Genomic DNA, 81,981 nt, shown 5'->3' with positions numbered 1-81,981 from the left:
TCCGGAACCTTTCCAAACAATCAACTCATTGATATTCAAGGAGTTTTTCGTTCCGATGTCGCTGGAAGTGGGGCGCATTATAAGGGGATCTGAAAGCCCGTCAACCTTTATTTCAGTTATATAAAGCAAAACCTCAAAACAAAGCGGGGCGGCCTCTCGGCCGCCCCGCTTTCATCCCTGCGCCTTACAAGCTAGGGAAGGCAAACTGCGACGCCTCATGGCTGGCCCGCTGCGGCCAACGCTGGGTGATCGCCTTGCGACGGGTATAGAAACGCACACCGTCCGGCCCGTACGCATGCAGGTCACCAAACAGCGAACGCTTCCAGCCACCGAAGCTGTGATACGCCACCGGCACCGGCAGCGGCACGTTGACGCCAACCATGCCCACTTCGATCTCGTCGCAGAACAGCCGCGCCGCCTCACCGTCACGGGTGAAGATGCAGGTACCGTTGCCGTACTCATGCTCGTTGATCAACTGCATGGCCTGCTCCAGGCTGTTCACCCGCACCACGCACAGCACCGGCCCGAAAATCTCTTCCTTATAGATGCGCATTTCGGGGGTGACCTTGTCGAACAAGGTGCCACCAACGAAATAGCCATCTTCATTACCGGACACACGGAAACCGCGCCCATCGACCACCAGCTTGGCGCCAGCGGCAACGCCGTCGTCAATGTAACCCACCACCTTGTCACGGGCAGCGGCAGTCACCAGCGGGCCCATATCCAGGCCGCAGGACGTACCGGCACCGATCTTCAGCGCCTTGATCTGCGGCTCCAGCTTGGCAATCAGCGCATCGGCCACCTGGTCGCCGACACACACCGCCACCGAAATGGCCATGCAGCGCTCGCCGCAAGAACCATAGGCGGCGCCCATCAGCGCGCTGACCGCGTTGTCCAGGTCGGCATCAGGCATCAACACCGCGTGGTTCTTCGCGCCGCCCAATGCCTGCACGCGCTTGCCGCGCTTGGTGCCTTCGGCATAGATGTATTCGGCGATCGGGGTCGAGCCGACGAAGCTCAGGGCCTTGACCTCTGGCGCCTCGATCAGCGCGTCAACCGCTTCCTTGTCGCCATGCACCACGTTGAGGATGCCCTTCGGCAGGCCGGCCTCCAGCAGCAACTGGGCGATATAGAGGGTCGAGCTGGGATCACGCTCGGACGGTTTGAGAATGAATGCGTTGCCGCAGGCGATGGCCAGCGGGTACATCCACAGCGGTACCATGGCCGGGAAGTTGAACGGGGTGATACCGGCGACGATGCCCAGCGGCTGGAAATCGGACCAGGCGTCGATGTTCGGGCCGACGTTGCGGCTGTACTCACCCTTGAGCAGCTCCGGGGCGGCGCAGGCGAACTCGACGTTCTCGATGCCACGCTTGAGTTCGCCCGCAGCGTCCTCCACGGTCTTGCCGTGTTCCTCGCTGATCATCTGCGAGATTTTCGCTTCGTTCTGCTCAAGCAGTTGCTTGAAGCGGAACATCACCTGGGCGCGCTTGGCTGGCGGGGTATTGCGCCAGGCCGGGAAGGCGGCCTTGGCCGAATCGATGGCCTGCTGGATGGTGGCGCGGCTGGCCAGCTCGACCTTGCGCACGGCCTGGCCGGTCGACGGGTTGAAGACATCGGCGGTGCGCTCGCCCTTGCTGACCAGCTCGCCGTGGATCAGGTGCTGAACAATGCTCATGCATAACTCCAGATAAAGAAGGTAGAGACAGGCGCGTGGTACTCACACGCCCGACGTCAAAATCGGAAAAATCAGTCGACCTTGTTCAGGGCTTCGCCCACGGCGTCGAACAGACGGTCCAACTCTTGTGGCTGGGTGTTGAAGGTCGGCCCGAACTGCAGGGTGTCGCCACCGAAGCGTACATAGAAACCGGCTTGCCACAGCTTCATGGCAGCCTCGTACGGACGGACGATGGCATCACCGTCGCGCGCGGCAATCTGGATCGCGCCGGCCAGGCCGTAGTTGCGGATGTCGACGACGTTCTTGGTGCCCTTGACGCCGTGCAGCAGCTTCTCGAAGTGCGGCGCCAGCTCGGCGGCGGACTGCACCAGGTTTTCCTTCTGCAGCAGGTCCAGCGCGGCGATGCCGGCGGCGCAGGCCACCGGGTGCGCCGAATAGGTGTAGCCGTGGGGGAATTCCACCGCGTACTCAGGGGTCGGCTGGTTCATGAAGGTCTGGTAGATCTCGCCGGTGGCGATCACCGCGCCCATCGGGATGGCGCCGTTGGTGACCTGCTTGGCGATGCACATCAGGTCCGGGGTCACGCCGAAGGCTTCAGCACCGGTCATGGCGCCCATGCGGCCGAAGCCGGTGATCACTTCATCGAAGATCAGCAGGATGTTGTGCTGGCTGCAGATCTCGCGCAGGCGCTTGAGGTAGCCCTTCGGCGGCGGCAGCACACCGGCGGAACCAGCCAGCGGCTCGACGATCACCGCGGCGATGTTCGAGGCGTCATGCAGCTCGATCAGCTTGAGCATCTCGTCGGCCAGGGCGATACCGCCCTCTTCCGGCATGCCCTTGCTGAACACGTTGGCCGGCAGCACGGTGTGAGGCAGGTGGTCGACGTCCAGCAACTGACCGAACAGCTTGCGGTTGCCGTTGACGCCACCCAGGCTGGTGCCGGCGATGTTGACCCCGTGATAGCCACGGGCACGGCCGATGATCTTGGTCTTGGTGGCCTGGCCTTTCAGGCGCCAGTAGGCACGAACCATTTTCAGCGCGGTGTCGGCGCACTCGGAGCCGGAGTTGGTGAAGAACACGTGGTTCAGGTCGCCCGGCACCAGGTTGGCGATCTTCTCGGCCAGCTGGAACGACAGCGGATGGCCGAACTGGAAGGCCGGCGAGTAGTCGAGGGTGGCGACCTGGCGAGCCACTGCCTCGCTGATCTCCTTGCGGGTATGCCCGGCGCCGCAGGTCCACAGGCCCGACAGGGCGTCGAACACCTTGCGACCCTTGTCGTCGACCAGGTAGTTGCCTTCGGCCGCCACGATCAGCCGCGGGTCGCGCTGGAAGTTGCGGTTGGCGGTGTACGGCATCCAGTGAGCGTCCAGCTTGAGCTGGCTGGCCAGGCCGGCTTGAGCGGATTCGGGCATGTTCATCGGGCGGTTCCTCGAAAGACGATTAGGCAACGATGGGTGTTGTTGCAGCTAAGTTGTCACGGCGATAAAGTTCGAAAAACCCAGCTTTTCTAACCTTCAGTCAGCGGATAACTAAACTAATGAGCCGACGCCCCGACCCCCTCGCCCAAGTCAGCGATTTTGACATTCGCCTCTTGAAGATCTACCGCAGCGTGGTCGAGTGCGGCGGCTTTTCAGCGGCGGAAAACGTCCTGGGCATAGGCCGCTCGGCCATCAGCCAGCAGATGAACGACCTCGAGCAACGCCTGGGCCTGCGCCTGTGCCAACGCGGCCGGGCGGGGTTCTCGCTGACCGAGGAGGGGCGCGAGGTCTACCACTCGGCGCTGCAACTGCTCAGCGCCCTGGAGTCGTTCCGCACCGAGGTCAATGGCCTGCACCAGCACCTGCGCGGTGAGCTGAACATCGGCCTCACCGACAACCTGGTCACCCTCCCGCACATGCGTATCACCCACGCCCTGGCCGAACTCAAGGACCGCGGCCCCGATGTGCGCATCCAGATCCGCATGATCGCCCCCAGCCAGGTCGAGCAGGGCGTGCTCGACGGCAGCCTGCACGTGGGCGTGGTGCCGCAGACCAGCCCGCTGTCGGGGCTTGAGTACCAGCCGCTGTACAGCGAGCGCTCCCTGCTCTACTGCGCGGTCGGCCACCCGCTGTTCTACGCCGACGACCTGCAGATCGATGACGATCGCCTCAACGCCCAGGACGCGATCGCCCCGACCTTCCGCCTGCCCGCCGACATCCAGGCGCACTACCAGGCCCTGCACTGCACAGCCAGCGCCTCGGATCGCGAAGGCATGGCCTTCCTGATCCTGACGGGGCGCTACATCGGCTACCTGCCCGACCACTACGCCAGCTTCTGGGTGCAGCAAGGTCGCCTGCGCGCGCTGAAGCCCACCCAGCGCTTCTATGACCTGGGCCTGAGCTGGGTAACGCGCAAGGGCCGGCGGCCGAACCTGGTGCTGGAAAGCTTCCTCGAGAGCCTGGCTGCGACACGCTGATGCCTGTCCCTGACGCTAATGCTTGTCACTTCGCCACAGGCAGGTAATCTGTCGGACATCCGTAACGACCCGCCCGGAATCGTCCATGACCCTAGAAGTCCCTGCGCATCGCTCCCCCACCTCGGGCAAGCCCGCCGGCCGCATCCGCCAGAAGAACGAACAGGCCATCATCCAGGCCGCCGAGGACGAGTTCGCCCGCCACGGCTACAAGGGCACGAGCATGAACACCATCGCGCTCAAGGCCGGGCTGCCCAAGGCCAACCTGCATTATTACTTCACCAACAAGCTGGGCCTGTACATCGCGGTGCTGAGCAACATCATCGAACTGTGGGACAGCACCTTCAACGCCCTGAGCGTGGAGGACGACCCGGCCGAGGCGCTCAGCCAGTACATCCGCACCAAGATGGAGTTCTCCCGGCGCAACCCACAGGCCTCGCGGATCTTCGCCATGGAAGTCATCAGCGGCGGCGAGTGCCTGAGCGAGTACTTCAGCGCCGACTACCGCGAATGGTTCCGTGGCCGCGCCGCGGTGTTCCAGGCCTGGATGGACGCCGGCAAGATGGACCGGGTAGATCCGGTGCACCTGATCTTCCTGCTCTGGGGCAGCACCCAGCACTACGCCGACTTCGCCACCCAGATCTGCCAGGTCACCGGCCGCAGCCGCCTGACCAAGCAGGACATGGAAGACGCCAGCAACAATCTTATCCACATCATTCTCAAAGGCTGCGGCATCAGCACGCCTGCCTGACCCGGACTTATGCCTTCTACCCTGCTCGAGCTCTGCGAATTGCGCGAAGAAATCCGCAAGAGCCGCTTCATCACCCTCGCCGGCCCGATCGACAGCCCCGCCGAGGCCATGGCCTTCATCGAACGCCACAGCGACCTGGCGGCCACCCACAACTGCTGGGCCTGGAAGCTCGGCGCCCAGTACCGCAGCAGCGATGACGGCGAACCGGGCGGCACGGCCGGGCGACCGATCCTCGCCGCCATCGAAGCCCAGGACTGCGACCAGGTGGTGGTGTTGGTGATCCGCTGGTACGGCGGCATCCAGCTGGGCACCGGTGGACTGGCCCGGGCCTACGGCGGCGGCGCCAACAAATGCCTGCAGCAGGCACCCAAGCGTGTGCTGGTGCAGCGCAGCGCGTTCAGTTGCAGTTGCACCTTCAGCGAACTGGCGCTGCTCAAGCTGCGCCTGGCTGAGGTGGACGGCGTGGTGCTGGACGAGCAGTTCACCGCTAACGGCGTCGACCTGCGCATCGCCCTGGGTGAGATCCACCTCGCGTCACTGCAGCAGCAACTCGCCGACCTGAGCCGCGGTCGCATTCTGCTGGAAAGAGAGTGAGCGTTGCCCACAACTACTGTGGGCCTGCCTGTGGATAAGCTTTGGGCAAGCTGATACAGGCCTTGTTCGACAAGGCCTGCGAAGCATTGAGCATATTTTGATCACATTCGTGTGACACCGGCACAAGTGACTGAAAGACTGTGAGTTATCCCCAGCTTTCAATGTAAGCCCGCCCCCAAACCACCATTTTCAGGCCCGCTGCGCTTGCACACAATTACTGTGGAGCGGCTTGTGGATAACCCGTGAACTACAGCGCCAGGCCCAGCCCCCACAGGCTTTCCAGGCAATCGATCGTTTTTTGATCAGTCTCCACAAGGCGAGCGCCAGGTACCTGGTTTATGCTCGTCACCCAGGCCTTTCCCGGTGGAGGGCAATCACCCCGTTGTCGCGCGGCGAGCGAAACTATGCACAACAGCGCTCGCCCAGCCTTTGATATGGAGTATCGCAATGACCGCAAACAAGAACGCCCTGATCATCGGCGCCTCCCGAGGCCTTGGCCTGGGGCTGGTGCAACGCCTGCAGGAAGACGGCTGGAATGTCGTCGCCACCGTGCGCGACCCGCAACAGCCAGGCGCTCTGCGCGAGGTTTCCGGTGTGCGTATCGAGCGCCTGGAGATGAACGACACCGCCCAGCTCGACGGGCTCAAGCAGCGCCTGCAGGGTGAAGTGTTCGACCTGGTGTTCGTCAACGCCGGCGTGATGGGCCCGCTGCCGCAGGACCTGGAAAGCGTGCAGGTACAGCAGATTGGCGAGCTGTTCATGACCAACGCCGTGGCGCCGATCCGCGTGGCCCGGCGCCTGGCCGAACTCATCCGCAAAGACAGCGGCGTGCTGGCGTTCATGAGCTCGATCCTGGGTAGCGTGACCATCCCCGACGGCGGTGAGATCTGCCTGTACAAGGCCAGCAAGGCCGCCCTCAACTCGATGATCAACAGCTTCGTGGTCGAGCTGCAGCGCCCCGACCTTGCCGTGCTGGCCATGCACCCGGGCTGGGTGAAGACCGACATGGGCGGCGAGAATGCCGAGATCGACGTGCTCACCAGCACCCGTGGCATGCTCGAGCAGATCAAGGCGCAGAGCGGCAACGGCGGCCTGCGTTTCATCAACTACAAGGGCGAGCCGCTCACCTGGTGATCCAGGGCCTTGCGGGCCTGGGTGGGCGCATTGCCCAGCCAGGCCCTGTAGAATGGCGGCCAACCGTACCTGATCGAGATTGCACACATGTATGACTGGCTGAACGCCTTGCCCAAGGCGGAACTGCACATGCACCTGGAGGGCTCACTGGAGCCTGAACTGCTGTTCGCCCTTGCCGAACGCAACAAGGTCGCGCTGCCCTGGGCCGATGTCGAAACCCTGCGCGGCGCCTATGCCTTCAACAACCTGCAGGAATTCCTCGACCTCTATTACCAGGGCGCCGGCGTCTTGCGTACCGAGCAGGATTTCTACGACCTGACCTGGGCCTACCTGCAACGCTGCAAGGCGCAGAACGTTGTCCACACCGAGCCGTTCTTCGACCCCCAGACCCACACCGACCGGGGCATCCCGTTCGAGGTGGTGCTCAATGGCATCACCGGCGCACTCAAGGATGGCCGTGAACAGCTTGGCATCTCCAGTGGTTTGATCCTCAGCTTCCTGCGCCACCTGAGCGAGGACGAGGCGCAGCAGACCCTCGACCAGGCCCTGCCCTTCCGCGACGCATTCGTCGCCGTAGGCCTGGACAGCTCGGAAAAAGGTCATCCGCCCAGCAAGTTCCAGCGCGTCTTCGACCGCGCCCGCAGCGAAGGCTTCCTGACCGTGGCCCATGCCGGCGAGGAAGGCCCGCCCGAATACATCTGGGAGGCACTCGACTTGCTCAAGATCCAGCGTATCGACCACGGCGTGCGCGCCATCGAGGACGAACGCCTGATGCAGCGCATCATCGACGAGCAGATCCCGTTGACCGTCTGCCCGCTGTCCAACACCAAGCTGTGCGTGTTCGACCACATGAGCCAACACAACATCCTCGACATGCTCGAGCGTGGTGTGAAGGTCACGGTCAACTCCGATGACCCGGCCTACTTCGGCGGCTACGTCACCGAAAACTTCCATGCCCTGCACGAGCACCTGGGCATGACCCAGGACCAGGCACGCCGCCTGGCGCAGAACAGCCTGGACGCACGCCTGTTGCGCTAACCGGCCTGGCGCGAGGGCAGGCAGGCGATCGCGTTGATCTGCTGCTGGCCGAGCGGTGTAAGGTGAACCGCCCGGCTGCCCTCCTGCTCACGCACCCAGCCCGACTGGGTAAACAGCCTGAGCAACGCCTTGCCCAGGTAACCGCCCAGATGCGGGCCCTGATCGTCCCACTTGCTGCAGTGGCAGATCACGCAGCCACGCCGGTCGGCGGCGGCCAGTGCGTCAATGAATACCCCCAGCGCCTCCAGTTGCCCCTTGCCCTCCTGGCTTACGACCAGTTGCTGTTCGCTGCCCTCCAACCAACCGGCCACATGCAGCCGATGCAGCAGCGCAGCAGCCACCTCGCCGCCCAGATGGTCGCCGCACAGGCGCGCCTTGCGCATCGACATGGGGATTTGCAGCGAGGAGCCCTGCCCCCCGGCTGAGCGGCTGGCCAACTGGACGCTGGCAAGGGCCTCCACCGCGGTGCCGACCTCCGGCGTTGCCAGGCGGAAGAAGCGTTTGCGCCCACGCGCCTCGTGCCTGAGCAAGCCGGCACTGGACAGCAGCGACAGATGCGCGCAGGCCGAGGAAGTGCTCAGGCCGGTGATCACGGCAAGCTCGTCCGCCGCACGCGGGGTGCCATCGATCAACGCCCACAACATGGCGCTGCGCTTGGGTTCGGCCATCAGGCTGGCAACCTGACTGATGCTGCGGACTGCGGTCATGAAACTGAAGCTCCCTGATGTAACCCGTCTGGCGGCGATAAGCGCCGACGCCCTGCCGCCTGTGCGGGCAAGCACGGGATTGTTCGTATGCCGGATGTTCAGCGCCAGGCCAGGAAAGATCTCACGCTGGCATTGGGCGCCTGAGGCAGTATAAGCCGCTGGAGGGGGCTCGCCTTGAGGGCGGCATGCTCGGAATGGGTCGTCGTTGGTCCCCCGAGCACCGTTCTGGAAGGTGCGTCTGTCAGTGCGCCACGCCGCAGACGCGGCTTATGCCCCCGTTCTACTGTGGCTGCGCCAGGAACGTGGCTGGTAGTGATGATCAAGAAGCTGGAAAAGTCCGATAGCCACGGTGAAAACTTCTGCCCTGCAAAACAGAAGGTCTCCCTACTTCAGGCCACCATGACCGTCAGTCAGGGGACTGATCCTGGTCATGGCGAGCGCGGGTGGCGGCGCTACACTGGATTCGCTCCCGCTCACTGGAGGTGAATCGCGATGAAGATTGTCGTCAGTGCGTCGAACCGAAATCCCGCTTGCCCCTGGCAAGTCCAGCTCGACCAGCATGTGGTGAGTTTCCGCAACGAGGCCGAGGCGCGGTCATTCGTCGCCCTGCTCGAGGCGCGCCTGAACGCGCCCCACCCGCTCACGCAGGCCGGCTGGCCTGCAGCCGCCGGGTCAGCATTGCGACACTGACCACCAGCGCGCCGCACAGGCTGATCACCAGCGCCATGGGCACCGCGCTGCCATCGTGCAGCACCCCGACCAGCGCTGCCGCACCCGCGGCGACGCTGAACTGCAGGCAGCCCATCAGCGCCGAGGCGCTGCCGGCCCGCGTGCCCTGCCCGCTCATGGCGCAGGCCGAGGCGTTGGGGATGATGCAACCAAGGCTGGCGATGCATATGAACAACGGCACCAGCAACGGCCACAACTGCGCTGGGCGCAGCGCCGCGACCAGCAGCAGCGCCAGCGCCGCCACCAGGTACAGCCACACTGCCCGCGCCAGCAGGAACGCCGGGCCACGCTTGGCCAGCAGACGCGCATTGACCTGGGCCATCAGGATGAAGCCTGCGGCGTTGGTGCCGAACAACCAGCCATAGTGCTCGGCGGGCACCCCGTACAACTTGATGAACACGAACGGTGAACCGGCGATGTAGGCGAACATCCCGGCGATGGCGATGCCGCCGGTCAACGCATGGCCGACAAACACCCGGTCACCGAACAGCCGCAGGTACTGGCGCAGCGCCCCCGACAAGGGCTGGCGCGGCACATGTGCCGGCAGGCTCTCCGGCAGTCCCAGGCCGACGGCCACCAGGCAGGCCGCGCTGAACAGGCTCAGGGCGAGGAAAATCGACTGCCAACCAGACACATTGACCAGCACGCCACCGAGCATCGGCGCGAGGATCGGTGCCAGGCCCATCACCAACATCAATTGCGAGAACACCTTGGCCGAGGCCACCGCGTCGCACTTGTCGCTGACGATCGCCCGCGACAGCACCATGCCGGCGCAGCCACCCAAAGCCTGGACGAAGCGCGCCACGATCAGGCTGTCGAGGTTGGGAGCATAGGCGCAGGCCAGGGAGGCCACGGTAAAAAGGCCCACCCCGAACAGCAGCGGGATGCGCCGGCCGAATCGGTCGGCCACTGGCCCATAGGCCAGCTGGCCCAGGGAAAGGCCGAGGAAGTAGGCGGCCAGGGTCGTCTGCACATGCTTTTCGTCGGTGGCGAAGGCATGCGCCATGGCCGGGAAGGCGGGTAGATAGAAGTCGATCGCCAAAGGCCCGAACGCACTGAGGGCGCCGAGAATCAGCAAGGTTCGCAGGTTCATGGAGAATCCATAGCAGGCTAAGCAAGTCGGTTAGTCTACCTGCACTGGATCATTGGGCGTTGAAAACCTTTGTAATAATTGGCCTGCATTTCTGTAGACGCGGACTTGCCCGGGCAGCCCGCTTCTACAGAAATGCTTTAGCTGGACAATCCAGCCGTTCAGGCCACCTCGGCCTGATAGCCCTCTTCACGAATCGCCGCCAGGATCTGATCCGCCGCCAGCGCACTGTCCACCCGCACCTGCTTCGCCGCCAGGTCCACTTCCACCCGCGCCGCGGCGTCCTGCTCCTGCACCGCACGGGTCACGCCTTTCACGCAATGGCCACAGGTCATGCCTTGTACATTGAACACTTGCATAGGGGTTGCCTCCTTGTGGGTTTTGTCCACTTTCAGCCTTGCCATCGGGGCAAGGTCAAGTTCCGCGTCAAACGGCCGGGCTGGAAATCCGAGCGCGGCTCGGCCAAGCTGCGCCTTTGACGATTTTGGCAAGCAGGAGATTCTTCATGATCAGGGCAGCAATGAGCCTAGTCGGACTGCTGGGCGCGCTGGCCGTGGTGCCACCGGCCAGCGCCGAAGGCAACTCGGACTACAGCGTGCTGATGATTTCCCGGGAACGCCTGGAAGTGGCCAGCAGTTGCGAGATCGGTATCTACCTCAACGATCAGTTGGCCGGCCGGCTGTTCCAGGAGCAATCGACCTCGTTCAACCTGCCACCGGGCCCTGTCGATGTACGCTTGCGCCTGCTCCCCGGGCAGATGCCCGGTTGCGCCCCGGGTATCGAGGACCAACGCAGCACGCGCCTGACGTTGCAGGCGGGGCAGATCAAGAAGTACCGCATCGCCACAGGGCACAAGGGCCTGGAATTGAGGCAAGCCAACCTGGGCTATTGACCTTGCCCGCATGGCAAGGTTGATGCTGAAGGCCTATCCACGGAGGAGAGAGCCATGCCCGCATCCACCACCTTCGACCTGCCGATCAGCGGCATGACCTGCGCCAGTTGCGCAGGTCGGGTCGAACGCGCCCTGCGCAAGGTCACCGGCACCGAACATGTCAGCGTCAACCTGGCCACCGAGCAGGCCCGGGTCCAGGCGCCGGCCGACAGCCTGCCGGCATTGGTCGGCGCGGTGCGCGACGCCGGTTACAGCGTTCCCACCCGCACCCTCGAACTGCAGATCGGCGGCATGACCTGCGCCAGCTGCGCCGGCCGTGTCGAACGCGCCCTCGGCAAGCTGCCGGGGGTCGAGCAAGTCAGCGTCAACCTGGCCAGCGAACGCGCTCACCTCGAAGTCCTGCAGGCCGTCGATGCCGGCGTGTTGATCGCCGCGGTGGAAAAGGCCGGCTACAGCGCCAGCCTTCCGCGCACCGCCGACGATGACCAGGCCCAAGCCCAACGCCGCCTGCGCAACGAACGCCTGGCGGTCGGCGCCGCCCTGCTGCTGGCCCTGCCATTGGTATTGCCGATGCTGGCGCAACCCTTCGGTGTGCACTGGATGCTGCCGGCCTGGGCGCAGTTCCTGCTGGCCACGCCGGTGCAGTTCATCCTCGGCGCGCGCTTCTATGTCGCTGCCTGGAAGGCCGTGCGCGCCGGTGCCGGCAACATGGACCTGCTGGTCGCCCTGGGCACCAGCGCCGGCTACGGCCTGAGCCTGTACCAATGGGCCAACGCCCACGACGGCATGGAGCCGCACCTGTATTTCGAAGCCTCGGCGGTGGTCATCGCCCTGGTGCTGCTGGGCAAGTACCTGGAAAGCCGCGCCAAGCGCCAGACAGCCAGCGCCATCCGGGCGCTGGAAGCGCTGCGCCCGGAACGGGCGGTGCGGATCATCGAAGGGCGCGAGGAAGAGGTGGCGATCAGTCAGTTGCGCCTGGGCGACCGGGTGCTGGTCAAACCCGGCGAGCGCTTCCCGGTCGATGGTGAAGTGCTCGAAGGCAGCAGCCATGCCGATGAGGCGTTGATCAGCGGCGAAAGCCTGCCCGTGCCCAAGGCGCCTGGCGACTCGGTAACCGGTGGGGCCATCAACGGCGAAGGCCGGCTGCTGGTAAAAACCCTGGCCCTGGGCACCGAGACCGTGCTCGCCCGCATCATCCGCCTGGTCGAGGACGCCCAGGCGGCCAAGGCGCCCATCCAGAAGCTGGTCGACCGGGTCAGCCAGGTGTTCGTGCCGACGGTACTGGTGCTGGCGCTGATCACCCTGGTCGGCTGGTGGCTGGCCGGCGCGCCGCTGGAAACCGCCCTGATCAATGCCGTCGCCGTGCTGGTCATCGCCTGCCCGTGCGCCCTCGGCCTGGCCACGCCCGCCGCAATCATGGCCGGCACCGGCGTCGCCGCCCGCCACGGCATCCTGATCAAGGACGCCGAAGCACTGGAGCGTGCCCATGCGGTGAACAGCGTGGTGTTCGATAAGACCGGCACGCTCACCTCGGGCAGCCCGCGCATAGTCCACAGCCGGGCCAGCAGCGGCGACAACGGCGAATTACTGCGCCTGGCCGGCGCCCTGCAACGCGGCAGCGAGCACCCATTGGCCAAGGCGGTACTCGACGCCTGCGCCGAACAAGGCCTGCACGTGCCGCAGGTGGCTGACAGCCAGTCCCTCACCGGTCGCGGCATCGCCGGCCAGGTGGATGGCCGTGAACTGGCCCTGGGCAACCGTCGCCTGCTCGATGAAAACAGCCTGCCGCCGGGCGACCTGGCCGACAGTGCGCAGGCCTGGGAAGCCGAGGGTCGCACGCTGTCCTGGTTGATCGAACGCGGCCAGCAGCCACGCGTGCTCGGCCTGTTCGCCTTCGGCGACAGCCTCAAGCCCGGCGCCGGCGCGGCCATCGACGCGCTGCATGCGCGTGGCATCAGCAGCCACCTGCTGACAGGCGACAACCGTGGCAGCGCCAAGGTGGTGGCCGACGCCTTGGGCATCGATGACGTGCATGCCGAAGTGCTGCCGGCGGACAAGGCAGCTACAGTCGCCGCGCTCAAACAGGAAGGCGTGGTGGCTATGGTCGGCGACGGCATCAACGACGCCCCGGCACTGGCCGCAGCCGATATCGGCATCGCCATGGGCGGCGGCACCGACGTGGCCATGCAGGCCGCCGGCATCACCCTGATGCGCGGTGATCCGCGCCTGGTGCCCGCGGCATTGGACATCAGCCGCAAGACCTATGCGAAGATCCGCCAGAACCTGTTCTGGGCCTTCATCTACAACCTGGTCGGCATCCCCCTGGCCGCCCTCGGTTACCTCAACCCGGTACTGGCCGGCGCCGCCATGGCCCTGTCCAGCGTCAGTGTGGTCAGCAACGCCCTGTGGCTGAAAACCTGGAAACCCACCGCCATCGACCAGGAGGCGCCATGAACATCGGCCAGGCCGCCCGCCGCAGCGGGCTCAGCGCCAAGATGATCCGCTACTACGAGTCCATCGGACTGTTGCGCCCCGCCACGCGCAGCGAAAGCGGCTATCGCCTGTACCAGCAGGAAGACCTGCACAGCCTTGCGTTTATCAAACGCTCGCGGGACCTGGGCTTCTCCCTGGACGAAGTCGCCAAGCTGCTGACCCTGTGGCAGGACCGCCAGCGCGCCAGCGCCGACGTGAAGGCCCTGGCCATGCAGCATATCGACGCGCTGAACCAGCGCATCGAGGAGTTGGTGAGCCTGCGCGACACCCTCGGTGAGCTGGTGGCCCACTGCCAAGGCGATGACCGCCCGGACTGCCCGATCCTCAAGGACCTGGCCAATGGCAGCGGCTGCTGTCACTGAGGGCGACGTCTGCGGGAGCGGGAGCTCCTGCGGACACCTTTTGGTATGCCATATTAGCCAGACCCGACCGATATCCCCTTGAAAAGCCTTTTCACCCAATAAATACGGGCGTTCGCCTACATAAAGCCCAGGCTTTGCCGATGCACTGTTACAGCCTCGTGCAACGACAAGAACAACTCTGGGAGCGTGGATGAACATCAAGCAGAAACTCACCTGGGCCTTCGCCATCATCGCCGGCCTGCCCATCGTCCTGGTCGCCACCCTGGTGGTGCTCAACCTGCGCGGCGAAGCCCGCGACGATTTTCTCGACAACAGCAGCCGGGAGATTCGCCAGGTCGGCAACGCCATGGACATCTTCTTCCAGGGCATCACCCAGAACGTCGACTACCTGGCCGCGCAACCCCTGGTGGCGGCCGCGGCTGACAACGTCAAGAAGCACATCAGCGCCGATGCCGCCAACATCGCCCCCGGCGAGCAGGACAAGGCGCTGTTCGACCTGTTCAGCCGCCTGGCCCAGAGCCACCCGGACTACGCCTATGTGTCCTACGGCCTGAAGGACGGCGGCTACGCGTTCTGGCCGGGCGATCCGAAAATGGCCAACTACGACCCGCGCACCCGCCCCTGGTACCAAGCGGCCATGGCCAACCCCGGCAAGACCCTGCGCACCGCGCCCTACTACTGGGCCGGCGACGACGCCGTGCTGGTCAGCACCGTGCGCGCCGTGGCCAACACGCTGGGCAACCCGGGCGGCGTGGTCAACATCGATGTGTCGCTCAAGGGCCTGACCGAGATCGTCAAGCAGATCAAGCTGGGCGAGAGCGGCTACCTGATCCTCATGGAAAACAATGGCAACGTGATGGTCGATCCGCGCGACGCCAGCCACAATTTCAAGCAGCTCGCCAGCCTGGGCGACGGCTACGCCGAGCTGGCCAAGGCCGGCAAGGGCCTGGCCGAAGTGCAGTTGAACGGCGAGCGCTACATGGCCAACGTCTACCCCGACGAGAAACTGGGCTGGACCTTCATCGGCCTGATCCAGCAAGACGAGGTGATGCAGACCACCACCCGTCTTACCTGGCTGATCGGCGTCGTCGCGTTGATCCTGGCCGCCGTGTTCGCCGTGGTGGGCGCGGCGTTCGCCAAGCTCATCGTGCGCCCGATCAACAGCGTCACCAGCGGCCTGGAGGACATCGCCCAGGGTGAAGGCGACCTGACCCGCAACCTGGAGATTCGCGGCCGCGACGAAACCGCCCAGCTGGCCAGCTGGTTCAACCAGTTCCTCGGCGCCATCCGCAGCCTGATCCAGCACATCGGCGGTGCGGCGAGCAAGATCCTCAGCACCTCCAACAGCTCGACCCGCGTCTCCGGCGACATGGCCGAAGCCGCCGGGCGCCAGCGCGAGGCGGTGGACATGGTGTCCACCGCCTTCCATGAGATGGTCGCCACCGCCAACGAAGTGGCCCGTTCCTGCAGCCAGGCCGCGCAATCGGCCGACAGCGGCCAGCAGCAGGCCCGCGAAGGGCAGCAGCAGATCGACGCGGCGGTGCAGAGCGTCGATCGCCTGAGCCAGGAAATCGAGCAGTCGGCGCAGTCGATCCAGCAGCTGGAACGCGACAGCAATGCCATCCAGTCGATCCTCGGCACCATCCGCTCGATAGCCGAACAGACCAACCTGCTGGCGCTCAACGCCGCCATCGAGGCCGCACGCGCCGGTGAGCAGGGCCGCGGCTTTGCCGTGGTCGCCGACGAAGTCCGCGCCCTGGCCAAGCGCACCGCCGACTCCACCGCCGAGATCGACGGCCTGCTCGGCAACCTGGCCAGCCGCACCGCCCAGGTGGCCGAACAGATGCACGCCAGCATCGAGGTGTCGCAGCAGTCGGTCAGCCGTATCGGCCTGGCCCGCGACAGCTTCGGCCAGATCCGCGAATCGGTGGATGTCATCCGCGACATGAACACCCAGATCGCCACCGCCGCCGAGGAACAGCACCAGGTGGCCGAGGACATCAACCGCCACATCAGCCAGATCCATGGCGATGCGCAACTGGTGGCGGAACTGGCCCAGGCGGCGCGCCAGGACTCCGAGAGCCTGGCCGGGTTGTCCAACGAGCTGGATGCGCTGGTGCGCAGGTTCAGGACCTGAGTCGCCGTCGGTGGGCACGCGCGCTCTTGTAGATGCGCGGTTGCCCACCGACCGGCCTTCTACCGACTACAGGCGAAGCTCCCCCGGCGTCGCCCCGAACAACTGCTTGAACGCGGCAATGTAGGCCGAGGTCGAGTCATAGCCACAGCCCAGCGCCGCCTGGGTGACGCTCTCCCCCGCCTCCAGCAGCGCCAGCGACGTCAACAGGCGCATGCGCTGGCGCCAGTTGCGAAAGCTCAGCCCCGTCTCGCGCTGGAACAGGCGCATCAGGGTCTTTTCCGACACCCCCAGTTGCACGGCCCACTGCTGCAAGGTCTGCACCTGGTCGGGCGCGGCGATCAGCCCGTTGCACAGCGCCAGCAAACCCGGATGGCGCGGCAATGGCAGCGAGAAGCCCACCTGCGGCAGGGTGCGCAGCTGGTCCAGCAACACCGCCACCAGCCGCGCCTCGGCACTGTCGCCTTCCGGATAGGCCACCACGAAGGTGCAGAACTGCTTGATCAGCTCGCGCGCCAGCGGCGTGACCTCCAGCACCCGGCATTCGCTGGGCGACCATGGGCAGGCATCGCTGCGTACATACAGGCTGCGCATCTCGGCCCGCATCGAGGTCACCACCTCGTGCTCGGTACCGGCCGGGATCCACACGCCCCATTGCGGTGGGGCGAAGTAGCTGCCGTCGCTGGTGTACACGCCAAGCACCCCGCTGATGGCGTAGGAGAACTGCACCCAGTCGTGGCGGTGGCGGGTGGTCCAGGAGCCGGCGCCGAGGCTCTCGGCGCGGGCGTAGAGCGGCCTGGGCAAGTGGTCCAGCGTGGGGATGGGGCGCGGGCCGATAGTCGACATGATGGGGCCTGGTGTCTCGGGACGGACAAGGGTATCAGCCATCGCAGTCAACGCCGAACCTATCGCTCGATGATCGCCGTCACCCCCTGTCCGCCCGCCGCGCAGATGGAGATCAGGCCGCGCCCCTTGCCCCGCTCGCTGAGCAGCTTGGCCATGTTCGCCAGAATCCGCCCGCCCGTCGCGGCGAACGGGTGCCCTGCAGCCAGCGAACTGCCCTTCACGTTCAACCTGGTACGGTCAATCGCACCGAGCGGCGCATCGAGCCCCAGCCGTGTGCGGCAGTAGTCGGCATCTTCCCAGGCCTTGAGAGTGCACAGCACCTGGGCGGCAAAGGCTTCGTGGATTTCGTAGAAATCGAAGTCCTGCAAGGTCAGGCCGTTGCGTGCCAGCAGCCGTGGCACCGCGTACACCGGCGCCATCAGCAGGCCCTCCTGGCCATGGACGAAATCCACCGCCGCCGCCTCGCCGTCGACCAAGTAGGCCTGCACCTTGAGGCCATGTTCCTCAGCCCAGGCCTCGCTGCCGAGCAGCACCAGCGAGGCGCCATCGGTCAGCGGCGTGGAGTTGCCCGGCGTGAGCGTGCCTAGGCCGCTGCGCTCGAACACCGGCTTGAGCTTGGCCAGCTGTTCCAGGGTGAGGTCGGTGCGCAGGTTGTTGTCGCGGGTCAGGCCCAGGTAAGGCGTGAGCAGGTCGTCGTGCCACCCCTCGCGATAGGACGCCGCCAGGTGCTGGTGGCTGAGCAGCGCCAGCGCATCCTGGTCACCACGCTCGATCTGCCAGGTTTGCGCCATACGCTCGCAATGCTCGCCCATCGACAGCCCCGTGCGCGGCTCGCCGTTGCGCGGCAGCTCGGGTTTGAGCAGGCCCGGACGCAACTTGAGGAAAGGCTTGAGACGCTCGCCAAGGCTCTTGCCACGGTTGGCCTGCAGCAGGATCTGGCGCAGCCCTTCGCTCACGGCGATGGGGGCGTCCGAGGTAGTGTCGACGCCGCCAGCGATGCCACTGTCGATCTGCCCCAGGGCGATCTTGTTGGCCACCAGCAACGCCGCCTCCAGCCCGGTGCCGCAGGCCTGCTGGATATCGTAGGCCGGCGTCTGCGGCGACAAGCGCGAGCCGAGCACGCACTCGCGGGTCAGGTTCATGTCACGCGAGTGCTTGAGCACCGCCCCCGCCGCGACCTCGCCCAGGCGCAGCCCATGCAGGCGGTAGCGCTCCACCAGGCCTTCGAGGGCGGCGGTGAGCATCGCCTGGTTGCTGGCCTTGGCGTAGGCGCCATTGGAGCGGGCGAAGGGAATCCGGTTGCCCCCCAGGATCGCGACCCGGCGAATTGACTGCATGCCTGTTCCTCCTGAAACAATTTGAGCCTTAAGACTAGGTTCTTTTCGGCTATTCGAACGACCCTGCCACAAAGTTGGTCCACACTTGCATGCTTGCCTTCAGGGAGAACCGTACATGAGCGACCGCTATCTGGGCTTTGCCAACTCCACCCTTGGCCGCAAACTGGTCGATGCCCTCGGCATGCCGCGCCCGGTGCCGCTGGAGCGCTGGCAGGCCGGGCGCCTGCGCCCCATCGAGGGCGCGCTGGTGCTCGGTGGCGGCCCGCTGGCCAGCCAGGTGGCGGCAATCGCCCCACGCCTGACCGCCGATTGCTATGGCTTCGACGCCGAAGCGCTCGACGCCCCCGCCTGGGTCGCGGGCCTGGGGCCGAAACTCAAAGCCGTGGTGTTCGATGCCAGTCACTTGTCCGACAGCGATGCGCTCAAGCAGTTGCGCGAATTCTTCCAGCCCTTGCTGCGCAGCCTGGCCCCCAGTGCCCATGTGATGATTCTGGGGCGCGCCCCGGAAAGCCTGGACGATGCGCAAGCCAGTGTCGCCCAACGCGCCCTGGAGGGTTTCAGCCGTTCGCTGGCCAAGGAGTTGCGCAATGGCGCCACGGCAAACCTCTTGTATGTCGGTGACGGCGCCGAAGACCAGCTCGAAGGCGCGCTGCGCTTCTTCCTCTCGCCCAAGAGCGCCTTCGTTTCCGGGCAGGTCCTGCGCCTGTCGGCGTGCGCCGCCCAGGTCGAAGACTGGACCCGCCCGCTGGCCGGCCGTCACGCCCTGGTCACCGGTGCCGCGCGCGGTATCGGCGCTGCCATCGCCGAAACCCTGGCCCGCGATGGCGCCGAAGTGACTTTGCTCGACGTGCCCCAGGCGCAGCGCGACCTCGACGCCCTCGCCGCGCGCCTGGGTGGCCGTGCCCTGGCCCTGGACATTTGCGCCGCCGATGCCGCCGCGCAGTTGCTCGATGCCCTGCCGCAAGGCCTGGACATCGTGGTGCACAACGCCGGCATCACCCGCGACAAGACCCTTGCCAACATGACCCCGGAATACTGGGACGCGGTGCTGGCCGTCAACCTCAAGGCCCCGCAGGTGCTGACCCAGGCGCTGTTCGAGGGTGGCAAGCTGCACCGCGACGCGCGCATCACCCTGCTCGCCTCGGTCAGCGGCATCGCCGGCAACCGCGGCCAGTCCAACTATGCGGCCAGCAAGGCTGGGCTGATCGGTTTCGCCCAGACCTGGGCGCCGCGCCTGGCCGAACAGGGCGCCAGTATCAACGCCGTGGCGCCGGGCTTTATCGAAACGCACATGACCGCGGCCATGCCCATGGGCCTGCGCGAGGCTGGCCGACGCCTGAGCTCGCTCGGCCAGGGTGGCTTGCCGCAAGATGTCGCCGAAGCCATCGCCTGGCTCAGCCAGCCGGGCTCCGGCGCGGTCAACGGCCAGGCCCTGCGGGTCTGTGGCCAGGCCTTGATGGGAGCCTGACCATGACCCGACCCTGGCACGATCTGCACAGCCCCGACTCACGTCTGAGCCTCTACCGGCGCGCCCTGGGCAAACGCAAGATCCGTGGCAGCCAGTTGCCGGAGACAGGCCTGCGCTGCTACCTGCGGGTCGACGGCACCAACCTGGCGGCCTATCGTCGGCTCTGCCACTTCGCCGATGACGGCCGCCTGCCCGGCACCTACCCACACGTCATGGCCTTCAGCCTGCAATTGCAGTTGCTTACCGGCGACGACTTCCCCTTCCCCCTGCTCGGGCTGGTGCACCTGCACAACAGCCTGCAGGTGCTGCGCCCGCTGGGCGGCATCGATGGGCTGCACTTCGTGGTGTACGCCGACAACCTGCAGCCTCACGAAAAGGGCGGCACTTTCGACCTGGTGACCGAAGCGGAGGACGGGCTCGGGCTGCTCTGGCGCGAGACCAGCCGCATGCTGGTACGCGGTCTCAAGCTAGAGCAACAGGCCACCACCGCCACCACAGAAGCACCCGCCGCACTGCCCGAGACCACCCGCTGGTACGCCGATAGCGACATCGGCCGGCGCTATGCCAAGGTCTGCGGCGACTACAACCCGATCCACCTGAGCAGCCTCAGCGCACGTCTGTTCGGTTTCCCCAAGGCCATCGCCCATGGCATGTGGAGCAAGGCCATGGCGCTGGCGGCGCTGCAGGGTCACCTGCCGAAAGCCGGATATGAATTCGCGGTGGACTTCCACAAGCCGGTGCGCTTGCCGTCGGAGGTAGTGCTGAGCGCCAGCGCGGCAGGGCCGGCCGGCGAGCTGCGCCTGGATGGCCACGGGGGGCTGGTGCACATGGTTGGCAGCTGGCGCGCACGCTGATCGGGCTTGCTTTGCAAGGAACCTCGCCGGAAGCTATGCGCCACGAGGAGACCCCGATGAACCTGCCAGAACTGACCGAACGCCTGCACCGCATCCGCGACACCAACGACTGGAGGGGTTTCCACAGCCCGAAGAACCTGGCCATGGCCGCCAGCGTCGAAATGGCCGAGCTGGTGGAGATCTTCCAGTGGCTGAGCGAAGACCAGTCCCGCCAGCTGCCTGCCGACCAGCTTGCCCACGCCGGCCAGGAAGTGGGCGATATCGTCCTCTACCTGCTGCTGTTGTGCAGCGAGCTTGGCCTGGACATGAACGAGGTGGTGCGGGCCAAACTCGCCGACAGCGAAAGGCGCTTCGCCAAATGAACGACCGTCATTTCGATGAACTGGCCAGCCGCTTCGCCGAGAAGATCTATGGCGGCGCCAAGGGGGCGATCCGCCTGGCGGTGCTCCAGGCCGACCTGGCCGAAACGTTGCCCGACCGCCCGTTGCGGGTGCTCGACATCGGCGCCGGCCTGGGCCACATGGCCCTGTGGCTGGCCCAGCGCGGCCACCAGTTGACCCTCGCCGAGCCCGCCGCGCCGATGCTCGACGGCGCCCGTGCGCGCTTCGCCGAGGCCGGCCAGCAGGCCACGTTCATCCAGGCGCCCTGGCAAGACCTGCTTGGCCAGCTCACCGAGCCCTACGACCTGGTGCTGTGCCACGCGGTGCTCGAATGGCTGGCCGAACCCGAAAGCATCCTGCCGGTGCTGCACCAGTTGACCGCGCCGGGCGGCTGGCTGTCGCTGGCCTTCTACAACCGCGACGCGCTGGTCTACCGCAACCTGCTCAAGGGGCATTTCCGCAAGCTGCGACACAACCGCCTGGCCGGCGAGAAGCAGAGCCTGACGCCACAGAAACCACTTGATCCACGCGAGCTCAAGGCGCAACTTGATCCCATGTGGCAGGTCGAAAGCGAAAGCGGCGTGCGGGTGTTCCACGACTACATGCCCAAGGAGTTCCAGGCCAAGGCCGAGCTACTCGACCTGCTGGAGATGGAGCTGGCGCACCGGCGCCACCCCAGCTTCGCCGGCTTGGGTCGTTACCTGCACTGGATCTGCCGACCCCACTGACCCGCCCGCCAGGAGGATACATGCCGTACCGTCTGTTCTGCCTGGCCCTGCTCCCCCTTGCCCTGGCCGCCTGCCAGGGCAGCAACCCCTATGTCGCCAGCGGCAAGCCGCTGCCACCGGCACCGCCCCAGGCCGCCGGCACTTTCGACGCCAGCGCCTACCCCACGCCACCGCGCGACTATGGCCGTTACCGCAGCTGGAGCTGGCGCAACAGCCAGCCCCCCGGCGGCCTGGCGAACGCCACGCCGGGCCAGCTGGCCGACGCGGTCAGCAGCGCCCTCGACCAACACGGCCTGCGCCCGGCCCACAATGCCCCTGCCGACCTGCTGGTCAGCGCCGATGTTCGCCTGGAGCGGCGCCTGCGCCAGGTGCGCGACTACGACTACGATCCCTATTACGGCCCCTACCCCTATGGCAGCGTCGGCTACGGCGGCTACCGCAATGGTTATAGCGCCTATGGCAGCGTGCCGATCGTGCGCACCTACCAGGTCGAGGTGATGGTTGTGCGCATCGACCTGTTCGATGCCCGCAACGGCCAGCCGGTGTGGAGCGCCAGCGCCGAAAGCGGCAGCGACAAAGACTCGCCGCGTGAACGCGAAAGCGCCCTGCGCGAGTCGGTGAGCAAGGCGATGAGCGGCTATCCTCCCAGCTGACCCTTTACGGAGAACCATCATGTTGCGCCGTCTCGTACTTCTGTCCTTCGCCCTGCTGCTGGCGGCCTGTTCGAGTAACAACGTGCAGCAGGACTTCGATGCCAGCCGCGACTTCGCCGCCTACCGCAGTTGGGCCTGGCAGGAGCCGGCCCTGCAATACCGTCCGGACGATCCACGGATCAAGAGCGACCTGACCGAGCAGCGCATCCGCCAGGCGGTCGCCGGGCAGCTCGACCAGCGTGGCCTGCGCCCGGTCCAGGGCAGTGCCCGGGCCGATGTGAAGGTGCGCGCCTACCTGATCGTCGAGGACCGCCAACAGCAGATCACCACCAACTACGGCGGCGCCTGGGGTGGTTACTGGGGAGGCTACTGGGGCGGGCCGATGTACAACGAGACCCGCAGCGTCGACTACAAGGTGGCGACCATCCAGGTCGACCTGTTCGATGGCCGTGACGGCAAGCTGGTATGGCGTGGCAGCGCCGAGCAGATCATGAACAACTACCCACCCAGCCCGCAGGAACGCAACGCGGCGATCCAGAAGACCGTGACCCAGGTACTGAGCAACTACCCGCCACATTGAGCCCCAGATCGCGGGGCAAACCCGCTGCCCCGCCCCCGCGATGCGCCGCTGGGACGGGGCACTTCGATCAAGGCAACTTGCCATCACCTTGACTACACTCCTTGCACCGCTGCCGCGCTGCCGGGCCACAGGCCGGCAAAGGAGTGCCCGTGGTTCCCCGTTCCGTTGTGCGCCAACGCGGCGCGATCGGCCTGATGGCCGCGCTGACCATGGGCCTGGCCCTGGTGTTCATGCTCCTGACCGTCGACAGCGGCCGCCTCTACCTCGAACAACGCAAGCTGCAACGCATCGCCGACATGGCCGCGCTGGAAGCCGCCGGGCATGACGGCGCCTGCACCGGCAGCGGCCCGCAGGCATCCACCCTGGCCCGCACCGCCGCCACCCGCAACGGCCATTCGCCGCTCAACCCGCTGATCGCCAGCTGCGGCTACCTGCGCACCGGCAATGACAACCTGCGCACCTTCACTGCCGACAATCAGCGCAACGAGGCGATCAAGGTCGAGGTCAGCAATGTGGTGGTCACCAGCTTCGCCGGTGGCATCTACGCGCTGGTGCAGGGCGGTGCCATCGCCCGCACCACTACCCTGCGCGCCAGCGCGGTGGCCGCAAGCCCAGGGCCGCCCCAGGCAATGCTGAGCATTCGCAGCACACTGCTGCAGGTCAGTTCGATGCAGTCGGCCATTCTCAACGCCCTGCTGAAGGCCATCGGCGCCAGCACGCAACTCACCGTGCTGGGCTGGCAAGGCATCGCCGATACCCAGCTCAACCTGCTCGATTACCTCGACGCACTGTCCACCGACCTGCACCTGAACCTGGGCGACTACCAGCAACTGCTGAACCTCCAGACCACCGCCGACAAGCTGCTGGACGTTGCCGTCAAGGTTCTGCAGCAAAGCGGCGCCGCCGTGGAGGTGACCGGCAATCTGCTCAAACTCGCCGCGGACCTGAAAGGGCCGATCACTCTGGGTCAGTTGCTCAACCTGCAGACCGGCACCGTCCAGGCAGGCCTGGACGCGAACGTGCAAGTGCTGCAACTGGTCCAGGCGATGATTCAGCTGGCGGCTAATCGACAAGCGGTGAATGCCGAGATCCCTATCACCGCGCTGGGCCTGATCAACGGCCGCGTATACCTGAAGGTGATCCAGCCCCCGCAGAACTCCGCCGTAGGCGACCCGCGCAGCGATGAGTTGCGCGTCCATACCGCGCAGATCCGCGCGCTGGTATCACTGGACCTGCCCCTGCTGACCGGCATCGCCGGTTTGCTCAATGCCGTGCTGGACCTGGCGGCGCCCTTGACCAACGTGCTCAACAACCTGCTCAGCCTGAACCTGCTGGGCACCGTGCAGTCGCTGACCTGCGCCCTGGGCATCCCGTGCAAGGTCAGCGACATCAAGCTGCTGGACAGCCAGGTGCATATCGATATCGGCATCGAAGTGGCTGAAGGCACCAGCCGCCTGCGCCCGGCGCCACCCGACAACTACAGCTGCGCGCCCAAGAGCCTGACCACCCTCACCCAGCGCTCGGCGGCGAGGATCGCGATCGGCAAGTTCGACTCACCGGCCGACTTCCTCAGCAAGGGGCCTGACCTGGTGAAAGTGCAGGCCCTGCCGGTCATCGATATCGGCACCAATGTCTGCAGCCGCCTGCTGATCCTGCCGCCGTCCTGCGGCACACGCGTGCCCTATGCCGGCGGCGGTATCGGCCTGCGGGTGGACACCAAGCTGCTCGGCAGCGGCCCGACGGAAAAACCACTGGTCTTCGCCGACGACCATGCACCGCGAAATATCGGCCAGGATCCGATGTTCCAGCCCATGGATAGCGACCAGGCCCAGGTGGTGGGCAGCCTGTCCGGCACACTTGCCGGTGTACATCTGGAAGCCTACAGGCCCACTGCCAACAGCGGCCTCGGCCAGGTGCTGGTGCTCACCGCCGGCCTGCTGGACGGGGTGAAGAACATCCTCGAGCCGATCATCAGGAACCTGCTCAGCCCCCTGCTCGATCCACTGGTCAACGGCTTGCTCAAGGTGCTGGGCATCGACCTGGCCAACGCCGAGGTCGGCGCCAACCTCAGTTGCTCCAGCGGCCACGCTCAGCTGGTGCAGTGAACCGGCAGGTCGATGCAGAAGCACGCACCCTCGGGCGAGTTGCTCACTGTCAGCTCGCCGCCCATCTGACTGACGATGCCATGGCTGACCGATAGCCCCAGGCCGGTGCCGACACCGGCCGGCTTGGTGGTGAAGAAGGGTTCGAAGATGCGCTCGTGCAGCCGCGCATCGATGCCGCCGGCATTGTCCTCCACCAGCAGCCACAGCCGCTCGCCATGCAGCTCCTGACGCACGCGGATCCACGGCTGCGCCACCTGTTGCTCGAGCAAGGCATCGCGGGCGTTGACCATCAGGTTGATCAGCACCTGCTCCAGCTGGTCCTGATGCCCGAGCACTTGCGGCATCGCCTCGGGCGACTCGAGGTGCAGCGCCACGCCCTTGCCGCGCAAGCCCTCCTCGAGCAACCCCCGGGCGCCCTGCACCGCGCCCCACGCGGCGAAGCGCTCGCACTCGACAGTCGAACGCCGGCCATACACGCGCATGTGCTCGACCAGCCGGGCAGCGCGCGCTACCTGCGCCTCGATGCGACGCAACTTGTCCTCCAGGTAGGCCGGATCGGCGGCGCCGTTCTCCAAGCGCTTGAGCGCATTGACCACCGCCATGCGCATCACGTTGAGCGGTTGATTGATCTCGTGCAGCAGGCCGGTGGCCAACTCGCCGAGGGTGGCCATCTTGGCACCCTGCAACAGCTGCTGCTGGCTGCGCCGCACCTCGGTGTTGTCGCGGCCCACGGCCTGCACCTCGAGCAGGCGGCCTTCGCCGTCGAACAGGCCGCGGTCGGCCCAGACCCACCAGGCATGCTCACGGCCAGGCAACTGCAGGCAGATCTCCGCGCTGCTCACCGGTTGCTCGGGCGTCAGTGCCCGCAGGCGCTGGAGAAATGCATCGCGCTGGTCGGCGGACAACCATTGGCCCAGGTCGGCACCCTGCAACTGCTCGGGCGTGCAACCCAAGTAATCGGCCAACGGCCGGTTGCCGAACAGCACGGTGAGGTCCGGGCGATAGCGGCAGATCATCGCCGGCGAGTCCTCCACCAGCACCCGATAGCGTTCCTCGCTCTGGCGCATGCGCTCGGCGGCCTCGGTGGCTTCGCTGATGTCCAGCCACAGGCCGACCACTTCCAGCGGCTGGCCGAGGTCGTCACGCAGCAGGCGGGCCTCGTCGAGCATCCAGTGGTAACCACCAAGGTGGTCACGCAGGCGATAGCGGCAACGCACCAGGCCATCGCGCAGCAGGCTGCGGGTGCGCTCCAGCCACAGCGACCGGTCATCGGGGTGCACCGCCAGGCCCGGCTGACGGGCGAGTTCGCCGTCGGCCTCCCAGCCCAGCAACGGCGCCAGGCTGGCACTGTAGAAATCGCTGTGCAGCGCGCCCTCGGCATAGCGTTGCACGTAGATCACCGCGGGTGAGCGGGCAATCAGGTTCTCCAGCCGCGCCCGGGCCGCGCCGGCCTGTTGCTCCTGGGCCTTGAGGGCACTGATATCGAGCAGGAAACCGCGCAGTTGGCCGCCCCGGCCCTGGCCGGCCCAATGGAACCAGCGCGGCGCCGCGAGCGGGTCACGGTCCAGCAGACGCACGCCCAGGCTCAACGCCTGCCCGGCACGGGCCTGGTCCAGGGCCAGCTGCGCCGGCTCGCGGTCGGCCGGGTGCAAGCGGGCAAGCCATTGCGCCAGGCTGGTACAGCTGGCCAACCCGAGGGTCGCGGCCAGGGCCGGGTCCAACTGCAGGTCGCCGTGCGCCGGCCACTCCCACCACCCCGCGCCCAACTGCTGCTGCAGGTCGTCGAGATGATGGGCCTGGTGCTGCAGTTGCTGGCGGCGATGCCGTACCAGCAGCGGCTCGGTCAAGCTGCGCACCAGGGCCATGGCCATGTCGACCGCAGGCATCTGGTGCGCCCCGGCGCACAACATCCAGGCCTCGGCCTCCAGCCCTTGCCGATAGGGCACCAGGAACAGCGAGGCACCTCCGCACAGGGCGAGCAGTTCAGGGTCGTCGCGCACCTCGATCAGGGTGTGGGCCGGCCACTGGTCCAGTCTGTCCCGCAACCGACGGTCATCGGGCCAGGGCCAGGCATCGTCGCTACTGGCGAAGTGGCGCCAGCCGCCCGGTTCGCGCAGCACCAGGCGCAATGCGGCGGCCTGCCAATGTTCAGCGAGGCTGCGCAACTGCTCGCGCACCGTCTGCGCCAGGCGCTCGGCGCCGCATTCGCGCAGGGCATGGCCGATCTCTCCGAGCAGCGGCCGCTGGCGATCCCAGCGCTGTTCGCGGAGCAGGTCGCCGATATCGAACAGTTGCAGCATCCAGCCCTGCTCGTGGCGTTGCAGCCAACCGCGGGTGTGCAGGGCGTGGCCCATGACCGTATGGAAATCCAGGTCCAGTGGCTGCCCCTGCCAGTCGGCGGGGTGGCCTTCGAGCACCAGCCAGCTGTGTCGCTCAAGGTAGTCGTGCACCCGCGCGCCAGCCTGGCCGGGCAATGCCAGCAGGCTGCGCAGCGGGCCGGCCAGGCGCAGCACCCGCGCCTGGTCGTCGAGCCACAGTTGCAGGCCCACGGCGGGTGTCGCCTCGGGCACCTGGGCGGGGGTCGGCGCGGCGAACCAGCGGTCGAACAAGCCACCACTCACAGTTGCAGGCTCGCCTGGGCCTGCAACCGCGCGGGCAGCTTGGGCACGTCACCGATCACGGGCAGCAACAGCGTCGGCAAGACGCGATTGAGGCGTTCGCGGGGATAGTCGATCACCACCGTCAGCACCTTGTCCGTGCCCACGGTAACCCGGGTATCGGTATTCACATTGAAGCCCAGCGCATTGGGCATCCACGCCAGTTGCTGGCCGATCACCTGGCGAGCCAGCCCCTGCACGTCCAGCTCGTAGGTCTGGCTGCTCGGGTCCACAGCCACGCAACGGCGCACCGCTTCGCTGCTGGCCTGGTTGAACGACTGCAGCATGAGCATCGGCAAGGCGTAGCTGACCAGGCCGTAGAACACCGCGAAAAACACCATGAATACCGCGACAAACTCGATGGCAGCCGCGCCTTTTTGTTGTCCCGCCGGGCCTGCTTTCATGTTCGCGTCTACCCTGACTGTGAGACCTGTCTGAAAGCATAGAACCGTTCAACGAATAGGGATGGCATTTTGCCAATGCAAAGCATTGTTCTCCTGCTGTGGCTTGCCTTGTGCACCGAACAAGATGTCCGTGAACGACAAATATCCAACGCCCTGACCCTGGGCGTCGCGGCGTGCGCCCTGGCCTGGCTGTTCGCCACCGGACGCAGCTGGATCGGCGCCGACGCCAGCGAGGCCGGCTGGGGCCTGGCCATCGTCATGCTGCTCACCCTGCCCGGCTACATGCTCGGCCGCTTCGGCGCCGGCGACGTGAAACTGATGGGCGCCCTGGCCCTGGCCACCAGCCCGCAGTACGTGCTCGGCACCTTCATCGGCGCCGGGGTCACCGTCCTGGCCTGGATGTTCGGCCGCCGGCGCCTGTGGACCCTGCTCAACCCCAAGGTGAAGAAGCGCCTGCAGGCGCTGGCCGAACAGGTCGGCGACAAGCAGCCCTTTGCCCCCTACGTGCTCGCTGGCTTCCTGCTGACAGCGGTATGGATCCAATAAACGACCGAAGGGTCGGATTCTGGAGTAGGACCGATGTACATAACGGCAAAGTGCGACTACTTTTCTAACTGCCAGAGCGTCTGGCCCGGGAGCAGGGCCGATACAACAGGGAGTTGATCGTGAACAAACCCGTCAGTGAGGTGAAAGTGCTGGTGGTCGACGACCAGCCAGTGATCGTCGAAGAGTTGTGCGAATTCCTCGAAAGCGAGGGCTACCGTTGTGTCCCCGCCCACTCCACCGGCCAGGGCATCGACTGCTTCAAGGCGGACGAAACCATCGGCCTGATCCTCTGCGACCTGCACATGCCCGAGCGCGATGGCATCGAACTGGTGCGCACGTTGAAGCAGATCGCCGGGCCGCAGCGCATGTTCGAGGCGATCATGTTGACCGGCCGCGCCGACAAGCAGGACGTGATCCGCGCCCTGCGCGAGGGCTTCGCCGACTACTACCAGAAACCCATGGACCTGGACGAGCTGCTCGAAGGCGTGCGGCGCCAGGAAACCGCGCTGCTGGAGCGGCGCCGCAACTTCCGCGAACTGGGCAGCCTCAACCAGCGCCTGCAGGAGCTGGCCGAGTCCATCGACGACCTCTACCAGGACCTGGAAAAAGCCCGGGGCCAGGGCGCCCATCGGCGCGCCAGCGATACCGAGGAAGGCGAGCCGGAGCTGCCGGCGGCGTTCGAGAAACTGTCGCCGCGGCAACTGGAAGTTGCCCGGCTGGTGAGCAAGGGCAAGACCAACTACCAGATCGCCTGCGAACTGGGCATCACCGAGAACACGGTGAAGCTGTACGTGTCCCAGGTGCTGCGCCTGACCCACATGCACAACCGCACGCAACTGGCGCTGGCGCTGACCCCACGCTCTTCGCCAGTGCATCAGCGCTTTACCACCCATTGAATGCCTTGATTCTGATCGCGGGGCCTGGCCGCGATCAGGCGCTCAATTGTTCGACGAACTGATCTTGGTCCAGCGGTAGAAATCCGGGATCGGATACTTGTAGCTGTCCAGCCAGCGCTGCATGGCCTGGTCGCGTTCCTTGTCGGTCTGCACCTGGCGCACGCTGGACGCCTGGCGGTTGCTCGCCTGCACCTGCAACAGGGCTTCGGTGGCGGTCTGCGGGCGCGGCTGGCGCGGCGGGTCCTCGGCCAGCGCCGACAGTGGCGCGGCCAGGCAGGCGAGGACGATCCAGGGCTTGAACATGTTCACCTCCGCTCAGTTGATGGCCGCGGCCGGGGATTCGGTGGCGGCCAGCGGGCCACGCCCGTTGGCAAGCATGCGCTGCGCCCGGGCCTGGGCCTCGGCGAACTGCTCGGGTTTCAGGTGCAGGCGATTGACCAGGTCCTCCGCCTGGCGCCAGTTGTCCTGCACCAGCGACAGGGTCACCAGGTTAACGGCCGGCAGCGGGTTGTCGTCCTTGAGCTCGATGGCGGTGAGAAATTCGAAACGCGCCTGTTCGTGATTACCCAGGTTCATCTGCACCACACCCAGGTCGTTGCGCACCTTCTCGTCGGTGGGCGCCAGCCGCGCCGCCCGTTGCAGGTTGCGCAGGGCCTGGGCGTCGTCGCCGCGGGCCGAGGCCAGTTGCCCCAGGCCGTGTTCTCCCTCAGCGGCCAGGCAACCGCCGAGCAGACTGCGGTAGAGCGGTTCGGCCTCGGCGCGCCCGAGCAGGCGCAGCACCTTGGCCTTGCGCAGGCGCACCTGGTCGAGCTGGTCGGGCAACTGCTCCAGGTGGGCCAGCCCAGCGTGCGGGCGACCTTCGCTGATCATCTGGTCGGCCATGTCCAGGCTCAATTGCTGGTCGGCATCAGGCTTGCCACAAGCGCCGCCGCCCAATAGGCGCGCCAGGCCTTCGGGAGGCTGCCCGGCGCAGCCGCCAAGCAGCAGCAGGCTGATGAACATCAGGATGGCTTTCATTGTGCGTCTCCCCTATCAATGCCCGAATGTTCGGTGCTTATGAACCCAAGGCCCGCGCCAGGGCGGAAAACCCTGGCCCGGCCAGAACGATGAGCAGGGCCGGGAACAGGAACAGCATCATCACCGCCGACATCTTCGCCGACATCTTCGACACCCGCTCCTGCAGGCCGGTCAGGCGCCGGTCATCGAGCAGTTCCTTGAGCGCCAGCAGCGACTTCATCGAGCCACTGCCCTGCACCAGCAGTTGCTGGAGGATGACGCAGGTGTCGATGAACTCGTCCACCGCCAGCAGGCGCGCGGTCTTTTCAAGCTCCGGGCCCAGGGCCAGGCCGGAATCGACCCGCTGCAACACCAGGCGCAACTCGTCGCTGATGTTCGGCACCAGGCTGCGGCCTTCCTGGGCCAGCACGCGAAGGGCCTGCTCCACCGCCAGCCCGGTTTCGAAAAGGATGCGCAGCAACGGGATGAGCAGGCTCACTTCCTCGGCGATGTGTCGCTGGCGCCGGGCCGCCGCCACGACCAGCAGGCGCTTGGGCAACAGGTAGCCCGCGCCCAGCGCACAGAGCACCAGCACGCCCCAGTGCCCGCGGTTTTCCCCGGGCAGGCCATGGGCCAACAGTAGCGCCATGCCCACTGCCAGCACCGGCAAGCCCAATTGCACGGCGGCAAACAGTGCGCGTTGCCGGCTGCGCCGCCAGCCCAGGCGGTCAAGCAGCGCCTGGGTCTCGCCGTCCAGCCGTTGCAGGCGCCGCCCCCAGGGGCTGCTGCCCAGCCACTGCAACCAGTCGCCCAGGCGCTCATCACGGTCCAGCCGCCCCTGCAGGCGCCGCGCCACGCGCTGGCGAGCGCGCCACTGGCCGATGGCCTGCGCGGCCAGCAGGGCGAACGCGGCGAACAGGCACAGGGCGCTGAGCATCAAGGCCATGGTCACAGGCTCCTCATCATGCGCCACAGCACCAGACAGCCGACCGCCTGCATGACAAAGGCGAATAGCAGCATCATCTGGCCGCTGGCGTCGCGCCACATGGCCAGCAGGTAGGTGGGGTTGGCGAACAGGAAGTAGCCGACCATCACCAGCGGCAGCGCGCCGAGGATCCACGCGGTGATGCGGGTCTCGCCGGTCATGGCGCGCAGTTGCCGGTCGCCCTGCTCGTGTTCGCGGATCAGCTTGATCAGGTTCTCCATCAGTTCGCTGGCGTTGCCGCCGTGGCGCTGGTTGATGCGCAGCCCCAGGGCGAACATGCGCAGTTCGGCCTGACCGTAGAGTTCGGCGAACTCGCTGACGGCATCTTCCAGCGGCACACCGAGCTGCACGTTGCGGCGCACCCGCAGCATCGCCGAGCGCAACGGCTCGCGGGTGCTGTCGACGCCGCCGAGCACCGCCTCGTTGAGGGTGCGCCCGGCCTTGAGGCTGCGCACGCTGTAGTCGAGCAGGCCGGGCAACTGCTGGACGATCTGCTGCAGGCGCCGCCGGCAGCGCCAACTCAGGTACAGGTGGCCGAGCACAGGTAGGCCGGCCAGCACCATCAGCGCCGCCACCCAGCCGGCCAGCACGCCGGCCAGCACGGTCAGCGCCAGCCAACCCAGCAACCAGGGCCGGGGGGAAAAATCGGCATGGACAAGCCCCGCCCGCTGCAACAGCGGGTCGAGCCAGTCACGCCGGGCATTGCCGCTGCGCACGACACGGTAGGCCCGCCCCAGACGGTCGAGGATGCGCTCCTCGCCGCGCTTGTACAGGCCCAGGCGCCACAGCAGCAAGGCCATGCCCAGACACAGGGGTGACAGGGCCAGCAGCAGCGGCCCCATCACAGCACCCCTTCGTGGCGCAGCTTGCCGCCGGCGGGGTTCGGCGCCTCGCGCAGAAAGCCTTCGCCACTGCGTCGGTCCAGGCGGAACAAGGTGTTGGTGACATACACATCGTCGCGCACCCCGACCACTTCGAGCACCTCGCTGACGCAGCGCCGGCCATCGGCCAGGCGGGTCAGCTGGATCACCACGTCCAGCGCGGCGCAGATCATCTGCCGCAGGGTCTTCTCGGCAATCTGCCGCCCCGTCAGGCCAACCAGGGTCTCCAGGCGCAGCAGGGCGTCCTGGGCGGTGTTGGCGTGCACCGTGCTCATCGAACCGTCATGGCCGGTGTTCATCGCGGTCATCACGTCGAGCACCTCGGCGCCGCGGATCTCGCCGAGGATGATGCGGTCGGGGCGCATGCGCAGGGCATTGCGGATCAGCTCGCTGGCCTTGATCTCGCCGTGGCCCTCGGCATTCGGCGGGCGGGTTTCCAGGCGTACCACATGGGGGTGGTGCAGCTGCAGTTCGGCCACGTCCTCGATGGTCACCAGGCGCTCCTGGGGCGCGATCATCTGGCTGAGGATGTTGAGCAAGGTGGTCTTGCCGGTGCCGGTGCCGCCACTGACCAGGATGTTGCAACGCCGGCCCACGGCGCGTTCGAGAAAGTCGTAGATGGGCTGGTCGATGGCCCGGGTGGCCAGCAGGTCGGCGCTCTTGAGCATGTCCTGGCGAAACTTGCGGATCGAAAGGCACGGCCCGTCCAGGGCCACCGGCGGAATGATCGCGTTGACCCGGCTGCCGTCGGGCATGCGCGCATCGACCATTGGCGACGACTCGTCCAGGCGCCGGCCCAGGGGCGCCAGGATGCGCTGCATCACCCGCTCGACATGGTGCGCGTCGATGAAGCGCAGGTCGGTCTGCTGCAGCAAGCCAGAGCGCTCGACGAACACCCGGTACGGGCCGTTGACCAGGATCTCGGTGACGCTCGGGTCGCGCAGCAGCACCTCCAGCGGACCGTAACCGGTGAGCTCGTCGACGATCTCCTCGGCCAGGCGCTCCATCTCGTAGCGCGACAGGGCCAGGCGCAGGCGCGCCACATAGTCACCCACCTGCTCGAGGACGAACTGCGCCAGCACCGGCCGCGCGCCCTCCAGCAGGTTGCGGCCGCTGTCCTCGATGGCATCGATCACGTGCCGGTGCAAGGCGCGCTTGAGCGCCTGCGGGTCACTGGCCGCATGTCGGGGCCCGCCAAAGGGTTCTTCGCTGATCATCGGTTGCCCCACAGCCGGCGCAGCCAGCTCTGGCCCGGCGGTGCGAGGTTTTCCGAGCGCCGCGCCAGGCGCTCGCCAAGCCCGCGCAGGGCCTGGGTAAGGCTTTCACGCGGGGCCAGTTCGAACAGGCTCAGGCCCTGGTTCTTGGCGTTCAGGCGCACTTCCGGGCTGTAGGGCATGACCTTGAGCAAGGGCAGCCCGTAGCGCTTGGCCAGGGCCTCGGCATCCGGCGCCACCTGGCGCAGGTAGCGGTCCACCAGCAGGCTGGCGTGCTCGAGCTTGATGCCACGGTCGCGCCACTGCTCGAGCACATCCAGGTTGCGCCGGCAGTCGAGGATGTTCTGGTCGGTGTAGACGATCAGCTTGTCGCAGTGGCTGACGAGGGTCCGCAGCGCCTCGCTGTCGGCCTGCCCGGTGAGGTTCACGACGATGTGCTGGAAGTGCTGGCGCAGGGCGCCGAGGAGCATATGCAGCTCGGCGGCGCTGGACTGTTGCAGGGCCTCGTCGTTATCGGCATAGGCGAGGATGCGCAGGCCACCCTTGTCGCGGGTGAAGGCACTGTCGATCAGGGTGGCGTCGAGCCGGCGCAGGTGGCGCAGGGCATCGCCGAAATGGAACGACGCTTCCAGACCGAGCAAGGCCAGGCTGTCGCCGCGGGGCAGGCCGAGGTCGAGCAGCAGGGTCTGCTGCCCGCTTTCCTGCACCACCCGCGCCAGGTGGGTGGTGAGCAGCGCGCCATCCGCGCCGCGCTGGGCACCGTAGAGCACGGTGAGGCCGCCCAGGCTGGGGTTGCTGGTGGCCGTCGGCAAGCGCTTGCCCAGGCGCCGCACCAGCCCCGCCACCTCGCTGGCGCGCGAGCCGTAGGCGACGAAGTCGCGGGCGCCGGCGCGCATGGCGTGCAGCACCAGCTGGTTGTCCATGCCGTCGCCGAGGGCGACGATGGCCAGCATCGGCTTGGCTTCCAGCAGGCCTTCGATCAACGCGCACTGGCCGATCAGCTGTTCGCGGTCCAGGCCGATGAACACCAGGTTGCTGAAGGTCATGTCGACCAGCGCCAGCAACTCGTCGAGGTTCGGACTGCTGGCGCCGATCACCTGCCCCAGCGGTGCCAACGCGCCCTGCAGCCAGTGCAGGTCTTCGTCGTTGCGGGTCAGGGCCAGGTAGGTCTGGTTCAGGCTTTCGCTCATTGGGACAACCCGCCACGGCCTTCGAAATTGCCGTTTTCCATGAAGAACAGGCGGCCCCAGCTGGGGTCGTAGGTGCGCAGCGCCTCGCCCGGCAGCTCCGGCAGGCGCGCATTGGCGGCCAACGGCTGGACCAGGTGCGGGGTGACGATCATCAGCAGCTCGGTCTCTTCGCGGTTGAGCGCCGACTGGCGGAAGAACGCGCCGATGATCGGCAGGTTGCCCAGGCCCGGCATCTTGTCCACGGCCGAGCGTACGTTACTGCTGATCAGCCCGCTGATGATGAAGCTCTCGCCATCGGCCAGCGAGATGCTGGTGTCGGTGCGGCGCACGCTCAGGCCCGGCACCTGGGTACCGGCGATGACCACCGCGTTGTTGTAGTCGAGCTCGCTGACCTCGGGCGCCACCTTCAGGGTGATGCGGTTGCGGCTGACCACGGTCGGGGTCAGCGCCAGGCGCACGCCGAACTCCTTGTACTCGATCGACACGTTGTCGCTGCCGCTGCTGGGCACCGGGATGGGGATCTCGCCGCCGGCCAGGAAGCTCGCGGTCAGGCCGCTGAGCACGGTCAGGCTGGGGCGGGCCAGGGTGTAGGCGAAGCCGCTGTTCTCCAGGGCGTTGATCATCGCCAGGAAGCGGCTGCTGCCGCCGCCCCAGACGATGTTGAAGACGTCGTTGTCGAGCGGGATGCCGGGCCGCACATCGGCGTAGGTCACCGGGTTGGTGCCGGTGGCGACACCCGGCACGTAGCCGGGGCGCACCACGGTGTTGGGCACGGTATTGGGCGAGCCGATCAGGCTGTTGTTCGAGCCCTTGAAGAACAACCTAGCGCCGGCCTCCTTGTACTTCAGGCGGCGCACTTCGACGAAGCGGATATCGGCCTGCACCTGCACGGGCAGGTCCTCCTGGGCCGTGGGCAGTTGCGCGGCCTCTGCCATGTCGGCGCTGGCCCGGCCCTTGACGAACAGCATGGCCCGATGCGGCTGGGCGGCGCAGTCGGTCCACAGCATCAGGCTGGTGGTGCCCTGCCCCACCGCCGTGAGCAGCACGGCCCGCTCGCCGCTGGGCTGCACATCGGCCACCTTGGGCTCGCCGACCGCCGCCCGGGTGATGGCCACCGGCAGGCGCAGCTCCTGCTGCAGGCCCTGGTCCATCTCGATGACCGAGGGCAGTTGGCCGAAGGCCGCGCAACCCTTCGCGGCCGCCTGCGCCGTCGGTGCGAGCAAGGCCAGGGCCAGCAGCGCCGGGGCCAGCCAGTTGCCTCGTGGAGTAACACGCAAAGAACTACGCATGGATCGCATCCTTGCCGGTTCAGGGAGTCTTGTTGTTGTCGCCGTTCTGCGCGCCGCGGATGATCTGCATGGTCGGCGCGCCAGCCGCCGCGGCCGCCGCCTGGCTGGCCAGGGGCACCTGGGACAGCTGGCTGAAGCGGTAGAGGTTGCGGTTGGCCGTTTCCAGTTGCGGGCTGGCATCCTGGCCGGACCAGTACCCGGCCAGCAGCGGCTCGTCGGCACTGCGCACCGCCAGGCGCAGGGTCCCGGCCTGGGCCGCCAGCATCAACCGGCTGGCCAGGGCCTCGGGCACGGCCAGGCCCACGGTGCGCACAGGGTTGCTGGCAATGGACTGCTGGTCGCGGCGGGCCTTCTGCTCTTCGGCGCTCTGGGCCGGGCGTCCATCGTTGGCCAGGCCCGTCTGCTGGTCGACGCTCAGCACGCGCAAGGCCGGCAACACCACCTGGGCGGAGGATTGCGGGTTGTTGTTTTCTTCACGCAGGAACAGCAGCACGTCGACATAATCGCCTGGGCGCAGTTGCCCGGCCGCACCGATCACATCGTCGATGGCCACCGCGACCGCCCGTTCGTGGGCGCGAATCATCCGCGCCAGGGGGCCGCCGGCCTGGAAGCTCGACTCGTCCAGCCAACTGCCCGCCGCAAGGGGGCGGGTACTGCTGCGCCCGAGCACCTGGTCCAGTTGCTGGAAAGCACCGGCCGGGACTACCTGCAGACGCTCGAGGAGCACATCCTCCTCGCTCAAGGGGGTGTTGGCCGCGACCGCCCTGCGCAGGACCACGATGGGCGAGCGTGGGGGTTCCGGGGGCGCGGCGGGTACGGCAGCGGCCGGGATGGCGGCCTCGCCGGGCGGGGTGAGAGGTGCCGGCGCAGGCTCGGGCGGACGGCTGAGGCGCAGACCCCAGTACCCCGTGAGCAAGGCCGCGAGCAGGAACAGGCCGGCGAGGATCATGGTCAGGCGACTGCTCATCTGCGCTCTCCCTTACGCCCGGGACCAATGATGGCAAAACGTAACTATTTCGCTATTGGACGGTAGCTGAGGCGCAATCTTTCGCCATTACCTGTGCTGGTTTTTTCGAGCCACGAAATTGACGCACCGACAAAACAAAAACTTAGCGCCGCCAATTCCAACCAATACTTTTGGATTAATGCTTTTTTACATTTGCAGGCCGCCACGGCTTGGCGATGCTCTGATGGCAAAGGGGTATCACTTATCAAGCCCCTCCGACCGGCGCCCATCGAGCGCAAGGAGACGTGCCATGCTGCTGCAACAGATCCTCCTCCACGTGAAGACCTTCCTCCAGCGCAAGGACGGCGCCTCCGGTATCGAATACGCGGTCATCGCGGCCATGGTCGCCGTGGTACTGGCCGGCTTCGTCACACCCATCTCCACCGAAGTGTCGGAGATCATGACCAAGATCCAGACCGCGATCACCCAGTGACCGCACCGCGCCAGCGAGACGTGTAGTCCAACCGCCCGGAGCCAAGCATGCCGACCTCTTCCTTGCGTCAACAGATCCTGCTGGTGGACGACGAGGAGGAGGCCTTGCTGGAGCTGGCCGAGCTGCTGGAAAACGAAGGTTTCTGTTGTCACACCGCCACTTCGGTCAGGTCCGCCCTGCAACAGCTGACCCGCCACCCCGATGTCGCCCTGGTGATCACCGACCTGCGCATGCCCGAGGAAAGTGGCCTGGGCCTGGTCCAGCGCCTGCGCGAACATACCGCGCGCCAGCATTTGCCGGTGATCGTCATGTCCGGGCATGCCGACATGGACGATGTCAGCGACCTGCTGCGGCTGCAGGTACTCGACCTGTTCCGCAAGCCGATCTATCACGCCCGCTTGCTCGAGACGCTGGAGAATCTGTTTCCCAAGCCGTTGATGCAGGCGGTGAAATAACGCCGGACTTGGCACCGTACAACGCCCTTACAGAAGGCGCCGCTGACGCGGCGCATCGCCGGCAAGCCGGCTCCCACAAGGAAAGCGCTCGACCTGAGACGGTGCGCGGTCAGTGTGGGAGCCGGCTTGCCGGCGATGGGGGCCACTGTCCCCCTTACAATTGATAACTGAAACTCAGGTTCAGCCGTGGCCGCCGGTTGAAGCTGTCCAGCGCCATGTCCGACATCGGCTTGGCCACCTCCACCGCGATGTTGTAGTAGCGCATATCGCCAAAGCGCAGCCCCAGCGCCGCCGACGACATCTTCGAGTCGCGCACGTCCAGCGCGTTGAACCAGGCCCGCGCGGTGTCGAGCGCCACGTAGGGCTGCACGACCTTGAGCCAGCCAGTGTCGCGCCGGAAGCTGTAGTTGAGCTCGTAGGCCAGCCCCCAGCCCTTGTCACCGGAGCCTTGGTCGCTGGGGTAGCCGCGCCCGAAGTTCTGCCCGCCGAACACTGCCCGCTCGCTGTCGGGCAGGCTGTCGTTGCTCCAGTAAGCCGCCGCCGACGCCACGCCCTGCCAGTTGTCGCTGAAGTTGTCGCTCTGCACGCCCGAGACCCGCAGGCGCAGGAAGTCCAGGTCGTAGTCGGCATTGGTGTTGGCGCCAAGGCGATCCAACCCCTGGTAGACACCGGCACTGATAATCCGCAGGCGGCGCGCCTCGGCCTTGCGCCAGTCGCCTTCGAAGGACAGCGCGCGGATATCGGTCTCGCTGTCCAGGCGCAGGGGGAAGCCCACCACCTGGTAATCGATGCGGTCGTTGACCACGTAGAAGCGCCCGACCACCTCCAGCCATTCACTGGGCGAGGCGATCAACGATTGGCTGATACCCACCGAGTAGCGTTCGTTTTCGCGGTGCTGGGTCAGGTCGATGCCGTTGTCCAGACGGATGCGCGCCTTGGGGTCGCTGCGATAGCGCGAAGCCGACAACAGCAGCTTCGAGCCTTCGGCATCGAGGAACTGGCTGTAGTCGAGGCGGTAGTAATGCTCCTTGTCCTCGCCGGGCGGTACCAGCACGCTGGCGCTCAATTGTTCGGCGAAGCGGGTCTGCGCGTTGCTGCTGGCGCCCAGCAGCGCCTGCAGGTCGTCGCGGCTGCCGTCGTTGAGGCTCAAGGTGGTGGTGATCGGCTTGCGCGACACCTGGGCGAGCAGGCGGGTCGCGCCGTCGGTGGTCGCCGGTGGCGGCACCTGGGCCTGGAACGTCACCCCGGGGATGCGCCCGGCCAGGCTGGTATAGCGCTCGAAGCTTTCGCGGGTCAGCGGACGCTCGGCTTTGAGCCGGTCCAGCAGTTGCTCCAGATAGGCCCGCGCCGCGCCGATATCACCCTCGATCTGATAGTCGTGGATGTAGCCTTCCACCAGCACCACGCGCACCCGGCCATCGGCGAAGTCCTGGGGTGGCAGGTAGGCGTATGACAGCAGGTAGCCGTCCTGCTGGTAGCGTTGGGTGAGGCGGCGGGTGGTCTCGATCAGCTCGGCGAGCGTGACCTCGCGCCCGATCACCGGCTGGAAATGCTCGCGCAGGTCGCTCAGGGGGTAGACCGTGCCGCCTTCGAAGCGCACCTTGCGCACCGCCACCCGGGTATTCATCAGCAACGGAGGTTGCCGCGAAGTGTCCACGCTGGGCACGCGCAAGCCGGGCTGGTCGGGACGGTAGGCATCCACCGGCAGGTTGGGCGTGGGCAGGCGGCGTTCGGTCTCGTTGCTGTTGAGGAAACTCGGCAGGGGTTCGCCCCGGGCCAGGCAGGCTGCGGACAGCCCCAGCATCGTCAGCAGCAATCGGCGCATTCGGACACTCCATGATCCACGGATGGCTGGATGACCGACCGGCGAACGGCGCGCCGGTCGGTCTCACTCACCTTGAGCGTAGCCCGTGGCGTCAGCGCTGCCCGCCTGCCAGAGCCCCTGACACACCACTCAGCGCGCCACCAAGACCACTGACCGGTGTGCCGCCGCCATTGACCAAGGTGCCCGCCTGACCGAGCGTGGCCCCGACTGCGGTCACTGTCGCACCGACCTGGCTGACGACGGGGCTGCCTGTGGCACCGGCCAGTTGCGTACCGGCAGAGCCCACCGCGCCGCCGACCTGGTTCAGCAACCCCGACACGGGTGCGCCGACGCCGGTACTGGCGCCGACTTGCTGAGTCACGCTGGATACACCGGCGACCACCGGGTTGAGGCCGCTGCCCACCTGTTGGGTCAGCGCCGCGACCGGCGCCCCGGCAGCACTGTTGGCCACGCCGTTGCCACCGAGCACCGTGCCCAGGCTGGCGACGGTATTGCCCGCCTGCACCGAAGTCCCGCCGATACCGCTCACGGTCGGGCTGGCGGTGCTTGCCGTCAGGCCACTGCCGGCACCGGCCACCACGCCGCCGACGGTTTCCAGCAGGCCGCTGCGTGGGCCGCCGGTAACAGGGGCCAGCCCGCTCGCCGTGCTGACCGCGGTGCCGGTATTGGCCACCGCCTGCCCGAGCGTGCTGCTCAACGGGTTGCCGTTACCCGCCAGTTGCTGGCCGGCCTGGTTCAGGGCACCACCAGTCTGGTTCAGCGCCTGGTTCAGCGGACCGGCGAGCCCGGTCTGCCGCGTGGCATTGGCCGCCGTGTTTTCCACCAGCGAGACCACCGGCACCAAGGCATCGCTCACGCCTTGGGTCGCCCCGGCGAGCGGGCCGCTGGTGCCGACCGGCGACAGGGTGTCACCGAGCATGGTCACGGCCTGGCCGACCCGGTCGACGCCTTGACCGGCCCCGGCAACCAGTTGGTTGACCACCGGCACCTGCTCGACCGGCCCGCTGCTGGCCAGCCCGGCCACGCCCTGGCCAAGGCCGGAGACACCCCCGCCCAGGTCGGCGGTGGCCGCACCGACTACGCCCACCGTGGTGCCCACGGCATTGTTGCCGGTACCCAGTTGCCCCAGGCCCTCGCTCAAGCCGCCTCCGACGCTGTTCACGGCGTTGCCGGCGGAGGACACCAGCGTGCCCACACCACCGCTCAAAGAAGTATTGCCGGCAATGGGCAGCGCACCGATCACCTGGCCGAGATTGCTCACGCCGTCACCGACCCCGGACACGGTATTGCCCAACTGGTCGACCACCTGGCCGGTGACCAGCGCAGTGGGTGTGGTGCCACCGCCCGTGCCGCCGTCACCGCCACCAGGCGTGCTGCCGCCGCCAGTGCCGCCACCACCGCCGCCACCGTTACCGGCACTGCCATCACCCGGGGACGTGGTGCCACCGCTACCGCCACCACCACTGCCACTGCCGCCCGTGCCATCGCCCCCGCCACCACCGGCTCCGGCCCCCGCGCCGCCATCGGACGACGAACCATCGACCTCGCTGTGATGCCCGCCGCCGCCGCTGCTGCAACCGGCAAGGCCCAGACTCACGGCCATCGTCAGCGCCGTTGCCGCCTTGATCCACGCTTGAGTGTTCATGGAAGGACTCCCGCTGCTGCTGATTGTTTTGCTCACAACAGCAGTGAAAGCGCACGGCGCCGAATCGGGTAGCTCTCAACTTGGTGTTAGTACCTGTGGCAGGGGCGATGAGGACGGGAAAACAACCAGAATTTCAGTGGTTTGACGATGTGCGAAGGGATGCGCCACGAAAGGATTAGTCGTAACTCATTAGTACAAGCGGCAAGCCCTGCCAGTGTTGCCGGGCTTGCCGACCGGGGGGCGTCAGAAGTCGAAGAACACCGTCTCCCCGTCGCCCTGGATACGAATGTCGAAGCGGTACGCGGTCTTGCCATCCACTTCGCAGCGCCGGGCAATCAAGGTCTCGCGCCGCTGCGGCTGCTCGATCAGGTTCAGCACCGGACAGCTGGCGTTCGCCTCGGCTTCGTCATCGAAGTACAGCCGGGTATGAAGGTGGATGTTGATGCCCCGGGCAAACAGGCTGATGTTGATGTGCGGGGCCATCGGCACGCCCGCGGCGTTGTTCACCACCCCCGGCTTGACCGTGTGCAGGGTCCACTCGCCGGCATCGAAGGTGGTCGCGGTGCGGCCGAAGCTGTTGAAGGCATTCTCGAGGTGGTACTCGTCCTGATAACGGCCCTCGGCGTCGGCCTGCCACACCTCCAGGAACGAGTCGCGCACCAGGTGGCCATTGCCGTCGTACACCTGGCCGATCAGCAGGATATGCTCGCCCGGGGCATCGGGCCGGGCCAGGCAGTTCCAGATTTCCTGGTCACGGGTCGGGTTGCCGGCCGCTTCCAGGGCAAGGCCGATGTGCACATAGGGGCCGGCGGTCTGCGAAGGGGTTTCCGGCAGCAGTTCGATAGGCATGACGGGCCTCCTCAGCGGTTTTCGAAGTGGGTCTGGCGCTGGCCGCGCAGGACGATGTCGAAGCGGTAGGCCAGGCAATCCATGGGGTTGGCGTGGCTCATGTCGAGCCTGGCGATCAGCCGTTCGACGGCATCCGGGTTGGCGATCGACTTGACGATCGGGCACAGTGGAATCAGCGGGTCGCCCTCGAAGTACAACTGGGTGATCAGCTTGGTGGCGATCGACGGGCCGCTGATGGAGAAATGGATATGCGCCGGGCGCCAGTCGTTGGGGCCGTTGCGCCAGGGGTAAGGGCCGGGCTTGATGGTGCGGAAACTGTAGTAACCGTCGCGGTCGGTCAGGCAGCGGCCGACACCGCCGAAGTTCGGGTCCAGCGGTGCCAGGTAGCGGTCGTTCTTGTGCCGGTAACGGCCACCGGCATTGGCCTGCCACATTTCCACCAGGGTGTTGGGCACCGGCTTGCCGTACTGGTCGACCACCCGCCCGGCAACGATGATGCGCTCGCCGATGGGCAGGCCACCCTGGTTGAAGTTGAGCAGCAGGTCATGGTCGTGCTCGCCGAAGCGCAGGTGGGAAAAGTCCGGGCCGGTGCTTTCGCTGATCGACTGCGGGATGCTGACCAGCGCCTGGCGCGGGGAGCGCGTCACCGAGGTCTTGTAGTCGGGGGTGAAGGCCTTGGGGTGCCAGTTGCGATCACGGATCACGAAGCGGCTGGTGTCCTGGGCGGGCATGCCGGTTTCCTCTCTTGGAATTATCGAACGCCTGGGCGTGGCAGGCGGACTTGCAGTTTCCGGCAGGTGCGAAGGGATGAATATTGAATTCAGCGGTCCCAGGCATAACCATTTGGTTATGCATCAGCGACGGGGGATACACCTCGGTCAGCGCTGAACTAATCTTGGACTTCATGTTTCAGCAACCGGAGAGCTCTACATGGAATGGCGAAAAGGCCGACGCAGCGACAACGTGGTCGATGCCCGCGGCGCAGGGGGTGGCGGCGGCATGCGTTTCGGCGGCGGCAAGGGCCTTGGGCTCGGCGCCATCCTGCTGATCGTGGGCATTGGCTGGCTCACCGGGCAAGACCCGCTGCAGATCCTCGGCCAGCTGGCCGGGCAGATGGAACAGCAACAGACCGCCCCGGCCAACGTCGACGGCAAGGCACCGCCGGCCAACGACGAGCAGGCCGAGTTCGTCGCCTCGGTCCTCGGCGACACCGAGGACACCTGGAAGGCGCTGTTCGCCCAGGCCGGCAAACAGTACCGCGACCCCAAGCTGGTGCTGTTCAGCGGCCAGGTCAACTCCGCCTGCGGCTTCGCCTCCTCGGCGGTCGGGCCGTTCTATTGCCCCGGCGACCAGCGCGTGTACCTGGACATGACCTTCTTCCGCGAAATGGAAACCCGCTTCAAGGCCGCCGGCGACTTCGCCCAGGCCTATGTGATCGCCCACGAGATCGGCCACCACGTGCAAACCCTGCTCGGCGTCTCGGCCAAGGTCGACGCCGCACGGCGCAATGGCCAGCGCATGGAAGGCGACAATGGCCTGCTGGTGCGCCAGGAGCTGCAGGCCGACTGCCTGGCCGGGGTCTGGGCCTACCAGGCGCAGAAACGCCTGAACTGGCTGGAGCCGGGAGACGTCGAGGAGGCATTGAATGCCGCCAACGCCATCGGTGACGATCGGCTGCAACAGCAGGGCCAGGGCCGCGTGGTGCCCGACTCGTTCACACATGGTACCTCGCAGCAGCGCGTGCGCTGGTTCAAGGCCGGGTTTTCCAGCGGCGACCTGAACCAGTGCGACACGTTCAGCGCGCGTAGCCTCTGAAATCGCCATCGGCGGCGAGCCGGCTCCTGCCGTGGAGCCGGCTCACCCGCGAATGACAACGTCAAAAACATAAACGTATTCAACAAGTTACAAATTTGCTGAAAAAGCGTTTCAGCTTCTCCCCTCTTTGCCGATAAGTCCTACACAAATCTGCGGGCTATCTGACAACAACAACGCCCAGCTTTTGAGATCAAGTGAGCGAAATCATTCTCTGGGAGAGCGTGCATGAACAGTTGGTTCGCCAATATCAGCGTCAACCTCAAACTCGGCCTGGGCTTCGGCCTGGTCCTGGTCCTGACCGGCCTGCTGGCCCTGACCGGCTGGAATAGCCTGGGCAGCCTTATCGACCGCAGCAACTGGATGAGCGACATCACCCAGCTCAACAGTGACCTGACCAACCTGCGTGTGGCCCGCCTGCAGTGGATGCTGACCAACGGCGACGACGCCTCGGCGGCCAACGTCCAGGCCAAGCTCGACGCCTTCGGCAGCCAGCAGCAGCACCTGGTCAACACCTTCAAGAGCCCCGAAAACCTCAAGCTGTTGCGCGAGCAGGGCCAGAGCATCAGCGAGTACCGGGTTTCGCTGGAAAAGATGCGCCAGGGCTACAAGACCACCCTCGCCGCCCGCGAGTCGATGAACCAGGCCGCGGCCCGCGCCAATGACGCCATCGAGGCGATCAGCAGCACCGTGCTGTCCAGCAGCGAAAGCGACGCCAGCCGCCTGGCCCAGTACCTGCTGATCAGCAAGGCCAAGCAGCAGCTGGTGCAAGTGCGCCTGGACGTGCGCAGCTACATCGCCGACCTGACCAGCGAAGCCGAGCAGTCCGCCCTGCGCCAGCTGGAAAACGCCCTCAACGAAATCGACAGCCTCAAGCGCCAGCTGCCGGGCGAAGCCTCGCGCATCCAGCAATTCGAAAGCGCCGTGCTCGCCTACCGCGACGCCGTGCGTCAGTTCCGCGACGCCACTGCCGCCATTGGCGTGGCCCGTGCAGAAATGACCGTGCAGGGCGCCGACATCGTCAAGCGCAGCGACGAGCTGTACAAGATCCAGATCGAGCGCCGTGACGCCGAAAGCGTCCAGGCCCGCAGCCTGCAGACTTCCGCCACCCTGCTGGCGCTGCTGGTCGGCGTGCTCGCCGCGTTCATCATCACCCGCCAGATCACCCGCCCGCTGCGCGAGACCATGGACGTGGTCAACCGCATCGCCAGCGGCGACCTCACCCAGCAACTGCGCGTCACCCGCCGCGACGAACTGGGTGCCCTGCAACAAGGCATCGCACGCATGGGCACCACCCTGCGTGACCTGATCACCGGCATCCGCGACGGCGTGACCCAGATCGCCAGCGCCGCCGAAGAGCTGTCGGCGGTGACCGAGCAGACCAGCGCCGGCGCCAACAGCCAGAAGGTCGAGACCGACCAGGTGGCCACCGCCATGCACGAAATGGCCGCCACCGTGCAGGAAGTCGCGCGCAACGCCGAACAAGCCTCCCATGCCGCGACCAACGCCGACGACGAAGCCCGTGTCGGCGACAAGGTAGTGGGTGAAGCGATCAGCCAGATCGAACGCCTGGCCCACGAAGTGCACCGCTCCACCGAGGCCATGACCCTGCTGCAGCAGGAAAGCCAGAAGATCGGCAGCGTCATGGACGTGATCAAGTCGGTGGCCGAGCAGACCAACCTGCTGGCGCTCAACGCCGCCATCGAGGCGGCCCGTGCCGGCGAGGCCGGGCGTGGTTTCGCCGTGGTCGCCGACGAGGTGCGTGGCCTGGCCCAGCGCACCCAGCAGTCCACCGAGGAAATCGAAGGCCTGATCGCCAGCCTGCAGCACGGCACCCAGCAGGTCGCCGAGGTGATGAACGGCAGCCGCAACCTGACCGACAGCAGTGTCGAGCTGGCACGCAAGGCCGGTGGTTCGCTGGAGAGCATCACCCGTACGGTGTCGAACATCCAGTCGATGAACCAGCAGATCGCCGCCGCCGCCGAGCAGCAGAGCGCCGTGGCCGAAGAGATCAGCCGCAGCATCCTCAACGTGCGCGACGTGTCGGAGCAGACCGCCGCGGCCAGTGACGAGACCGCCGCCTCCAGCGTCGAGCTGGCGCGCCTGGGTGGCCACCTGCAGACCCTGGTCAGCCAGTTCCGCGTCTGATCCTGTAAAGCAGCGCGGGGCAAGCCCGCTCCCACTGGTTCGTGGGAGCGGGCTTGCCCCGCGTTCATTTGCGGCTCGGGTTACTTGACGATCATCCCCACCCCACGCCCACGCGGGTCAGACGCCGTCTCCAACTTCTCGCCGGTCACCCGGATCGCCTGGATGTCGCCCATCTCCCAGCCCTGGTCCTCCAGCACGTAGCCCATCTTCTTCAGGTCGTCAGCCACCTGCCCCTTGAGCGGCGCATAGCTGTCGAAGTAGATGGTGTCCTTGGGCAGCAACTGGTGATGCACGCGCTGCGCCGCCACGGCCTTCTCCAGCGGCATGCCGAAGTCGTACAGGTTGTTCATCACCTGGAAGATCGAGGTGAAGATCCGCGAACCGCCCGGGGTGCCCAGCACCAGCACCACCTTGCCGTCACGCGCCACCAGGCTCGGGCTCATCGACGAGAGCATGCGCTTGCCCGGCGCGATGGCATTGGCGTCGCCGCCGACCACGCCAAAGGCGTTGGCCGCGCCCGGCTTGGCGCTGAAGTCGTCCATCTCGTCGTTGAGCAGGAAGCCCGCGCCCTTGACCACCACGCCGCTGCCATAGTCGAGGTTGAGGGTGTAGGTGTTGCTCACCGCGTTGCCCTGCTTGTCGACGATGGAGAAGTGCGTGGTCTGGTGTGGCTCCAGCCCCGGTTTGACCTGGTCGGTTGCGGAAATCGCGTTCGGATTGACCTGGGCGGCACGCTTGGCCAGGTAATCCTTGGCCACCAGCTGGTCGACCGGGACCTTGGTGAAAGCCGGATCGCCGAGATAGTCGGCGCGGTCGGCGAACACGCGCTTCTCGATCTCGGCCAGCAGGTGGATGTACTTGGCCGAGTTGTGCTCGACGCCCTTGAAATCCGCCGCGCGGTCTTCCTTGATGCCCAGCAGCTGGGCCAGGGCGACGCCGCCGGAGCTTGGCGGCGGCGCGGTGTAGACCACGTTGCCGCGCCAGCTGATGGCGATCGGGTCACGCCACACGGCCTTGTAGTCCTTGAGGTCGTCCTTGCTGATCAAGCCCTTGTCGGCCTGCATCTGCGCCACCAGCAAGTCGGCGGTCTTGCCCTGGTAGAACTCGCTGACACCCTTGTCGGCAATGCGCTCGAGGGTCTGCGCCAGCTCCGGCTGCTTGAACAGCTCGCCGACCTTCATGCTGCCGAAGTAGTCGTTGAAATTGGTCGCGGTCTTGAACAGGCCCTGGGCGTCGTCACGGTACTGGTATTGCTTCTGGGCAATCTTGAAACCGTTCTGCGCATAGCCGATGGCCGGGGTCAGCAGCTCGCTCCACTTGAGCTTGCCGAACTTCTGGTGCGCCTCCCACAGCCCCATCACCGTGCCCGGCACACCGGCCGCGCGCACGCCGACCAGGCTGAGGTTCTCGATCACCTCGCCCTTGTCGTCCAGGTACATGGTCTTGGTCGCGGCCTTGGGCGCCACCTCGCGATAGTCGAGGAAGTACGGCTTACCGTCGACGAACAGGGTCATGAAGCCACCGCCGCCGATGTTGCCGGCCTCGGGGTAGGTCACGGCCAGGGTGAAGGCGGTGGCGACGGCGGCGTCCACCGCGTTGCCGCCCTTCTTGAGGATGTCGGCGGCCACCTGTGCGCCATATTGATCAGGCGCGGCTACCGCGCCGCCTTCCAGCGTCACGGCGAAGGCAGAGGAGCAGCTCAGGATCGCGGCCCCGAGGGCCAGGGGCTGGAACATGACAATACGCATGCGCACTTCCTTGGTGTTGTTTTTGTTGATCAGTCATTAAGGCCGAAGCCCTGTAACTAAGCAAACACCCCGGTCGTTTCGCGCCGCCGACGGGCAGACCCTGTCGCGTTCAGGCAACTCAGCAGGCGTAGACGGCCAGCTTTTTCTGGATGAAATCGAGAAAGCACTGGATGCGCAGGGCCAGCTGGGTGTTGCGGTAGTAGACCGCGTGGATCGGCTGGCGATAGCCATTGTTGTGCTCGGCCAGGATCACGTTCAGACGGCCGGCGCGGATGTCCTCGTGGGTCATGAAGTGCGACAGGCTGACGATGCCCTCGCCGGCGATGGCCAGCTGGCGCAGGGTTTCGCCGCTCGAGGCGACCAGCTGCGGGCGGATTGCCCAGCGGTCGCCCTGGGCATGGCGCAGTGGCCATTGGTTGAGCGACTCGAGGGAGCTGAAGCCGAGCAGGCAATGAGCCTCGAGGTCCTCGACCCGTTCCGGTGTGCCATGCCGGGCCAGGTAATCAGGGCTGGCAAGCACCTGCACCGGGCTGCAGCCGAGCGAACGGGCGTGCAGGCTGGAGTCGGCCAGTTCGCCGATGCGGATGGCCACGTCAGTGCTTTGCTCCAGCAGGTCGATGATCAGGTCGTCGGTGTTCAATTCCAGCTCGATGCCGGGGTACTGCTGGCGGAACTCGCCGATCCACGGCAGGATCGCGTGCAGCATGAACGGCGCGGCGGCGTTGATGCGCAGGCGCCCGGTCGGGGTCTGGCGGTTCAGCGACAGTCGCTCTTCCATGTCGTCCATCTGCTCGAGAATCGCCCGGGCGCGCGCCAGGAAGAAACGCCCCTCCTCGGTCAGGTCCATGCGCCGAGTGGTGCGATTGACCAGCGTGGTGCCGAGCTTGCCCTCCAGACGCGACAAGGTTCGGCTGACTGCGGAGGGCGTCTGGCCGATCTGCTCCGCGGCGGCGGAGATCGAGCCGCTGTCGATGACGGCGACAAATACCTGGAGTTCTTCGGATCGGGTTTTCACGCACGAGGACCTGAATGGAGGATGCCGTGATTGATAGCTGTTGAGCCTGGCATGCGCAAGCAGTAAGTCCATCGCGGGACAAGCCCGCTCCCACGAAAATCAGGGCTTCGTGGGAGCGGGCTTGCCCCGCGATGGGTCGCGACTCAATAACCCTTGCCGAACACCTCATCCAGGTGCTGCTGATAAGCCGCCAGCGCCGCCGGCACATCCGGCCGCTTCATCACATCCACGGCCAGGTAGGTCGGCAGGCCGGTCATGCCGAGGAACTGGTTGGCCTTGTGGAACGGGAAGTACACCGCGTCCACGCCCTTGCCCTCGAAGAAATCGCTGGGGTCATCGAACGCCTGCCGCGGCGCGTTCCAGGTCAGCGACAGCATGTATTGCTTGCCCTGCACCAGGCCACCGCTGCCGTACTTCTGCGAGGCGTCGGAGCGGGTACGGCCATCGTTGGCGTACAGGCTGCCGTGGCCGGCGGTGAACACATCGTCGATGTACTTCTTCACGGTCCATGGCGCGCCCATCCACCAACCGGGCATCTGGTAGATCACCACATCCGCCCAGAGGAATTTCTCCACCTCGGCCTGGACGTCGTAACCGCCGTCGATGAAGGTTTCCCGCACATCGAAACCGGCGCGGTCCAGATGGGCCAGTGCGGCATCGTGCAGGGTCTGGTTGAGACGGCCATCGGAGTGGGCGAAGCGTTTGCCGCCATTGAGCAGGAGAATCTTTTTCATGGGAGGGTCAGCCCTGTAAGTGAAGTTGCCGGCAGGTTAGGCAACCAGGGGCCGGGGAAACAGCCAGGGCTGGGCAAAATTCTTTTGCCTGTAAATCACGAATGGTAAACATATTGTTGATTTAGACTCTGCCCACTCCCCCTCACAGAGAACCTACCCATGAGCGAACAGTACGCCTTCATCCTTAAAGCCAAGACCCGCCCGGAGCAGGCCGAGGCCTTCGAACAGCTGTTCCGTCCCTACGTAGAGCCGAGCCGCCAGGAGCCGGGTTGCATCGAGTACCACATGCTGCGCGACAAGGCAGACCCGACCCTGTTCGTGTTTTTCGAGGTATGGGCAAACAAGGACGCGCTGGACGTGCATTCGGCACTGCCGCATATGCGTGCATTCTTCGATAAACGCATGGATTACCTGGAGCGCGATTTCGACATCCAGATGATCGACATGCTCAGCGCTTCGTCCGCTAGCCGTTGACCAGCAGGTGCCCGCCCAGCAGCGCAAGGCCGATGAAGAAGCAGCGCTTGAACAGCGCTGCGCCGATCCGTCCGCGCAGCCACTGGCCGGCGAACATGCCCAGCAACGCCGGCGCCAACACCAGCAGTGAAGCCCCCAGGGCTTGGCCACCCAGGGCATCCTGCCCGGCCAGGCCGACCGCCAGGGCCAGGGTCGAGACGGTGAACGACAGGCCCAGCGCCTGGACCAGCTCGTCGCGGCTCAGGCCCAGGCCCTGCAGGTAGGGCACCGCGGGCATGACGAACACGCCGGTGGCGGCCGTCACCCCACCCGTGAGCAACCCGCAGAGCGGCCCCAGCCAGGGCTCCCTGGCCGGGGCCACGCGCAGCCCTGGGCCGACCAGCCCATAGAGGGCATAGACCAGCAACGCGGCGCCCAGGCCATGGGCCGCCCACGGACCGCTGTCGATTCCCAGCCAGGCGCTGCCCAGCAGGGTGCCGATAAAGATCATCGCCAGCATCCCGCCCAGGCGGCGCAGCAGCGCGAACAGATGGCCGCCGGCCGCCAGCTGCCAGAGGTTGGTCAAGGTCGATGGCACGATCAGCAGCGCCGCTGCCTGTGCCGGAGGCATAGCCAGGCCAAGCAAGCCCATGGCAACGGTCGGCAACCCGAGGCCGATGACACCCTTGACCGCGCCGGCCAGGAAGAAGGTCAGGATCACCAGCAATGACAGCGCCGGACCGATGTTCTGATAAAACGCCAGGAAGGTATTCATGACCGCCATCCTGCCGTGCGGCCAGCACGCTGAAAATCTGCCATATACTCAGGCAGACTCTTGCCAGGACAGAGGCAGATGCATTTCGACCTGATCGACCTCAAGCTGTTCCAGCACACCCTCGAAAGCGGCAACATCACCGCTGGCGCCCGGCGCAGCCACCTCTCGCTGCCGGCCGCCAGTGCGCGCATTCGCGCCATGGAAGCCTCGCTGGGCATACCCTTGCTCGAACGCAACCGCCGCGGCGTGCTGCCCACGCCCGCCGGCCAAGCCCTGCTGCAGCATGCGCGGCTGATCGCGCAGCAGGTCGAGCGCCTGCAATTCGACCTCGGGCACTATGCACAGGGCCTGCAAGGCCAGGTGCGCCTGCTGTGCAACACGGCGGCGTTGACCGAGTACCTGCCGGAGCTGCTGGCCGGCTACCTGGCCGAGCACCCGGGGGTAAGCGTGGATATCCAGGAACTGCCCAGCCTGCATATCGTCCAGGCAATCAGCCAGGGCATGGCGGACCTGGGCATCGTCTCGAATGCCGCGCCCTGCGCAACCCTGCAGACGCGACCGTTTCGCGACGATCCGCTGGTGCTGGTGATGCCACGCGAGCACCCACTGGCGGCCAGCGACCGGGCAGACTTCAACGCCAGCCTGGCCCATGGGCATGTGGGGCTGGGTGCCGACAGCGCCTTGGCGCTGCATCTGGAGGAACAGGCCTTGCGCCTGGGGAGACGAATGCAGGTGCGCGTACGCGCCGAAGGATTCGACGGGGTGATCAGGATGGTCGGAGGTGGCGCGGGGGTGGCCGTGGTGCCGTTGACCTCGGTGCGACGCTGGGAGCACAGCTTGCCGCTGCGCTGGGTCGCCTTGCAGGAAGCCTGGGCGAAGCGCCGCTTGCTGCTGTGCTCGCGGGACTTCAGCGCGTTGCCTGGCTACGCCGCCTTGCTTGTCGAACGCTTGGGCGGCGCCGCCTGAAGGCTGCCGCCACAGGTGATAACCCGTAGCGACAGCCGTGTGCCAGAGGGCCGCGCGGCGGCACCTATGCCAAAGGGCCGCGCGGCGGGCCCGGCACGATCAGGACGACAGGTACGAGGAGCGGGTCAGCCCCAGGCGCAGCGCGTCGAGGTACTGGGTACGCTCGCGGGCGGTGATCCTGGCGCTGGCGACCTTGTCGCGGTAGTGGGTCATCAACTCCTCCGGCGACAGGTGCACGTAGCGCAGCATGTCCTCGATGGTGTCGTGGGTCTCGATACCGGCGTGGTACACGCTGCCATCGGCGTTCTGGTAGATGTTCACCGAGTCGGTGTCACCGAACAGGTTGTGCATGTCGCCGAGGATCTCCTGGTAGGCGCCGACCAGGAACACGCCGAGCAAGTAGTCCTCGCCTTCCTTGACCGCGTGCACCGGCATGCTGGTCTCGATGCTCTGCTCGTCGACGTACTGGTTGATCTTGCCGTCGGAGTCGCAGGTCAGGTCCTGCAGCACGGCGCGGCGCAGCGGCTCTTCGTCCAGGCGGTGCAACGGGATGATCGGCAGTACCTGGCCGATGGCCCAGGTGTCGGGCAGGCTCTGGAACACCGAGAAATTGCAGATGTACTTGTCGGCCAGCTTGTCGTTGAGTTCGTCCAGCACCTGGCGGTGCGAGCGCTGGCGGGCCTTGAGCGAGTTGTGCAGGCGACGGCACACGGCGAAGTAGCACTGCTCGGCCAGGGCCTTCTCGGCCAGGGTCAGCTTGCCGTCGGCGTACTGCGCGGCCACGTCGCCCATGTAGTGGGTGGCGCGCCAGTAGGTCTCGGTAACCATCTCGATATCGGTCGGGCCGAGCAGGTCGGCCAACCACTGCACGGTCTCGGGCAGGCTTTCCTTGTTTTCGATGGTCGGCACTTCGTCGTTGTGGCTCTCGACGTCGGTCACCTGGATCACCAGCATGGCGTGGTGAGCGGTGAGCGAGCGGCCGCTCTCGGAGAAGATGTGCGGGTGCGGCAGGCCCTGCGCGTCGCAGAACTCCTTGAGCATCCCGACCACCACGCCGGCATAGTCGTCCATGTCGTAGTTGATCGAGCTGGCGTTGCGCGAGTGGGTGCCGTCGTAGTCGACGCCCAGGCCGCCACCGACATCGATGTGATCGACCGGCAGGCCCAGGGCGCGCAATTCGCCGTAGTAGCGGATGGCTTCCTTGAAGCCGTGCTGGTAGTCGGCCAGGTTGGCGATCTGCGAGCCCATGTGGAAGTGCAGCAGGCGGATGCCCTGGTCGAGCCCGGCGTCACGGAAACGCTGCACCACGGAGATCAGCTGGGCGGCGGACAGGCCGAACTTGGATTTCTCGCCGCCAGTGTCGGCCCACTTGCTCGACGCCAGCGACGACAGGCGCACGCGCAGGCCGACCTGTGGCTTGACCTTGAGCTCCGCGGCCTCTTCGATCACCAAGGCGACCTCGGACTCCTTCTCGATCACGATGAACACGTTGTGGCCGAGCTTCTGGCCCATCAGCGCCAGACGGATGAATTCGCGGTCCTTGTAGCCGTTGCAGACGATGGTGCCGCCCTTCGGCGCCAGCGCCAGCACAGCCAGCAGCTCGGGCTTTGAGCCGGCTTCCAGGCCGATGGAGACGTTCTGGGTGGCGATGATGTTCTCGACCACCGCTTCCTGCTGGTTGACCTTGATCGGGTACAGCGCGGTGTACTGGCTCTGGTACTCCAGACGCGCGATGTTGGCGTCGAAGGCGCCGGTCAGCTGGCGCACGCGGTCCTGCAGGATGTCGGGGAAACGCACCAGCAGCGGCAGTGACAGACCGCTCTGGCGCAGTTCCTGGACCTGTTCGAAGAGGTCGATCGGCGCGCTGTCCGGGCCGTTGGGGCGCACTTCGACGCGCCCGGCGTCATTGATGGCGAAATAACCTGCGCCCCAATGGCGGATGCCATAAACACTGCGGCTGTCGGCCACGGTCCACTGGCTACCATCGTCTTTGCGTGTGCGTCGTACGGACATTCAAGTCCCCTGTATGAAAAGTCGAAACACTGCCCCACCTCGGGGCGCTGGCAGTGTAAATACTGAAAATGACGATTCTTCCGTGTCAGGCATAGACCCTGCCCACGGGAACGAGTTTAGAAAGCGCTGGGCAAAAAATCGCGCGGCTGCACTCAGCCGCCGGATTTCTTCGCCTTGAAACCCTGCTTGATCAGCTCGGCGAGCAACAGCTCGACGTGATCGCCCTGGATTTCAATGACCCCATCCTTGAGCGCGCCGCCGGTGCCGCAGCGACGCTTGAGCGTGCTGGCGAGCTCCTTGAGCGGTTCCAGGGCCAGGGGGACGCCCGTGATGGTGGTCACCGTCTTGCCGCCACGGCCTTTGCTTTCACGGCGCACGCGGGCAATGCCATCCCCCTCGGGGATGACCTGCTGCTTGCAGATACAGTCGTCCACCGGTTTGCTGCAGTCGGGACAGTGCCGACCGGCATCGGTGGAAAAGACGAGACCGCCCAGGGCGGAAAAGGAAGAAGCTTTCTTGGCCACTTTTGTTCCTCTGTGCCGAGGACAAAAAACTGGTCGGCGGGAGCCGACCGCGATGCCCCACTCTGGCAGGGGCGGCGCTACTGCCGCAAGGTTGTGCGGCAGCCCGAAAAGGGCGCGCAGTGTAACGATAAATCTGGCTGTTGCTAAGTACAGGATTGCGCCATTTTACGAATGTTTTGCGACCTGGCTCACCATAGCGCGACAACCTGGTCCGAGACTCGACGCGAGAGCCGCCCTTCAGGCACCTTGATTCAATACCCGGTAACGATTCACTAATGGCAACGCTTGGAGCAACCCTCATAGTAACGGCCTTCACCAAGCCCATGTAGGAGAGCCGTCCATGAAGATTCCCGCCATCAGCGACTTCATTGCCCGTTGGCAGCAACTGGGACTGAGCCTGCCACTCCCCTGGCAATTGACCCAGGACAGTCAGAATCAGGTTCGGGCATTGCTTGGCACGCTGCCGCCAGGCTTCCGGCGCCAAGGCGATTGCGCGATCCATGAGACTGCAACCATCGAGCCAGGTGCAGTGCTGAAAGGCCCGATCATTATCGGCGCGGATTGCTTTGTCGCTGCGGGGGCCTACCTGCGGGACGGGGTTTACCTCGGCCGCCAGTGCATCGTCGGCCCAAGCTGCGAAGTGAAAAGCAGCTTCATTCTCGACGGCAGCAAACTGGCACACTTCAATTTTGTCGGCGACTCGTTGATCGGAGCGAACGTCAACGTCGAAGCCGGCGCCATCATCGCCAATTATCGCAATGAGTTGGACGGCGCGCCCATCATAATTCGCCACGGCGACGGGGTGATAGAAACGCAAGTCAGCAAATTCGGCGCACTGATCGGCGACATCTGCAAAATCGGCGCAAACGCCGTTATAGCACCCGGTGCCTTGCTTCGGCCGGGTACCAAGGTGCCGCGCCTGGGGCTGATCGACCAAGGCGCCTAGGGTTGAATGCCGGCCATGTAGCGCTCAAGCGCCAACAGCGAATCGGGACAGAGTTGCGACCTGCAAAAGTCGAGCTCCAGCCGGGCAAGCTTGATAAAGCGTGCCTCACTCACCTCCTCGGGTTGCAGCCGCAACGCTCCGTCCCAAACAGCCGAGAATACCGCGCACCATAAGCGGTTGCCCGGCAGGTCGAGAGGGAAGGTTTCATGGAAGCGCAGCTCGACGCCGCTCACCCCCAGCTCCTCCGCAAGCTCCCGGGCCGCCGATTCGGCATAGGACTCCTGCACCCCGACCATCCCCCCCGCCGCCACATCCCAGTAACCGGGATACAGCGCCTTGCTCAGGGTCCGCCGGTGCACGCACAGGTCGCCCGCGCTGTTGAACAGCAGGATGAAGGTACAGCGCCCGATCAGGCCACGCTCACGCAATTCGGCCCGTGGCAGGGCGCCGAGCAATTGGTCATGCTCATCGACCCAGGCCACCAGCTCGGCGTCGGAGGCCGCGCGGTGCGCGACCTCGGCAGGATTGACCGGCATCTCAGCCCTGGGACAGCAGTTGGCGCAGGTCGATGACCGCGGCGTTGGCACGGGAGATGTAGTTTGCCATCACCAGCGAGTGGTTGGCCCACATGCCGAAGCCGCTGCCGTTGAGCACCATCGGGCTCCACAGCGCTTCCTGCGAGGCTTCCAGCTCGCGGATGATCTGCCGCACGCTGACCGTGGCGTTCTTCTTCGCCAGCACGTCGGCGAAATCGACCTCGATGGCGCGCAGCAGGTGCGACAGCGCCCAAGCCTGGCCACGGGCTTCGTAGAACACGTTGTCGATCTGCAGCCATGGGGTCTCGACCACTTCCTCGTCGACCTGTGGCGCCTGGCCCGGGGCCACGGACTCGGTCTTCAGGGTGTTGTTGAGCTTGACCCGGCCGACACTGGCCGACAGGCGCTGCGACAGCGAGCCCAGGCGGGTAGCGACGTCACCCAGCCAGTTGTTCAGGTTGTCGGCGCGGGTGTAGAAGATCGCGCCCTGGTCGCCCTTGGCCAGGCGCACCTGGTAGCGGTTCAGCGACTTGATGCCCTCTTCGAACTCCGACTCGCTCGACGGCAGGATCCAGCTTTTGTTGTCGAAGTTGAAGCGCGGTTCGGCCTTGGCCAGGTCGGCATCCTCGGTCGATTGCGACTGCGAACGGGCGAAGTCCTTGCGCAAGGCGCGGGACAGGTCACGCACCTGGACCAGCACGCCGTATTCCCAGCTCGGCATGTTGTCCATCCACAGCCCTGGCGGGAAACGGTCGTTGGAAATGTAGCCACCCGGCTTGTCGAGCAGGGTGCCGGCGACGGTCTTGAGGGTTTCGATGGTGGTGTAGCCGACCACCATCTGCTGGCCGTTGCGCTCGGCGGCGGCCTGGGCGTTCTGCTGCACCGGGAACAGCTCGGGCTCCTGGCTCCAGTACCAGCCCAGGCCGATGCACACCAGCAGGTAGAGGCCGATCAGGGTGCCCAGGGCACGGCTCCAGAGGCCGCCAACGTAGCTACGGGTAGCGGCGCCGCGGGTTTCGACCCGCTCGCGGGGCTCGGCCTTGGCCTCGCGGTTTTTCCAATCCAGCATGGCATTGTCCTTAATCAGTCACGAACGGTTCAGGGTTTGGACCACAGGCCTCGGCCAGGGTGCCACGACAAACCCAGGTGACAGCACTATAAAGCAGACGCCGCCATTCGTATAAGCGACCAACAGGTCAGCAACTGAATTACGGTCCCTTAACACTTTGTTGACCCGAGGCACTCGCTTGTCGGAAAAGCGGTGCTAGCATAGAGCCATCATTGAACCTGCACCCTCCCACTCATAAGTAGTCAGGACATGACCCAGCCAGCCGAGCCGAGCCACGAACGCCTCAAGCAGCATTTTGCCCAGCGGGTGATCCACCAGGCTCGGCAGATCCTCGAGATCTGGCAGCGCCTGCAGCGTGGCGAGTGGTCCAGCGGCGACCTGGGCGAGCTGTGCGAGGCCAACCTGCGCCTGCAGCGCTATGCCGAACGCTTCGAGCAGCCCGAGCATGGCAGCCTGTCAACGGCCATCGGCCAGACCCTGCGCGCCATCGAAGCCAACAGCGCACGCCTGAACTCGGAACTGATCAGCGAACTCAACCGCCTGATGCAGCGCCTGTCGCGCACCGGCCTGCGCAAGGGCGACCAGCTCGACAATGTGCCCCTGCCGCCGCTGCGCAAACCGGTGTACATCGTGCTGCAGGACCACGACCGCGCCGAGCGCCTGGCCCAGCAACTGGAGTTCTTCGGCCTCACCGTGCAGGCGCTGTGCAGCGCCGAGGCGTTCCAGGCGTCGATGAGCGAGCGCCTGCCGTCGGCGATCGTCATGGACGTCGACTTCACTGGCGCCGGCATCGGCCTGCAACTGGCGGCCCAGGCGCAGCAGGGCCTGGAACAACCGGTACCGCTGCTGTTCTTCAGCCTGCATGAAACCGACACCCCGACCCGCCTGGCCGCAGTGCGTGCCGGCGGCCAGGAGTTCCTCACCGGCACCCTGGACGCCTCCAGCCTGCTGGAGAAGCTCGAACTGCTGACCAGCGCCACCCAGTACGACCCGTTCCGCGTGCTGGTGATCGACGACTCCCGGGCCCAGGCCCTGCACACCGAGCGAACGCTCAACAGCGCCGGGATCATCACCCGCACCCTCACCGAGCCGATCCGCACCATGAGCGAGCTGGCGGACTTCCAGCCCGACCTGATCATCCTCGACATGTACATGCCCGCGTGCACCGGCCCGGAACTGGCCAAGGTGATCCGCCACAACGACCGCTACGTCAGCGTGCCGATCATCTACCTGTCGGCCGAGGACGACCTGGACAAGCAGCTCGACGCCATGAGCGAGGGCGGCGACGACTTCCTCACCAAGCCGATCCGCTCGCGGCACCTGGTGACCACCGTGCGCAACCGCGCCGCCCGCGCCCGCCACCTCAAGGCGCGGATGGTGCGCGACAGCCTCACCGGGCTGTACAACCACACCCACATCCTGCAATTGCTCGAGGACTGCAGCTTCCGCGCCCGCCGCGAAGTGCAGCCCCTTAGCTTCGCCATGCTCGACATCGACCACTTCAAGAAGATCAACGACCGCCACGGCCACCCCATGGGCGACCGGGTGATCAAGAGCCTGGCGCTGTTCCTCAAGCAGCGGTTGCGCAAGACCGACTTCATCGGCCGCTACGGTGGCGAGGAATTCGCCATCGTCATGCCCAATACCGGACTGGAAGCGGCGCACAGGGTGCTCGACGAAATCCGTCGGCGCTTTGCCGAGATCCATTACCCGGCCCAGCCCCACGACCTGCAATGCACCTTCAGCGCCGGGGTGGTGCAGTTGGACGAGCAACTCGACGCGCTGACCATGGCCAGCGCCGCGGACGAGGCGCTGTACCGCGCCAAGCATGCCGGGCGCAACTGCGTGGTGCGGGTCGAGCCTTAGCTCATCGCGGGGCAAGCTCGCTCCCACGTGCGATGCCTGGACGCCTGCAATTGGCTTGCTCCATTTGCGCAGAATGGCGCATGACTCGTGGGAGCGGGCTTGCCCCGCGATGGACCAGGCACCAATACCGGCACTGTGCCACTTTTTTTATGGCGCCAACCCGCCGTCGTCATCACCTCGTCACAAAATCGCAATAACTTCAGGCCCGACTTCTCCACTCCCCCTCCGCAGGAAGTTCGCGGCTATGCGCCTGAAGTGGCTGACCAATTTCAACACCCTGTTGCTGGTGACCGTGTGTATCGCCCTGGGCGCGACCCTGTGGTGGTCGCAACGCGCCCTGGAACGTCCCTATCAATTGATGGAGCGCTACCTGGGCCTGTCCCAGCAGTTCCAGAACGACGCCGCGCGCAACATCCAGGCCTACCTGGGCAGCGGCGACGCCCTGCGCCACGCGGCGGCCATGGAGGCCAACACGCAATTGCAGGCAGCCCTGGCCGACTGGCCTGAGCCCCTGTCGGCCAAGCTGCGCCCGAGCCTGGACAGCCTGCAGGGCTTCACCGCCAACGAACTGCTCGCCGCCGGCAAGCTGGCCGGCGATCCCCAGGCCTTGCTGCTGCAAGCCGAACGGGAGCTGGGGGCGAACCTCGAGCAACTGGCCGGCTATGCCCGTGACAGCGGCAACGCCGACGCCAGTCGTTACCTGACGCCGCTGCTGGAAGCCTCGCTGCACCTGGGCCGCCTGTCCCTGGCCCGCGACAAGCTGGTCAGCAGCGGCCGCGCCGAACTGGCCGACGAAGTGGACCGCGAACTGCAGCAGATCGCCGCCCAGGCCCAGGCCATCGACGGCATGCCACTGCTGGGGGTGACCCGCGCCGCCGAATCCAATGCCGATGACTTCGCCGCGATGATGGGCCTGGAGTCGCAAGCCAGCGCCGAGCAGGAAGACGTCGCCGTAGGCCTGAAACGCGAGCTGCACAGCCTGCTCGGCCGCTACCCTGCCGAACTGCAACGTACCCGCGAGCAAATCGAGCGCCGCGCCACCCTGGCCGCCAGCACCGGTGAGCGCCTGGAGGCGGTGCAGCAGGCCATCGCCGGCCTCGAGCCCGAGGTTCGCGGCCTGCACGCCACCATCGCTGGCGAGGTACGGCTGATCCAGGGCCTGATGATCGGCCTGATCCTGCTGATCGCCCTGCTCATCGATACCCTGCAGCGTCGCCTGGCACGCACCCTCACCAGCCTGGCGCCGGCGCTGTCGCGCTGGGCCGAGGGCGACTTCGCCCAACCCATCGCCCTGGGCCGCACCAACCGCGAGTTGCACGATATCCAGGAATCGCTGAACCGCCTGCGCCAGTACCTGGTGGAGCTGGTCGGCACCATCCGTCACAACGCCGAACAGGTAGCCCGCAGCAGCCATGCCCTGGCCGGCATGAGCAGCGCCCTGCACGACGGCGCCGAACGCCAGGCCGGCGACACGGCGCAGATCCGCGACGCCCTGGGCGAGCTGGAGGCGACCATCCAGCAGGTGGCCGGCGATGCCAGCTCCGCCGCCGAGGCCAGCCGCGACGCCGGCCGGGCCGTGGAGCAGGGCCAGACGGTGATCGGCCAGAGCCTGTCCGGCCTGCGCGCGCTGGTCGACGAGGTGCAAGGCAACGCCCGGATGATCGAGCAACTGGCGGAAGAGTCGGCGACCATCGGTGGCGTGCTCACGGTGATCCGCGCGATTGCCGAGCAGACCAACCTGCTGGCGCTCAACGCCGCCATCGAAGCGGCCCGGGCCGGCGAGATGGGCCGAGGCTTCGCCGTGGTGGCCGACGAAGTGCGCTCGCTGGCGCAGCGCACCACTGGCGCCACCGGCGAGATCCAGGCGCTGATCGACCGCCTGCAGCAAGCCGCCCGCGATTCGGTGGACGGCATGCGCACCCAGCTGGAGCACGCCGAGGCCACGGCCAACCAGGCACAGTCGGCCGATGGCGCGTTGGACGCGATCGTCAGCGCCATCCGCACCATTTCCGACACCGCGGTGCGCATCGCCGATGTGACCGCGCAGCAGACCGGGGCGGTGAGCGAGATTCGTGATCACAGCGAGAGGATCCACGAGCTGGGCGAGGACAACCTGCAGCGTATTGGCGAAGGGCGTGAGCAGGGCGAGCAGTTGCTCAAGCTGGGCGGTGAGTTGAACACGGCGGTGCGGGCGTTCCGGCTTTGAAAGCATCGCGGGGCTTGCCCCACGATGGCCCATAGCCCTGCCAAGTCCGCTATCATGCCGCCACGTTCCACCTCGCGAGTCCGCCATGCGCCGCCTGTTTTTCCTGTTGTTCCTGCTGCTGGCCAGCCCTGCGTTCGCCAGCGGCCTGCTCGACAACCGCCCCAGCGCCACCCTCGGCGCCGCGTCCAACAGCGCCGACTTCCTGCCGGTGCACGAAGCCTTCAAGCTCAGCCTGATCGAGGCCGACGCCCAGACCGTCAAGCTGCGCTTCGTCGCCACCGACGGCTATTACCTCTACCGCCACCGCTTCCAGTTCCGCACCGAGCCTGCGGACATCAAGCTCGGCGCGCCGAACATCCCCCAGGGCGAGGCCAAGCACGACGAGTTCTTCGGCGATGTCGAGGTGTACCACGGCGTACTCGACATCGAACTGCCGCGCAACGACGCGCGCGCCTTCACCCTGCTGGTGGGTTACCAGGGCTGCGCCGACAAGGGCCTGTGCTATCCGCCGGAAACCGAGCGGTTGAGCATCGATGGCCAAGGCGCCCCGCTGCCGGCAAGCGCCGAACAGGGCTGGACCTGGAAGTCGCTGCTGCTGTTCTTCCTTGCCGGTGTCGGCCTGACCTTCACCCCGTGCGTGCTGCCGATGCTGCCGATCCTCTCCGGGGTGGTGCTGCGCGGCCAGGTCGGCGGCCTGCGCGGGCTGTCGCTGTCGCTGGCCTACGTGCTGCCGATGGCGGCGAGCTTCGCCGTGCTCGGCGCCTTGATGGGCCTGTTCGGCGCCGGCCTGAACCTGCAGGCGCGCCTGCAGTCGGCCTGGGTGCTGGTGCCGTTCGCCGCATTCTTCGTGCTGTTCGCCCTGGCCATGTTCGGCCTGTTCGACCTCAAGCTGCCGCAGGCTTTGAGCAGCCGCCTGGACAGCCTCGCCCACCGCACCAAGGGTGGCTCGCTGCTGGGCGCCGCGGTGCTCGGCGTGCTGTCCAGCCTGCTGGTCTCACCGTGCGTGTCGGCGCCGCTGGCCGGCGCGCTGCTGTACATCAGCGCCAGCGGCGACGCGCTGGGCGGCGCCCTGAAACTGTTTGCCCTGGGCCTGGGCATGGGCGCACCGCTGTTGCTGGTCGCCACCGGTGGCGCCGCTTGGCTGCCCAAGAGCGGGCCGTGGATGAACACGGTGAAGAACGCCATCGGCGTGCTGCTGCTGGGCCTGGCCATCGGCCTGCTCAGCCGCGTGCTGCCGGGGCCCGTCACCCTGCTGCTGATCGGCCTGTTGGCCGCCGGCGTGGCGTTGTTCCTCGGCGCCCTGGAATTCGTGGTCAAGACCCCACGCCAGCGCCTGGCGCAACTGCTTGGCCTGGCGCTGTTGGTCTATGCGCTGGCCTGCTGGTATGGCGCCCTTAGCGGCCAGGGCGACCCACTGCGCCCGCTGCCGCCACCCACCGTGGCCGGCAGCCCCGCAGCGGCCAAGGCCGACGCCTGGCAGACCATCACCCGCCCCGCCGCCCTCGACGCCGCCCTGGCCGAAGCCAAGGCCGCCGGCCAGCCAGTGTTGCTCGACTGGTACGCCGACTGGTGCATCAGCTGCAAGGTGATCGAGCACGAGGTGCTCAACGCGCCGCAGGTCGAGGCGCAACTCGGCGCCTTCCGCCTGCTGCGCTTCGACATCACCGAAAGCAATGTCGAACAGCGCGCCCTGCTCGACCGCTACCGCCTGTTCGGCCCGCCCGCGTTAATGTTCTTTGCGGCGAACGGCAGCGAAATGACCAGCGATCGGGTGATTGGCGAGATAAACGCCGGCGATTTTGCCCAGGTTGTGGCGCGCGTGCGCGGCCAACTCGGTCTATAACTTCCCGCAGCCTCTGAAAAATCCGCTGGCGAGTGACCAAAGTTAATCATCCGGTCACATACTTTGCGTGAATCTCGGACATCGTGCTGGCTATTGCCGGGAACTGGACACTCAGCGCCTGTTGCGGCATAGTCGCCGCGCTATGTCGAATTGCCCTACAAAACCAAGGAATCGCAGATGGCAACCCTACTGGTGCTGCACGGCCCCAACCTGAACCTGCTCGGGACCCGCGAACCGGGGCACTACGGCGCCGCCACCCTGGCCCAGATCAATCAGGACCTGGAGCAGCGCGCCCGCGCCGCCGGCCACCATCTGCAATACCTGCAGAGCAATGCCGAGTACGAATTGATCGACCGCATCCATGCCGCGCGCAACGAAGGCGTGGACTTCATCCTGATCAATCCGGCCGCTTTCACCCACACCAGCGTCGCATTACGTGACGCATTGCTCGCGGTGAGCATCCCATTCATCGAAGTGCACCTTTCCAACGTGCACAAACGCGAGCCGTTCCGTCACCACTCCTACTTTTCGGATGTTGCCGTAGGGGTGATCTGCGGCCTCGGAGCCACCGGTTACCGGTTGGCCCTGGAGTCCGCGCTGGAACACCTGGCTGCCAACGCACAGCCCTGATGACACAAGGCCTTGGCCCTTTCGGGCCGAGGCTCATGAAGAAACGTTTTCGACACGTTTTAAAATACGTCCCCCGACCGAACCTTGGGAGTTGCTGATTAATGGATATCCGTAAAGTCAAAAAGCTGATCGAACTGCTGGAAGAGTCCGGCATCGACGAACTGGAGATCAAGGAAGGCGAAGAGTCCGTTCGCATCAGCCGTCACAGCAAGACCCCAGCCGCCCAGCAGTTCTACGCACCCGCGCCAATGGCCGCCGCGCCTGCCGCCGCCCCGGTTGCCGCCGCTGCCGCCCCGGCCGCTGAAGCCGCTGCCGCCGCACCTGCCCTGAAAGGCACCGTGGTGCGTTCGCCGATGGTCGGCACCTTCTACCGCAAGCCTTCGCCAACTTCGCCGAACTACGCAGAAGTCGGCCAGGCCGTGAAGAAAGGCGACACCCTGTGCATCGTCGAAGCCATGAAGATGATGAACCACATCGAATCCGATATCGGCGGTGTGATCGACGCCATCCTGGTAGAAGACGGCCAGCCGGTTGAGTTCGACCAGCCGCTGTTCACCATCGTTTGATTCGCGGAGAGCCAACGATGTCTGGGAAGCTCGAAAAAGTTCTGATCGCCAACCGCGGGGAAATTGCCCTGCGGATCCTGCGTGCCTGCAAAGAGCTGGGCATCAAGACCGTCGCCGTGCACTCCACGGCCGACCGTGAACTGATGCACCTGGGCCTGGCAGACGAATCGGTCTGCATCGGCCCGGCATCGTCCAAGGAATCCTACCTGCACATCCCGGCGATCATCGCCGCCGCCGAAGTGACAGGTGCCACCGCCATCCACCCGGGCTACGGCTTCCTCGCGGAAAACGCCGATTTCGCCGAGCAGGTGGAAAACTCCGGCTACATCTTCATCGGCCCGAAAGCCGATACCATCCGCCTGATGGGCGACAAGGTGTCGGCCAAGGACGCGATGATCAAGTCGGGCGTGCCGACCGTGCCGGGCTCCGACGGCCCGCTGCCGGAAGACCCGGAAACCGCGCTGGCGATCGCCCGCGAGGTGGGTTACCCGGTGATCATCAAGGCCGCCGGTGGCGGTGGTGGTCGCGGCATGCGCGTGGTGCACAAGGAAGAAGACCTGATCGAATCGGCCAAGCTGACCCGCACCGAAGCCGGTGCCGCGTTCGGCAACCCGATGGTCTACCTGGAGAAGTTCCTGACCAACCCACGCCACGTGGAAGTGCAGGTCCTGTCCGACGGCCAGGGCAACGCCGTGCACCTGGGCGACCGTGACTGCTCGCTGCAGCGCCGTCACCAGAAAGTACTGGAAGAAGCGCCGGCCCCGGGCATCGACGAGAAGGCCCGCCAGGAAGTCTTCAAGCGTTGCGTCGACGCGTGCATCGAGATCGGCTACCGCGGTGCCGGTACCTTCGAGTTCCTGTACGAGAACGGCCGCTTCTACTTCATCGAGATGAACACCCGTGTTCAGGTGGAGCACCCGGTTTCGGAAATGGTCACCGGTATCGACATCGTCAAGGAGATGCTCAGCATCGCCGCTGGCAACAAGCTGTCGTTCCGCCAGGAAGACGTGGTGATTCGCGGCCACTCGCTGGAGTGCCGGATCAACGCCGAAGACCCGAAGAAGTTCATCCCGAGCCCAGGCAAGGTGAAGCACTTCCACGCCCCGGGCGGCAACGGCGTGCGCGTCGATTCGCACCTGTACAGCGGCTACTCGGTTCCGCCGAACTACGATTCGTTGATCGGCAAGCTGATCACCTACGGCAAGGACCGCGACGAAGCCATGGCGCGCATGCGCAATGCCCTGGACGAGATCGTCGTCGACGGCATCAAGACCAACATCCCGCTGCACCGCGACCTGGTGCGTGATGAAGGTTTCTGCAAAGGCGGCGTCAACATCCACTACCTCGAGCACAAACTGGCCAACCAGGAGTGATCGCGTTAGCGTGATGAAAGAGCCCCGGCCCCGTGCCGGGGCTTTTTATTTGCGCGTGCCAAAGCCCCGCAAGCGCAAGGCGTGGGAGCGGGCTTGCCCCGCGATGCAAGGGCGACGAACCCGATTGAACCCCGCCCAAACCCACGCAGTCCACCGATCAGGCCCACCTTCCCGAGGCCTCACGAGGAGACTCCCATGAAAGGTACTGCGCTATCCGCCCTGTTCGCGGCCGCCACCCTGCTGGCCTCGCCTGTATTCGCCGCCGACGACCTGTGCGCAATGAACCTGCAGAAGATCGACGACAGCATGGCCACCGCCGGCGCCACCTCAGAAGGCCTGGACAAGGCCATCACCGAGCACGTGGACCAGGCCAAGGCCGCCCAGGCGAAAGGCGATACCAAGGAATGCATCGCCATCACCAGCAAAGTGCTCGAGCGCCTGGAAAAGACCGAGAAAGGCAGCGGCTCGGCCGGTGGCAGCGGCACCTAGGCCCTGCGCGCACGCGGGCGGCCGAACCTTCTGTCGACGTCGCCCGCGTAAGCGCGTATACTCGCCCTTGCGTGCTGAAAGGCACGTTCAGCTAGAGCTGAGTGTGGGGCCGATTAGGATTCGACGCCGGTAGCGAAACTCTAGGTGCATGCCGAGTTGGTAACAGAACTCGTAAATCCACTGTTGCAACTTTCTATAGTTGCCAATGACGACCAATACGGTGCTGCTCTCGCTGCTTAATTGCAGCTGACATGCACTCCTGGTACCTTCGGGTCCAGCAATCATCAGGGGATGCCTGTAAACCCGAAATGATTGTCATACAGAACAGGATCGTCGTGCAGCACGTTGGGGGCGAAGCGACTAAAACTTACCCAACTCATCCAAAGCACCCTGCCCGTCGGGCGGCTGCGGATTAAATCAGTAGACACGGCTAAGCATGTAGTACCGACAGCGGAGTACTGGCGGACGGGGGTTCAAATCCCCCCGGCTCCACCAAATCCGAAGAAGAAGACGCCCTAGGGCGTCTTTTTTTATGCCTGGGATTCAGTGCCTCAACGGCAGCACGCCATCACCTTTCCCCCTCCTCCTTCATCGCCTCCAGCTTGGCGAACTGCTCGCTGGCCAGCCGGCTGATGATTCGGATCGCCTGATGAATACCCGCTGTGTTGCGGAAGCTCAGTTGCGGGTTGTGCTCGCACTCCAGCGCCTCGTCAAAGGATTTCATCCAATCGTTTCCAGGTTCACGTTTGCATGCGGGCCATGCATAAATCGTGGGGCAGCCTTTCGTGGCGGCAGGCTGCGCGATTGGCTGCGGGAAAATGATGCCCTAGCGCACCCAAGTCATACCCGCTCGATGATTTCCTTCGCCAACCAAGCCACTCCCTGATCCATTGATATGAAACACCCTTCAAACGAACCACTCGTCAGCACCAGCTTATGCCCTTGGTACTCCGTCATGACCAACGTGGAATACGGCCCCTCCTCACGCCCCATCTCGCGAACGTTCAACGCGGCCAACACATGCTCAACAAACGCATCAAAGTCCTCTTCTTCATACTCACTGAAGAAAACAAAATGACTGTACCCATTATCCGACTCTGAAAACCTAGCCATATCAAAGACCTAACCCTTTGTTGACAGTCGCGCGAGATGCCTGTGACTTCTCGATGATCTTAAGCCACAAGGCATCTCCTGTAAGCCCTTCCGACGAGTACTTGTTCACGATCTCCGACCATGTCCTGTTGGGCTCAGTCCTTTCCAAGGACGCCGCCTTCGTCCGGTTTTTCATATAACTCCTCGCGGTGCTCCTCAGGTCGTTACGTATCTCAAATGCCTGTTTTGCTTGAGCCTCTAGAGGCAGGCTTTTGTTGATGCGGCTAGGGATTTCTGCCTCTTTGGACAAGTACCATGCCCTCGCTTCAAGATCTGTCAGGTTCTTGGGCTGGGCAAGGTCAGACCACCACTTGGCATAGGCATCCGAGTCATCTCTCGGTTTGGGCTTACTACCTCCCCGCCCTGCCATGCCCGCGACGACTCCCGCCGCCCCAGACTCCGCCATGAACGTCTGGTACCAGAAGTACTGCGCCTGGCGCTCTTCGTCATAATGGCGGTCCTGAATGATCGCCACCAACGCCCGCTCTTCCTTGGTGAGCGACGGGCCGGCTGCCAACAGGTCCAATGCATCAGAGCCAGCCTTCACTTCGGTGTACTGCTTGCTGCAATTGGCTTCGCCGCTCGCTTTGCACCCCTCGAACCAGGCGCCGGTCTTACTGACCCGGATGCCTTCATACTTGTTGAGCACATCCGTGCGGCAGGCCCCGGGGTTCTCAGCGCCTCGGCACCCCACCAACTCGTCGGCGAACTTGTCCACCTCTTCGTGCTTGAGGTAGTTGTTCACCGTGGCTTGCTGGGCCAACCAGCCGGCCACCTGCTGGTCTTTGTCACTGCCCCCTGCCACCGCCGCGACGGTCATGCCCAGCAACTGCGAGGTCATGGCCAGCAGTTGGTCGTGCGCCATGCCGGGGAACAGTTGCTCACCGTAGGCCTGGATAAGCGCTTTATTGGCCCCGGCCGCCAGCGCCGAGGTCGCGAAGTCGCCTCCGGCCAGCTCGCCGATCAACCCGCCAACAATGGCATGCACGGCAACTCGGGTTGGCAGGCCTGTGCCAACCAGGCTGCTGCCGACCTGGTTGTAGATGGCGCCGGTCAGGGCGTCTGTCGCCAGGCCCAGGGCCGACTCGCCCACGTTATCGATGAACTTGCCGCCACTGACCACGGTCTTGAGCGCCGAACTGACGGCCAGGCGTGCGCCCAATTGGGTAGTGAGCGATGCGTCGGTGAAATACCCCCCCACCCCGCCGCTGATACCCGCCGCCGCGAGGTTTTTGAGGCTGTCGCTGGAGGTGATGTCCTTGAACACCGCCCCCAGGTCGCCGCGGTTGTTGATGGTGCTGATGGTCGCGCTGCTGGCTGCCGAGGTCGCTACGGTGGTCAGCGCCAGGTTGGCCCAGCCTGCCGAGGTCGCTGCCGTGGTCGCGGTGGCTGCAGTACCGGCCGCCATGGCCGAGCCAGAGCCTGCGGTAGCCCCGGCGGCAGAACCGATCGCACCGCTGGCGGCGCCTGCCGTCAATGCCGTGACGATGATCATGATGGCCAGAATTGCACCTTGGCCAAGGCCGGACTGGCTGTACTTGAACGATTCGTGCAGCTCTTCGACCTGGCGCCAGTTAACATCGCCACGTTGTTCGGCGTCTTTGAGCCACGCCAGTTTCGGGTCGGCGGCAACCATCGAATCGATGGCCTGGCTCACGGTTTTCTGGTCAAGCTTGCGGATGTCGATATTCAAGCCATCCACGGCCTTGATCAGTATGTCGCCTTGGGCCACCAATTGGCTCTGGCGCAGGGTTTCATCGGTGTTGCCCTTGCCCTTGGCACTGGTCCAGGCAAGGCTGTTCTTGCTCTTGACGTGGCTTTCCTGGTGCAGGTCCTTGGCGGCCTCGAAGGTGATGCTGCCACCACTGTCGATCGTGAGGTCTGCGCCGCTCTCAAGCTTGGCCATCTGGTAACGCTGGTCGTCCCCGCTGGCCAACGTCAAATCACCTCCCGTGGTGATTGTGCTGCCCACGTTGGTCACCCGGGTCACTTCGTCACGCTTGATGTACTTGCTGCCGAAACTGCCCTTTTTCTTTTTGTCGTACAGCGAGTAGTCGCTGTCTTCGGCGGCCAGCAAGGCCAGCTTGCCGCCAGCTACCAGGTAAGCCTCGTCGCCTGCGCTGACACGGCTGGCGCTCAAGGCCAGGTCTTCGCCAGCGCTAATGGCAATGTCACGGCCTGCGCTGAACTCAGAGCCCACCTGGCGAACGTGGTCTTCCTGGGTCTTGAGTTTTTTCGAGGTATAGGACGCATGCTGCTCATCGGCCGCCGACACCAAGGTCACGTCACCTACCGCCGATATGTCGATATCCCGCTGTGCATCGATCTGGCTCGCCACGGCGGTGAGGTTTCGGCCCGCCTGCGCGGTGAAATCCCTGCCGGCGGTCACGCTTGAGCCGTTCTGCTCAACCGTCTGGGTCTTGGTGCGCCCGTAGGCAGCAGCATCCGTAGCCTCAGCCGAGCCCAGCAGGATATCCCGCCCAGCCTCAAGCGAGGTGTCACGCCCGCTCTTCAGCACACCCCCCTCACTGAGTACGTCACGCCCGGCGTGGATGCTCATGTCGTTGGCAGCCTCGATACGCGCGGCGCTGTCGACGTAGTCGGTGCGCTGGTACAAGCGCGCACTGTCGGTTACGTGGCTGGTCACCGTACGCTCGTTGACGACATCACCGAGCACCGTGGTGAGATTGACGTCACGCCCGGCAATGATGCCACCGGCCTTGTTGATGATGCCGTTGCCCGCCAGCAGGTCGACACGGTTGCCGGCCTGGATCAGCCCGGCGTTGACAATGTCGTTGCCGGCGCTGGCCGAAAGGTTGTTGCTGGCCCGCAGGGTGCCGACGTTGGCGAGGTTCTCACCGGCAATCAGCTTGACGTCGCGCCCAGCCACCAACGCCCCATTAGGCGCCAGCCGGTCATTGGCATGGGCCAGGTACACCACAGGCACCAGCACCTTTTGGCCATCCACCATCACCTCTTCCAACCAGACGATGTCGTGGGTCAGCGCCGCTACCTGCTCGGCAGTCAGGCCCACGCCCACGGCCAGGCCCAGTTGCTGCTTGCTGGCGATGGCGTTGTCCATCAGGTACTTGAACATCGCCTCGTCGCTGTTCTGGCCGGCAATGAAACGCTGGCCGGTCGCGGCCACCACTGCTTGCTGGATCAGGCGTTGTTCGTAGAAACCATCACCCAGGCGCTTGGCGCTTTCGTCCGGGTTGTAGCCCAAGCCCGCCAGCAGGTAGTCGGAACTCATGAACTGCTTGAGGTCGGTCAGCAACGGGTTGGTTTCCACCAGGTACTTGTGTGCCTGGGAAGGCCGTGTACGCTCCGGCAGGCCTTGAACACGTTCGATGAACTGCGTTGCCGTGCCGGTTGGGGTGATGCTGCCCGGGGAGGTGACCTTGGCCGTGCGCTCATCGACACTGGGCACGCCTGAACGCTCATTGGCCGGCACGACCACCGGCGCTTCACCCAACTGCACCGGTGACTCGGGCCGACTGATGCCGATGTGCGTGTCTCGGCCACCGACAGTGCCGGCGCCATTGCCTGTCGCGCTGACCGAGCCGGTGCCATTTTCAGGTGTCAGCGGGGTGCCGACGGTTTCGCTTTGGGTGATCGGGCCCGCGCTGCTGCGGCCCGGTTGCCAAGTGCCGTTGTCGACATTGCCCACGCCAGACACCGTGATAGCACGGCCATTGCCATCCAGGGCACCCGCTTCCCGCGCGGCAACGGCCACCTGGTGAGTGCCGGCTGTGAGCGGCGTGAAAGCGCCGGCCTCAAGGGCCCGTGGGGCGGTGCCGGGTACCGGCTGCTCGCGTTGTGCAAGCTCGATGCTCGCACCGCCAAGCGCCCAGTTACGGGTGCTGCTGTCGCCCTGTGCGGCCGGGCCTGCGCTGGCCGCCTGGTCGCTCAGGCGGAACAGGCCGTTCTGCTGGGTGGGCAGGGTGAAGCCAGGCAGGCTCAAGGGGTTGAGCTGCTGCTGGGCCAGGTTCGCAGGTAGTTGCCGGTTCAGCACGATAACCGGTGCATTGCCGGTTACCCTGGTGTCCAGGGCGCGGGCAGCCCCAGCAGCGCTTGGGCTGTGGGCGCGTTCGACACCATTGGTGATCTTGCTGGCGGCACTGATGGCGACGCTGCCTCCTGCTTCAACCACCGAGGGCAGGTAGTTGGAGCCGGCATTCTCGACGCGTTTGTTAAGGAACGCGTTGGTGCCCTGGATAACGGCCGGCGCGCTGTTTACCCGGCCACTGGCGTAGTTGGCCGGCACAATGAAGTCCCAGGACTTGTAGTTGGTTTTACCGGCGTCTCGGCTGGTGTCCAGGCGCATGCTGGCGAAGTTGAGCCACGAACGGGTTTCACCTTTGCCGATAGGCCGGCTTCCCGAGGTAATGGACGCCATCGACTCGGCACCGCCAGCGTTCCAGAAACGGATACCGCCGTTGTAGCCGGGGTCGTTCTCGGCGTTGTACTTGAAGATGCTTTTCCACAGCCCGCCGCCGGGTGTGCCAACGTCGATGTACTTCAGTTCCGTGTAGCCGTTGAGCGAGGTTCCGGTGTTGGAGAACGTGCCGGTGGTGATGTCGATGTTGCCAGCGGCAGATACCGTGGAGTTGGCGTTGCTGAAGGTATCGCTGGTAACAGAAAGGTGCCTGCCCGCCACCAGGCTGGCCTGTTTCGCGACCTGCCCAAGCGCCTCAAAGGTATAGCTTTGCGCCCACACCAGGTGCGACGAGGGCGAAATCGGCACACTGCCATCCATGTAGCTGGCGCAGCTGTAGCAACGCACACCGATGTAGCCAGACTGCAGCGTCGGCGTCAGGTCGAAGTCCAGCCGCTTGTTGCTGACGGTTGTGGCCGCAATGCTGAAATCGCCAACGCTTTCGAGCGTGCCGGAGATGTTTTCCAGCAGCGTCGCCCGCGCGCCCTGCGCGTCCCTGGCCACGCGGATCGCACCCAGGCTGTAGATATCGCCTTGGTTGTTCGACAGGCTTTGCGCATACAGCGCCATGTCGGCGCCGCTATAGATGAACCCACCTTGGTTCAGCAGGTTCGTGGTGGTGGCGGTCAGGGCCTGGGCACTGCCCAGCGAGCCATAGTTGCTGATGCCACCCGCATTGATGGTGAGGTTGGCGGCAGAGGTCAGGCGTCCGCTGTTGCTGAGCAAGCCGCCCATGTTGAGCGTGGCGTTGTCACCTGCCGCCAGGCTGCCGGAGGCTGCCAGGTTAAGCTGCCCAAGGTTGAGGTTCATCACTCCGAGGCTGCTGGCCCGGCCAGTGGCGTTCAGGCTGCCGGTCAGGGTCAGGTCGAAGCGGCCATCACTGGCGATCAACCCCGCTGTCGACCAGTTGCCGCCGCTGCCGGTAAAGCTTTCGGACGCCAGCAACTGCCCGCTTGCGGTCTGGGTCAGCTCGCCGACATTGACCGTCAGGCGCCCGGCCTGGATCACGCTGCTGTTGCTCCAACTGGCGGCGGTCAGGGTCAGGCCACCGCGGGTGACCAGGTTGCCACCACTGTTGGTGATGTTGGCGGTGGACACATCGAAGGTCCCCACACCGCCATGCAGCACCGAGCCATTGAGGTTGCTCAGGTTTGCCGTGTTCAGGGTGAAGTCGGTGTTGCCGATCTCCAGCCGGCCGTAGCGGTTGTCGAAACCGCCCCGAATCTGCAGGTCACTCTTGCCCGTCGCCCCCAGGGCACGTAGTTGGCCGCTCTGGTTGTTCACCGCTGCCGCCGATACCAGCAACAGGCTGTCGCTTTCGATAATGCCGGAGCGGTTGTCGAGCTCACCACCCAGCGCCAGCTCGACGCGCCCACCGGCCACCTGCCCTGAGCTGTTGTTCAGCCCCTGGCCGTCGAGCCGTACCAGGCCTTTGCCGTACAGGCCGCCGCCGGTGTTGATGAAATCACCACTGCGCACGCGTGCATCGCCCGTTTGCGCGGCAACGCGCCCACCGCTGTTATCGACACTACCGGCAACCAGCAGCAACTGCTGGCCCTGCACCACGCCCCCCTTGCCAGTGGCGAGGTCGCGGGTGTTGTCCAGAAGCCCGCTGACCGTGATGTTCGCCAGCCCACCGGCACTGGCCAGCAGGCCCCCTTGATTGGCGAGGCTGCCCGCACGTTGCACCAGCAGGTTGCCGGCCTGGGCCAACAGCTTGCCGCCACGGTTGTCCAGGCCACCCTGAACATCAAGCACCAGCTCGCTGTGCCCTTGCACTTCCCCTTGCTGGTTCGCAAGCTCGGCGGCCTGCAGGCGAACATCGGCACTTTCGCTGTAGATCAAACCCTGGGCGTTGTTGCGCAGCACCGAACTGACGCTGACCTTGACCTGGTCCCTGGCTGCAAGGGTGCCAAGCTGGCCATTGTCGAGGCTGCCGGCATTGAGCTCCATTGCCGCCCGGCTGACGATCTTGCCGCCGTGGTTACTGACGTGCAGCGCCTGGCGCAGCAGCATGGCATCGGCGCTTACCAGCGTGCCGCCTGCGTTGCTCAAGGTGCCGCGCAGGTCTAGAACCAGGCTGGCGTTGCCGGCGATGCGCCCGCCGCTGTTGTCCAGGTCGTTGCTGTTTACCGTCAGCAACTGCTGGGCATCGATGCTGCCGCCCTGGTTGCCCAGGCTTGCGATGTTCAGTTGCATCGCCTGGCCACTGGAAAGCAGGCCAGCGCTGTTATCCAGGCTCGCGGCAGCGATTTTCAGCTGGCCCTGGCTCACCAGGGCGCCGTCCGCGCTGTTGAGCAATGCGCCAGCCAACTGCACATCCAGCGCGCCGCTGCGGCTGGACAACGTGCCTTGGTTACGGTTGTCGAGGCTGGTGCCCTGCAGGGTCAGGCCCTGCCAGCCCGACAACAAGCCACGCTGGTTGTTGACGCTGGCAGCGTCGAGCAGCAGGCGCTGCACAGCCATCAGTTTGCCGCTGCTGTTGTCCAGTTGGCGGGCGGCAAGCGTCACATCCAGCCCGCCAGAGGCCTCGCCGCCCCCGTTGTCGAACGTGCCCACGCGCTTCAACACCAGCGCCCCGCCAGCGCGGATCAAGCCGGCGCGGTTGTGCAGGTCATGGCCGTTGAGGTCCAGGCTGACCCCTTGCTCGCCGAGGATGCGCCCGTTGTTCACCACCAACGCACCGGTATCCAGGTTCAGGTGACCAACGGCAGACACTTCACCGCCGCTGCTGTCCAGGCTGCTGGCCGTCAGGTCAAGGCGGCCCTGGCTGTTGATCAGGCCTGAGGCGCTGTTGTTCAGGGCCTGTGTAACCAAGGCCATGTCCGCGCTACCCAGCAGGCTGCCACCCTGGTTGTACAGCGCCCCCGAGTTCAGGCGCAGCAGGCCCGCTGCGCTCACCAGGCCTTGCTCGCGGTTGTCGAACAACGCGTTGCTGCTCAGGTGCAGATCGCCTCGGCTGCTGAGCTGGCCCGTGCGGTTGTCCACCGTGCCCGCACCAATATGCAGGTCGGCGGCGCCGATCAGGCCCTTGATGTTGCTCAACGCCTGCGCGATCACCAGGTTCAGGCCCTGGCTTGCGAGCACGCGACCGTTTTCGTTGTCCAGGTTGCGCGCATTCAGGGTGAACGCCTGGGTGCTGGAGACCTCCCCAGAGCGGTTGCTGACCTCGACGAGGTTGTTCAGCTGCAATGGCCCGGCGCTGTGAATCAAGCCGCCCTGGTTGTCCAGGCGGCCGCCATTGAGGTCAAGGCTAAGGGCGGCCTCGCTGAACAGCTTGCCGCCCTGCTGGTCAAGGCCAGTCACGCTGGCCGTCAGGGCTTTGAGGCTGCCGATGCTGCCGCCGTTGCTCAGTTGCCCGGCCGTGAGGTCGAGGGTCTGCGCGCTGTCGAGGCGGCCACCGTGGTTGCTCAAGGCTCCCGTCACCAGGCCAAGCGCACCCTTGGCGCTGATGCTGCCCTGGTCGTTACTCAGGCTGGCGCTGCGCAGCAGCACGCTACCGTCGCTCACCACCTCGCCGCCGCCGTTGTTCAGCGCGGCACTGGTGGTTACAGACAGCCCCGCTGCGCTGCTCAAGGTGCCCTTGCTGTTATCCACACCGGCTGCCGTGATGGCCAGCTTCGACTCGCTGCTCAGGGTGCCCTGGCGGTTGTCCAGCGTGCCACTGAGGGCCAGCACCAGGGGCTGTTGCGCATGAATGGCACCGCCGCTGTTGTCCAGGCTCGCACCGGCCAGGTCCACGCCCTGCCCGCTCAACTGGCCAAGGGTGTTGTTGATCACGCGTTGCACGGCAAGGCTCAGGGTGCCCGCAGCGAATACCACGCCGCCGTCGCTGTTGTTGAGGTGCAGCCCGCTCACGCTGACATCGCTGTTGCTGGTGAGCTCGCCGCCTCGGTTGTCTAGGGCGTCGATATCGAGTTTCAGCGCTTTTGTGGCGCCCAGCAGCCCGCCACGGTTGTCCAGGTTATTGGAGGTCACCGTCATGCGGTCGGTGCCGATCAGTTTGCCGTTCTGGTTGTCGATGGCGGCGGCATCCAGCTCGACCAGCGCCTTGCCTGCCACCTCGCCGTCGCGGTTGTCGAGGCTGGCGCTGGTCACGTTGAGCAGGCCATCGGCAATCAGCGCGCCATGGTGGTTGTGCAAGGCTTGGCTGGCATTCAGCGTCAGGCTGCCCCGGCTGCTGACAAGGCCATCGCGGTTGTCCAGGCGCAGGCTGGTCAGGTCCAGGCTGGCGGCACTGATGCGCCCTTGGCTGTTGTTCAGCAGCTGTTCAATGCGCAGGGTCAAGCCCTGGTTGCTGACCAACTTGCCGCTGCTGTTGTCAAAACTGCGCGCGGCGAGGCTGAAGGCGTTCTGGCTGGAGATCTCGCCGCCCTGGTTGGCAACGGCGTTCAGGTTTTTCAGCATCAACAGCGGGGCGTTTATCAGGCCACCGTTGTTCAGCTCACCCTGATTGAGGTCAAGGGTGAGCTGAGTGTTGCTGAACAGCTCGCCCTGCTTCTGCAGCAGGCCAGTCACGCGGGCATCGAGCGCGCCGTTGCTGGCAATACGGCCACCGTTGTTTAGCTGGCCAGTAGTGAGGCTCATGCCTGCACTGCTGATTACCCGGCCCCCCAGCCAATTGTCGAAATGCCCGGTGTCGAGCTGGGCGTTGCCCTGGCTCTTGATCAGGCCTTGTTCGCTGTTGTCCAGAGTGGCACTGGTGATCGCCAGGCCCTGTGCACTCTCGACCACACCGCCCTGGTTGAGCACACCACGTGTGCCATTGAGTGTCAGCAGGCCAGCACTGGAAATACGCCCCCCCCGGTTATCCAGCTGCTCGCCGCTCAGGCTCAGGGTGCCTTCGCTGCTGAGCGTGCCTTGCCCATTGAGCAGCGCCCCATCGAGCTGCGCTGCCGGCTGCGCAGCAAGGCGAAGTAGTACCGAACGCTGGCCAGCCAACGTGCCTTGGGTGTTGTCCAGGCGCCCGCCCGTCACACTGATGTCCTGTGCGAACACGAGGCCGCGCGCCTGGTTGATAAGGCTTGCCACCGTCATGTCCAGGCGCGTGCCGGCCAGCACCTTGCCGGTGCTGTTGTTCAACTGCCCCGCGCTGAAGCTGACCTGTTGCTGGCTGGAGATTTCGCCACTGCGGTTGTCTGCAGACTTCAGCTCGATCTTCAGGGCCTGTGCACTGCCCACCAGGCCGCCATTGCGGTTGTCCAGCTCATCGCCGCTAAGGGTCAGTTCACCCTGGGCCACCAACTCACCGGATTGCTGTTCGAGCACCCCCACCGTGGCCAGCAGGTCGCCCTGGCTGGCGATGCGTCCTTTGCCATTGGCCACGCTGTCAGCGTGCAGGCGCAGTACACCGCCAGCACTTACCAGGCCCTGCTGGTTGCGCAGTTCCTTGACGCCAAGGTCCAGTGCGGCGGCGCCACTGAGCAAGCCATCACGGTTGTCGAGCTGCGAAAGACGCAGCAGCATCGCCTGGTTGGCGCGCACCACCCCGCCACGGTTGTCCAGCAAAGCGCCGTTCAGGGTCAGGGAGTTCTGCCCCGAAAAGCGCCCCCCACGGTTGTCGAAGGCCTCGGCCAGCAAGGTCATCACGCCCTTGGCAAGCACGCTGCCGCCGTTCTGGTTGTCCAGCAGGCCGCCTGACGTGACGGCCAGGCTGCCGTCGCTGACCAGGCTGCCCTGCTGGCTGTTGTCCAGGCTGGCGGCGGTCAGTTTCAGCTCACGCCCGGCGCCCAGCGTTCCGCCCTGGTTGAACAGCGCAGCGCTCAAGCCCAGGTCAAGGGCGATATCGCTCATGACCTGGCCTTTGCCGTTGCCCAAGCTGGCCGCCCTGACCACACTCGAACCAGCAGCCGATACCTCGCCCGCTTCGTTGAGCAGCGCGCCCACCAGCGTCAGTGCAAGGTCGGCCGAGCTGCTGAACAGGCCGTTGCGGTTATCCAGGCTAAGCGCCTGGGCCGTCAGGCCATGGGCCGCAATCTGGCCGCCAACGTTGAGCAGCCCCTGGCGAATGCTCAGCGCGATGGCCTGACCACTGAGCAGGTTGCCTTCTCTGTTGTCCAGATGCTCGGCAGCCAGGCTGAAGCTCTTCTCGCTGGAGATTTCACCCGACCTGTTGATTACCGCCTCCAGGTTGCGCAGCTCCAATTGCCCAGCGGTATTGATCAGGCCGCCACTGTTGTTCAACAGGCCATGGTTCAGGTCCAAGGTCAGGGCACTGCGGCTGTACAGCTCACCCCCACCTTGCTGGTCGAGGCCACCCAGGGTGGCGGTGAGGGCCTTGTCACTGGCAATCCGGCCAGCAACATTGTTCACCTGCCCGGCATTCAGGTTCAGGCGGTCGGCACTGGTCAGGCGCCCGCCCTGGTTGGTGAAACCACCGGTGGTGAGCTGTACCTTCCCATCGGCGCCAATAAGCCCCTGGCTGTTGTCGAGGCTGAGGCTGGACAGGCTCAGGGCACCGCTAGCGAGAACGCTGCCCCCCAGGTTGCTCACGCCCTGGCCGGCCGTCACCGTCAACGTGCCTGCGCTGCTCAGCTTGCCGCTGTCGTTATTCAAGCTGATCAGGTCGAGGTCAAGGCCGGCATCGCTGCGCAGGGTCCCTGCGCGGTTGTTCAACTGCCCGCTGGCGCCGTTGCCGTCACGCAGCAGCAACACCAGGCCGCTTTTGCCGTATAGGCTGCCCTGGGCACTGTTGTCCAACTGCCCGGCAACCACCGTGACCGAGCGCTGGCCCGAGATAACGCCCTTGGCCTGGTTGTCGAGCCGGGCCAGGGTCAGCTTCAAGTCGCCGTTGGCCAACACACGGCCGCCGCCGGTATTGTTCAGTTGTCCGCCGCTTAGGGTGAGGTCCGAGAGGCTGCTGATTTCACCCTGCCGGTTGTCCAGGCTGGCGGAGGTCAAATGCAGTGCACCTGCAGCGCCCAGCACGCCCCCTTGATTGATCAGTTGCCCGGTATTGGCCAGGGTCAGCGTGCCGTTACTGGCAATGCGGCCCTGACGGTTGTCGAGGCTGGCGCTGGCCACATCCACCGCCTGGCCGGCGAGCAACTGCCCATTGACGTTGCTCGCCTTGCCCGAGACAGCCACCGCCAGGCCCTTGTCGCCCTGAACCAGGCCGCCGTCATTGTTCAGCGTTGCACTTGTCAGCGCGACGCGGTTGCCAAGTACCCGACCTTGCTGGTTGTCGAGTTCACCTTCAATCGCCAGAACCAGGCTGTCGCGTGCCTCCAGGGTGCCTTCACGGTTAACCACCTGCGCACTGTGGCTATCGAGCGCTGCGGCCTTGATCAGCCCCTGGGTGTTGTCCAGGGCACGGGCGATGCGCAAGGTCAATTGCTGGTCTGCCAGCAGCTTGCCGCCGGTGTTATTCAGGCTGGTGGCCTCTACGGTGAACGCCTGCTGGCTGGAAATCTCACCACCCTGGTTTTCAACCCCATTCAGGTTGTGCAGCAGCAGTTGCCCTGGGCTGTTGATCAACCCTCCCCGGTTGTTCAGAAGGCCGTGGTTCAGGTCCAGCAGCAGGCTGTTCTGGCTGTAGAACTGGCCACCCCCAACCTGGTCCAGGCCCGTGACAGCGGCCTGGATGTCACGGGCAAAGACTCGCCCGGCATTGCTGTTGTCCAACTGCCCGGCACGCAGTTGCAAGGTGGCAGCGGCCGTTAACTGCCCATGATGATTGGTCAGGTGTGCGCTGTTTAGCTGCAGGTTGCCACCCGCGCTGAACAGGCCGCTCTGGTTGAGCAGGTTGCCGGCCAGGGTGGCGACCATGTCGGCGCTGCTGGTAAGGCTGCCGAAACGGTTGTCCAGGCTGGCCGCCGTCAGCGTCAGCGCCGGGCCCGCAGCAAGCGTGCCGTGCCCGTTGTCGATGCCGCCGCTGGCCACGACGTCAAGGCTGCCACCACTTGCAAGCTTGCCACTGCGGTTGTCGAGGGTGTCTGCGCGCAGCTCGAAGCTGCGCGAACTGGATATCTCGCCCCCCTGGTTATTCACCGCAGCCAGGTTGAGCAACTGCAATTGGCCAGGCACAGTGACCAGCCCACCCTGGTTGTTCCAGCTGCCGTGGTTCAAATCCAGGCTCAGCCCTGCCTGGCCGTGCAGCCGGCCGGCACTGTTGTCCAGCCTGGCGGCTGCAACCTGCAGGTCGCCCTGGGCACTCAGGTTGCCATCATGGTTGTTCAGCACGCCACTGATGCGAACATCCAACCCTGCCTGGCTCGAAATCATGCCCTGCTCAGCGTTGAACAAGGTGGCGGCCTCGACCCACAGGCCCTGGGCACTCACCAGGCCTGCGCTGTTGCTCAGCGTGCGCGCAATGCTCAAGGTCAGCGCCTGGTCACTCAGCAGCTTGCCTGTGCCATTGTCGAAGTTCGTCGCGGTTACGGTGAAGGCGCGGTTGCTGGAAATCTCACCCTGGCGGTTGTCTACATCGCCGAGATGCTCCAACGCCAGCTGGCCGCTGGCATTGATCACACCGCCTCGGTTGCTCAGTTGGCCATGGCGCAGGTCGAGCCGCAGGCCATCGTCACTGTGCAGGCGCCCAGCGCCCTGTTGGTCCAGTGCGCCAATAGAAGCGTTCAGTTGCTGTTTACTGGTGATCTTCCCGGCATCACGGTTGTCGACCAGCCCGGTGGCGTACAGGTCGAGGGATTGCCCGGCCGCAACCAGGCCAGCAACGTTGTCCAGCGTGGCCACTTGCAAGATCACCTCGCCGAGCCCGGACAACTCGCCATTGCGGTTGACCAGGGTTGCGCTGCGCACGCTCAAGGTGCCGCTGCTGCTGAGCAAGCCCCCCTGCCCGTTGAGCAAGGTCTGGCTGCCGATAGCCATCGCTGCGCCAGAGAGCACACGGCCATGTTGCTGGTTATCTAGGTGCTCGGCGGCGATCCGGGCATCGCGCCCGGCGCTCAAAGTACCGCCCTGGTTCATCAGCTCGGAGGTGCTCACGCTGATGTCGCGCGTAGCGGCCAATGTCCGGCCGTTGTTGTCGACGGCCTGCGCACTCACCTGCAGGTCGCCGTGGCTGTTACGGCTGCTGTCGGCGTTCACCCCCGCTTCGACCACGCCCTGGTTGATCACCCGGCCGGTACTGTCCAGGCGAATACTGCCGCCAGCAGCCAGGCTGTGCTGGTTGCGCAGGTCACTGCGGCTGCTGATCGCCATGTCCTTGCCGGCATGCACTGCGCCTTGAATATCGACGCCCTGTGCTTTGGCAGCCAAGGTGCCGCTTGCAGAGGTTTGGGCCAGGTCCAATTTGCCGCTGGCATCGATCTGTATATCGCCACCGGCAATCATGTCCCCTGCCAGCCTGACCCCTACACCTGCCTCGGTAGCAACCAGGCTGATCGTGTTTGCATACATGCCGCCCAATGCCGAAGAGTCGATTGCAAGCGCGGGTGCCTGGCTGGCATCGCTGGCCCGTGCGGTAGCGGCAAGGGTTCGCGCATCGACATCGTTGCGGCCCGCCACGATATCCAGCTTCTTCGCCTGGATCTGCGCATTGATCTGCGTCGCCCGGGTAATGATCTCGAACTGGTCGACATTGCTTGCATTGAGCCCGGCTCCCTGAATGGACACCGCGCCCTGGTCCACCTGGTAGTGCCCAAGCTGGCCATTCTCGATCACCGCCTTGCCGGTGCTCAGCGTGACCCTGGGCGTGTTGATGAAGCCGCAACCATCGCAACTGATCCCATGGGGGTTGGCGACGATGACGTGCGCAGACTTGCCCGCTACCTCGGTGTAACCACGCAGTTGGCTGGCGTTGGCGCCGTTGACTTCGTTGAGGATGACATCGGCGGCACGGCCATTGAGGTTCGGGTTGCCGACAATGATCCCGCCGAGCTGGGTGCTCTGGGTGCGCGCAGTGGCGTTGTTGAGAATCAGCCCTTGAGCCGTAACGTTGTAGTCTGAAAATTGGTTATGCGAGAGGCCACCGGCATTCGGTGCGGCGATATTGACGATCGGCACGCCATTACCCGCCTGCGCAAGCCCAGTGCCTGCCCCGCTGACCGCAATACCTTCAGCCTGTGCCCATAGCGGCTGCCAGAACATGACATTGGCCAACAGCAGCGCCAGTGCGCGCTTGGGAATACCGCAGAAAGTGTCGTGCGCCCGCACAGGGGCCGATGAACGTTGCGTGCCGATTTTGCGCAAAGCAAGGCACAACCTCGCTGCGAGGCCATGTAATTGCATGAGCCACTTCCCTGTGCATGTCATTTTGCCATTATTGTGTTGGCAATCGTATGAGAGCTGGGAAACTGACGTCAAGAAAATTACGGTCTTGCGGTGAGAGCGGGTGCAGGCTTTCCAAAAGCACAAAGACAAAACCCCTACCTGCTCGCGCAGATAGGGGTTTTGCGAAATGAATCTTGACGATGACCTACTCTCACATGGGGAAACCCCACACT

General features: G+C 65.5%; 64 protein-coding genes, 1 other RNA gene and 2 pseudogenes. 35 read left to right on the top strand and 32 right to left on the bottom strand.

Annotated elements, in window-relative coordinates:
* Positions 1-184 precede the first annotated feature (184 nt).
* Positions 185-1,678, bottom strand: a complete 1,494-nt coding sequence (locus DFS21_RS25100) for a CoA-acylating methylmalonate-semialdehyde dehydrogenase (RefSeq protein WP_110703787.1) — start codon at positions 1,676-1,678, stop codon at positions 185-187.
* A gap of 71 nt (positions 1,679-1,749) precedes the next feature.
* Positions 1,750-3,096 carry an aspartate aminotransferase family protein gene (locus tag DFS21_RS25095; protein ID WP_046854153.1) on the bottom strand — a complete coding sequence of 449 codons (1,347 nt, stop codon included), beginning with the start codon at positions 3,094-3,096 and terminating at the stop codon, positions 1,750-1,752.
* A gap of 119 nt (positions 3,097-3,215) precedes the next feature.
* Between DFS21_RS25095 and DFS21_RS25090 the strand changes: the two genes are divergently transcribed.
* The 5 genes from DFS21_RS25090 (at position 3,216) to DFS21_RS25070 (ending at position 7,647) form a co-directional block, all read left to right on the top strand.
* Positions 3,216-4,133: a LysR family transcriptional regulator gene (locus DFS21_RS25090; RefSeq protein ID WP_110703785.1), complete on the top strand. Its 918-nt coding sequence runs from the start codon at positions 3,216-3,218 to the stop codon at positions 4,131-4,133.
* Positions 4,134-4,218: 85 nt separating this feature from the next.
* On the top strand, positions 4,219-4,881 hold the full coding sequence (locus DFS21_RS25085; RefSeq protein WP_046854151.1) for a TetR/AcrR family transcriptional regulator: 663 nt from the start codon (positions 4,219-4,221) through the stop codon (positions 4,879-4,881).
* A 9-nt stretch (positions 4,882-4,890) separates the two neighbouring features.
* Positions 4,891-5,475: a YigZ family protein gene (locus DFS21_RS25080; protein ID WP_111533378.1), complete on the top strand. Its 585-nt coding sequence runs from the start codon at positions 4,891-4,893 to the stop codon at positions 5,473-5,475.
* A 447-nt stretch (positions 5,476-5,922) separates the two neighbouring features.
* Complete coding sequence (locus DFS21_RS25075) at positions 5,923-6,609, top strand: SDR family oxidoreductase (RefSeq protein ID WP_111533376.1); 687 nt, start codon at positions 5,923-5,925, stop codon at positions 6,607-6,609.
* An 87-nt stretch (positions 6,610-6,696) separates the two neighbouring features.
* Positions 6,697-7,647, top strand: coding sequence for an adenosine deaminase (locus tag DFS21_RS25070; RefSeq protein ID WP_110703781.1), 951 nt, complete (start codon positions 6,697-6,699; stop codon positions 7,645-7,647).
* Here the strand turns inward: DFS21_RS25070 and DFS21_RS25065 are convergent.
* From DFS21_RS25065 to DFS21_RS25050, 3 genes are all read right to left on the bottom strand, one after another.
* The gene (locus DFS21_RS25065; protein ID WP_110703779.1) at positions 7,644-8,354 is read right to left on the bottom strand and encodes a helix-turn-helix transcriptional regulator; all 711 of its coding nucleotides are present in this window, start codon (positions 8,352-8,354) and stop codon (positions 7,644-7,646) included. The genes DFS21_RS25070 and DFS21_RS25065 overlap by 4 nt on opposite strands.
* Positions 8,355-8,994: 640 nt before the next feature.
* A complete protein-coding gene (locus DFS21_RS25055) occupies positions 8,995-10,176 on the bottom strand; it encodes a multidrug effflux MFS transporter (protein ID WP_111533374.1) in 1,182 nt (393 codons plus the stop codon).
* Positions 10,177-10,334: 158 nt separating this feature from the next.
* Positions 10,335-10,532, bottom strand: coding sequence for a heavy-metal-associated domain-containing protein (locus DFS21_RS25050; RefSeq protein ID WP_023632213.1), 198 nt, complete (start codon positions 10,530-10,532; stop codon positions 10,335-10,337).
* Positions 10,533-10,678: 146 nt separating this feature from the next.
* Between DFS21_RS25050 and DFS21_RS25045 the strand changes: the two genes are divergently transcribed.
* The 5 genes and pseudogenes from DFS21_RS25045 (at position 10,679) to DFS21_RS27440 (ending at position 16,057) form a co-directional block, all read left to right on the top strand.
* Complete coding sequence (locus DFS21_RS25045) at positions 10,679-11,065, top strand: hypothetical protein (protein ID WP_023632214.1); 387 nt, start codon at positions 10,679-10,681, stop codon at positions 11,063-11,065.
* 54 nt (positions 11,066-11,119) lie between these two features.
* Positions 11,120-13,519, top strand: coding sequence for a heavy metal translocating P-type ATPase (locus DFS21_RS25040; RefSeq protein WP_111533372.1), 2,400 nt, complete (start codon positions 11,120-11,122; stop codon positions 13,517-13,519).
* Positions 13,516-13,920 (top strand): Cu(I)-responsive transcriptional regulator, encoded by a 405-nt coding sequence (gene cueR, locus DFS21_RS25035; RefSeq protein ID WP_023631307.1) that lies wholly within the window; start codon positions 13,516-13,518, stop codon positions 13,918-13,920. The genes DFS21_RS25040 and cueR overlap by 4 nt, the downstream gene beginning before the upstream one ends.
* 190 nt (positions 13,921-14,110) lie before the next feature.
* Positions 14,111-15,199, top strand: a pseudogene (locus DFS21_RS27445) (cache domain-containing protein); the annotation flags it as partial.
* Between the two features lie 90 nt (positions 15,200-15,289).
* Complete coding sequence (locus tag DFS21_RS27440) at positions 15,290-16,057, top strand: methyl-accepting chemotaxis protein (protein WP_371918344.1); 768 nt, start codon at positions 15,290-15,292, stop codon at positions 16,055-16,057.
* A 66-nt stretch (positions 16,058-16,123) separates the two neighbouring features.
* On the opposite strand, the gene DFS21_RS25025 is transcribed toward DFS21_RS27440, so the two are convergent.
* Both DFS21_RS25025 and DFS21_RS25020 read right to left on the bottom strand, forming a co-directional pair.
* On the bottom strand, positions 16,124-16,900 hold the full coding sequence (locus tag DFS21_RS25025) for a helix-turn-helix transcriptional regulator (protein WP_110703766.1): 777 nt from the start codon (positions 16,898-16,900) through the stop codon (positions 16,124-16,126).
* 59 nt (positions 16,901-16,959) lie between these two features.
* The gene (locus DFS21_RS25020) at positions 16,960-18,237 is read right to left on the bottom strand and encodes an acetyl-CoA C-acetyltransferase (protein ID WP_110703765.1); all 1,278 of its coding nucleotides are present in this window, start codon (positions 18,235-18,237) and stop codon (positions 16,960-16,962) included.
* 115 nt (positions 18,238-18,352) lie between these two features.
* On the opposite strand from DFS21_RS25020, the gene DFS21_RS25015 reads away from it, so the two are divergent.
* From DFS21_RS25015 to DFS21_RS24985, 7 genes are all read left to right on the top strand, one after another.
* The gene (locus DFS21_RS25015) at positions 18,353-19,705 is read left to right on the top strand and encodes a 3-oxoacyl-ACP reductase (protein ID WP_111533369.1); all 1,353 of its coding nucleotides are present in this window, start codon (positions 18,353-18,355) and stop codon (positions 19,703-19,705) included.
* A gap of 2 nt (positions 19,706-19,707) precedes the next feature.
* Positions 19,708-20,559 (top strand): MaoC/PaaZ C-terminal domain-containing protein, encoded by an 852-nt coding sequence (locus tag DFS21_RS25010; RefSeq protein ID WP_111533367.1) that lies wholly within the window; start codon positions 19,708-19,710, stop codon positions 20,557-20,559.
* A gap of 56 nt (positions 20,560-20,615) precedes the next feature.
* Positions 20,616-20,921: a MazG-like family protein gene (locus DFS21_RS25005; protein WP_111533383.1), complete on the top strand. Its 306-nt coding sequence runs from the start codon at positions 20,616-20,618 to the stop codon at positions 20,919-20,921.
* Positions 20,918-21,667 (top strand): methyltransferase domain-containing protein, encoded by a 750-nt coding sequence (locus tag DFS21_RS25000; protein ID WP_046854140.1) that lies wholly within the window; start codon positions 20,918-20,920, stop codon positions 21,665-21,667. Before DFS21_RS25005 ends, DFS21_RS25000 begins: the two co-directional genes overlap by 4 nt.
* Before the next feature lie 20 nt (positions 21,668-21,687).
* Positions 21,688-22,320 carry a DUF4136 domain-containing protein gene (locus DFS21_RS24995; RefSeq protein ID WP_111533365.1) on the top strand — a complete coding sequence of 211 codons (633 nt, stop codon included), beginning with the start codon at positions 21,688-21,690 and terminating at the stop codon, positions 22,318-22,320.
* A gap of 19 nt (positions 22,321-22,339) precedes the next feature.
* On the top strand, positions 22,340-22,900 hold the full coding sequence (locus DFS21_RS24990; RefSeq protein WP_023630953.1) for a DUF4136 domain-containing protein: 561 nt from the start codon (positions 22,340-22,342) through the stop codon (positions 22,898-22,900).
* A gap of 149 nt (positions 22,901-23,049) precedes the next feature.
* Positions 23,050-25,005 (top strand): pilus assembly protein TadG-related protein, encoded by a 1,956-nt coding sequence (locus DFS21_RS24985; RefSeq protein ID WP_256591622.1) that lies wholly within the window; start codon positions 23,050-23,052, stop codon positions 25,003-25,005.
* On the opposite strand, the gene DFS21_RS24980 is transcribed toward DFS21_RS24985, so the two are convergent.
* Both DFS21_RS24980 and DFS21_RS24975 read right to left on the bottom strand, forming a co-directional pair.
* Complete coding sequence (locus tag DFS21_RS24980) at positions 24,990-27,626, bottom strand: PAS domain-containing sensor histidine kinase (RefSeq protein ID WP_256591620.1); 2,637 nt, start codon at positions 27,624-27,626, stop codon at positions 24,990-24,992. The two genes, DFS21_RS24985 and DFS21_RS24980, sit on opposite strands and share 16 nt — an antisense overlap.
* Positions 27,623-28,066 carry a TadE family protein gene (locus DFS21_RS24975; protein ID WP_023632045.1) on the bottom strand — a complete coding sequence of 148 codons (444 nt, stop codon included), beginning with the start codon at positions 28,064-28,066 and terminating at the stop codon, positions 27,623-27,625. Before DFS21_RS24975 ends, DFS21_RS24980 begins: the two co-directional genes overlap by 4 nt.
* 75 nt (positions 28,067-28,141) lie before the next feature.
* Between DFS21_RS24975 and DFS21_RS24970 the strand changes: the two genes are divergently transcribed.
* Together DFS21_RS24970 and DFS21_RS24965 are read left to right on the top strand one after the other, a co-directional pair.
* Complete coding sequence (locus DFS21_RS24970) at positions 28,142-28,612, top strand: prepilin peptidase (RefSeq protein ID WP_038706832.1); 471 nt, start codon at positions 28,142-28,144, stop codon at positions 28,610-28,612.
* Between the two features lie 113 nt (positions 28,613-28,725).
* Positions 28,726-29,508, top strand: coding sequence for a response regulator transcription factor (locus DFS21_RS24965; protein ID WP_219730482.1), 783 nt, complete (start codon positions 28,726-28,728; stop codon positions 29,506-29,508).
* A gap of 42 nt (positions 29,509-29,550) precedes the next feature.
* Here DFS21_RS24965 and DFS21_RS24960 read toward each other — a convergent pair whose 3' ends face one another.
* From DFS21_RS24960 to cpaB, 8 genes are read right to left on the bottom strand one after another with little or no spacing between them, the layout of a single operon-like run.
* The gene (locus DFS21_RS24960; protein ID WP_038706834.1) at positions 29,551-29,811 is read right to left on the bottom strand and encodes a DUF3613 domain-containing protein; all 261 of its coding nucleotides are present in this window, start codon (positions 29,809-29,811) and stop codon (positions 29,551-29,553) included.
* A gap of 12 nt (positions 29,812-29,823) precedes the next feature.
* Positions 29,824-30,525: a tetratricopeptide repeat protein gene (locus DFS21_RS24955; RefSeq protein ID WP_111533363.1), complete on the bottom strand. Its 702-nt coding sequence runs from the start codon at positions 30,523-30,525 to the stop codon at positions 29,824-29,826.
* 37 nt (positions 30,526-30,562) lie between these two features.
* A complete protein-coding gene (locus tag DFS21_RS24950) occupies positions 30,563-31,450 on the bottom strand; it encodes a type II secretion system F family protein (RefSeq protein ID WP_111533361.1) in 888 nt (295 codons plus the stop codon).
* Positions 31,451-31,452: 2 nt separating this feature from the next.
* Positions 31,453-32,334: a type II secretion system F family protein gene (locus tag DFS21_RS24945; RefSeq protein WP_111533360.1), complete on the bottom strand. Its 882-nt coding sequence runs from the start codon at positions 32,332-32,334 to the stop codon at positions 31,453-31,455.
* Positions 32,331-33,587, bottom strand: coding sequence for a CpaF family protein (locus tag DFS21_RS24940; RefSeq protein ID WP_038706838.1), 1,257 nt, complete (start codon positions 33,585-33,587; stop codon positions 32,331-32,333). The genes DFS21_RS24945 and DFS21_RS24940 overlap by 4 nt, the downstream gene beginning before the upstream one ends.
* Positions 33,584-34,774 (bottom strand): pilus assembly protein, encoded by a 1,191-nt coding sequence (locus DFS21_RS24935; protein WP_102684810.1) that lies wholly within the window; start codon positions 34,772-34,774, stop codon positions 33,584-33,586. The genes DFS21_RS24940 and DFS21_RS24935 overlap by 4 nt, the downstream gene beginning before the upstream one ends.
* A complete protein-coding gene (locus DFS21_RS24930; protein WP_110703749.1) occupies positions 34,771-36,063 on the bottom strand; it encodes a type II and III secretion system protein family protein in 1,293 nt (430 codons plus the stop codon). Before DFS21_RS24930 ends, DFS21_RS24935 begins: the two co-directional genes overlap by 4 nt.
* A 19-nt stretch (positions 36,064-36,082) precedes the next feature.
* Positions 36,083-37,030 (bottom strand): Flp pilus assembly protein CpaB, encoded by a 948-nt coding sequence (gene cpaB / locus DFS21_RS24925; protein WP_111533358.1) that lies wholly within the window; start codon positions 37,028-37,030, stop codon positions 36,083-36,085.
* Between the two features lie 289 nt (positions 37,031-37,319).
* On the opposite strand from cpaB, the gene DFS21_RS24920 reads away from it, so the two are divergent.
* Entirely contained in the window at positions 37,320-37,502 is a 183-nt protein-coding gene (locus DFS21_RS24920) for a Flp family type IVb pilin (protein WP_111533356.1), read from the top strand.
* Positions 37,503-37,549: 47 nt separating this feature from the next.
* Positions 37,550-37,957, top strand: coding sequence for a response regulator (locus DFS21_RS24915; protein ID WP_046854132.1), 408 nt, complete (start codon positions 37,550-37,552; stop codon positions 37,955-37,957).
* A 154-nt stretch (positions 37,958-38,111) separates the two neighbouring features.
* Here DFS21_RS24915 and DFS21_RS24910 read toward each other — a convergent pair whose 3' ends face one another.
* From DFS21_RS24910 to pcaH, 4 genes are all read right to left on the bottom strand, one after another.
* The gene (locus DFS21_RS24910; RefSeq protein WP_111533354.1) at positions 38,112-39,782 is read right to left on the bottom strand and encodes a ShlB/FhaC/HecB family hemolysin secretion/activation protein; all 1,671 of its coding nucleotides are present in this window, start codon (positions 39,780-39,782) and stop codon (positions 38,112-38,114) included.
* A 91-nt stretch (positions 39,783-39,873) separates the two neighbouring features.
* The gene (locus DFS21_RS24905) at positions 39,874-41,427 is read right to left on the bottom strand and encodes a collagen-like triple helix repeat-containing protein (RefSeq protein WP_111533352.1); all 1,554 of its coding nucleotides are present in this window, start codon (positions 41,425-41,427) and stop codon (positions 39,874-39,876) included.
* 243 nt (positions 41,428-41,670) lie between these two features.
* Positions 41,671-42,276 (bottom strand): protocatechuate 3,4-dioxygenase subunit alpha, encoded by a 606-nt coding sequence (pcaG, locus tag DFS21_RS24900; protein ID WP_111533350.1) that lies wholly within the window; start codon positions 42,274-42,276, stop codon positions 41,671-41,673.
* Positions 42,277-42,287: 11 nt separating this feature from the next.
* Entirely contained in the window at positions 42,288-43,007 is a 720-nt protein-coding gene (gene pcaH / locus DFS21_RS24895; RefSeq protein ID WP_111533348.1) for a protocatechuate 3,4-dioxygenase subunit beta, read from the bottom strand.
* A 199-nt stretch (positions 43,008-43,206) separates the two neighbouring features.
* On the opposite strand from pcaH, the gene DFS21_RS24890 reads away from it, so the two are divergent.
* From DFS21_RS24890 to DFS21_RS27430, 3 genes and pseudogenes are all read left to right on the top strand, one after another.
* Positions 43,207-44,091 carry a neutral zinc metallopeptidase gene (locus DFS21_RS24890; protein ID WP_111533347.1) on the top strand — a complete coding sequence of 295 codons (885 nt, stop codon included), beginning with the start codon at positions 43,207-43,209 and terminating at the stop codon, positions 44,089-44,091.
* A 225-nt stretch (positions 44,092-44,316) separates the two neighbouring features.
* Positions 44,317-45,381 (top strand): annotated as a pseudogene (locus tag DFS21_RS27435) (methyl-accepting chemotaxis protein); the annotation flags it as partial.
* Positions 45,373-46,236: a methyl-accepting chemotaxis protein gene (locus DFS21_RS27430; RefSeq protein WP_371041621.1), complete on the top strand. Its 864-nt coding sequence runs from the start codon at positions 45,373-45,375 to the stop codon at positions 46,234-46,236. The pseudogene DFS21_RS27435 and the gene DFS21_RS27430, both read left to right, overlap by 9 nt.
* Positions 46,237-46,316: 80 nt before the next feature.
* Here DFS21_RS27430 and ggt read toward each other — a convergent pair whose 3' ends face one another.
* The 3 genes from ggt to DFS21_RS24870 form a co-directional block, all read right to left on the bottom strand.
* Positions 46,317-47,984, bottom strand: coding sequence for a gamma-glutamyltransferase (gene ggt, locus DFS21_RS24880; RefSeq protein WP_111533345.1), 1,668 nt, complete (start codon positions 47,982-47,984; stop codon positions 46,317-46,319).
* Positions 47,985-48,102: 118 nt separating this feature from the next.
* Entirely contained in the window at positions 48,103-48,999 is an 897-nt protein-coding gene (locus DFS21_RS24875) for a LysR family transcriptional regulator (RefSeq protein ID WP_110703733.1), read from the bottom strand.
* Between the two features lie 143 nt (positions 49,000-49,142).
* The gene (locus DFS21_RS24870) at positions 49,143-49,733 is read right to left on the bottom strand and encodes an NAD(P)H-dependent oxidoreductase (RefSeq protein WP_110703731.1); all 591 of its coding nucleotides are present in this window, start codon (positions 49,731-49,733) and stop codon (positions 49,143-49,145) included.
* A 159-nt stretch (positions 49,734-49,892) separates the two neighbouring features.
* On the opposite strand from DFS21_RS24870, the gene DFS21_RS24865 reads away from it, so the two are divergent.
* Entirely contained in the window at positions 49,893-50,207 is a 315-nt protein-coding gene (locus tag DFS21_RS24865) for a putative quinol monooxygenase (RefSeq protein WP_111533343.1), read from the top strand.
* Here DFS21_RS24865 and DFS21_RS24860 read toward each other — a convergent pair.
* The gene (locus tag DFS21_RS24860) at positions 50,197-50,961 is read right to left on the bottom strand and encodes a sulfite exporter TauE/SafE family protein (protein WP_111533341.1); all 765 of its coding nucleotides are present in this window, start codon (positions 50,959-50,961) and stop codon (positions 50,197-50,199) included. The genes DFS21_RS24865 and DFS21_RS24860 overlap by 11 nt on opposite strands.
* A 78-nt stretch (positions 50,962-51,039) precedes the next feature.
* Here DFS21_RS24860 and DFS21_RS24855 point away from each other — a divergent pair, with 78 nt between their 5' ends.
* Positions 51,040-51,927 (top strand): LysR substrate-binding domain-containing protein, encoded by an 888-nt coding sequence (locus DFS21_RS24855; RefSeq protein WP_110703725.1) that lies wholly within the window; start codon positions 51,040-51,042, stop codon positions 51,925-51,927.
* Positions 51,928-52,026: 99 nt separating this feature from the next.
* Here DFS21_RS24855 and speA read toward each other — a convergent pair whose 3' ends face one another.
* Both speA and DFS21_RS24845 read right to left on the bottom strand, forming a co-directional pair.
* Complete coding sequence (speA, locus tag DFS21_RS24850) at positions 52,027-53,940, bottom strand: arginine decarboxylase (protein WP_023631655.1); 1,914 nt, start codon at positions 53,938-53,940, stop codon at positions 52,027-52,029.
* Between the two features lie 152 nt (positions 53,941-54,092).
* Positions 54,093-54,464: a translation initiation factor Sui1 gene (locus DFS21_RS24845; protein ID WP_023631654.1), complete on the bottom strand. Its 372-nt coding sequence runs from the start codon at positions 54,462-54,464 to the stop codon at positions 54,093-54,095.
* Between the two features lie 340 nt (positions 54,465-54,804).
* Between DFS21_RS24845 and DFS21_RS24840 the strand changes: the two genes are divergently transcribed.
* Positions 54,805-55,410, top strand: coding sequence for a DapH/DapD/GlmU-related protein (locus tag DFS21_RS24840; RefSeq protein WP_110703723.1), 606 nt, complete (start codon positions 54,805-54,807; stop codon positions 55,408-55,410).
* Here DFS21_RS24840 and DFS21_RS24835 read toward each other — a convergent pair.
* Positions 55,407-55,946 (bottom strand): NUDIX hydrolase, encoded by a 540-nt coding sequence (locus tag DFS21_RS24835; protein ID WP_110703721.1) that lies wholly within the window; start codon positions 55,944-55,946, stop codon positions 55,407-55,409. The genes DFS21_RS24840 and DFS21_RS24835 overlap by 4 nt on opposite strands.
* A 1-nt stretch (position 55,947) precedes the next feature.
* On the bottom strand, positions 55,948-57,015 hold the full coding sequence (locus DFS21_RS24830) for a DUF2333 family protein (RefSeq protein ID WP_102684474.1): 1,068 nt from the start codon (positions 57,013-57,015) through the stop codon (positions 55,948-55,950).
* Positions 57,016-57,264: 249 nt separating this feature from the next.
* Between DFS21_RS24830 and DFS21_RS24825 the strand changes: the two genes are divergently transcribed.
* The 8 genes from DFS21_RS24825 (at position 57,265) to ssrA (ending at position 66,483) form a co-directional block, all read left to right on the top strand.
* A complete protein-coding gene (locus DFS21_RS24825) occupies positions 57,265-58,881 on the top strand; it encodes a diguanylate cyclase (RefSeq protein ID WP_111533339.1) in 1,617 nt (538 codons plus the stop codon).
* Complete coding sequence (locus tag DFS21_RS24820; protein ID WP_371926944.1) at positions 58,844-61,087, top strand: methyl-accepting chemotaxis protein; 2,244 nt, start codon at positions 58,844-58,846, stop codon at positions 61,085-61,087. Before DFS21_RS24825 ends, DFS21_RS24820 begins: the two co-directional genes overlap by 38 nt.
* A gap of 85 nt (positions 61,088-61,172) precedes the next feature.
* On the top strand, positions 61,173-62,930 hold the full coding sequence (locus tag DFS21_RS24815; protein ID WP_111533335.1) for a protein-disulfide reductase DsbD: 1,758 nt from the start codon (positions 61,173-61,175) through the stop codon (positions 62,928-62,930).
* A 177-nt stretch (positions 62,931-63,107) separates the two neighbouring features.
* Positions 63,108-63,560, top strand: coding sequence for a type II 3-dehydroquinate dehydratase (gene aroQ / locus DFS21_RS24810; protein WP_011535870.1), 453 nt, complete (start codon positions 63,108-63,110; stop codon positions 63,558-63,560).
* A 101-nt stretch (positions 63,561-63,661) separates the two neighbouring features.
* A complete protein-coding gene (gene accB / locus DFS21_RS24805) occupies positions 63,662-64,126 on the top strand; it encodes an acetyl-CoA carboxylase biotin carboxyl carrier protein (RefSeq protein WP_046854115.1) in 465 nt (154 codons plus the stop codon).
* A 17-nt stretch (positions 64,127-64,143) separates the two neighbouring features.
* The gene (gene accC, locus DFS21_RS24800) at positions 64,144-65,499 is read left to right on the top strand and encodes an acetyl-CoA carboxylase biotin carboxylase subunit (protein ID WP_102684478.1); all 1,356 of its coding nucleotides are present in this window, start codon (positions 64,144-64,146) and stop codon (positions 65,497-65,499) included.
* A 195-nt stretch (positions 65,500-65,694) separates the two neighbouring features.
* Positions 65,695-65,988 carry a hypothetical protein gene (locus tag DFS21_RS24795; RefSeq protein WP_023631557.1) on the top strand — a complete coding sequence of 98 codons (294 nt, stop codon included), beginning with the start codon at positions 65,695-65,697 and terminating at the stop codon, positions 65,986-65,988.
* A 105-nt stretch (positions 65,989-66,093) separates the two neighbouring features.
* Positions 66,094-66,483: a transfer-messenger RNA gene (ssrA, locus tag DFS21_RS24790) on the top strand.
* Between the two features lie 73 nt (positions 66,484-66,556).
* Here ssrA and DFS21_RS26695 read toward each other — a convergent pair.
* The 3 genes from DFS21_RS26695 to DFS21_RS24780 all read right to left on the bottom strand — a co-directional run bounded on the left by DFS21_RS26695 (position 66,557) and on the right by DFS21_RS24780 (position 81,766).
* Positions 66,557-66,757: a hypothetical protein gene (locus DFS21_RS26695; protein WP_371926948.1), complete on the bottom strand. Its 201-nt coding sequence runs from the start codon at positions 66,755-66,757 to the stop codon at positions 66,557-66,559.
* A 71-nt stretch (positions 66,758-66,828) separates the two neighbouring features.
* Positions 66,829-67,101, bottom strand: coding sequence for a hypothetical protein (locus DFS21_RS24785; protein ID WP_111533334.1), 273 nt, complete (start codon positions 67,099-67,101; stop codon positions 66,829-66,831).
* A 1-nt stretch (position 67,102) separates the two neighbouring features.
* Complete coding sequence (locus DFS21_RS24780; protein WP_371926943.1) at positions 67,103-81,766, bottom strand: filamentous hemagglutinin N-terminal domain-containing protein; 14,664 nt, start codon at positions 81,764-81,766, stop codon at positions 67,103-67,105.
* Positions 81,767-81,981: the final 215 nt, after the last annotated feature.

The sequence above is a fragment of the Pseudomonas sp. 2848 genome, from assembly GCF_003253945.1.
Classification (GTDB): domain Bacteria; phylum Pseudomonadota; class Gammaproteobacteria; order Pseudomonadales; family Pseudomonadaceae; genus Aquipseudomonas.
The sequence above is the reverse complement of the archived record's forward strand: the minus strand, read 5'-3'. Positions and strand labels throughout refer to the sequence as shown.

Coding starts and splice junctions, on each gene's coding strand:
- DFS21_RS25100 (WP_110703787.1), bottom strand. CDS start 1,678: ATGAGCATTGTTCAGCACCTGATCCACGGCGAGCTGGTCAGCAAGGGC.
- DFS21_RS25095 (WP_046854153.1), bottom strand. CDS start 3,096: ATGAACATGCCCGAATCCGCTCAAGCCGGCCTGGCCAGCCAGCTCAAG.
- DFS21_RS25090 (WP_110703785.1), top strand. CDS start 3,216: ATGAGCCGACGCCCCGACCCCCTCGCCCAAGTCAGCGATTTTGACATT.
- DFS21_RS25085 (WP_046854151.1), top strand. CDS start 4,219: ATGACCCTAGAAGTCCCTGCGCATCGCTCCCCCACCTCGGGCAAGCCC.
- DFS21_RS25080 (WP_111533378.1), top strand. CDS start 4,891: ATGCCTTCTACCCTGCTCGAGCTCTGCGAATTGCGCGAAGAAATCCGC.
- DFS21_RS25075 (WP_111533376.1), top strand. CDS start 5,923: ATGACCGCAAACAAGAACGCCCTGATCATCGGCGCCTCCCGAGGCCTT.
- DFS21_RS25070 (WP_110703781.1), top strand. CDS start 6,697: ATGTATGACTGGCTGAACGCCTTGCCCAAGGCGGAACTGCACATGCAC.
- DFS21_RS25065 (WP_110703779.1), bottom strand. CDS start 8,354: ATGACCGCAGTCCGCAGCATCAGTCAGGTTGCCAGCCTGATGGCCGAA.
- DFS21_RS25055 (WP_111533374.1), bottom strand. CDS start 10,176: ATGAACCTGCGAACCTTGCTGATTCTCGGCGCCCTCAGTGCGTTCGGG.
- DFS21_RS25050 (WP_023632213.1), bottom strand. CDS start 10,532: ATGCAAGTGTTCAATGTACAAGGCATGACCTGTGGCCATTGCGTGAAA.
- DFS21_RS25045 (WP_023632214.1), top strand. CDS start 10,679: ATGATCAGGGCAGCAATGAGCCTAGTCGGACTGCTGGGCGCGCTGGCC.
- DFS21_RS25040 (WP_111533372.1), top strand. CDS start 11,120: ATGCCCGCATCCACCACCTTCGACCTGCCGATCAGCGGCATGACCTGC.
- cueR (WP_023631307.1), top strand. CDS start 13,516: ATGAACATCGGCCAGGCCGCCCGCCGCAGCGGGCTCAGCGCCAAGATG.
- DFS21_RS27440 (WP_371918344.1), top strand. CDS start 15,290: ATGGCCGAAGCCGCCGGGCGCCAGCGCGAGGCGGTGGACATGGTGTCC.
- DFS21_RS25025 (WP_110703766.1), bottom strand. CDS start 16,900: ATGTCGACTATCGGCCCGCGCCCCATCCCCACGCTGGACCACTTGCCC.
- DFS21_RS25020 (WP_110703765.1), bottom strand. CDS start 18,237: ATGCAGTCAATTCGCCGGGTCGCGATCCTGGGGGGCAACCGGATTCCC.
- DFS21_RS25015 (WP_111533369.1), top strand. CDS start 18,353: ATGAGCGACCGCTATCTGGGCTTTGCCAACTCCACCCTTGGCCGCAAA.
- DFS21_RS25010 (WP_111533367.1), top strand. CDS start 19,708: ATGACCCGACCCTGGCACGATCTGCACAGCCCCGACTCACGTCTGAGC.
- DFS21_RS25005 (WP_111533383.1), top strand. CDS start 20,616: ATGAACCTGCCAGAACTGACCGAACGCCTGCACCGCATCCGCGACACC.
- DFS21_RS25000 (WP_046854140.1), top strand. CDS start 20,918: ATGAACGACCGTCATTTCGATGAACTGGCCAGCCGCTTCGCCGAGAAG.
- DFS21_RS24995 (WP_111533365.1), top strand. CDS start 21,688: ATGCCGTACCGTCTGTTCTGCCTGGCCCTGCTCCCCCTTGCCCTGGCC.
- DFS21_RS24990 (WP_023630953.1), top strand. CDS start 22,340: ATGTTGCGCCGTCTCGTACTTCTGTCCTTCGCCCTGCTGCTGGCGGCC.
- DFS21_RS24975 (WP_023632045.1), bottom strand. CDS start 28,066: ATGAAAGCAGGCCCGGCGGGACAACAAAAAGGCGCGGCTGCCATCGAG.
- DFS21_RS24970 (WP_038706832.1), top strand. CDS start 28,142: ATGCAAAGCATTGTTCTCCTGCTGTGGCTTGCCTTGTGCACCGAACAA.
- DFS21_RS24960 (WP_038706834.1), bottom strand. CDS start 29,811: ATGTTCAAGCCCTGGATCGTCCTCGCCTGCCTGGCCGCGCCACTGTCG.
- DFS21_RS24955 (WP_111533363.1), bottom strand. CDS start 30,525: ATGAAAGCCATCCTGATGTTCATCAGCCTGCTGCTGCTTGGCGGCTGC.
- DFS21_RS24950 (WP_111533361.1), bottom strand. CDS start 31,450: ATGGCCTTGATGCTCAGCGCCCTGTGCCTGTTCGCCGCGTTCGCCCTG.
- DFS21_RS24940 (WP_038706838.1), bottom strand. CDS start 33,587: ATGATCAGCGAAGAACCCTTTGGCGGGCCCCGACATGCGGCCAGTGAC.
- DFS21_RS24935 (WP_102684810.1), bottom strand. CDS start 34,774: ATGAGCGAAAGCCTGAACCAGACCTACCTGGCCCTGACCCGCAACGAC.
- DFS21_RS24930 (WP_110703749.1), bottom strand. CDS start 36,063: ATGCGTAGTTCTTTGCGTGTTACTCCACGAGGCAACTGGCTGGCCCCG.
- cpaB (WP_111533358.1), bottom strand. CDS start 37,030: ATGAGCAGTCGCCTGACCATGATCCTCGCCGGCCTGTTCCTGCTCGCG.
- DFS21_RS24920 (WP_111533356.1), top strand. CDS start 37,320: ATGCTGCTGCAACAGATCCTCCTCCACGTGAAGACCTTCCTCCAGCGC.
- DFS21_RS24915 (WP_046854132.1), top strand. CDS start 37,550: ATGCCGACCTCTTCCTTGCGTCAACAGATCCTGCTGGTGGACGACGAG.
- DFS21_RS24910 (WP_111533354.1), bottom strand. CDS start 39,782: ATGCGCCGATTGCTGCTGACGATGCTGGGGCTGTCCGCAGCCTGCCTG.
- DFS21_RS24905 (WP_111533352.1), bottom strand. CDS start 41,427: ATGAACACTCAAGCGTGGATCAAGGCGGCAACGGCGCTGACGATGGCC.
- pcaG (WP_111533350.1), bottom strand. CDS start 42,276: ATGCCTATCGAACTGCTGCCGGAAACCCCTTCGCAGACCGCCGGCCCC.
- pcaH (WP_111533348.1), bottom strand. CDS start 43,007: ATGCCCGCCCAGGACACCAGCCGCTTCGTGATCCGTGATCGCAACTGG.
- DFS21_RS24890 (WP_111533347.1), top strand. CDS start 43,207: ATGGAATGGCGAAAAGGCCGACGCAGCGACAACGTGGTCGATGCCCGC.
- DFS21_RS27430 (WP_371041621.1), top strand. CDS start 45,373: ATGGGCACCACCCTGCGTGACCTGATCACCGGCATCCGCGACGGCGTG.
- ggt (WP_111533345.1), bottom strand. CDS start 47,984: ATGCGTATTGTCATGTTCCAGCCCCTGGCCCTCGGGGCCGCGATCCTG.
- DFS21_RS24870 (WP_110703731.1), bottom strand. CDS start 49,733: ATGAAAAAGATTCTCCTGCTCAATGGCGGCAAACGCTTCGCCCACTCC.
- DFS21_RS24865 (WP_111533343.1), top strand. CDS start 49,893: ATGAGCGAACAGTACGCCTTCATCCTTAAAGCCAAGACCCGCCCGGAG.
- DFS21_RS24860 (WP_111533341.1), bottom strand. CDS start 50,961: ATGAATACCTTCCTGGCGTTTTATCAGAACATCGGTCCGGCGCTGTCA.
- DFS21_RS24855 (WP_110703725.1), top strand. CDS start 51,040: ATGCATTTCGACCTGATCGACCTCAAGCTGTTCCAGCACACCCTCGAA.
- speA (WP_023631655.1), bottom strand. CDS start 53,940: ATGTCCGTACGACGCACACGCAAAGACGATGGTAGCCAGTGGACCGTG.
- DFS21_RS24840 (WP_110703723.1), top strand. CDS start 54,805: ATGAAGATTCCCGCCATCAGCGACTTCATTGCCCGTTGGCAGCAACTG.
- DFS21_RS24835 (WP_110703721.1), bottom strand. CDS start 55,946: ATGCCGGTCAATCCTGCCGAGGTCGCGCACCGCGCGGCCTCCGACGCC.
- DFS21_RS24830 (WP_102684474.1), bottom strand. CDS start 57,015: ATGCTGGATTGGAAAAACCGCGAGGCCAAGGCCGAGCCCCGCGAGCGG.
- DFS21_RS24825 (WP_111533339.1), top strand. CDS start 57,265: ATGACCCAGCCAGCCGAGCCGAGCCACGAACGCCTCAAGCAGCATTTT.
- DFS21_RS24820 (WP_371926944.1), top strand. CDS start 58,844: ATGCCGGGCGCAACTGCGTGGTGCGGGTCGAGCCTTAGCTCATCGCGG.
- DFS21_RS24815 (WP_111533335.1), top strand. CDS start 61,173: ATGCGCCGCCTGTTTTTCCTGTTGTTCCTGCTGCTGGCCAGCCCTGCG.
- aroQ (WP_011535870.1), top strand. CDS start 63,108: ATGGCAACCCTACTGGTGCTGCACGGCCCCAACCTGAACCTGCTCGGG.
- accB (WP_046854115.1), top strand. CDS start 63,662: ATGGATATCCGTAAAGTCAAAAAGCTGATCGAACTGCTGGAAGAGTCC.
- accC (WP_102684478.1), top strand. CDS start 64,144: ATGTCTGGGAAGCTCGAAAAAGTTCTGATCGCCAACCGCGGGGAAATT.
- DFS21_RS24795 (WP_023631557.1), top strand. CDS start 65,695: ATGAAAGGTACTGCGCTATCCGCCCTGTTCGCGGCCGCCACCCTGCTG.
- DFS21_RS24785 (WP_111533334.1), bottom strand. CDS start 67,101: ATGGCTAGGTTTTCAGAGTCGGATAATGGGTACAGTCATTTTGTTTTC.
- DFS21_RS24780 (WP_371926943.1), bottom strand. CDS start 81,766: ATGCAATTACATGGCCTCGCAGCGAGGTTGTGCCTTGCTTTGCGCAAA.